The following is a 115,343-nucleotide window of genomic DNA, read 5'->3' on the forward strand; positions in this document are numbered from 1 at the left end:
GGGAAGAACTCGTACCACGACCCGAACAGCGCCCGCTCCCGCTCCACCAGCAACGGCAACGGCTCACTGCTCGTCACCAGCTCCCGCAACGGATACCGCGCCAGCACCGCGTCCACGTCCGGGGTCAGCGCGCCCGCCAGCCGGGCCGCCGGCGGACGGCGGGTGTCGCGCAGCGCGTCCACGGCCGTCAGCAGCACCTCGCGCGGCTCGGTGCCCGGCACGTCGGCCGCCGCCCGCTCGTGGAGGCGGGCCCCCTCCTCCAGCACGAGTTCCGTGTCGATGCCCGCCGGGATCTTGATCTCCGCGTGGTGCCGCCACGTGGTGACCGGGTCGCCCCACGCCTCCACGGTGTACGTCCAGAGCCCGGGCTCACCGGCGGTGACCCGCGCGCCCCACCGGTCGGTGCCCGGCGCCAGCTCCCGCATGGGGGTGAAGGGCCCGGGGCGGCCCGCCGGGTCCGTCAGGACCACGTTCGCCGCCACCGCGTCGTGCCCCTCGCGGAACACGGTGGCCGAGACCTCGAAGGTCTCCCCGGTGACGGCCTTGGCCGGCCGGAGCCCGCCCCGGACCAGCGGGCGCACGTCCAGGACCGGGATGCGGCCCACGGACGTCACCGGGCCGGAGGCGGAGGCATGACCGGCCGGGGTGTCCGGACCCGCGACGCCCGGCGCCCCGGGCCGGGCCTGCCCGGCGGCCGGCGGCGGACCGTGACCGTGGTCCGGGGCGTGGACCGGAGGGGATTCGGCGGCCCCCCGCCGCGCGCGGGCGCCGGGCGTCGGGGGCGATGACGAGTGGTGCTTGGCGGGCATGACCGCTCCTGTCCGCGTCAACGTGGGTGGGCGGATGACTGAGGGAAGGCGGGTCCTGCGTGGTGCTCCTGAGGGAGTACCCGCAGGAGCCTTCCCACCCTATTCGGGTGGGCAATCCGGCACTTTGTTAACTACTCGCGCGTATGTCGACACGGCGGAGTCGATTGTTTCGGTACCCCGTGCCCCGGCCCGCCGGCCCTCCGGCGCGTGCCCGTCGCCGCGGTGCTCCCCGGCCCTCGTGGAGACGGCCGGGCGCCGCCGCGGACGGGGGACCGGCCCTGTCGGCGGAGGGTGCGGCGTACCGGTCCGCCGTCCGGTCGCCGTCCCGCGCGCCACCCCTCCGACCAGGCACGTCGTCGCCCACGGAGGGGTGAGCCAGGGAGCGTCCGGGTCCGGCGCGGCGGCTCCGGACGGGGACGGACGGCGCCTCGGAGTCCGCCCCAGGCCGCCCCGTCCCGGCGGCGGGCGCGGTGCCGCCGGGAGCGGCTGCCGTGACGGAGGAGCCCGGTGGGGGACGCGGACCGGCCGCGGGGCGGTCCCCGGGAAACGGCCGGAATCTTGTCCTGGGGGCGGCGGTCCCGGGGCAGTCCCTGGGGTGGTCCGCGCCGCTGGCTGTCCGTGCCGCTGGTCGTCCGTCCTGCCGTCGTGCGTCCTGGCGGTCGCCCGCCTTGCCGGTCGTCCGCCGGGCGGTGCTGCCCGTCGTCCGCCTCTAGGTCCGTCGGTCGGCTGCCTTGTCCGGGACCTCCGGCAGCCCGTCCCGGCCCACCCCGCTCACCCTCGGGGCGCCCGGCCGCGGGCCTCCGGGGCGGCGGTGCCCGCCTCACCCGCCGTCCGGTCGACCGCCTCACCCGCCGTCCGGTCGACCGCCCCGCCGGCGTCCGGGCCTCCGGATCACCGGGCCTCCGGGCCTCCGGGCTTCCAGCTTCCCGGATCACCACCCCCAGGAGGCGCCGGCCGCCGCCCCCGAGGGCCCGCGCCCCCGTGATCACCGGGCCGCCCGCCCCTCGCGACACGCGGTCCCGCACCCGCCACGCCCGGGGCGATCGAGCGTGCGGGACCAAATAGCACAAGAGCGCCCACAGGTGGGGAACCAGCCACATCCGGTATGCGAGGAATCGTTTGCTCTGCCCCCCGGCGCCACCCGCTCGCCCGGCCTCCGGCACGACGGCCGCCCGCGCCGGTACTGTCGGCAGGGATGCCGAGACGCACACCGCGTCTGTCACGAACGCGCCGAGGTGGAATGTGAAGGCGATCCGTCGATTCACCGTCCGACCCGTTCTCCCCGAACCCCTCCGGCCCCTCAGCGACCTGGCCCGCAACCTGCGCTGGTCCTGGCACGAAGGGACCCGCGACCTCTTCCGGTCCGTCGACCCGGAACGCTGGGCCGCCGCCGGCCGCGACCCCGTCCGGCTGCTGGGCAGCGTGCCGCCCGCCCGGCTGACCGAACTCGCCGGCGACCCCCTCTTCCTCGACCGCCTCACCGCGGTCGCCGACGACCTCGACGCCTACCTCACCGGCGACCGCTGGTACCAGTCCCGGACCGAGGACCTGCCCGCCGCCATCGCCTACTTCTCCCCGGAGTTCGGCATCACCGCCGCCCTGCCGCAGTACTCCGGCGGCCTGGGCATCCTCGCCGGGGACCACCTCAAGGCCGCCAGCGACCTCGGGGTGCCGCTCATCGGCGTCGGCCTGCTCTACCGGCACGGCTACTTCCGCCAGTCCCTGTCCCGGGACGGCTGGCAGCAGGAGCACTACCCCGTGCTCGACCCCAACGAGCTGCCCCTGGTCCCGCTCAAGGAGGCCGACGGCACCACCGCGCACGTCACCCTCGCCCTGCCCGGCGGGCGCTCGCTGCACGCCCGGATCTGGCTCGCCCAGGTGGGCAGGGTCCCGCTGCTGCTGCTGGACTCCGACGTCGAGGAGAACGCCCCCGGCGAGCGCGGTGTCACCGACCGGCTCTACGGCGGTGGCAGCGAGCACCGGCTGCTCCAGGAGATGCTGCTCGGCATAGGAGGGGTCCGGGCGGTGCGGGCGTACTGCTGGCTCACCGGGCACGCCGCCCCCGAGGTCTTCCACACCAACGAGGGCCACGCCGGCTTCCTCGGCCTGGAGCGCATCGCCGAGCTGGGGGCCGAGGGGCTCGACTTCGCCGCCGCGCTGGAGGCGGTCCGGGCCGGCACCGTGTTCACCACCCACACGCCCGTCCCGGCCGGCATCGACCGCTTCGACCGCGAACTGGTCGCCCGGCACTTCGGCCCCGGCGCCGAACTGCCCGGCATCGACGTCGACCAGGTCCTGCGGCTCGGCATGGAGACGTACCCGGGCGGGGAGGCCAACCTCTTCAACATGGCCGTGATGGGCCTGCGCCTCGCCCAGCGCGCCAACGGCGTCTCCCTGCTGCACGGCCACGTCAGCCGGGAGATGTTCGCCGGCCTGTGGCCCGGCTTCGACCCGGCGGAGGTGCCCATCACCTCCGTCACCAACGGGGTGCACGCCCCCACCTGGGTGGCCCCCGAGGTGTTCCGGCTCGGCGCCCGGAAGATCGGCGAGGAACGGGCCGAGGAGGCCCTGACGGTCGGCGGCTCGGACCGCTGGGACTCCATCGCCGACATCGCCGACCAGGAGATCTGGGAGCTGCGCCGCTCCCTGCGCGAGCTGCTGGTCATGGAGGTCCGCGAGCGGCTGCGCGCCTCGTGGCGGCAGCGCGGGGCCGGCACGGCCGAGCTGGGCTGGATCGACCGGGTGCTCGACCCGGACGTGCTGACCATCGGGTTCGCCCGGCGGGTCCCGTCGTACAAGCGGCTGACGCTGATGCTGCGCGACAAGGACCGGCTGATGGAGCTGCTGCTGCACCCCGAGCGGCCGGTGCAGATCGTCGTCGCGGGCAAGGCGCACCCGGCGGACGAGGGCGGCAAGCGGCTCATCCAGGAACTCGTCCGGTTCGCCGACGACCCGCGGGTGCGGCACCGGATCGTCTTCCTGCCCGACTACGGCATGGCGATGGCCCAGAAGCTCTACCCCGGCTGCGACATCTGGCTGAACAACCCGCTGCGCCCGCTGGAGGCGTGCGGCACGAGCGGGATGAAGGCGGCGCTCAACGGCTGCCTCAACCTCTCGGTGCTGGACGGCTGGTGGGACGAGTGGTTCCGGCCCGACTTCGGCTGGGCCATCCCCACCGCCGACGGCAGCGCCACCGACCCCGACCGGCGGGACGCCATAGAGGCCGCCGCCCTCTACGACCTGCTGGAGCAGCGGGTGACCCCCCGCTTCTACGAGCGGGGCGAGAGCGGGCTGCCCGACCGGTGGCTGGAGATGGTCCGGCACACCCTCGGCTCGCTCGGTCCGAAGGTGCTGGCCGGGCGGATGGTCCGGGAGTACGTCGAGCGCCTCTACGCGCCCGCCGCCTCCGCGCAGCGCGCCATGGACCCGGGGACGGCCCGCGAGCTGGCCGCGTGGAAGGCCCGGGTGCGGTCCGCCTGGCCGCGGGTGAGCGTCGACCACGTCGAGACCTCCGACGCGGAGGCGACCGCCGAACTGGGCACCACGCTCGCCCTGCGGGTGCGGGTGAACCTCGGCGACCTCGGCCCGGACGACGTGGAGGTGCAGGCGGTCTCCGGACGGGTCGACGAGGCCGATCGCATCACCGACGCGAGCACCGTGCCGCTGAAGCCGTCCGGCGCGCCGGACCAGGAGGGCCGCTGGGTGTACGAGGGCCCGCTGTCCCTGGACCGCACCGGGCCCTTCGGCTACACGGTCCGCATCCTGCCCGGGCACCGGCTGCTGGCGTCCGGCGCGGAGATGGGCCTGCTCGCCGTGCCCTCCGAGGACCTGGTGGCGGCGGCGGGTCTGCTGATGCGGTGAGAGGACAGGGGGCGGCGGGGGCTCACTGGTCCTCGACGCCCTCGGTGGCCAGGCGGCGCAGGACGGTTCCGCAGCGGCGCGCGTAGGCGTGCTGGAGGCCGCGCGTCGCCGGGCCGCCGGCCCGGGCGTACCAGGTGGCCGGGCGGCTGAAGGCGGACACGGTCAGCCATACGGTCCCGTCGCCGGTGCGGTCCACCACGAACGACTCCTCGCCGCGCTCCGGGTGGCCGGTCAGGGTGCCGTAGGCCCAGCCCGCCCTGCGGCGCTCCTCCTCTGCCCAGACCACCCGGCACGGGGCCCTGACGACTCCGGCGAGGGTGACGGTGACGTCCACGCCGGGGGCGGCCCGGTCGGCGGCGGCGTCCACCCCGACCCCCATGGCCCGGTGCATCTCCCAGGTGAACAGCGCCCGGGTCGCCTGCTGGAACACCACCTCGCCCTCGCCCAGCCGGGTACGGACGTGCAGGGGGTGGAAACCCGGTGGGCAGAAGCCCTGTTCACGGGTCTTGCCGACGTGGTCGTAGGTGAAGTCCGCCGAAGACATGGGACCCAAGGGTAGGGCGGCGCCCGCGCCGTGGAGCACGGCGGGGCGCCGCCCGGTGGGCTCGTCCCGGTTTACGGGAAGGTGAGCTTCCAGCTGTTGATGTAGCCGGTGTCGTAGCGTGCGCGGTCCTGTACGCGCAGCTTCCAGGTGCCGTTGGCCGCCTCGGAGGAGGCGTTGACCGTGTAGGTCTCCTGGATGTTGTCGGCCGAGCCGCCGGTGCGGCTGCGCAGCGGGTACACGGAGCCGTCCGGGGCCACCAGGTCGACGACCAGGTCGCCGCTCCAGGTGTGCCGGATGTCCACCGTCACGCGGAGGTCGGACGGGGCGTTGCCGGAGCGTCCGGTGACGGTGACCGAGGAGGTCACCGCGGCGCCGTTGTCCGGGATCGACACGTCGGCGGTGTTCTCGAACGACGTGCCGCCGCCACCGCCGTCACCGGGGCGCGAGCCCACGTTGACGCCGGCCCAGGCGTCCTGCACCGCCTTGTACTCGGCGCTGTCCGTCCCGTACAGCTCGCCGGCCGCCGCCAGGGTGCCGGTGCGGGCGCCGGCGTAGTTGGTGGTGGAGGTGAACTTGGTGGTCAGCGCGCGGAACCAGATCTTCTCCGCCTTGGCGCGGCCGATGCCGGTGACCGGGAGGCCGTCGGAGGTGGGCGAGTCGTAGGTCACCCCGTTGATGGTCTTGGTGCCGCTGCCCTCGCTGAGCAGGTAGAAGAAGTGGTTCGCCGGGCCGGAGGAGTAGTGCACGTCGATGCTGCCGATGCCCGAGTACCAGGCGTCCTTGGACTTGCCGTCCCGGCTCGGCTTGTCCATGTAGCGCAGCGGGGTGCCGTCGCCGTTGATGTCGATCTCCTCGCCGATGAGGTAGTCACCGACGTCGGAGGAGTTGTTCGCGTAGAACTCGACGGTCGCGCCGAAGATGTCGCTGGTGGCCTCGTTGAGGCCGCCCGACTCGCCGCTGTAGATCAGGCCGGCCGTGTTCGAGGTGAGGCCGTGGGTCATCTCGTGGGCGGCCACGTCGATCGAGGTGAGCGGGTTGGCGTTGCCCGCGCCGTCGCCGTAGGTCATGCAGAAGCAGCTGTCCGACCAGAAGGCGTTGACGTAGTTGTTGCCGTAGTGGACCCGGGAGTAGGCGCCGACGCCGTCGCCCCGGATGCCGCTGCGGCCGTGCACGTTCTTGTAGTAGTCCCAGGTCAGGGCCGCCCCGTAGTGGGCGTCGGCGGCGGCCGACTCCAGGTTCGAGGGGTTGCCGTTGCCCCAGACGTCGTCGGAGCCGGAGAACAGCGTGCCGGTGCCGGACGTGCCGCGGTTGAGGTTGTACGTCCGGTGGTTGCCGCGCGCGCCGTCGGTGAGGTTGTACGACGATCCCGACTGCGTGGTCGTCAGGTCGACGGTGCCGCTGTAGACGGTGTGGCCGGTGCCGGTGTGGACGGCCTGCCACTCGTACAGCTTCTCGCCGGTGGTGGCGTCGGTGACGACGTGCAGCTCCTGCGGGGTGCCGTCGTGCTGGAGGCCGCCGACGACCGTCTCGTAGGCCACGACGGGCTTGCCGTCGGCCGCCCAGATCACCTTGCGCGGGGCCCGGTCGACGTCCGGGGCCTTGGCCTTCTCGGCCTTCGCGGCGGACAGGGCCTGCTGCTCGGCCTTCGCGGCCGGCACCGCGGTGGCGGTGGTCGCGGGCTTCACCGCGGTCCGGGTGGCCTTGACGACGGCGTCGGCCTCGCCGGCCGCGTCGCCCTGGACGATCAGGTCGCCGCCGAGGACGGGCAGCCCGTCGTAGGTGCGTTCGTAGCGGACGTGCACGGTGCCGTCGCGGTCCTTCAGGACGTCACGGACGACCAGCTTCTCCTTGGCGCCCAGGCCGAGGTCCTTCGCGGTCTCCGCCTTGGTGGCGTCGGCCTCGCGGATCAGCTCGGCGCGCTGGGCGGGGGTGAGCCGGACCGACTCCGAGCCGGGCTTCGCCGCGCTCTCGGCGGCGGGGACCTGCTCCGGCGCGGCGGTGGCCGTGCCGGCCTGGACGGCCGTCGCGACCAGGGCGGCGACCCCGGCGAGTGCGACGGCTGCGGTGCTGCGGGGGGTGCGTCTGTGGGAAGACCTGCTTCTCAACACTGACTCCTTCTGCGCGGCCGCGGGTCGCACGGCCAGGGGAGACCGGCCGGCGGGTGGGCCGGCCGGGCAGAACAGGGCGGTACGCGGAACCAGGTGCGATGCGGTGCTCGACCGCGGCCGTCCCCCGGCGTCGATGCGGTGCGGTGGGGTTGCCGGAGAGGGGCCGTGGGAAGAGTGGCAGGTGATCGCGGTTTCTGTCAGGACCGCGTCAAGAGTTTGGCGGAAATCGTTCGCTGGCCGGGAGGGGGAGTCCGCTATGCGGACGGGGTGCGGTTCCGTGCCGTGATGGCTGCGGGCGCCTTGCCTGCCGGGAGCCCCGGGGCGGCGTGGGCCGGCCGGCCCCCGCCGCCCGCCACCGTTGCGGCGGGCGCCGCGGCGGCCGATGCCGGCCCGTCGGAATCCGGGGGCCTGTCGGCACCCGAGGGGGCGCGGCGGGCGCCCGGCGGCCCGTCGTCACCCGGGGCCCGGTGGGCGCCCCGGGCTCCTCCGTGCCGCGCTAGGCCAGGCTGTCCCGCCAGGCCTTGTGCAGGTCCGCGAAGCGGCCGGTGCCCGCGATGAGGTCGGCCGGGGGGCCGTCCTCCACGATGCGGCCCCGTTCCATCACCAGGACCCGGTCGGCGATCTCCACCGTGGACAGCCGGTGGGCGATGACCACCGCCGTGCGGCCGGTCAGCACCGTCGCCATCGCCCGCTGCACCGCGCGCTCGCCGGGGACGTCCAGGGAACTGGTCGCCTCGTCGAGGATCAGCACGGCCGGGTCCGCGAGCAACGCCCGGGCGAACGCCACCAGTTGCCGCTGGCCCGCGGAGATACGGCCGCCGCGCTTGCGGACGTCGGTGTCGTAGCCGTCGGGCAGGGCGGCGATGAAGTCGTGCGCGCCGATCTGCTTGGCGGCCCGCTCGATCTCCTCACGGGTGGCCTCCGGCCGGCCGATGGCGATGTTGTCGGCGACCGTGCCGGAGAACAGGAACGCCTCCTGCGTCACCATCACCACCCCGCGCCGCAGGTCCGGCCCGGCGAGGTCGCGCAGGTCGACGCCGTCCAGCAGCACCCGGCCCTCGGTGGGGTCGTAGAAGCGGGCGAGCAGCTTGGCCAGCGTCGACTTGCCCGCGCCGGTCGAGCCGACGACCGCGACCGTCTGCCCCGCCGGGAGCGTCAGGTCGAAGCGGGGCAGCACCTCGCCGCCCGTGCGGTACGCGAACCGGACGCCGTCGAAGACGACGGTGCGGCCGGGGTGCCCGGAGCGCCGGACCGGCAGCTCGCGGGGCGTGGCCGGTTCCGGCACGGACGGGGTCTGCGCCAGCAGCCCGGCGATCTTCTCCAGCGAGGCCGCGGCCGACTGGTAGGCGTTCAGGAACATGCCCAGCCGGTCGATCGGGTCGTACAGCCGCCGCAGGTAGAGCACCGCCGCCGCCAGCACGCCCAGCGCGAGGGTGCCCTCCGCGACCCGGTACGCGCCCCACAGCACCACCAGCGCGACCGTGGTGTTGGCAGTCACCCGGGAGCCCACCACGTAACGGGCCATCTCCAGCAGCGCGTCGCCGTTGGTGCGCTCGTGCCGCCGGTTCAGCACCCGGAAGTCGGCGTCGTTGGCGGCCTCCCGGCGGAAGGCGCGCACCGGCCGGATGCCGTTCATCGTCTCCACGAACTTCACGATGACCGCGGCGATGGCCGTCGACCGCTTGCGGTACACCCGCGTCGCGCGCCGCCGGTAGGACCGCACCAGCCCGTACAGCGGCAGGAAGGACGCCACCGCGACCGCGCCGAGCCCCAGGTCCAGCCAGAGCAGCAGCACCGAGATGTAGACGCACGACAGCACGACCGTCACCAGCTCCTGGAGCCCCTCCTCCAGCAGTTCGCGCAGCGCCTCCACGTCGGTCGTGGAACGGGAGATGAGCCGGCCCGAGGTGTAGCGCTCGTGGAAGTCGACGCTCAGCGCCTGGGCGTGGCGGAAGATCCGGCCGCGCAGGTCGAGCAGGACCGCCTGGCTGACCCGGGCGGAGGCGGTGATGAAGCCGTACTGCAACGCGCCCGCCGAGGCCGCGCACAGCAGATAGCCCACGGCCACCGCGATCAGCGGCCCGTGGTCGTCGGCCCGGAACGCGGGCACCGCCCGGTCGATGCCGTACGCCACCAGCAGCGGGCCCGCCTGCACCGCCGCCTGCTGGAGCAGCAGCAGGAACGCGGTGAGCGCGACCCCGCCGCGCAGCGGGGACAGCAGGGACCGCAGCAGGGCGCCGGTCGCGCCCGGGGGCGCCGGCAGGACGTCCCGGTCGAAGGGGTCGCCGCTCTCCCCGGGCGACCGGTCGTCGTCGTCCCGGCCGGGGGCGGGCGCGGTCGTGGCCGCCGTCATCGCGGGTCCTCCTGTCCGCCGGCCGGCTCACCGGCCATCAGGTGGGCGTACTCGGCGTGGGTGCGCAGCAGTTCGTGGTGGGTGCCGACGGCGGTGATCCGGCCGCCGGAGAGCAGCGCGACGCGGTCGGCCAGCAGCACCGTGGACGGCCGGTGGGCGACGATCAGGGCGGTGGTGTCGGCGAGCACCCGGCGCAGGGCCGCCTCCACCGCGGCCTCGGTGTGCACGTCGAGCGCGGACAGCGGGTCGTCCAGCACCAGGAAGCCGGGCCGGCCCACCACCGCGCGGGCCAGCGCCAGCCGCTGCCGCTGGCCGCCGGACAGGCTCAGGCCCTGCTCGCCGACCTGGGTGTCCACGCCCTGCGGCAGCGCGTGCACGAAGTCCGCCTGCGCCACCCCGAGCGCCCGCTCCAGGTCGTCCGGCCCGGCGCCGGAGGCCCCGGCGCCCATCAGCACGTTCTCGCCGACGGTGGCCGAGAACAGGGTGGGTTCCTCGAACGCGACGGCGACCCGGGCGCGCAGTTCCTCGCGGGGCATCGCCGTGATGTCCACCCCGTCCAGGGTGATCCGCCCGGAGGTGACCTCGTGCAGCCGGGGGACCAGGGCGGTGAGCGTGGTCTTGCCGCTGCCGGTCGCGCCCACCAGGGCCAGCGACTCGCCGGGACGGATGTGCAGGTCGACCCGGTCCAGCACGGGCGGGGAGTCCGGCGGGGCGTCCGGATAGCGGAAGATGACGCCGTCGAAGCGCAGCCCGTCGGCGCGGCGGGGCGCGGCGGCGGGGGCGGCGGGCACTGTCCGGTCCTCCTCGGGGGCGTCCATCACCTCGAAGTAGCGGGTGGTGGCGGTCGCCGCCTCCTGGCTCATCGCCAGCAGGAACCCGATGGAGTCCACCGGCCAGCGCAGGGCGAGCGCCGTCGACAGGAACGCGACCAGCGTGCCCGCCGACAGGGTGCCGTCGGCCACCCGCATGCAGCCGAGCACCAGGGCGGCGCCGACGGCCAGTTCGGGCAGCGTGACGATGATGCCCAGGATGGTGGCCAGCAGCCGGGCCTTGTGCAGTTCCGTGCCGCGCAGCCGGCCGGCCAGTTCGTGGAAGGCGCGCGCCTGACTGCGGTGCCGCCCGAACCCCTTGACGATGCGGATGCCGAGCACGCTCTCCTCGACCACGGTCGTCAGGTCGCCGACCTGGTCCTGGGCCTTCCGCGACGCCGCCGAGTAGCGCTTCTCGAACACCACGCAGGTCACGATGACCGGCACCGCGGGCACCAGGACGACCAGGCCCAGCGTCCAGTCCTGCGCCAGCATGATGCCCAGGCCGACGAGGATGGTGACGCCGTTGACCAGCAGGAAGGTCAGCGGGAAGGCCAGGAACATGCGCAGCAGCATCAGGTCGGTGGTCGCCCGGGACAGCAACTGCCCCGACGGCCACCGGTCGTGGAAGGCCACCGGCAGCCGTTGCAGGTGCCGGTAGAGGTCCGCCCGCATCCCCGCCTCGACCCCGGACAGCGGCCGGGCCACCAGCCAGCGCCGCAGCCCGAACAGCAGCGCCTCCGCCAGCCCGAGCAGCAGCAGGTACAGCGCGCCGAGCCACACGCCCCCCGGGTCGCGGTCGGCGATCGGGCCGTCGACCATCCACTTCAGGACGAGCGGGATCACCAGGCCGATGCAGGAGGCCAGGACCGCGATGAACGCGGCGGTGAACAGCCGCGCCCGCACGGGCCGCACGTACGGCCACAGCCGCAGCAGCGTGCGCACGGTGGAGCGGGGCGGGGCGTCCGGCCCGGAACCGTCGTCCGAGCGGGGTTCGGCGGTGGGGAGTGAGGTGGACATCAGCAGTGAGCCTACGGAACGATACTGACACTGCCCACCGAGTTTCGGCCCGGCCGGGCTCCGTCCGGAGACCTACGACCCGCGGGCCGGCGCGCGCGTCCCCGGCCCCCGAGGCCCGCCCGCTCGGGCGGCGTTCACCCGGTCCCGCCACCGCCGTCGACGGGCCGCGGGCCGCCCGACGCCGGCAGGCCGTACCGCGCCCCGTCAGCCGGCCGGTCGGACAGGTCGTACCGCCCCCGTCAGCCGATCGGTCGGACAGGCCGCATCGCCCCCGTCAGCCGGCGGGTCGTACCGCCCCCATCGTCCGATCGGACGATGGCAGCCGAGCGGCACGGCCGATGTGCGCGGGCCCGGCCGCCGGAAGACTGACCGGCATGTCCGTCATCGAAGTCACCGATCTGCGCAAGACCTACGGCGGCCGGGCCGTGGTCGACGGGGTGTCGTTCACCGTCGAGGAGGGCGAGATCTTCGGGATCCTCGGCCCGAACGGCGCCGGCAAGACCACCACGGTCGAGTGCGTGGAGGGCCTGCGGGTGCCCGACGGGGGACGGGTACGGGTCACCGGACTCGACCCCGTCGCCGAGCACGACCGGGTCGCCCGCGTCCTCGGCGCCCAGCTCCAGCAGAGCGCGCTGCAGCCCAGGCTCACGGTCCGGGAGGCCCTGGAGCTCTACGCGTCCTTCCACCCGGCCCCCGCCGACTGGCGGCCCCTGACCGAACGCCTCGGGTTGACCGCGCAGTTGGACACCCGCTACGGCAAGCTGTCGGGAGGCCAGCAGCAGCGGCTGTCCATCGCGCTCGCCCTGGTCGGCGACCCCCGGGTGGTGGTGCTGGACGAGCTGACCACGGGGCTCGACCCGCGCGCCCGGCGCGACACCTGGCAGCTCATCGAGGACATCCGCGCCGGCGGGGTCACCGTCCTGCTGGTCACCCACTTCATGGAGGAGGCCCAGCGGCTCTGCGACCGGATCGCCGTGATCGACCGGGGCCGGGTGGCCGCCCTGGACACCCCGGCCGGGCTCATCCGCCGCTCGGCCGGCGCCACCGTCATCAGCTTCACCCCGTCGGAGCCGCTGGACGAGAACGACCTCGCCGCGCTGCCCGGCCTCGCCTCGGTCGCGTACCGCGAGGACCGGGTCACGCTGTCCGGCACCGACGCGACCGTCAACGCGGTCATCACGCTGCTGGCCCGCACCCGCGTCACCGCGCACCAGCTGCGGGTCACCGACGCCACGCTGGACGACGCCTTCCTGGACCTCACCGAGGGGACGGCCGCCCCCGGCACACCGGGCGCCCCCGGCACGCCCCGCCCGTCCGACACCGGCACGCCCCGCCCGTCCGACGCCGGCCCGACCGGCCCGACCGAGGAGCTCCCGGCATGACCGCCGCCCCGTTCACCACCGCGTTCAACTCCGCCGTCCTGCGCACCGAGGTGCGGCTGTTCCGCCGCGAGCCCGGCAACCTGTTCTGGATCATGTTCTTCCCCAGCCTGCTGCTGGGCATCCTCGGGGCCGTCCCCGCCTTCCGCGACCCCGACCCGAACCTCGGCGGGCTGCGGTCCATCGACCTCTACGTCCCCGTCGCCGTCCTGCTGGGCGTGCTCATCGCCGGCCTCCAGGGCATGCCGCAGACCCTCACCGGCTACCGCGAGCAGGGCATCCTGCGGCGCATGGCCACCACGCCGGTCCGGGCCACCGCCCTGCTGTCCGCGCAGATGCTGGTGTTCGGCGGCAGCGCGCTGGTGTCCGCCCTCCTCGCGCTCACGCTCGGCCGGGTCGTCTACGGCGTGTCCCTGCCCGAGCAGCCCGCCGGCTACCTGCTCGCCCTGCTCCTCGCCGCCTTCGCCTGCCTGGCGTTCGGCGCGCTGATCTGCTCGCTGTCCCGGACGACGAAGATCGCGGCCGCGCTCGGCTCGGCGGCGCTGTTCCCCGCGATGTTCTGCGCGGGCGTCTGGCTGCCGGTGCAGGCCATGCCCGACCTGCTCGCCCGCATCGTCGGCTGGACCCCGTTCGGCGCCGCCTCCGAAGCCCTGAACGACGCCGCCGCCGGGGCCTGGCCGGGCTGGGACCACCTGGGCGTCATGGCCGGCTGGACGGTGCTGCTGACCGTGCTCGCCGCCCGCTGGTTCCGCTGGGAGTGAGCGCGAGCCGGATGTCCGACACTGGTGCGATGACACGAACGGGGGACAGCGCACGGACGGGGGACAGCGCACGGGCGGGCGACAGCGCACGGGCGGCCACCCGGCTGGAGCAGCGGTGGGCGCTGTTCCACCGCTGGGGACCGTACGCGCTGCTCGCCACCGGCACGGTGCTGGCGGCGTCCACCGCCCGGGTCCTCGGCATGACCCGGGCGGAGATGTACGCCTGCGCCGCGCTCGTCGTCGCGGCGCTCGTGCTGCAGCTGTGGTGGGGACGGGCGTCGCGCGGCCGGGCGACGCCGTCGACCGCCAGCACGGTCTACTTCACCCTGCGGATGGCCCTCAGCTTCGCCCTGACCTGGCTGAACCCGCTGTTCGCCTTCCACGCCGCGATCAACTACTTCGACATCGGGCGGCTGCTGCCGCAGCGGCTCGTCGTCCCCGGGCTGCTGGCCGCCGCCGTCACCGTAGCGGGCTCCCAGAGCGGCGGCCTGCCACCGGACGACGCGACCGGCTGGATGGTCTTCGGCGGCGTCCTCGGCGTCAACGCCGCGCTGCTGCTCGTCTTCTCCCACATCGCCGGCCTGGAGGAGGCCCGCGCCCGCACCCAGGCCGAGACCATCGGCGAACTGGAGCGCACCAACACGGCGTTGCAGCAGGCGCTCGACGAGAACGCCGCCCTGCACGCCCAACTGCTGGTCCAGGCACGGGAGGCCGGGGTGGCCGACGAACGGCGCCGACTGGCCGCCGAGATCCACGACACCCTCGCCCAGGGCCTGACCGGCATCATCGCCCAGCTCCAGGTGGTCGCCGGCACCGACGACCCCCGGCTGGCCCGTGAGCACCTGGACCGGGCCGCCGCCCTGGCCCGGCACAGCCTCGGCGAGGCCCGCCGCTCCGTGCACAACCTGTCCCCGGCCGCCCTGGTCGACGACGCCCTGCCGCAGGCCCTGGAGAAGACGGTCGCCGAGTGGGAGGAACGCACCGGCATCCCCGCCCGGTACACCACCACCGGCACCGTCGAACCGCTCCACGACGAGGTGGCGGCCACCCTGCTGCGGATCGCCCAGGAGGCGCTGGCGAACACCGCGCGGCACGCGGGCGCCGGACGGGTCGGCGTCACCCTCTCCTACATGGGCGACGAGGTCACCCTCGACGTCCGCGACGACGGCCACGGCTTCGACCCGCGGGTCCGCCGCGCCCGCGACGGCAGCGGCGGCTTCGGCCTCGACGGCATGCGGGCCCGCGCCGAACGCATCGCCGGGTCCCTCGGCATCGAGTCCGAACCCGGCCTGGGGACGGCGGTGTCGGCTCGCGTACCGTTGGTCCGCCATGACTGACGCTCCCGCGGAACCCCCCGTCTCCCTGCTGATCGTCGACGACCACCCCGTCGTCCGGGACGGCCTGCGCGGCATGCTCGCCTCCGAAGCCGGCTTCCGCGTGCTCGGCGAGGCGGCCGACGGCGTCGAGGCGCTGGAACGGGCCGCCGCCCTCGACCCGGACGTGATCCTTATGGATCTGCGCATGCCCGGCGGCGGGGGAGTGGACGCCATCCGCGAGCTGACCCGCCGGGGCGCCCGCGCCCGGGTGCTCGTGCTCACCACCTACGACACCGAGTCCGACACCCTCCCCGCCATCGAGGCGGGCGCGACCGGCTACCTGCTCAAGGACGCGCCCCGCGAGGAGCTGTTCGCGGCGGTGCGGGCGGCGGCCGAGGGCCGGACGGTGCTGTCCCCGGCGGTGGCCTCCCGCCTGGTGTCCGCGGTCCGCGCGCCCCGCCCGGCCGGGGGCGAGACGCTGTCCGCGCGGGAACGGGAGGTGCTCGCCCTGGTCGCCCGGGGCACCTCCAACCGGGAGATCGCTCGGGAACTCTTCATCAGCGAGGCGACCGTGAAGACCCACCTCACGCACCTGTACGCCAAGCTGGGCGTGCGGGACCGCGCGGCGGCCGTGGCGGCGGGCTACGACCGGGGCATCCTCGGCTGACCCCGGCGACCGGCCCGGGGGCGGCCGGGTACCGCCCCGAACACCTCGGCCGGCCCGGGAGCGGCCGGGTTCCGCCCCGAACACCTCGGCCGGCCCGGGAGCGGCCGGGTTCCGCCCCGACCACCCCGCCGGCCCGGGAGCGGCCGGGTACCGCCCCGACCACCCCGCCGGCCCGCGCCGGTCGCCGCCCTCGCGGGTCCGCCCGTCAGCGCACCCGCAGCAGCAGCACCGTGCTGCCCGGCACCGTGAGGACCGAGCCCGCCCGGTGCACGGTGTCCGGCGCCGACGCCTGCTCCTCCCGCCCGGTGTCGACGACGACCTCGTACCGCTCGGCCCACGGCGGACCCGGCAGCACGAAGTCCACCGGCTCGTCCCCGGCGTGCAGCACCGCCAGGAAACTGTCGTCCACCACCGGCGCCCCCTCCTCGTCCCGGCCGGGGATGTCCCGCCCGGAGAGGTACATGCCGAGCGTCGCGGCCGGCGCGTACCAGTCGCCCTCGGTCATCTCCGCGCCGTGCGCCGTGAACCACGCCAGGTCGCGCAGCCCGTCCGCCGAGTGCGGCCGACCGGAGAAGAAGGCCCGGCGGCGCAGCACCGGGTGCCGGTGGCGCAGCCCGATCAGCCGCGAGGTCAGGTCGGACAGCGCCCGCCACGCCGGGTCGTCCAGCAGCGACCAGTCCACCCAGCCGGTCTCGTTGTCCTGGCAGTAGGCGTTGTTGTTGCCGTGCTGGGTGCGGCCCATCTCGTCCCCGGCCACCAGCATCGGCACGCCCGTGGACAGCAGCAGCGTGGTCAGCAGGTTGCGCAGCTGGCGCCGGCGCAGCGCCAGGACGTGCTCGTCGTCGGTGGGGCCCTCCGCCCCGCAGTTCCAGGACCGGTTGTCGTCCGTGCCGTCCCGGTTGCCCTCGCCGTTGGCCTCGTTGTGCTTGCGCTCGTACGACACCAGGTCGCGCAGCGTGAAACCGTCGTGCGCGGTGACGTAGTTGACCGAGGCGTACGGGCGGCGCCCGCCCCAGGCGTACAGGTCGCTGGAGCCGGACAGCCGGTAGCCCATCTCCCGCACGTCCGGCAGCGCGTGCCGCCAGAAGTCCCGCACGGTGTTGCGGTACCGGTCGTTCCACTCCGTCCACAGCGGCGGGAAGGCGCCCACCTGGTAACCGCCCGAGCCCACGTCCCACGGCTCGGCGATCAGCTTCACCCGGCGCAGCACCGGGTCCTGGGCGATGACCGCGAGGAACGGGGAGAGCATGTCGACGTCGTGCATGGAGCGGGCGAGGGCCGCCGCGAGGTCGAAGCGGAAGCCGTCGACGCCCATCTCGGTCACCCAGTACCGCAGCGAGTCCGTGATCAGGCGCAGCACGTGCGGCTGGACGACGTGCAGGGTGTTGCCGCAGCCGGTGTAGTCGGCGTACCGGCGGGCGTCCGGCTGGAGGCGGTAGTAACCACGGTTGTCGATGCCCTTCAGGGACAGCGTCGGGCCCAGCTCCCCGGCCTCCGCGGTGTGGTTGTAGACCACGTCCAGGATGACTTCCAGCCCGGCCGCGTGCAGGGCGCGCACCATCCGCTTGAACTCGCCGACCTGCTGCCCGGTGGTGCCGGAGGCCGCGTAGCCGGCGTGCGGGGCGAAGTAGCCGACGGAGTTGTAGCCCCAGTAGTTGCGCAGGCCGCGGCTCAGCAGGTGGTCCTCGTGCGCGAACTGGTGCACCGGCAGCAGCTCCACCGCCGTCACGCCCAGCTTCACCAGGTGCTCGATCGCCGCCGGGTGGGCGAGCCCCGCGTACGTGCCGCGCAGTTCCTCCGGAACGCCCGGGTGCCGCTGCGTGAAGCCCTTCACATGCAGCTCGTAGAGCACCGAGTCCGCCCACGGCGTCTTGGGGCGGCGGTCGTCGGACCAGTCGTCGTCGTCGTGCACCACGACGCCCTTGGGCACGTACGGGGCGGAGTCCCGGTCGTCGCGCACCGTGTCCGCGACATGCTGCTGCGGCCAGTCCCGGACGTGCCCGTACACCTCGGGCGGCAGCGCGAAGTCGCCGTCCACCGCGCGGGCGTACGGGTCGAGCAGCAGCTTCGCCGGGTTCCAGCGGGCCCCCGTCCACGGGTCCCAGCGGCCGTGCACCCGGTAGCCGTAGCGCTGCCCGGGCCGCACGCCCGGCACGAAGCCGTGCCAGATGCCGTGCGTCAGCTCGGTCAGCCGGGCCCGCCTCTCCCGGCCCCGTTCGTCGAACAGGCACAGTTCGACGCCCTCCGCCCCGCCCGCCCACAGGGCGAAGTTGGTCCCCGCCACCCCGTCCGGGCCCACCCGGAACCGGGCGCCCAACGGCGTCGGCCGGCCCGGCCGGACCGGCACCGGCGGCGCGGACGCCACCGGCCGCCTGCCGTGCACGACGACGGCCGGGCGCCCCTCCCCGGTGGCCCGCTCCGCGGCCACCGCCTCCTGCTCGGCTGCGCTGGACACCTGTCAGCCTCCCGCGGCTCGTGGAACGACGGTGGTCACGAGTGCGCGGCCCTCCGGTCGGCTCCGGCCGCGGCTGTCCGGCGCGTCGTTCTCCCCACAGTTCTGCCCAGAGCGTGCCGCGCACTCACGTTTCCCCGCCCGGCGGCATGGTCGTTTCCCGAACGCGCGCCCGGTCGTTGGACAGCGCGTGAGGCACGTACAAGGGCGCGCACGGCGCGCGAGGGCCGCACTGGCCGCCGTACTGACCTGGGCAGGACTGCTGACCGGCGCCGTCGGGTGCACCTCGGACGGCCCCCTGAGCGGGGCGTTCGGCCCGCCGGCCGCCGAGGACGTCATCCGGGTGACGCCCGACGACGGCAGCTCCGGCGTCCGCCCCGACCGCGAGCTCCGCGTCCGGGTGCCGGAGGGACGGCTGGAGTCGGTGGCGGTGGTGAAGTCCCAGGACGCCCGGAGCTCCCCGGTGCCGGGGCGCCTGTCCGACGACGGACGCACCTGGCGGCCCGACGGCGAACGCCTGGCGCTCGCCGCCGAGTACACCGTCGACGCGGTCGCCGTCGACGGCTCCGGCCGCCGCTCCGCCCGCCGCACCACCTTCACCACCCACGTCCCCGAGGAGCGCTTCATCGGCTACGTGGCCCCGGAGAACCGCTCCACCGTCGGCACCGGCATGATCGTCTCCCTGGAGTTCAACCGGAAGATCACCCGCCGCGCCGCCGTCGAACGTGCCGTCCGGGTCACCTCCGAGCCGCCCGTCGACATCCGGCCGCACTGGTTCGGCCGCTCCCGGCTCGACTTCCGCCCCGAGCACTACTGGAAGCCCGGCACCCGCGTCACCGTCGAGCTGGGCCTGCGCGACGTCGAGGGCGCCCCCGGCGTGTACGGCCTCCAGCAGCGGACGTTCACCTTCACCGTCGGCCGCAGCCAGGTCTCCCGGGTCGACGCCGCCCGGCACACCATGCAGGTGCGGCGGGACGGGGAACTGCTCGCCACGGTGCCGGTGACGGCCGGGGCGCCGAGGACCACCACCTACAACGGCACGATGGTCATCACCGAGATGCTGGAGGTGACCCGGATGGACAGCCGCACCGTCGGTTTCGGCGGCGAGTACGACATCCCCGACGTGCCGCACGCCATCCGGCTCACCGAGTCGGGCACCTTCCTGCACGGCAACTACTGGGCCGACGCGGACGTCTTCGGCTCCACCAACGTCAGCCACGGCTGCATCGGGCTGCGCGACGTCAAGGGCGGCGGGGCGGACACCCCGGCGGGCTGGTTCTTCGACCGCAGCCTCGTCGGGGACGTGGTCGAGGTGGTCAACAGCAGGGACAAGAAGGTGGCCCCCGACAACGGCCTCGGCGGCTGGAACATGGACTGGGAGAAGTGGCGTGCGGGCAGCGCGGTGACGTGACCCCTCCCGGCCGGTCCGGTCCTCGCCCCCTCGGCCGGTCCTGGCCGGTCCTGGCCGGTTCGGTCCGGCCAGGACGGTGACTCGGCGCCGCGTCGGCTCCCGTGGGGTCCGCGTGCGTCTCGCGGGGGCTCGCGTAGGTCCTGCGGGGGTCTCGCGTGGGCTCCCGTCGGTTCCGCGCCGATACCCCGTCGGTCCGGTCGGCGCCCGACCCGCACCCCTGCGCGCCCGTCGGGTCCCGCGTCGGCGCCCGTCGGTCCCGCGTCCGCCCCCGTCGGTCCCACAGACAGTTGAAGTTGGGACTGAACGGTGACATTCACGCCCCGCCCAACCCCGCTGGCCTGGGGTTACGATGCGCCGGAGGGCGCGAGGGGCGCGCGGGGGTGCGGGTCGGGCCAGGCCCGCCGAGGGGAGAAACAACGTGAACGTGGGGCCGATATCGGGTGCGTCGGTGGGCGCGCGGCGGCGGACCGGCAGGCAACTGGCCGCACTGGCACTCGGAGTGGTGCTGGCGGTCACGGCCTGCGGGGGCGGGGGCGCGGAACCGGGCGCGGGCGACGGCAAGGGCAAGGCCGCCGCCGCGGCCGTCGGCAAGCAGTCCGAGGCCGTGGTGAGCATCGCTCCCGAGGACGGCGCCGAGGACGTGAAGACCACCGGCGCGCTCAAGGTCTCGGCCACCAAGGGCAAGCTGACGGAGGTCGTCGTCCGGGACGCGGACGGCGGGAAGATCGACGGCGAGGTGTCCGCCGACGGCACCACCTGGACGCCGTCCACCCACCTGGCGGGCTCCACCAAGTACACCGTGCACGCCGTGGCCAAGGACGCCGAGGGCCGCACCGCCGCCGAGGACGCCGACTTCACCACGCTGACGCCGAAGAACACCTTCATCGGCAACTTCACGCCGGAGGACGGCTCCACGGTCGGCGTGGGGATGCCGTTCTCGCTGCGCTTCACCCGGGGCATCACCAACCCCGAGGACGTCGAGAAGGCCATCCGCATCACCACCGAGCCGGCCGTGGAGGTCGCGGGCCACTGGTTCGGCAACGACCGCCTCGACTTCCGCCCGGAGCACTACTGGAAGGCCGGCACCAAGGTCACCGTCGACCTCAACCTGGACGGCGTCGAGGGCCGCCCCGGGGTCTACGGCAAGCAGGCGAAGAAGGTCTCCTTCACCATCGGCCGCAGCCAGGTGTCCGTCGTCGACGCCAAGAAGCACACCATGAAGGTGAAGCGGGACGGCAAGGTCATCAAGACCATCCCGGTCACCACCGGCGCCCCCGGCACCGAGACCTGGAACGGCCAGATGGTCATCACCGAGCGGCTCAAGGTGACCCGCATGAACGGCGAGACGGTCGGCTTCGGCGGCGAGTACGACATCAAGGACGTCCCGCACGCCATGCGCCTGAGCACCTCCGGCACCTTCATCCACGGCAACTACTGGGGCGGCGACGCCTTCGGCAACTACAACGCCAGCCACGGCTGCATAGGGCTGCGGGACACCCGCGGCGGCTGGGACAAGAAGGCCCCGGGCGCCTGGTTCTTCGACAACTCGATGATCGGTGACGTGGTCGTCGTCAAGAACTCCAAGGACGCCACCATCGCCCCGGACAACGGCCTCAACGGCTGGAACATGTCCTGGGAGAAGTGGAAGGCGTAGCCTCCCCCCGGTCCGCGCGGCCCCGGTGCGAGCCACGGCACCGGGGCCACGCCGTGCCCGGGGGAGGGGCCGGTGGACGGGCGGAGCTCCGGTGCCGTCCGGCCCCCGGGCCGGTGTGACCGACCGCGTCCGCCCCGGTGACCGTTGGTGCCCGTGCTGTGCTGTCCCGGGAGGCGACCCCCGGACCCCCGGCCGGTGTGACCGACCGCACCCACCCCGGTCACCGTTAGTCCCCGTGCTGTGCTGCCCCGGGGGGCGACCCCCGGACCCCCGGCCGGTGTGACCGACCGCACCCACCCCGGTCACCGTTAGTCCCCGTTAACCTGCTGGCATGACCGTACATCTCGAAGTCGCGGACGGCGTCGGCACCCTGCGTCTGGACCGCCCGCCGATGAACGCCCTGGACGTGGCCACGCAGGACCGGCTGAAGGAACTCGCCGAGGAGGCCACGCGGCGCGACGACGTGCGCGCCGTGGTGATCTACGGCGGCGAGAAGGTGTTCGCGGCCGGCGCGGACATCAAGGAGATGCAGGCGATGGACCACACCGCGATGGTCCTGCGCGCCCGCGGCCTGCAGGACTCCTTCACGGCGGTGGCCCGCATCCCCAAGCCGGTGGTCGCGGCGGTCACCGGCTACGCGCTCGGCGGCGGCTGCGAGCTCGCCCTGTGCGCGGACTACCGCATCGCCGGGGACAACGCCAAGCTGGGCCAGCCCGAGATCCTGCTCGGGCTCATCCCGGGCGCCGGCGGCACCCAGCGGCTGTCCCGCCTCATCGGGCCGTCCCGGGCGAAGGACCTCATCTTCACCGGCCGTCAGGTCCGGGCCGACGAGGCGCTGACGCTGGGCCTGGTCGACCGGGTGGTGCCCGCCGCCGAGGTCTACGAGCAGGCCCACGCCTGGGCGGCCAAGCTGGCCAAGGGCCCGGCGCTGGCGCTGCGTGCGGCCAAGGAGTCCGTCGACACCGGGCTGGAGACGGACATCGACACCGGCCTCGCCGTCGAGCGGAACTGGTTCGCGGGCCTGTTCGCCACCGAGGACCGGGAGCGCGGCATGCGCAGCTTCGTGGAGGAGGGCCCGGGCAAGGCGAAGTTCGTGTGACACCCCGCCCCGGACCTTGCAATTGACGCGATGTCTGATCCGGCCCCCTCGGTACGGCGGTTCATGGGAGCCTTGAAGCACCCTTAAACCTGTCGTGACGAGGGGGCCCGTCGATTGTCGAACAGCGAGCCGTTCCCGCAGGCAGGAAGCGGTGGGAACGATCCCTTACTGCCCCTGGCATATGACGGCGGACGATCGCACACAGGGGGCGTGCGGGGGGCGTATTCGCCCGTACCGGCCCCTGACGTGCCGTTCGGCGGCCATGATGGGGGCATGGCGGGGCTGGAGGGTTTGGGACAGCCGCGGGGAGACGGACGTGCGACGGCGTCACGCTGGTCGCCGACGGTCGAGGACGAACAAGCCCTGCGCGCACTGGAGTTGTACGGCGATCCGACGGAGGCCGAGGTGTCGCTGCCCTCGCTCCCAGAATCCGCCGCCATCGCCCGTCGGCTCGCCCAGGTGGTCGTCCTGCGTCACTGGGGGCTGACCGTTCGCACCGCCGAGGACGCCGTGTTACTCGTGTCCGAGCTCGTCGGCAACGCCGTCCGGCACACCGGTGCCCGTGCCTTCGGACTGCGGATGTCCCGGCGTCGCGGCCGGTTCCGTGTCGAGGTGCGCGACCCCTCCCGCGGCCTGCCCTGCCTGATGCCGGTGCAGGAGATGGACACCAGCGGACGCGGCCTCTTCCTCGTCGACAAGCTGGCCGACCGCTGGGGCGTCGACCTGCTGCCCCGCGGCAAGACCACCTGGTTCGAGATGCGCGTCTCCGAGCGCTGAACGGCCGGCGCCGCCGCCACGGGTACGGCGGACGGGGGCCCGCGCGTTAACCTGACCTGCGTCGTCCGGGCTCCGGGCGGGTCCGGCGGAACGCCGACCAGTACAACGCGAACAACACGAAGAGGGGCGGATCGGTGGCGGACATCGAGGAAGCACGCAAGCAGTTCGAGCGGATCGACACGAACGGGGACGGGGTCATCACCGCTGCCGAGTTCAAGACCGCCCTCGCGCAGGGCGGCGACTGGAACGTCACCGAGGAGGTCGCCGAGGCGATCATCGCCTCCCGCGACCTGAACGGCGACAAGCTCCTGTCGTTCGACGAGTTCTGGGTCCACCTCCGCAAGTGAGGCCCCGCCGGGGCCCGGACCGCGCGCGTGCCGCCGTGGACCGGGCCCCGCGGCATGCCCGGAGCCGGGGCGCCCGCCGCGCCACCCGGGTGGCCGGATTCAACCGGTTGCCTGGAATAGCCCCGGTCTCCCGGAGGTTGGCAGGGTCCACCGGTGTCCATGGGGACGCGGGTGAGACATCCATCCGAAGGGCCAGGCGAGGCGGAACATGAAGATCGGCATCATCGGCGCGGGGAACATCGGCGGCAATCTCACCCGGCGGCTCACCGCCCTCGGCCACGACGTGTCCGTGGCCAACTCACGCGGCCCGCAGACCCTCACCGCCCTCGCCGAGGAGACCGGGGCGACACCGGTCACGGTGGGTGAGGCGGCCCGGGGCGCGGAGATCGTGGTGGTCACCATCCCGGTCAAGGCCGTGCCGCAGCTGCCGTCCGGGCTGTTCGACGAGGCGGCCGAGGGCCTGGCCGTCATCGACACCGGCAACTACTACCCGCAGCGCGACGGACGCATCGCGGGCATCGAGGACGACGGCCTGACCGAGAGCCGCTGGACCGAGCAGCACCTCGGCCACCCGGTGATCAAGGCGTTCAACGGGACCTACGCCCAGGACATCCTGGACCGTCACCGCCCCGCCGGCGCCTCCGACCGGCTGGCCCTGCCGGTGGCCGGGGACGACGAGGCGGCCAAGCGGAAGGTCCGCGACCTGATCGGGGAACTCGGCTTCGACACCGTCGACGCCGGCGGTCTCGACGAGTCCTGGCGCCAGCAGCCGGGCACCCCGGTCTACGGGCTGCGGGCGGGCGTCGAGGAGGTGACCGAGGCGCTGGCCAAGGCGTCCCCCGAGCGCGGTCCCGACTTCCGGGGATGACACCGGGCCGGGGCCTGATCCCCGCGCCGCGCGGAGGTCAGGCCCCCTCGGCCCACTCTCTGAGGGCCGCCTCGTCGGCGAAGTCCGCGACGTTCTGGTCCAGCGGATCGTCGGTGTACTGGTGGAAGCGCCAGGAGGCCTCGACGCGCGGCTCGCCCGCCGCCGCGACGTAGTCGGCGATCCAGAGGCCGTCGCCCGCCTCCGAGGTGGTGTCGACGTTGAGCCAGAAGTCCCGGTTGCAGTACAGGACGACCCGGTGCCCGGGCCGCAGCTCCTTCACCAGCCGCAGGAACCGGTCCTTCTCGGCGGCGCTCGCCCGGGTGCCGCCGCCCGTGGTCTCCCAGTCGACGGCCAGCAGGTCGCCCTCCTTCAGCGGCGCCTCGTTCACGAAGTGCTCCGCCTGGGCGGTGAGGTCGCCCGGCCAGAGGAAGTGGTAGAAGCCGGTGACCAGACCGGCGTCGCGCGCCCGCTTGGTCTGGCCGGCCAGCTTGGGGTTGGTGTACCGGCGGCCCTCCGTCGCCTTGACGAAGACGAAGGACAGGCCGTCGGTGTCGTAGGACGCGGTCTGGTGCGAACTCACGTCGATGCCACGCAGCATGAAGGCTCCCTGACGTGCTTGTGGGGGGATTCGCGAGGAGAAGGGGAGTCGCAGGACTCATGCCCCACCACGGCACCGCCGACCCCCGACGGACGGGAAGTGATCGACGTTGACCACCTCTGCCCGACGGGGGCGCCTCAGCATTCGATGATGTTCACCGCGAGCCCGCCGCGGGCCGTCTCCTTGTACTTGACCGACATGTCCGCGCCGGTCTCCTTCATCGTCTTGATGACCTTGTCCAGGGACACCTTGTGCGAGCCGTCGCCGCGCAGTGCCATCCGGGCCGCCGTGACCGCCTTGACCGCGGCCATGCCGTTGCGCTCGATGCACGGGATCTGGACCAGGCCGCCGACCGGGTCGCAGGTCAGGCCCAGGTTGTGCTCCATGCCGATCTCGGCCGCGTTCTCCACCTGCCACGGCGAGCCGCCCATCACCTCGGCGAGGGCGCCCGCGGCCATGGAGCAGGCGGAGCCCACCTCGCCCTGGCAGCCGACCTCGGCGCCGGAGATGGAGGCGTTCTCCTTGAAGAGCATGCCGATCGCCCCGGCCGCCAGCAGGAAGCGGACGACGCCCTCCTCGTCGGCGCCGGGCACGAAGTTGACGTAGTAGTGCAGCACCGCCGGGATGATGCCCGCGGCGCCGTTCGTCGGGGCGGTGACGACCCGGCCGCCGGCCGCGTTCTCCTCGTTGACGGCCATGGCGTAGAGGGTGATCCACTCCATGGAGAGCGCCTGCGGGTCTCCCTCCGAGCGCAGCTTGCGGGCGGTGTTCGCGGCCCGGCGGCGCACCTTCAGGCCGCCCGGCAGGATGCCCTCGCGGGACATGCCGCGCTCCACGCACGCCTGCATCACGCGCCAGATCTCCAGCAGGCCCGCGCGGATCTCCTCCTCGGTCCGCCAGGCCCGCTCGTTCTCCAGCATCAGCGCGGAGATCGACAGGCCGGTCTCCCGGGTCAGCCGCAGCAGCTCGTCGCCCGTGCGGAACGGGTACTTCAGGACGGTGTCGTCCAGTTTGATGCGGTCCGCGCCGACCGCCTCCTCGTCGACGACGAAGCCGCCGCCCACCGAGTAGTACGTCTTCTCCAGCAGCGTCGCGCCCGAGGCGTCGTACGCCCACAGGGTCATGCCGTTGGCGTGGTACGGGAGCGCCTTGCGGCGGTGCAGGACGAGGTCGTCGTCGAAGGAGAAGGCGATCTCGTGCTCGCCGAGGAGACGCAGCCGGCCGTCGGCCTTGATGTTCTCCACCCGCTCGTCGGCCGTCTCCACGTCGACCGTGCGCGGCGAGTCGCCCTCCAGGCCGAGCAGCACCGCCTTGGGTGTGCCGTGTCCGTGGCCGGTGGCGCCGAGCGAGCCGTACAGCTCGGCGCGGACCGAGGTCACCGAGTCCAGCAGGCCCTCCTTGCGCAGCCGCCGGACGAACAGGCCGGCCGCGCGCATCGGGCCGACCGTGTGCGAGCTGGACGGGCCGATGCCGATCGAGAACAGGTCGAAGACCGAGATGGCCACGGGAGGACTCCTAGGGGTTCGGCGGACGACGCTGTCCGCCGGCGGTACAGGGGGGTGCGTGTGGGGGTGCGGGTACGACGCGGGGCATCGCGCCCACCGGTTCCAGTGTGCGCGATGCCCCGGACGTTCGTACGAATCAAAGGGTACGAAACTACTTCAGACCGGGGTACAGCGGATGCTTCGCCGCGAGCGCGGTCACCCGGGCCCGCAGCGCCTCGGCGTCGTACTCGGGCTTCAGCGTCTCGGCGATCACGTCCGCGACCTCGGCGAAGTCCTCGGCGGTGAAGCCGCGGGTGGCGAGGGCGGGCGTGCCGATGCGCAGGCCGGAGGTGACCATCGGCGGGCGCGGGTCGTTCGGGATGGCGTTGCGGTTGACCGTGATGCCGACCTCGTGCAGCCGGTCCTCGGCCTGCTGCCCGTCCAGCTCCGAGGCGCGCAGGTCGACCAGGACCAGGTGCACGTCGGTGCCGCCGGACAGCACGTCCACGCCGACGGCCCGGATGTCGTCCTTCACCAGGCGCTCGGCCAGGATCCGGGCGCCCTCCAGGGTGCGCCGCTGACGGTCCTTGAACTCCTCGGACGCGGCGACCTTGAAGGCGACCGCCTTCGCGGCGACCACGTGCTCCAGGGGGCCGCCCTGCTGGCCGGGGAAGACCGCCGAGTTGATCTTCTTGGCCAGCTCGGCCGTGCTGAGGATCACGCCGCCGCGGGGGCCGCCGAGGGTCTTGTGGGTGGTGGTGGTCACGACGTGGGCGTGCGGCACCGGGTTCGGGTGCAGGCCCGCGGCGACCAGGCCGGCGAAGTGCGCCATGTCGACCATGAGGTAGGCGCCGACCTCGTCCGCGATCCGGCGGAACGCGGCGAAGTCCAGCTGCCGCGGGTAGGCCGACCAGCCCGCCACGATCAGCTTCGGCTTCTTCTCCTTGGCCAGGCGCTCGACCTCGGCCATGTCGACGACCCCGGTGTCGTCGACGTGGTAGGCGACCACGTCGTACAGCTTGCCGGAGAAGTTGATCTTCATGCCGTGGGTCAGGTGCCCGCCGTGCGCGAGGTTCAGGCCCATGATCGTGTCACCGGGCTTGAGCAGCGCGAACATCGCGGCGGCGTTGGCCTGCGCGCCCGAGTGCGGCTGCACGTTGGCGTGCTCGGCGCCGAAGAGCTCCTTGACCCGGTCGATGGCGATCTGCTCGATCACGTCGACGTGCTCGCAGCCGCCGTAGTACCGGCGGCCGGGGTAGCCCTCGGCGTACTTGTTGGTCAGGACGGTGCCCTGCGCCTCCATGACCGCGACCGGGGCGAAGTTCTCCGAGGCGATCATCTCGAGGGTGGACTGCTGCCGGTGCAGCTCGGCGTCGACCGCGGCGGCCACCGCCGGGTCGAGCTCGTGCAGGGGCGTGTTCAGAAGGGACATGGGGCGTGGACTCCTCAGCCCGCGATGTGGGCGTCGTACTCGGCGGCGGTCAGCAGGTCGGACGGCTCGTCGGTGATGCGCACCTTGAACAGCCAACCACCCTCGAAGGGGGCGGAGTTGACCAGCGACGGGTCGTTCACCACGTCCTCGTTGACCTCGGTGACCTCACCGGTGACCGGGCAGTAGAGGTCGCTGACCGACTTGGTCGACTCCAGCTCGCCGCAGGTCTCGCCCGCGGTCACCGTGTCACCGACCTCGGGGAGCTGGACGAAGACCACGTCGCCGAGCGCGTTCGCCGCGTGCTCCGTGATGCCGATCGTCGACACGCCGTCCTCGGCGGCCGACAGCCACTCGTGTTCCTTGCTGTAACGCAGCTGCTGGGGGTTGCTCATGGCCTGGATTCTCCTGTACGCGGGGGACTGCTGATGAGGGAGGGACGGCGCCGGACCGGCGTGGTCCGGTACCCCGGGGCACCGGTGCGCACGCGCCGCCGGCCGTCCCGGGTCGCTACGACGGTGTCACTTCTGCCGCTTGTAGAACGGCAGCGCCACGACCTCGTACGGCTCCTGGCGGCCCCGGATGTCGACGGCGACCCCGGGGGTGCCCGGCGCCGCGTGGGCCGGGTCGACGTAGGCCATCGCGATGGGCTTGCCCAGCGTGGGCGAGGGGGCCCCGGAGGTGACCTCGCCGATGACCTCGTCGCCCTTGACGACCGGGTACCCGGCGCGCGGGACCCGGCGGCCCTCGGCGACCAGGCCGACCAGCACGCGGGGCGGGTTCTGCTCGGCGCGCTCGGCGGCCTCGGCCAGGGCGGCCCGGCCCACGAAGTCGCCCTCCTTCTCGAACTTCACCACCCGGCCGAACCCGGCGTCGAACGGCGTGAGCGCGCTGCTCAGCTCGTTGCCGTACAGCGGCATGCCCGCCTCCAGGCGCAGCGTGTCCCGGCAGGACAGCCCGCAGGGGAGCAGGCCGGCGCCCTCGCCCGCCTTGGTCAGCGCCTGCCACAGCTCGACCGCGTGCTCCGGCTTCACGAACAGCTCGAAGCCGTCCTCGCCGGTGTAGCCGGTGCGGGCGATCAGGGCGGGCAGGCCGGCCACCGTGCCGGGCAGCCCGGAGTAGTACTTCAGGCCCTCCAGGTCGGCGTCGGTCAGGGAGGCGAGGATCGCGGCCGACTCCGGGCCCTGCACGGCGAGCAGCGCGAAGGCGTCACGGTCGTCGCGCACCTCGGCGTCGAACCCGGTGGACCGTTCCACCAGCGCGTCGAGCACCGTCTGCGCGTTGGAGGCGTTGGCGACGACCAGGTACTCCGTCTCGCCGAGCCGGTAGACGATCAGGTCGTCCAGGATGCCGCCGTCCTCGGCGCAGATCATCGTGTACCGGGCCCGGCCCTGCTTGACCGTGCCGATGTTGCCGACCAGGGCGTGGTCGAGGAGCGCGCGCGCCTGCGGCCCGCTGACCGTGATCTCGCCCATGTGGGAGAGGTCGAACAGGCCGGCCCGGGTGCGGACGGCGATGTGCTCGTCGCGCTCCGAGCCGTAGCGCAGGGGCATGTCCCAGCCGGCGAAGTCGGTCATCGTCGCACCGAGCGCGCGGTGCACGGCATCCAGCGCGGTACGGCGGAGTTCGGTACTGCTCATCGGTAGGTCTCCCAGTGGCAATGGGGTCCCCCGCGCCGGTGTGACTGCTCGAGCGGATCGAGAGCCCGGGGCCGCAGGACGGCGTGGGGAAGGCGAGGACGATCCTCCCCATCTGTCATCGGAACCTGAGAGGTTCGCCATGACCGCCCGCGAGGGGGCGGTGTACGGCTTGCACCTTGGGTGGAGCCACCGGAGCAGTGTCGCGACGGCCCGCTTTTCAGATGTGCCTCGCCCGCGCGGTAACGGGGCCTGAGAGATTCAAGGGAGGGACTTGCTCCTTCGGCGCCCCGGCGTGCCACATGTGCCGGGGACTCTCCCGCGCGGATTCAAACGGCCGGTATGCAGTTGGCGGCCTCATCATTGCACGCATTCCCGGGGCACGGCAGGGGGACCCTTCACAGGGGACGCGCAGGGTGCGCGACCCGTCACAACGGGCTGTCACCGGCCTGTTGCGGGAAATGGACGGAATCGAGTGACGCCCGGCATTACCTTCTCTTTACAGTCAGCGCGGCGCGGGACTCCGGTACCCGGCCCAGGGGAGGACACACGGTGAACAGGACCACGGCGTACGCCGGCCCGGCGGGCGCCGCACCGCCCGGACAACCGGCAGCCCCGGCAGCCCCGGCTCGGCCGGCCGCTCCGGCCGCCGCGGCCGAGGTGCCCGCACAGGCTGCCGTCCCCTCCGTCGCTGCTGCTGCCGCCGCTGCCGCCCACGGGTCCGCGGCCCCGGGTGCCCTGACCGGCGGTGCCCTGACCGGCGGTGCCCTCCCGCTGCCCGCCGTCCGCGACCTGCGCGGGCTCGCCGGGAGCGGTCCGCACGCGCTGCTGTTCGCCCCGCGGGACATCGTGGTGGTCACCGGGCTGCCCGGCAGCGGCAAGTCCACGCTGATGCGGCGCACGGTGCGCGGCACCCGCGTCGACTCGCAGGACACCCGGGACCGCTGGGACGCCCGGATGCCCGGCTTCCTGCCGTACGCCGTCTACCGGCCCCTGGTCCGCCTGGACCACTACGCCGGCCTGCGCCGCGCGCTGCGCGGCGGCGGGGGCGTCGTCGTCCACGACTGCGGCACCCAGGCGTGGGTGCGCCGCTGGCTGACCCGCGAGGCCCGCCGCCGGGGAGCGGCCCTGCGCCTGCTCCTCCTCGACGTCACCCCCCGGCAGGCGCTGGACGGCCAGCGCGCCCGCGGGCGCGGCGTCTCGCGGTACGCCTTCCTGCGCCACCGCGCCGCCGTGGGCCGGCTGCTGCGCGCGGTGGAACGGGGTGAACCGCCCGCCGGCTGCGGCTCGGTGGTGCTCCTCGACCGGGACGCCACGGACACGCTGCACCGGATCGGCTTCACGGGCTGAGGCGGCGGACGGGACGGCCGGACACGGGCGGACACGGGCGGCCGGCGGTGCGGGTGACGGGTGGTGCGGGCGGCCGGCGCGGCGGTGCGGGCCGGCCCGGTCTCCCGCCCGTCCGGCGAGCGTCCGGCGCCCCGCACGTATCCGGCCCGCCCCACGCGCATCCGGCCCGCCCGGCAGGCGTCCGGGCCCGCCCGGCACCCCACCGTCCGCGCCGACCTCCGCGCCGGTTCCCCGCCGCCCCCGGCACGGCCTCGGCACCGCACCCGCACCGCCTCCCGCGCCGCCACCCGCATCCCCTCCCGCACGGCCGAACGGCGGCCATGCGGCAGCGGTTAGCCTTTTCAGCCACAGCAGTGGTTCCAGGCAGGCGGTAGGCACATGGACTTCCCGGCGGGCTTCTCCGCGGACTTCCCGGCACAGGCACATCCCCATCCGCACGGTGGATGGCCCGGCAACGAGTTGGAGGAGGTGCTCTCCGCCTCCCTCGGCGTCCCCTCGGCCGGCGGCCGGATCGTCGAGGTCCTCGGCCGCAGTTTCGTCTGGGTGCCCCTGCCCAACGGCGGCGGGCCCGACAGCGGCTCCCTGGACCTGCCCACGATGGAGCTGGACGGGCAGGTGTACGTCCCGGTCTTCAGCTCCGAGGAGCAGTTCCGCCAGGTCGTCGGCTCGCACCTGTCGTTCACCGTCGCGCCCGCGGTGGAGTTCGCCCGCGGGCTGCCTCCGCAGGCGGGCATCGCCGTGAACCCCGGCGGTGTCGTCGGCATCCCCCTGCCGCCCGAGGCGGTGGCGGACCTGTGCCGGGCCGGGCGCACCGAGCTCGACGGGCCGGAATCCGGCGGCCGGGTGCGGCTGTTCGAGCCCGACTGGCAGGACGACCCCGTCGACTTCCTCGCGGCGGCCGGCGCCGAGTTCGAGGCCCTCGGCGTGGTGCGCACCGCCCGCCGGTGCCTGGCCGCGATCGAGACGGCGGACCCGGTGCTGTTCGTCGGCATCGAGCTGACCCGGTGGGACGAGGACCCGCACAGCCTGCCCACGGAAGCCCTCGGCCGCGCCCTGGGCCGGTCGCCCGTGCGGTGGCCGGTCAACGTCGTCCTGCTGGACATCGCCCAGGACCCCGTCGGCGACTGGATGCGCGAGCGCGTCCGGCCCTTCTACCAGCAGCAGTAGCCCGGCCGGGGGCGTGCTGGGGCGGGCGGGCACCCCGTTCGCCCCGGGAGCGGCGGCGGCGCGGGCGGCCGTACGGCCACCGAACCGGTACCGGTCCGGCCGGCCGGGTGCGGCTTAAGCTAGGTTCATTGGCTCGGGCGAGGCGTTGTACGGAGGGGCGATACAAAGTGAGCGCTGGCACCGCGGCGGCCGGGCAGGTCGAGCACATGCTGCGCCAGGTGACGCCCGGGCGTTACGACGCCTACGAGGCCTTGCTGCGCGCGCTCGCGACCCCCTCCTCCGGCCAGGTCTGGATGCTGCTGTGGCACGGCCAGGCCGGCTCGCCGGACGCCCAGTACGGGAGCATGGACGTCGACGGCCACGGCTACGCGCCCTGCGTCACCTCCGCGCAGGAGCTGTCCGCCAGCGGCTGGAACCGCTCCTACGAGGTGGTCGACGGGCTCGACGTCGCCCGTGCCCTGTACCCCGACCGCTACGGTCTCTGGATCAACCCGCACGCCCCCGGTGGTGGGGTCGGCATCCCCTGGCTGGACCTGCGCCGCATCGCCACCGGCCTCGACCGGCAGCCGGCCGGGCCGCTGCGGCTGTCCGAACCCGCCATCGAGATCCCGCAGTTCTACGCGCTGCTCGCCCAGAACGCGCACCGCACCCCGGCCGTCCGCGCGCTGCGCCGGGCCTGGGTGCAGCCCGCGCTGGGGGCGCCGTACCTCGCCATCGGGCTCGACGTGTACGACACCTCGCCGCCGTCGGTGGACGCGGTGCGCGGCATGATGCAGCAGTCGCTGGGCGCCGTTCCGGACGGTCTGCCGGTGTCCACGGTGGCGATGTCCGACGAGCACGACCCGGTCGCCCTGTGGCTGCGGGTCAACGCCCGGCCGTTCTACGACCGGGAGGCGCACGCCCCCGCCGCCCTGCCGGCTCCGCCTGCCCCGCCGGTCGGCTACGGCCACCCGCCCGCGCAGCGTCACTGACCGGGCCGGATCCTCGGCCCGCACCCATCGGCGGGCGGCTCCGCCGGCCCCGTGAGCCGGCCGGCGCGTCCAGCATGTGGACCGGCGTCCGTGGGCGGGACGCCCCGAGGCCCGGCCGCCTGAAACCCCGTCGGTTGGTCTGGACCACATGCGGGCGGGCCGGTCGAGCTACCGGCGGTCACCCATCCGTCACCTGCGGTTTCGTGCCGGGCGTCGTGCACGGCCCGTCGAGCGAAGGGTGCTTGGCGGCGGGTCCGGAGCGTCCGCGGCGGGCATTCCCGGCAACGGGCGCCTGATGCGTCCCTTATGTCAAGTGTTCAGATCTCAGGTAGGTATCACCGCTATCCGGACTGTTCCTGACTCCCTGCGAACGTGAGTAGTGTTCGGGCGGTCATCTTGCATCCACATAGCGGACCCGGAGTGGCCCCATATGCGCATATCCAAGTCCCGAGCCGCTCGGGTGATCACGGCCGCGGTCGCGGTCGGTCTGATCGCCACGGGCTGCTCCAGCGACCGGGACAGTGACAACGAAGGCAGTGGCGACAAGGACACCTTCGTCTTCGCCGGCGCCGGTGATCCGGGTTCCCTGGACCCTGCCCTGGCCAGTGACGGTGAAACCTTCCGCGTGACCCGGCAGGCCTTCGAGGCGCTGCTGGAGCACGAGTCCGGCGGCAGCGAGCTGGTCGGCGGTCTCGCCGAGAAGTGGTCCAGCAACGAAGAGGGCACCGTCTGGACCTTCGACCTCCGCAAGGGCGTGAAGTTCCACGACGGCGAGGAGTTCAACGCCGCCGCCGTCTGCGCCAACTACGACCACTGGTTCAACTGGACGGGCACGTACCAGTCGAGCGCGGTCTCGTACTACTGGCAGACCATCATGGGCGGGTTCGCGAAGAACGAGGACCCGGAGACGCCCGAGGCGAACTACAAGTCCTGCACCGCGAAGGACGAGCACACCGCCGTCATCGAGGTCAAGAAGCCCTCCGCCAACCTCCCCGGCGGCTTCTCCCTCAACGCCCTGGCGATCCACTCGCCGAAGGCGATCGAGGCGTACAAGAAGCAGGACGCCTCCGCCAAGGGCGACGCCATCACGTACCCCAAGTACAGCCAGGAGGCCGGCACGGTCGCCGGTACCGGCCCGTACAAGATCACGAAGTGGAACAAGGGGAACAAGGAAGTCTCCCTGGAGCGCTTCGACGACTACTGGGGCGAGAAGGCGAAGATCAAGAACCTGGTCTTCCGCACCATCTCCGACGAGCAGACGCGCCGTCAGGCCCTGGAGGCCGGTGACATCGACGGCTACGACCTGGTCGCCCCGGCCGACGTCAAGACCCTCGAGGACAAGGGCTTCGTCGTCCCGACCCGTGGCGTCTTCAACATCTTCTACGTCGGTATGAGCCAGTCGGCGAACCCGGCCCTGAAGAAGAAGGAGGTCCGGCAGGCGATCGCGCAGTCGATCGACAAGGAGAACCTGGTCAAGACCCAGCTGCCCGAGGGCGGCAAGGTGGCGGACCAGTTCATGCCGGACACCGTCGAGGGCTACTCCAAGGACGTCAAGCAGTACCCGTTCGACGTCGACGCGGCGAAGAACCTCCTGAAGAAGGCCGGTGAGGAGAAGCTCGAGATCGAGTTCTGCTACCCGACCGAGGTCACCCGCCCGTACATGCCTGCCCCGCAGGACCTGTTCGAGCTGATGAAGGCCGACCTGGAGAAGGCCGGCATCACCGTCAAGCCGAAGGCCATGAAGTGGGCCCCGGACTACCTGGACGCCACCGAGGCCGGCTCCTGCGCCCTGCACATGCTGGGCTGGACCGGTGACTTCAACGACGGCTACAACTTCATCGGCACCTGGTTCGCCGGGTTCGACAAGCAGTGGGGCTTCAAGGACAAGAAGGTCTTCGACGCCGTGAACGCGGGCTCGAAGCTGGGCAACCACGACGAGCGCGTGGCCGCGTACACCAAGGCCAACGAGGTCATCATGGACTACCTGCCCGGCGTCCCGATCTCGTCCTCCCCGCCGGCCATCGCCTTCGCCAAGAACGTGAACCCGCCGAACGTCTCCCCGCTGACGCAGGAAGTGTTCGCCGAGGCGTCCTTCAAGTAGGCGCACGCGGTGTGAAGCACCAACGGGGGGTGTCCGCCCGGCCGTCGCAACTCGGCGGCCGGGCGGTTCCGTTCAGTAAGACATCACGCTAGAAAGGGGCATGCGGGGTGCTGCGTCTCGTCGTACGAAGACTGCTCCAGCTCATACCCACGCTGCTCGGCCTGTCGGTACTGCTCTTCCTCTGGCTCGACCGGCTGCCCGGTGGACCCGCCTCAGCGATCCTGGGGGAGAAGGCCACCGAGGCCGAAGTGGCGCGCATCAACCGTGCGCTCGGGCTGGACCAGCCCGTCCACGTCCAGTACTGGCGCTTCCTCAAGCGCATCTTCGAGCTCGACCTGGGCACCTCCACCCAGACCGGCCAGCCGGTGTGGGAGGAGTTCACGCTGCGGTTCCCGGCGACCGTGGAACTCAGCCTCGCCGCGATCCTCATCGCCGTGCTCGTCGGGATCCCGCTCGGCTACCTCGCGGCCAAGCGCCGCGGCGGCTGGATCGACGTCGCCTCGGTGTCCACGTCGCTCGTCGGCATCTGCATCCCGGTGTTCTTCCTGGCGATCCTGCTCAGGTCCGTCTTCTCCGTGCAGCTGGGCCTGTTCCCGAGCTCCGGACGGCTCACCACCGGCATCAACGCGACCGAGGTCACCGGGTTCGCGGTCCTCGACGGCCTGCTCACCGGCGAGTTCGACGCGAGCTGGGACGCCATCTGGCACCTGATCCTGCCCGCGGTCGCCCTGGCCTCCATCCCCCTCGCGGTGATCGTCCGCATGACGCGGGCGAGTGTGCTGGAGGTGCTCGGTGAGGACTACGTGCGCACCGCCGAGTCCAAGGGCCTGGAGAAGCGCGTGGTGCGCGGGCGCCACGTGCTGCGCAACGCGCTGCTGCCCGTGATCACCGCGGTCGGTCTGCTGACCGGCAGCCTCCTGTCCGGTGCGGTGCTCACCGAGTCGGTCTTCGACTTCGGCGGCATCGGCTCGTTCATCCGCACGGCGATCGACGGCCGTGACTACCCCGTGCTCGTCGGGTTCATTCTCTTCATCGCGATGGTCTACGTCCTCATCAACCTCCTCGTCGACATCGCGTACAGCCTTATCGACCCGAGAGTGCGGGTGCACTGACGTGACGACCGTGACCAAGAAGGCCGACAAGATCGACCGGCTCGCGGAGCTGATGACGACCAACGAGGTCACCAGCGGCGCCAGCCTGTGGCGCGAGGCGATGCGGCGGCTGCGGGCCAGCAAGATGGCCGCCATCGGCGCGGTGATCATCTCCCTGTTCGTCGTCCTCGCGATCATCGGGCCGTGGGTCGCCCCCCACGCGCCCACCGCCCAGACCTGGCGCGGCGACGTCTTCCCCAACCGCGGTGAGTTCGTCGGCATGCGCGCCGAGAACTGGTTCGGCCTGGACCACCTGGGCCGGGACCTGTTCAGCCGCTGGCTCGTCGGAGCCCGTCAGACGCTGCTCGTCGGTGTCGTGTCGATGCTCATCGGCCTCGTGGTGGGTGCCGCCATCGGCATCTGCTCGGGCGCCGCCGCGACCCTCGGCGGACGCGCCGGGCAGCGGATCGACACGGTGATCATGCGGTTCACCGACATCATGCTGTCGCTGCCCTCGCTGCTGCTGGCCGTCTCCATCGCCGCCGTGATGGGACAGTCGCTGACCACCGTGATGATCGCCGTCGGTGTCGTGCAGATCCCGATCTTCGCGCGGCTGCTGCGCGGCTCGATGCTGGTGCAGGGCGGCTCGGACTACGTGCTCGCGGCCAAGGCCCTCGGCCTGCGCAAGAAGCGGATCGTCCTGACCCAGATCCTGCCGAACTCGCTGAGCCCGGTCATCGTCCAGGCGACGCTGTCCCTGGCCACCGCGATCATCGAGGCGGCGGCCCTGTCCTACCTCGGCCTCGGCAACCCGGACCCCGCCATCCCGGAATGGGGGGTCATGCTCGCCCAGGCCCAGCGCTTCTTCGACAACGAGCCGATGATGGCGGTCTACCCCGCGCTCGGGATCATCATCACCGCTCTCGGCTTCACCCTGCTCGGCGAGGCCATGCGCGAAGCGCTCGACCCGAAACTGCGAGGCTGAACTCCCATGGCTCTACTCTCAGTCGACGAACTCAGCGTCACCTTCACGGCCAAGGGCCGCAGGGACTCGATCGCGGTCGACGGCGTCTCCTTCGACGTCGACGAAGGCCAGGTCGTCGGTCTCGTCGGTGAGTCCGGCTGCGGCAAGTCCGTGACCTCGCTCGCCCTGATGGGACTCCTGCCCGCCAAGGGCGTCCGGGTGGGCGGCCGGGCCCTCTTCGACGGCCGGGACCTGCTGACCATGTCCGCGCAGGAACGCCGGGACATCCGCGGCAGCCAGCTCGCGATGATCTTCCAGGACCCGCTGTCCTCGCTGAACCCGGTCGTGCCCATCGGCGTCCAGATCACCGAGATCCTCCAGCGCCACCGCGGCCTGAAGGGGGAGGCCGCCCGCAAGGAGGCCGCCCACCTGCTGGACCGGGTCGGCATCCCCGACCCGACCCGGCGGCTCAAGGAGTTCCCGCACCAGCTCTCCGGCGGCATGCGCCAGCGCGCGCTGATCGCGATGGCCGTGGCGTGCGCGCCCCGGATGCTCATCGCGGACGAGCCGACCACCGCCCTCGACGTCACCATCCAGGCCCAGATCCTGGAACTGCTCAAGGAACTGGTCGACCAGGAGGGCACCGCCCTGCTGATGATCACCCACGACCTCGGCGTGGTGGCCGGCCTCTGCGACCAGGTCAACGTGCTCTACGCGGGCCGGGCCGTGGAGTCGGCCGGGCGGCGGGACCTGTTCACGTACCCGACCCACCCGTACGCGCACGGGCTGCTCGGCTCCATCCCGCGGCTCGACGCGCCGCGCGGGGAACCGCTCAACCCCATCCGCGGTTCCATCAACGACCGGATCGCCTGGACCGACGGCTGCGCCTTCGCGCCCCGCTGCGACCGGTACACCATGGAGTGCCTGACCGGCACGCCCGAACTGACCGAACCACGTGCCGCCGGACACCAGGTCCGCTGCGTCAACCCGGTCCTTCCCACGTCCCCGGCGGAGGTCTCGGCATGAGCCTGCTCGAACTCTCGGACGTGAAGGTTCACTTCCCCGTCAAGAAGGGCGTGCTGTTCGACCGCACGGTCGGCCACGTCTACGCCGTCGACGGCGTGTCCCTGAAGGTGGAGGCCGGGCAGACCTACGGCCTCGTCGGCGAGTCCGGCTGCGGCAAGACGACGCTCGGCCGCGGCGTCCTGCGGCTGGTCGACATCACCGACGGCGAGGTCGTCTTCGACGGCACCGACCTGGCGAAGCTGCCGGACGAGGAGATGCGCCGGTACCGGCGGCGGCTCCAGATGGTCTTCCAGGACCCGCTGGGCAGCCTGAACCCGCGCCAGAACATCGAGTCGATCCTCAGCGAGGGCATGGCCGCGCACGGGATCGGGGCGAACCAGCAGGAGCGGCGGGAGCGGATCAAGGAGGTCCTCGCCAAGGTCGGCCTCCCGGTCAACGCCCTCTCCCGCTACCCGCACGAGTTCTCCGGCGGCCAGCGCCAGCGCATCGGCATCGCGCGGGCCCTGGTCCTCGAACCCGACGTGATCATCTGCGACGAGCCGGTCTCGGCGCTCGACGTGTCGGTGCAGGCCCAGGTGATCAACCTGCTGGAGGAGCTCCAGAAGTCGCTGGGACTGACCTACGTGGTCATCGCCCACGACCTGGCGGTGGTGCGGCACATCTCGGACGTCATCGGGGTCATGTACCTCGGCTCCCTGGTGGAGGAGGCGCCCAGCGACGCCCTGTACGCCGCGCCCAAGCACCCGTACACCAAGGCTCTGATGTCGGCGGTGCCGCTGCCCGACCCCGAGGCCGAGGACCGGCGCGAGCGCATCCTGCTCCAGGGTGACCTGCCGTCGCCCGCGAACCCGCCGTCGGGGTGCCGGTTCCACACCCGCTGCCCGTGGGCCCAGCCGAGGTGCGCGACCGACCGCCCGGCGCTCGTGGACACGGGTGACGGGCACAAGGTGGCCTGCCACTTCGCCGCCGAGATCGAGTCGGGGGAGCTGCAGCCGACCCGGCCGACCGACATCGGCGCCGTCACGCAGACCGACGCGGCGGTCACGGAGCAGCCCGAGGAGGCCGTCGAGGCCCCCGCGGCCCTGCTGCCGGCCGACTCGACGACCAAGCCGGACCCCGGAGCGGTGAAGGAGAAGATGCCCGCCACCGCCGAGCCGGCGGCCGAGGCCGACGCCACCGCCGAGGCCGAGGTGGCCGCCGAGGCCAAGGCGGCGGAGGCGGCGCCGGAGACGGCCAGGGACTCCGAGGCGTCCGACGGGACCGCCGAAGCCGCGGGGCCGAAGGGCCCCGGGGCGTCCGTGGACAAGGCGGACTGACGGACCGTGTGACCCACGCGGGGGGAGCGCCGGGCGGCAGGCCCGGCGCTTCCCCTTTTTATCGGGGTGGCAAGGGGGCCGGGGTGGCCCTGGGGGCTCGCTCGGGGGACTCCGGGGCACGAGGGGGGACGCGGCCCTCGGGCCCTCCGGCCCCGGGCACGCGGTGCGGCGGGGACCGGCGGCTGAGCCAGAATGGCCGGGTGCTCCAGCAACTGTTCAGCCCGTCCCTCCTGCACGCGCTCGACCTGATCGGCATCTTCGCCTTCGCGATCTCGGGTGCGCTGCTGGCCGTCCGCAAGAACTTCGACGTCTTCGGCCTGGCCGTGCTCGCGGAGGTCACGGGACTGGGCGGCGGCCTCTTCCGGGACCTGGTGATCGGTGCCGTGCCGCCGGCCGCCTTCACCGACCTCGGCTACTTCGTCACCCCGCTGATCGCCACCGTGCTGGTGTTCTTCTTCCACCCCCACGTGGAGCGCCTCCAGCGGGGCGTCAACGTCTTCGACGCGGCGGGCCTCGGGCTGTTCTGCGTGGTCGGCACCGTCAAGGCGCACGACTACGGGCTGAACCTGGCCTCCTCGGCGGCCCTGGGCCTGGTCACCGCCGTGGGCGGCGGTGTGCTGCGCGACGTGCTCGCCAACGAGGTGCCGTCGCTGCTGCGCTGGGACCGCGACCTGTACGCCGTGCCGGCGATCGTCGGTGCCACCCTGACCGCGCTGTGCCTCCGCTTCGACACCCTCAACCCCGCCACCAGCGCCTCCGCCGCCGTCACCGCGTTCCTCATCCGGCTGCTGGCCCTGCGCTACCACTGGCGGGCGCCCCGGGCGTGGCAGCGTCGCTCCTCGGTGCGGGAGGAGTAGCCCCGGCCGGGACGGGCTGAGCGCCGAGTTCCTCCGTGAGCCAGCGGAAGGAGGGAACCACCTGGGGCCGCCAGAGCGCCATCGTGTGTCCGCCCGCACTGCGCGGCAGCCGGACCACCTGCACGCTCGTCGGTGCGGTCGCCGCACGGGCGAGGGCGGTGGCGTCCTCGTAGCCGTCCTCGCGCTGGCCGGAGAGGTAGAGCGAGACCTTGGGCGGGGCGACCGCCTCGCGCAGCAGCCGCAGCGGGTTGTGGGCGTCGCGCAGCACCGGGTCGCGGCCGGTGAGGGCGGTGCGCTCGGCGGCCGGGTCGTTGAAGCCGGACAGGCTCACGGCGGCCCGGTACCGGTCGGGGTGGGCGAGGGCCAGCTTGGTCGCGCAGTGACCGCCCGCCGAGTATCCGGCGACCGCCCAGCCGTCGGGCGCCGCCTGGGCCCGGAAGGTGTCCCGGACCATGCGCGGCACGTCGACGCTCAGCCAGCTCTCGGCGTTGACCCGGCCCGGCAGGTTGGCGCAGCCGGTGTCCGCGCCCGGCAGCAGGGAGGTGCGCGGGGCGACCAGGATGAACGGCGCGATCCGGCCGCTGCGCATCAACGGCAGCAGCTGCTCGTGCACGTCCAGGGTGCCGAACCACGCCTTGGCCGACCCCGGGTAGCCGGGGAGCAGCTGGACGACCGGGAACAGGTGGTCGCGCCAGGCCGGTTCGTCGTACTGCGGCGGCAGCCAGACATACACCTCGGCCCGCACCCCCGACACCCGTCCGTCGAGCCGGGTGACTTTCACCCCGCCCGCCGCCCGCATGCCCGGTCCGCCGGCCGGGGTGAAGGTCTGGGCCACCTTCGGCAGACGCTCGACCGCGACCCCGCCGGTGCCGTCGCTCCCGAGGTCGGCGGCCTCCCGCACGTGGTCGCCGGTGCCGAGCAGGTCGGACCAGCTGTCGTAGAGCTGGTTGCTGTTATTGACCAGGGTGAAGACCAGGGCCACCGCGGTGATCTGGGCGAAGAGCAGCATCAGGACCCGGGTCGCGGCCCGCACGGCACGCGGCCCGCCGACCCGGGTCCACAGGGCGAGCGGCAGCGCGAGGGCGAGGGCGGTCAGCACGGCCAGGGTGCAGAGGAACGGGATCCCGGTGAGGCTCATGCCCGGATAGAGGGGAGGACGGGCCCGCGGGTTCACACCGGACCGGTCGGATCCCGGACATCGTCTCCGATGTCACCCGGAAGCGGCCGGGAGCGCCTGGGAGCGCCCGGGAGGGCCCGGGAGCGCCCGGGACGGCCGAGAAGGGATGAAAAGCTACCGCTTAGTAGGTGACTCTTGTACTGTACAGCCCATGCCAGATGCAGCCTCCGCCCCGGCCGCCCTCCGGGCCACGATCGGTGACAGCGAGTTCGACCGCGACACCGCGGTCGCCCGTCGCGCGCCCGGCGTCTACGACATCGACCTCTCCGCCGGCTGGACGATCATCAGCGCCGTCAACGGCGGCTACCTGCTGGCCGTCCTGGGCCGCGCCCTCGCCGACACCCTGCCGCACTCCGACCCGTTCACCATCTCCGCGCACTACCTCACCGCCTCCCAGCCGGGCCCGGCGGTCGTCCGCACGGAGACGGTGCGCACCGGACGCAGCCTGTCGACCGGGCAGGCGTCCCTGTTCCAGCCGGACGAGCAGGGCCGGGAGGTCGAACGCATCCGCGTCCTCGCCTCCTACGGCGACCTGGACGCCCTGCCGGACGACGTCCGCACGACCGCCGAGCCGCCCGCCATCCCGCCGATGGACCAGTGCTTCGGTCCGGAGGACGGCCCCGCCCCGGTCGAGGGCAGCTCCGCCATCACCGACCGGCTGATGCTCAAGCTGGACCCCGCCACCCTGGGATGGGCCCTCGGCGCGCCCTCCGGCCGGGGGGAGATGCGCTCCTGGTTCGGCCTGGCCGACGGCCGGGACCAGGACCCGCTCTCGCTGCTCCTCGCGGTGGACGCGCTGCCGCCCACCGCCTTCGAGCTCGGGCTCTCCGGCTGGGTGCCCACGGTCGAGCTGACCGCCCACGTCCGCGCCCGTCCCGCCCCGGGCCCGCTGCGGATCTCCGTCACCACCCGCAATCTCGCCGGCGGCTTCCTGGAGGAGGACGCCGAGGTCTGGGACTCCGCCGACCGGCTGGTGGCCCAGTCCCGCCAGCTCGCCCGCGTCCGGCTGGGCTGACCGGGCCCGCCCGCGGGCGGACGCCTTCCACCGAGGGCCGGGACGGATCCGATCCGTCCCGGCCCGTCGCCGTCGGTGCACCTGCCGGGGCACCGCCCGGTGGGCCGGCCGTTCTGTCGGCGTCCGCCTCCCGTGTCACGCCATTCCGCCCGTGCCGAGTCGCGAGCCCGCCTCACCGCCGGGCCCGCGCGCTCGGCCGCAGGCCCTCACGCGCCCACCGGTGCGTCCAGCCAGTGACGTCGGCCGATGTCGATCAGCCGTAGGCGCCGGGAGGCCAGGCGGGCCACTCGCTCCCGCTCCTCCGGGGGCGCGTCCAGCGTCTCCAGGAACAGGGACGCCGTGCTCAGCATCAGGTCCACGTAGATCTGGGCGAGCATCAGCAGGTCGTCCTCGCCCCACCCCCGCGACACCGGATCCGCGGCCAGCGCCTCCGCCACCTCCCCGGCGAACAGCGCGAGTTGGTCCCGGATGGCCTCCCGCACCGGACGGACCCCGCCGTGCCGCTCCCGGGCGATGAAGCGGACGTGTGCGGGGTACCCGTCCACGTGACCGGCGATCAACTCGACGGCCCGGGTGATGCGTTGCTCGGTGTCGCCGGGGGTGGACACCGTGGTCCGGATCATCGGGTGCAGTCCGCCCAGCGCCTCCTCGACCAGCACCACGCCCAGGTCGGCGATGGAGTGGAAGTGCCGGTAGAAGGCGGTCGGGGCGACGCCCACGGCGCGGGTGACCTCACGCAGTCCCAGGCTGCTCAGGCTCTGGTTCTCCAGCAGTTCCAGCGCCGCGTCGAGGAGGGCCCGCCGGGTCCTCTGCTTCTGGGCCTGCCGGGTGCCGGGGGTGTGACTCATGCCATGCAGTCAACAACTGTTCTCCGGGATTGCAAAGTGAGGGTCCCGCTAGACTGGGTAGTCAGTGAACGAGTGTAACTACGACCGTTCACCCACATTCCTGGGGGAATCCGATCATGCTGTTCCTCGTCGCCGCACTCATGCTGCTCGGCGTGGTCCTGGGCACCGTCGCCCACGCGCCGCCGCTCTTCACCGTCGTCGCGGGACTCGTCGTGGCCGTCTGGCTGGGCGTCTTCGCCCTGCGCGAGCGCCACGGCCGCCGCGGCTCGGCGCACTGACCCCGCACGGACCGTGCACCCACCGCGCGCGGCGCGCGTCCGGGTCGCCCGGCGCACTCCGGCGCACTCCGCATGGCCGGGCGCCCCGGATGCACCTGGTGGCGCCCCTGCCGGAACGACGCCCCAACGGCGCCCCGGCGCCCCGGCGGCCCGTGCCGCGCCGATCCGTCGACCCCGTGCAGCGCCGATCCGGCGACCCGTGCCGTGCCGACCTCCGACCTCCGACCGTCCGACGTCTCGTCGACCGAGGGAACCGATCACCATGCAGCTCACCGCTCCGGCCACCGACCGCACCGGAATCCGCGACGCCGACGGCATGGCCGTCGCGTCCTTCGTCCTGGGCCTGCTCGGCCTGCTCGTCCTCAACGTCATCCTGGGGCCGCTCGCCATCGTGCTCGCGAGCCTGGCCCTGTGGCGGGGCACCGCCCGGCGCGGACGGGCCTTCCTGGGCCTCGGGCTCGGCGTCGCCGACCTGCTCGTCCTGCTGGCCTTCATGCAGGCGGACGGCACCGTCTCGTGGAGCCTGTGACCGACGGCTGACGGGGGAGGGAGAGCGCCGCCGGACAACGGGCAGCAGCGGGCAGGGGACGACGGGCAGTGGCCGACGGGGACCGGGGGGAGACGGCGCCGGAGGAGGAGCACCGGGCCAGGGGAACCGGATCCGGACGGCGAGCCCGTCAGCTCGTGACCCACGACGGCTGCAGCGCCCCCGGGCCGGGACGCTCCCCAGGCGTCGGAGCCCCGCCCGACCGCACCCCGGGGCGGCCGACCGGCGCCCCGTAGAATCGGCCCCACCATGGCATACCTCGACCACGCCGCAACCACCCCGATGCTCCCCGAGGCAGTCGAGGCACTCACCGCGCACCTCGGCGTCACCGGCAACGCCTCCTCCCTCCACGCGGCCGGCCGACGGGCCCGGCGCACGGTAGAGGAGGCCCGGGAGGCCCTCGCCGAGGCCCTCGGCGCCCGGCCGAGCGAGGTGGTCCTCACCTCCGGCGGCACCGAGGCCGACAACCTCGCCGTGAAGGGCCTGTACTGGGCCCGCCGGGACGCGGACCCGGCCCGCACCCGGGTGCTGGCCAGCCCGGTCGAGCACCACGCCGTTCTGGACGCCGTCCACTGGCTCGGCGAGCACGAGGGCGCCACCGTCGAGTACCTCCCCGTCGACCGGCACGGCCGGGTGCACCCCGAGGACCTGCGCGAGGCACTGGCCCGCAACCCCGACGACGTGGCCCTCGCCACCGTCATGTGGGCCAACAACGAGATCGGCACCCTCCAGCCGGTCGGTGAACTCGCCGAGGTCGCCGCCGAGTTCGGCGTACCGCTGCACTCGGACGCGGTCCAGGCGTTCGGCCAGGTGCCGGTCGACTTCGGCCGCTCCGGGCTCGCCGCGATGACCGTCTCCGGCCACAAGATCGGCGGCCCCTACGGCATCGGCGCCCTCGTCCTCGGCCGCGACCAGACCCCGGTGCCCGTGCTGCACGGCGGCGGGCAGGAGCGGCACGTCCGCTCCGGGACCCTCGACGTCCCGGCCGTCGCCTCCTTCGCCGTGGCCGGGCGGCTGGCCGCCCGGGAGCAGGAGCGGTTCGCCCGCGAGGTCGGCGCCCTGCGCGACGACCTGGTCGCCGCGGTCCTCGCGGCCGTCCCGGACGCGATCCTGGGCGGCGACCCCGAGCCCGGGGGACGGCTTCCGGCCAACGCCCACTTCACCTTCCCCGGCTGCGAGGGCGACTCCTTGCTGCTGCTGCTCGACGCCCAGGGCATCGAGTGCTCCACCGGTTCCGCCTGCACGGCCGGCGTCGCCCAGCCCAGCCACGTCCTGCTGGCCACCGGCACCGACCCCGACCTGGCCCGCGGCACCCTGCGCTTCTCCCTCGGCCACACCTCCACCGAGGCCGACGTGCGGGCCCTCGCCGAGGCCATCGGCCCGGCGGTGGACCGAGCCCGCGCGGCCGGCCTGTCCTGACCGCCCGGACGCGGTGCCGGGTCGACCCCCCGGACGCGGTGCCCGGCCCCCGGGGACGGCTGTCTACGACGAGGCGGACGCCTCCGGTGTGCTCAGGGACGTGCGGGCGCGGCGCACCAGCTTCATGTACCGGTCCCAGTCCCAGTGCGGGCCCGGATCGGTGTGGTCGGTGCCCGGCACCTCGACGTGCCCGATGATGTGCTCGCGGTCGACGGGTATGTCGTACCGCGCGCAGATCCGGGCCGTCAGCCGCGCCGACGCCTCGTACATCTCGTCGGTGAGGTCCTGCGGCCGGTCCACGAACGCCTCGTGCTCGATGCCGACACTGCGCTCGTTGTAGTCGCGGTTGCCCGCGTGGTACGCCACGTCCAGTTCGCGGATCATCTGCGCCACGCGGCCGTCCTGGCCGACGATGTAGTGCGTGGCCGCCCGGTGTCCCGGGTCCTGGAACGCCTTCACCGCGCTGTCGAAGCTGCCCTGCGTGACATGGACGACCACCATGTCGATGCCGTAGTCGTCGGGGCGGTCCGCGCGACGCCAGTTCGCCTCCGAGGCGGCGATCCAGCGGGCGTCCGCGAAGTCCACCTCGCCCGGCTTCCGGGGCTTCTCCACCCCCGGGGCACGCCACCACAGCCGGGCCAGCTCGTCCCGTGCCAGCACCGCGGTGCCCGCCGCGGCGGCCACTCCGCCCACGATCAGGGCCCGCCGCCCGATGCGCCGGTCCCCGTCCTCGGATGCTCTTCTCGCCCCCATGCGATCTCCAACGGATACCCGGCGGCCGTGGTTCCCGCGCCCCCGTACCCTGGAGGGGCTATGACTGACACCCCGCAGCGCACCCGCCCCCTCCGCGTCCTGGCCGCCATGTCCGGCGGAGTCGACTCCGCCGTCGCCGCCGCACGCGCCGCCGAAGCGGGTCACGACGTGACCGGCGTCCACCTCGCGCTCTCCGCCAACCCGCAATCGTTCCGCACCGGGGCGCGGGGCTGCTGCACCATCGAGGACTCCCGCGACGCCCGCCGTGCCGCCGACGTCATCGGCATCCCCTTCTACGTGTGGGACCTCGCCGACCGGTTCCGCGAGGACGTCGTCGAGGACTTCGTCGCCGAGTACGAGGCCGGCCGCACCCCCAACCCGTGCCTGCGCTGCAACGAGAAGATCAAGTTCGCCGCGCTGCTGGACAAGGCCCTCGCCCTCGGCTTCGACGCCGTGTGCACCGGCCACTACGCCCAGGTGATCGTCCGCGAGGACGGCACCCGCGAGCTGCACCGCGCCTCCGACATGGCCAAGGACCAGTCGTACGTGCTCGGCGTGCTCGACGACCGCCAGCTCGCCCACGCGATGTTCCCCCTCGGTGACACCGTCACCACCAAGGAGGAGATCCGCGCCGAGGCCGAGCGCCGCGGGCTCGCCGTCGCCAAGAAGCCCGACTCGCACGACATCTGCTTCATCGCCGACGGCGACACCCGGGGCTTCCTCGCCGACCGCCTCGGCCGCTCCGAGGGCGACATCGTCGACGAGTCCGGCGCCAAGGTGGGCACCCACGAGGGCGCCTACGGCTTCACCATCGGCCAGCGCAAGGGCCTGCGGATCGGCACCCCGGCCCCCGACGGCAAGCCCCGCTACGTCCTCGACATCTCCCCGGTGGACAACACCGTCACCGTCGGCCCCGCCGCGGCCCTCGACGTCGAGGCGCTCACCGCGATCCGCCCGCGCTGGTGCGGCGCGGCCCCCGTCGGCCCCGGCACCTACACCGCCCAGCTGCGCGCCCACGGCGGCGAGACCGGGGTGACGGCGGAACTCGTCGACGGCGAGCTGGAGGTCCGCTTCACCGAGCCGGTCCGCGGCGTCGCCCCCGGCCAGGCGATCGTGCTGTACGACGGCACGCGGGTGGTCGGCTCGGCGACGATCGCCTCCACGGTGCGCGCCACGGCGGGCGCCACGGCCTGATCACCGCGCGCCCGCAGCAGCTGGCACCCTCCGACCACCCCGGCATAGGCTGACCGTCGCGGAAGGTCCGCACAGTGTGAGCCGGCGGCGGGCCTCCCCGCCCCTTCGGGAGGTGGACGGTGCTTCTGCGTTTTCGAGTGGCGAACCACCGCTCGATCCGGGACGAGGCCGAGCTGACACTTGTCGCCGCGGACAGCCCGGACAGTCCCGACAGCGTCGCGCGGGACAGCGGTATCGCTCAGGGCGACGGCGGGCACGTGCCGGTGCTGCCCGTGGTCGGGATCTTCGGCGCGAACGCCTCCGGCAAGAGCAACATGCTCAGCGCGTTCCACGCCATGCGGGAGGCGGTGCGCACCTCCTTCGCGGACTGGGCGAAGTATCCAGGGGTGCCGAACCGGCAGCCCTTCAAGCTGGACGCCGCCAGCGCCGAGGAGACCACCCTCTTCGAGGTCGACCTGGTCCTCGGCGCCCGCACCCCCGTCCGCTACACCTACGGCTTCGAACTCTCCGACGACCGGGTGGAGGCCGAATGGCTGCACGCCTACCCGGGCGGCATCCGGGAGGTGTGGTTCGACCGGGAGGCGGACCGCCCGACGGAGGACGGCGACGAGTACCTCTTCGAGAGCCCGGCCTTCACCGGACGCCGTGACGACCTGGTGGCCCTCACTCGGCCGAACTCCCTCTTCCTCTCCACCGCGGCCACCCTCAACGACCCTCAGCTGTCCGCCCTGCACCGCTGGTTCCTGGACAACCTGTGGCTGATGACCCCGGGTGAGGACATCAGCCACCGCGCCGACTGGACCAAGCGCCGCCTCACCGAGTTCTACGACAGTGCCGGCTTCCGGGAACGGCTCGTCCCGCTCCTGGCCGCCGCCGACCTGGGCGTCACCGGTTTCGATCTCGATCCGGACACCGGTGCGGTCTCCCTCCGGCACCGGACGGAGGGGGCGGAAGCGGTGCCGCTCGACTTCCTCACCGAGGAAAGCTTCGGCACACACGCGTGGTTCGCCTTCCTCGGCCCGATGCTCACCGTCCTCGACAACGGGACGACGCTGCTGGTCGACGAACTCGACTCCAGTCTCCACCCCACGCTGGCCGCCGAGGTCGTCCGCCTCTTCCAGGACCGCGAGGCCAACACCAAGGGCGCCCAGCTCATCTTCACCACGCATGACGCCACGCTGCTCGGCAACGCCGTGCTGGACCGGCCACTCGGCCGCGACCAGGTATGGCTCACCGCGAAGACGAAGTCCGGCGGGACCGAACTGTATCCACTGGTCGCCGCACATCCGGAGGCCGGCGAGGACCTGGAGCGCGGCTATCTGCGGGGCCGCTACGGAGGGGTGCCCCGGGTGACTCCGGGCGAGATCGCCCGTGAGGTGTCCCGGCTGGAGGAGAAGGCGGCAGCGACGGCGTGAGCGAGCGGGGCGGGCACGGAGCATGAGCAGCAGGCGCAGGTCGAAGAAGGACGCGGCGAGCACGGTGGGGCCGCCGCAGGCGCCTCCGTCGCAGTACTCACGTCGGGAGCGGGTGCTGTACGTGGGATGTGAGGGCGAGGTGACCGAGTACGACTACTTGCGCTACCTCAACAAGGAGTACGGGAGCGGGGACAACGAGACCGGACGGCCGGCCTTCACCATCAAGCCGGTCCGCAAGGCCGACGGCCTGACCCCGTCCCGTGCCGTCGAGGCGGTCGTCGACGCGGCCCAGGGAGAGGACGAGACCTGGGTGCTCTTCGACCGGGACAGCCACCACGACATCCCCGAGGCCTTCGCCGCCGCGGCGGACTCGGACACCGAGGTCTGCTTCTCCCACCCCTCCTTCGAACTGTGGCTGCTGCTGCACTTCCAGCCGTTCGGCGGCGCCCAGGGCGCGGCGAGGAACACGCACGTCCTGGAGAAGCTGCGCAAGGCCGACCCCGCCTACAAGCGGTTCGACAAGCCCGACAAGGGCCTCGACGCCGCCCGTACCAAGGCGCTGACGGGCAAGGAGAAGGCGGCGGTGCAGCACGCGCGGGCCCTGGTCGGCCAGTGCGAGCACGACGGGTGCAAGCCCGCCAACGCCACGTTCGAGGCCCCGAAGTACGGCCGTTCGGCCAAGGAACGGGCCGCCCGCTCGGGACACGCCAAGAACTGTGAGGTCCTGAACCGGGACCCGTCCACCGACGTGTGGCGACTCCTGGTCAGCCTGGGCATCGTCACGGTCTGAGCGACGGCCGGGCCCCCGGCTGTGCGGCGGCGGTCGCCCGCGTTCCGCGCGGGTTACCTCCCGCACCGGCGGGCCGTCTAACCTTCCGTAGCACCTCCACTCCCGTATGAAGGATCGCGTGTGGCCAGAATCACCCTGCCCGAGCTCGAACGCCATCTCTTCTCGGCCGCCGACATCCTGCGCGGCCGGATGGACGCCTCCGAGTACCGCGACTTCATCTTCGGGATGCTCTTCCTCAAGCGGGCCTCGGACGAGTTCGAGCCGGAGTGGAAGCGGGTGTACGAGGAGCGCCTCGCGCAGACCGGCGGCGACGAAGCGAGGGCCTTGGCGAAGGCGAACAACCCGGCCGCCTACCCCCGTGTCTTCTATGTGCCGCCGCGGGCCCGCTGGTGGCGTGGGCCACACCACGACCCGGAAAAGCCGGAGAGCCCGGCGCCGGGCATCTTGGCTCTGACCAAGCAGGTCGGTCAGGGGCTCGACGAGGCCCTGGTGGCGCTCCAGGAGGGCAACGACCTGCTCGCGGGCATCGCCTCGCACATCAGTTTCAACGAGGTGGTCGGCACCAAGCCGCGCTTCACCGACCCTGAACTCCGGTCACTGATCCGCCACTTCAGCCTCTACCGGCTGCGCAACGAGGACTTCGAGTTCCCCGACATGCTGGGGGCAGCCTACGAGTACCTGCTCGGCCGGTTCGCGGACTCGGCCGGCCAGCGTGGCGGCGAGTTCTACACGCCGCGTTCGGTGGTGCGGATGATGGTGCGCCTGGTCGATCCGCAGCCCGGGGAGTCGGTGTACGACCCGTGCGCGGGCTCCGGCGGCATGCTGATCGCGGCCCGCGAGCACGTCGAGGAACACGGCGGCGACCCCGAGGAACTGTCGGTCAACGGGCAGGACAAGAACGGCCCGTCCTGGTCCATGGCCAGCATGAACATGGTCCTGCACGGCATCCACACCTTCGATCTCCAGCACGGTGACACCCTCGCCGAGCCGCTCCACCTCGACGAGAACGGGCGGCTGCGCAAGTTCTCGGCGATCCTGTCGAACCCCCCGTTTTCGCTCCCGTACGACGAGGACGCCGTTGCCGAGGCCGACGAGAAGCACGGCAAGCGGATGCACTGGGGCTGGACGCCCGGGAGCGGCAAGAAGGCCGACCTGATGTTCGTCCAGCACATGGTGTCGGTCCTGGAGGAGGACGGCGGGCGGGCGGCTGTCGTCATGCCGTACGGGGTGCTCTTCCGGGGCGGCAAGGAGCGCGAGATCCGTGTCGGGATGCTCCGCGCGGACTGCGTGGAGGCCGTCATCGGCCTCGGCCCGAACCTGTTCTACGGCGCGGGCGTCCCGGCCTGCATCCTGATCCTGCGGCCCCCGCACGGGAAGACCGACCCGAAGCGCGCGAAGAAGGTCCTCTTCATCAACGCCGACCGGGACTTCACCCCGGGCCGCAACCAGAACGAACTCGGCCCCGAACACATCGAGAAGATCGTCACGGTCTTCCGCGAGTGGCGTCTCATCGACGGCTACTCGCGCGAGGTCCGCCGCGACGAACTCCTCGCCCCCGACGCGAAGGGCGTCCCCGAGGCGAACTTCAACATCCGCCGCTGGGTGGACAACTCGCCGCCCGCGGAGCCGCAGGACGTGCGGGCGCATCTGTACGGGGGCGTGCCGGTCGCCGAGGTCGCGGCCAAGGAGAAGCTGTTCAAGGCGTACGGGGTCGACGCGGGGGCGCTGTTCGCGCGCCGCGAGGGCTCGGACGAGTACTACGACTTCCTGCCGGAGGGCGCGGAGGCGACGGCCGCCCGCATTCCGCGACTGACGCACGCGCGGGAGTCGGAGCTGCGCGACACGTTCGACGAGTGGTGGGCGAAGAGCTCCGGTCTCTTCGCACAGCTCACGGCGGACCGGAAACTGATGGACCTGCGCAGCGGGCTTCTCGACGGGTTCACGGCCGCGGTCGGCGGAGCCGGGGTCCTCGACGAGTTCACGACGGCCGGCATCATCGCCGCGTGGTGGATGGAGAACCGCTACGACATGAAGGCCCTCGCGGCGGGCGGCTTCGAACGCGTCCTGGAGGGCTGGGTCGACTCCGTGGAGGCGATCGTGGACCCGGCGGTGCCGGGCGGCGCGGAGGACACCAAGCGCTCGTCGGTCTCACCGGCCGAGCGCCGCAGGGCCCTCGACCAGCCGGTGGTACGGGAGCTGATCCCGGAGTTCCTGGAGCTGGTCAAGGCGGCCGACAAGGACGTCGCGGAGGCGGAGGCCGCGGCGAAGACGGCGGCCGAGGAGAGAGCGGCGGTGGCGGATGCGGGTACGGACGCGGACGGCGAGCCCGACGCCGACGCCGAAACCGACTCTGGTGAACCGGCGGAGCCGGTCGATCCCGAGAAGCTCGCCGCCTTGGACAAGGCGTTGACGGCGGCCAAGAGGGCTCTGACGGCGGCACGCAAGAAGCGCAAGGCCCTGGACGACAGCTTCCTGCCGGAGCTGAAGCAGGCGGCCAAGTGGAAACTGTCCGAGGCGGACGGCCCTGAGGGCGTCGTCCTCGCCGTCCTGCGCCGTGACCTGTCCGACCGCCTGAACGCTGCGCTGGCGACGGGCCGCCGAGAGATCGTCGCGTCCTTCCGACGCTGGGCCGAGAAGTACGAGGTGTCGTTGACGGACCTGGAGGAGGAGAGCGGGGACGCGGCGAAGGGGCTCGCGGAGTGGCTGGGGGTGCTGGGGTATGGGCGGTGAGGTTCGACTGGGCAGCGTGCTGGAGTCGCCGCCGAAGAACGGCTACTCGCCGAAGGACGTTCCGGAGTGGACAGGTCTGAAGGCGATCGGGCTCGGATGTCTGACACCAAGGGGGTTCGCGCCGAGCCAGCTGAAGAATGTGCCGGACAGCGCAATGGCGAGACGGTTCACGCTGGTCGACGGCGACTTGCTGATGAGCCGGGCTAATACGCGCGAACTGGTTGGTCTCGTAGGCCGCTTCACGTCAATTGGGGTGGATTGCATCTACCCGGACCTCATGATGAGGCTGCGCCCGAGGGCCGAGCACTGCCTTCCGGAGTACCTGGAGATCGTGCTCCGGTCTGCACCTGTCCGACGGGCGGTTCAGGCGGGAGCGCGTGGCACGAGCGAAAGCATGGTCAAGATCAGTGCGTCTCTGGTCGAGGACCTGCGGATCTCCTTGCCGTCGCTGCCCGAACAACGCGGCATCGTCGCCGCGCACGAGGCGTTCGAGCGGCGGATCAGGGCGTTGGAGCGGGAGCTGGCCAAGCTAGCCACGCTTCGGAGAGGGATCGTCGACGAACGGGCCGCGGGACCTGATGCGCGACTTGGTGACCTACTCACCGAGAGCCCGAGGAACGGCTACTCGGCACGCGAGGTCCAGGAGTGGACCGGGATGCTCGTTCTGGGGCTCGGCTGCCTGACCAATGATGGTTTCGTTCCTCGTCAGTTGAAGCGCATTCCGAAATCGTCGCTGGCTGAGCGCTTCCGTCTGGCTGACGGCGACTTGCTGATGAGTCGGGCCAACACCCGTGAACTTGTGGGTCTCGCTGCACGTTTCAGGGATGTCGGTCAGCCGTGCAGCTATCCGGACCTCATGATGCGGTTGAGGCCCGACGAGGGCCGATGCCTCACTGCTTACCTGGAGCTGGTGCTTGGTTCTTCACGCGTTCGACGTGATGTGCAGGCAGGAGCGCGAGGAACCAGTGAGAGTATGGTCAAGATCAGTGCTGGCACAGTGGAATCGCTGAGGATCCCCCTGCCGACGATTGCAGAGCAGCAGAAGGCAGTCGACGCGGTCGCGTCGGTTGACCGGCGGTCCGCCACGGTACGAGTACTTCTCGGCAAGCTGCGTGTCACGCAACGGGCCGTAGTAGAGGACCTGCTCAGCGGTCGGACTCGAGTGAACCGGACCTGAGGCTCTCTATCAGCGCACCGAAGGACGCCCGGCCCGTGACGAACACGGTTGCCGGGCGTTTGCTGTCCCGCACTGCGATGCCGTCCCGTGACGCAGCGACCTCGACGCACGCGTTTCCGGCCGCCTCGGAGTAGGAGGACTTGGTCCATCTCAGTTTGGGCAGCACAGCACCTTCTAGAGTTCTCCGACGATTTCGAGGATCCGGTCCCTCGACTCCTCCGGATTCAACGCCACCTGTTCGACCAAGTCCAGCCGCCGCCGGAAGTTGGCCAGTTGGGTGGGGCTGTCGAAGAACACCGCGCCGGTGGGGGAGTCCACCTCGACGGTGTCGAGGTGGGAGTCGGAGGCCGATACGTACATCATGGTGTCCCCGGCCATCGGAAACCCTTCCGTGGCCAGCGGGATGACGAGCAGCGTTACGTTGGGGCGTTCGCTCTCAGCCAGAAGCCAGTTGAGCTGGGTTCTGGCTGTCTGGCGTCCGCCGATGCGGAGCCGGAGCGCGGCTTCGTGGATCAGTCCTGTGTAGGGGACCGCCCTTTCCTCGACCACTCGGTGGCGTGACAGGCGGTGCGCTACGCGTAGTTCCACTTCCAGGCGTGGCAGTGCGGGGACGTACAAGTCGAACAGCGCACGCGCGTGCTCCTCGGTCTGGAATATGCCGGGGATGTGCGCCATCTGAAGTGTGCGCAGGCTTGAGGCATAGTGCTCCAGTTCGGACACGTCGAGAAAGTCCGGCGGGATCTTGCCGCGGTACTCGTCCCACCAGCCATGGGTCCGCCCGCCGGTCATAGCGGCGAGGGCGTCGACGAGGTTGGCGTTGTCGCATTCATAGATGCTGGCAAGGCGGCGGAGCCGATGCTCGCTGATGCCGAATCGTCCGGCCTCCACGTTGGAGATGGTGGTCCGGTCTGTGCCAAGCAGTTCGGCCGCTCGCGGCGCGGACATGCCGGCGGCTTCGCGCAGCCGGCGCAGTTCCGCACCGAACCGGCGCTGCCGAACGGACGGCGTCGGTCGTGGTGCCATCTGGCCTCCCTGAGTTCGTGGTCAGTGTGCTGACGGAGGTTTGGCTCGTCTACCGATTCCGGTAATTCAACCCGTTGGAGTGGTAATGGTCTCACGCGTTGTATTTTCAGCGCCACTCTTGGTGAACTGTCATCAGCTGAGCCGCCGCCCGACGGAAGCGCACCGGCCCCCTGCCCTCCGGAAGGCAGGGGCCCGGCACTGCCACCGCCGTCCGGCAGTTCGCAAGCAGGCGCCCCAAGAACCCGTTCCGCACCACGGAGGTACACCCTCGTGAGCAGCAACGAACAGACCACCGAACCGAACAACGAATCGGCCCACCCCGTCGGTTACGCCGTCAGTGACGATGTCGGCTACGGTGACCACCCCGCCCCGATCCCGTTCACCGCCCCTTGGGTGTACGAGATCCACTTCCCCTGCGACCCGCGCGGCCCCCGGATCGTCCGGGGCACCCTCCGTGCCGTGCTCCACGCGCACGGCATCAGTGAGCTCGCCGACCGAGCAGAACTGCTGACCTGCGAACTCGCCACCAACTCAGTGCGGCACACCAAGGGCCCGGTCATCGTCCGGATGCAGTGGCTGTTCCCCGCGCTGCGGGTGAGCGTGTGGGACGCGAGTCCGGACCTGCCTCCGTTCGCGCCGGGCGCGGTGATGCCCGATCCCACCGCCCCGTCCGGACGCGGGCTGCCGATCATCGAGGGTCTCGCCGACCGGTGGGGCGGCTGCGGGTCCGTCGACGGGCCGGGCGGCGGGCCGGGTGGCAAGACCATCTGGTTCGAGCTCGCCCTCGGCGGTGATTTCCGGCCGCCGTCCTCGGTGCTCGCGGCCTGATCCGCACGCCCGGTGCCGTACCTCCCGCAGCCGACACCGCCGGTGTTCATCACCCGTAAGGGGAACACCGCCGGCGTCCCGGTTCGGGACGCACAGCGCCCGTGGTACACCGATCAAGCCGTTCCGCGAGAGAAGGCGACGATGCTATGAGCACCCACCCGCAGCCCGACGACAGGTACGCGGACATCGATCACGAGCGGGCCCTGAAGCACGCCATCAGGTACATGGCCGGCAGCCGCGTCCAGATCATCGAAGGGATCATCCAACCTGTGCCGCCCACCTGGGACCATGAACGCGCCACACGGGTCATTCGTCGTCAGATCGAGGACCGTGTCGACGAACTCGGCTGCGTCGAGGGTTCCGGGGACATCGACCTCCCCGGCTCGCCCAACTGGTACGTCCCGGACATCGCCGTCGTCCCCGAGGAACTCGCGCAGGACGACAACATCGTCGTCACCCCGGACCTGACGCTTCTGGCGGTCGAGGTCACCTCGAAGTCCAACGGCGACACGGACCGCGTCATCAAGCGCAAGCGCTACGCCGAGTACGGCGCACCGCTGTACCTGCTGGTCGACCGACAGAACCGCGAAGTCACCCTCTTCTCCGAGCCGGGCGGACTCGGCTACACCAAAGCCGACGGACCTCACCCCTTCGGCACCCCGGTGACCCTGCCCGAGCCCTTCGGGATCGTCCTGGACACCACGCGCCTCTGAGCAGGGAGCAGGTGATTTCCGGCCCCCTCACCCGTGTTCGCGGCCTGATCCGCGCGCATTTCCCGCCACGCTCTCCGGCCGCCGATAGAGTTTCGATCTCCTGTCCTGTGCCGGAGGGCGGGGGCGAGGACGGTGGCCGGGGAGGGCAGGCGCGTGGCGGAGCAGCCGGAGTACGTCAGGACCGAGCGGCCGCTGATCGAGCAGTTGACGGCGATGGGCTGGACCCATCTCCGGGGCGGGCCGAGCGCCGGGCCTGCCATCGAGCCGGGTGCTTCGGACCGGACGAGCTTCGAGACCGTCGTGTACGCGGACCGGTTCAAGGCCGCCGTGGCCAGGATCAACCCGAGGCCGTCGGACGGGAAGCCCTGGCTGAGCGACGCGCAGCTCGACCATCTCCTCGCCTTGGTCCAGGGCACCGCGCCGGGGCAGGGCCCGAAGGAACGCGGTGTCGCCGGGAACCTGGAGGTGACCGACCTCCTGCGCAAGGGCCGCAACGCCCGCACCCTGCCGGGCTGGACGAAGGGCGACCCCGAACACGTACGGCTCGTCGACTGGGACGGCGAGTTCGGGGAGCGGCCGGACACTCCCGGCGGCGGCAACGACCTGCTCGTGGTCTCCCAGTTCCGGGTCGAGCGGAAGGACGCCGCTCCCGTCACGCCCGACCTCGTGCTGTTCGTCAACGGGCTGCCCTGGGTGGTGATCGAATGCAAGGCGCCCCTGGTGTCCGGCCCCGAGGGAGACGTGCGGGCCGCCCTGGACGACGCCGTCGACCAGGTGCTGCGGTACGCGGGCGTCAGCTCCCTGACCGCCGTACCCGAATTCGTCCGCTTCGCTCAGGTCCTGGTCGCCACCGACCGCGACCACGCCGAGACCGGCACGGTCACCGCCGAACCCCGGCACTTCGCCCCCTGGCGCACGGTCGCGCCCGTGAGCGAGGATTGCGTACGCGAGGAGGTGGGCAAGCCCGCTTCGGCAGCCCTCACCGACCAGGAGATTCTCGTCGCCGGGATGCTGCGCCCTGCCCATCTCCTCGACCTGGTACGGGACTTCACCACCCGGCTCGGCAGCGGGCACCGTACGGTCAAACTGGTCGGCCGCCACCAGCAGTTCAAGGCGGTGAAGGCGCTCACGCGGAAGCTGGAGGAGCGGGACCGGAAGGCGGCGGCAGGCGTGGCCGTCAGCCACCGAGGCGGTGTCGTCTGGCACACCCAGGGCTCCGGCAAGAGCCTGACCATGGCGTTCCTGGTCCGGCACCTGCGCAGCCGTCCCGCGCTGAAGTCGCACAAGGTGGTCGTGGTCACCGACCGCATCGACCTGGAGAAACAGATTCGGGCGAGCCTCGCCGCCACCGAGGAGAAGGTGCACCGCGCGCCGAGCGTCAAGCGGGCCAGGAAGTACCTGGAGGTGGACGTCGGGGATGTCGTTCTCGTCATCCTGCAGAAGGCGCAGCGCGACGACACCGCGTACGACGGCCGGGAGGAGTCACTGCCCGACACCGTCCCCGACGACGATGACGAGGACGGCGCCGAGGGCGAGGGGTACGTACAGAACCGGGTCGCCAATCCCCACCACCACGTCGTCGTCCTGATCGACGAGGCCCACCGGGGCCAGGACAAGTGGCAGCACGCCCGCTGGCGGGCCATGCTGCCGCGCGCCGTCTTCGTCGGCTTCACCGGCACCCCGGTGATCAGCAGCAACCGCAAGCGCAGCGAGCAGATCTTCGGCCCGTACGCCGACACCTACACCCTGCGCGACGCCGAACTCGACCGGTCCGTCGTGCCCGTCCGCTACGAGGCGTACGCCGTGCCGCTCGACGTCGTCGAACAGGCCGCCCTCGATGCCCGGTTCGACGAGAAGGTGCCGTCCGATCCCGAGCTGCGGGCCAAGGTGCTGCGGAAGTTCGGCCGCCGCAAGGAGATCCTGGAAGCCCCGTCGGTGATCGAGGCCAAGGCCGAGCACATGCTCGACCACTGGGCCCGCACCGCCCTGCCCGACCGCTTCGGGGCGCAGATCGCCACCGTCTCCCGGCTGGCCGCCGTCCGGTACCGCACGGCGCTGCTCGCAGCCCGCGACCGGCTGGTCGCCCGCCTGGACGCGCTCGACCCGGCCCTGATCGCCGACCCCATGGCGGCGAGCGAAGCAGACGACGAGGAGCGGGCGCTCCTCATGCTCCTGCCGGACCGTGAGGTACTGAGAACGCTCGACGCGGCCGTCGTCATCTCCCCGGCGGGCCAGGGCCGCAGCGACCCGGAGGCATGGCGGCCGTGGACCACCAAGAGCCACCAGGACGCGCACATCGAGCGCTTCAAGAAGGGGCTGCCGCCGCGCGACATCACGGCCGACCCGGCATGGCAGGTGAGGACACACGGGTCACTGCCGTCCGGCGCCGGCACCCCGGCGAGCGGCGGCCAGGTGTGGAACGTCGATCTCGACCTGCCCGCGGACGGCGGACCGCCCGCGCCGCCGGACACGGAGGGCGGCGCGCCACCGGAAACCATGGCCTTCCTGGTGGTCCAGTCGATGCTGCTCACCGGCTTCGACGCACCCGTCGAGCAGGTCCTCTACCTGGACTGCAAGCTGTCCGGCGCGGGGCTGCTGCAGGCCGTGGCACGCACCAACCGGCCCTACCCGGCCAAGAAGTGGGGCCAGGTCGTCGACTACGTCGGCATCGGCCCCGAACTGGCCCGCTCGCTCGCCTCCTACGACCAGGAGCACCTGCGGCACGTCCTCGGCTACCGGAACGTGTCCGTGGACCACCTCCAGCCGGACTACGAGGGACCGCAGCCGGACGGCCGCGACCCGGACCGGGACGGACTGCTGCTGCGGTCCGACGCCGCCGCCAAGGCCCTCCTGGAAGACCTCGGGGCGAAGGTCACCCGCTTCCTGGCCGGGCAGGGCGTCTCCGACCCCGGCGACGAGTCCCAGTGGGAGGACTTCCTCGGCGAACGCCTCGACGACCCGCTGCTGCGGGGCGAGTTCGACGAACGCGTCCGGGACTTCCTGACCGCGCTCAACGCGGTCCTGCCGGACCCGGAGGCTCTGAAGTACCGGGAGCTGGCCGGCCAGTTGGGCACCCTGCAGTACATGGCCCGACGCCGCTACCTCGACGGCCGCGAACAGTTCAGCCCGCGCCGCTACGGGGCCAAGGTGCGCCGGCTCATCTCGCAGCACATCGAGACCACCGGGATCCGGCAGCGGATCCCGCCCGTCGAACTCACCGACCCGGAGTTCATGGAACGGGTCGACGCCAACGCCGACCCCCGGGCGCGGTGCTCGTACATGACGGGCTCGCTGAAGCTGCGCATCGCCGCGAAGATCGGCGGTGACCGGGCGGGCTACCAGCGGTTCAGTTCCCGGCTCGAAGAGATCATCGCGCGGATGCGGGACGACTTCGAGCAGGCCGCGGCCGACCTGGCGCGTCTGGTCGGGGACGTGGCCGCGGCGGAGCGGGAGCCGGAGAACGACGACGGCCTCGACTCCCGGACCGAACGACTGGTCCTCGGACTGCTCCAGCAGCACGCCGAAGACGCCGTGCGGGAACCGTGGCCGCCGGACACCGACCTCATCCGGGCGGCCCGCGGCCTCACCAGGGAGATGTCGGTGCTCGTCCGGCGGCCGCAGATACACACGCAGACCGCCGCCCGCAACCGCATGCGCAGCGAACTGTCTCTGCACCTGGAGACCTGGCTCGCCATGGACTGGGACGACATCGGCGATCTCGCGAGCCATCTGACGGAGCTGGCCGTGGAGCGGCACGAGTACTTCCTCGGATACCGGCCGCGCGACGAGGCGGACGGCGGGGACAGCTGACCCGGTGACCGCCGACGGCGGCCGGGCAGGATGATGTCGTCGCCGGATGGTAGGAAGAGCGGGTGAGCACCGCCGTCGAACAGGCCATCGCCGACCTCCCCGTGCCCGGGGCGTGGCGGTGGGATGTCGTCGTGCGGCCCCGGCGCCGCACCCTCGGCATCGAGATCGCCGAGGACGGCCGGGTGCTCTTCGCGATCCCCGCGGACGCGGATCCCCAGGAGATCGCCGACGCGGTGCGTGGCCGCATGCCGCGTCTGGCCGCCGAGGTCCGCCGCCGCCAGGGCCTGCGGGCGGCCGAACCGGTCAAGGACCTGATCGGCGGAGAGGGCTTCGCCTACCTGGGCCGCCGGTACCGGCTCAGGCTCACTCCCGACGACGCCGGTCGGCACGTACGACTGCGTCAGGGATGGCTGGAACTTCCCCGGTCGCGTTCGGCCGCCGCCGATGCGGGACCCATTGTGGACTGGTACAGCAGCCGCGGCCAGCGCTGGCTCGCCGCCCGGCTGCCGCCGCTGGCCTCACTGGCCGGGGTGCCTGAGCCGGCCGACATCGAGGTGCGGGACCTCGGCCGTCGCTGGGGTGTCTGCTCGCCTGAGGGCGCGATCACCGTGCACTGGGCGGTGATACAGCTGCCGGTCGCCCTGGTGGATCTCGTCCTGGTCCATGAGCTCTGCCACCTCAAGCACCCCGGCCACGGAACGGCCTTCCGACGGGCCGTCCGGCTTGCACTGCCCGACGCCGACGTGCGCGAACGGCAGTTCGCGCGGGAGGAACCCCGTCTCTGGCGCGGAGCCGTCTCCTCGCCGAGGCATGAGTCGGCCGATGCAGGGCGGACGGGAAGAGGCCGCCTCTCCTGCTTCGTGGACCACCGCGTGGAGGAAGTCGGCTGACTGCTCGGGATACGGGCGGCCGGCGGTGCGCGTCCGAGGATCCGCGGTTCCGCCACCCGGGTGATCACCCGGCGCACCTCGTCGCGCGCCCGTGTCCCCGGAGGTGCCCGCGACGATCTCCCGGGTGTGAAGCTTCGTACTCCCGGCCTCTCGCGCCGCACCCGCGCCCTGGCCGTCACCGGCCTCGGTGCCCTGGTCCTGCTGTCCTCTCCCGCCGTTCTGCCCGCCGCCCACGCCGGCCCGGACGCCTCCGGTCCGGTCTCGCCGACGGTGCCGCGCCCGGTGACCGTCGGCGAGGCGGTCACGGCCGCCCACCTGGACGCGATCCGCCACGACCCGCGCCGGGCGCGGGAGTTCTTCCGCCGCCTGCCCAAGGGCGGTGACCTGCACAACCACCTCTCGGGCGCGGTCTCCACCGAGTACCTGGTGGAACTGGCCGCCGAGGACGGGCTGTGCGTCGACACCGCGACGATGACCGCCGTCCCGCCCCCGTGCGGTGCCGGAACGCGTCCCGCCGCGGACGCGCGCACCGACCGCGCCTTCCACGACGCCCTCGTGCGCGCCTGGTCCATGCAGGACTTCCCGGCCGACGGCAACGGCCACGACCACTTCTTCGCCACCTTCGGCAGGTTCGGCGAGGTGACCTGGCGGCACCGCGGGAAACTGCTCGCCGAGGTGGCGGACGACATCGCCGAGCAGAACCAGTTCTACCTGGAGACGATGGTGACCCCGGCCTCCGACGGGGCGAAGAAGCTCGCGGCGGAGGTCGGCTGGGACGCGGACCTCGCCCGGCTGCACGCGAAGCTGACCGCCGGGGGCAAGCTGGACCGGCTGGTCACCGAGGCGAAGAAGGAGTCCGACGAGGCCGACGTCGAGTTCCGCACCGCCGCCCGCTGTGACACCGGCACCCCCCGGCCGGCCTGCCGCATCCCGGTCCGCTGGATCTCCCAGGTCTCGCGCGGCAGCGCCCCGGAGCGGGTCTTCACGCAGATGGCCCTCGGCATGCGCCTGGCCGAGCGCGACGCGCGGTTCGTCGCCGTCAACCTGGTCCAGCCGGAGGACGCGGAGGTCGCCCTGCGCGACTACAGCCTGCAGATGCGCATGCTGAAGTACCTCCGCGGTGTCTACCCCGGCGCCCATGTCACCCTGCACGCCGGTGAGTTGTGGCCCGGGCTGGTCAAGCCCGCCGACCTCGCCTTCCACATCCGGGAAGCCGTGGAGGTGGCCGGCGCCGACCGCATCGGCCACGGCGTGGACCTCGTCCACGAGGACGACTGGCAGCGCACCGCGCGCACCATGGCCGCCCGCGAGACCGCCGTCGAGGTCCCCTTCACCAGCAACGCCCAGATCCTCGGGGTGCGCGGCGACGACCATCCCTTCGAGACGTACCGCGCCCACGGGGTGCCCGTCGTCCTGGCCACCGACGACCCCGGCGTCAGCCGCATCGACATCAGCCACGAGTACCGCTACGCCGCCGACACCTACGGCCTGTCCTACCCGGAGCTGAAGGACCTGGCCCGGGCCTCCCTGGAGTACGCCTTCCTCCCGGGCGCGAGCCTGTGGCGGGGCAACCCCACCCGGGACGGCTACCGCCCGGCCGACGCCTGCCGCGGGGTCCGGCTCGGCAGCCTCCGCCCCGGCGCGGACTGCCGGCGCCTGCTGGACGCCAGCCCGAAGGCCGCCGCGCAGTGGGAGCAGGAGCGGGCCTTCGGCCGCTTCGAGACGGGGATCCGCGCCGCCCGCTGAGCCGCTGCCGGGCCGGGGCGGGCCGTTGCCCGCCGTCCGCCGCCGAGGCGAGCCGGGCCGTTGCCTGCTGTCTTCCGCCGCCGCCTCCCGCGGCGGCGGAGCCGGCCGGCGGGTCCGCGGGGCGGGGTGGGCGCCGCGGCCTCACCGCCCCGCCGGGACGGCTCACCGCCCGAAGAACTCCGCCAGCACCGGGGCCAGGACGTCCGGCTCGACCATGTGCGTCTGCCCCTGGAGCGCGCGGTACGTGCCGTGGGGCACGGTGTCCGCGATCGCCCGCGCGGCCTCCCGCATCCAGGCCGGACTGGCGTCGCCCGCGATGGCCAGCACCGGCACCGGGACCGACGCCAGCAGCTCCCGGGGCACGCCCCCGTCGCCCATCACCGCGTCGTCGTACGCGAGGCTCGGCGCCATCGACTCCATGCCGGCCCACAGGGCGGACTGCCGGGCACCCTCGATGACCGCCTCGCCCAGGCCGGTCAGCCGCAGGAACAGCTCCACCGCGTCCCCGCGCCGCCCCTCGTCCAGGGCGGCCGTCAGCCGCTCGGTGTACCGGGCCCGTTCCGCCAGGTGCTCCTCCGACAGGGCGTACGGCGTCTCGTACACGGCGACATGACGCACCGGCAGCCCGCTCGCCGCCGCCCGCAGCGCCAGCGCGCCGCCCGACGACACCCCGTACAGCGACGCCGCACCGCCCAGCTCCTCGATCAGCGCCGCCAGGTCCTCGACCTCGCGCTCCACCGCGTACGGCGGGGTGTCACCGCTCGCGCCCCGGCCCCGGCGGTCGTACACGACCACCCGGAACCGCTCCGACAGGGGAGCCGCCAGCGGCGCCACGGTGCCGCCGGTCGACATCGCGCCGCTGACGAGGACGATCGTGGAACCCCGTCCCGCGCTCTCGTAGGCCAGGGACGTGCCGTCGCGCGAAGTGATGTTCTTGTCCATGTCTCAGCAGACTGCCGCACCGCGCGGTGTTCGTCGGTGAGGCGGGCGGCGCGTCCACCGATCGCCTCGGTTCGGCACGCCCGTAATTTCCGTGCTCCTCGTACTCCTCGCTCCTCCTGCTCCTGGTACCCCTCGCGCCCCTCGTGCTCCCCGCCGTCCTCGCCCGTCAGGCACGGCGGCAGGCCGCCCCCGTTCCCCCGCCGCCGGTCAGTCCCGGTCCACCTCGGCCTCGTAGAAGCACAGGTGGTCCCTGATCCGGTCGACGCCGGGCTTCGGGTCCGGGTACGACCACACCAGGTCCGCCCGGTCCGGCACCGACCAGTACGACGCCGTGCCCTTGAACGGGCAGTAGGTGTGCGTCGCGGAGGGCGTCAGCAGGTCCAGCCGCACGTCCTCGGGCGGGATGTAGTAGCGCACGGGGCAACCCGTCTCGCGGAGCACCAGCGCCCGGTCGGTGCGGGCCAGCTCCCGCCCGCCGTGCACCACGCGCACCGGCCGGTCGCTCTCCTCGATGCTGATGCGGTGTCCTCGGGTCACGATCGCTCCTCCTGGCGGATGCGGCGCCGCCGGCCCGACAGCCGGCCCGTTCCGGGTACAGCGCGCGCCGGCCGCCCGTTCTTCCCCGCCCGGGGCGCGGGCCGGCCCGCCGTCGCCGAGCCGTACCGTGGGGCCGTGAACATCTGCGTCTTCCTCTCCGCCGCCGACCTCGACGAGCGCTACACGCGCCCCGCGCGGGAGTTCGCGCGGCTTCTCGGCAAGGGCGGGCACACCCTGGTGTGGGGCGGCTCCGACGTCGGCCTGATGAAGGTGGTCGCCGACGGGGTCCAGGAGGCGGGCGGCCGGCTGGTCGGCGTCTCCGTGGACTTCCTGGCGGCCAAGGCCCGCGAGGACGCCGACGAGATGGTCGTCGCCCCGGACCTCGCCGAGCGCAAGCGGCTGCTGCTGGAGAAGGCCGACGCCGTCGTGATCATGGTGGGCGGCACCGGAACCCTCGACGAGGCGACCGAGATCCTGGAGCTGAAGAAGCACGGCCGCACCGAGAAGCCGGTGGTGCTGCTGAACACCGCCGGCTTCTACGACGGGCTCAAGGAACAGTTCCGCCGCATGGACGCCGAGGGCTTCCTGCCCCGCCCGCTCACCGACCTGGTGTTCTTCGCCGAGGAACCCGTCGGGGCGCTGGCCCACCTGGAGGAGAGCCGGGGCATTCGCTGAGCCCGCGGTGATGCGAGCATGGCCGTCATGGCTACCCATGTGATCACCGGAGCGGGCTCCGGCATCGGCGCGGCCGTCGCCCGCCGCCTGCACGCGCGCGGCGACGACCTCGTGCTGCACGCCCGCAGTGCCGGGCGGGCCAAGGAGCTCGCCGCCGCGTTCCCCGGCGCCCGGACCCTCGTCGGCGAACTCGCGGACCCCGACCGGCTCAGCTGGGCCTTCTCCCACCAGTCGCTCCCCGAGCAGGTCGACTCGCTGCTGCACATCGCGGGCGTCGTCGAACTCGGCCGGGTCGGCGAGCTGACCCCGAAGACCTGGCGGCACCAGCTCGACGTCAACCTGATCGCTCCCGCCGAGCTGACCCGGCACTTCCTGCCCCAGCTCCGCGCGAGCCGCGGCCACGTGATCTTCGTCAACTCGGGCGCGGGCCTCAACGCGCACGCCGAGTGGTCCGCCTACGCGGCCTCCAAGCACGGCCTGAAGGCCCTCGCCGACTCCCTGCGGCAGGAGGAGCACGCGGCCGGCGTCCGCGTCACCTCCGTGTACCCGGGCCGCACCGCGAGCCCCATGCAGGCCAAGGTGCACCAGCAGGAGGGCAAGGACTACGACCCCGGCCGCTGGATCGACCCCGAGTCGGTCGCCACCACCGTTGTGATGGCCCTCGACCTGCCGCGCGACGCGGAGGTCAACGACCTGACGGTGCGCCCGGGCCGCCCGTAGGGAACCGGTGGCCGGGGGCGCGACCCCGGCCACCGGCCTGCGTACGCTTCTCCCGTGAGCGAAGAAAGCCAGATCAGGTTCGGTCCCGCGACCGGCGTCGGCTCCCTGCCGGGCACCGACGCGCGCGAGGCCGCCAAGACGGTCACCGGGAGCTTCGAGGACTTCCCGCACCTGCCGGAACTGCCCGCCCGCGGCCCCGGCGCCGATATGATCGGCCGGACCGCCGGAATGCTCGTCGAGCTGTACGCGCGCGTGGAGCCCAGCGGCTGGCGGATCGGCGACCGGCCCGGCCGCGACACCCGGCGGGCGCGCTCCTGGCTCGGCGAGGACCTGGACGCGCTGGAGGAGTTCACCCAGGGGCACAGCGGGCCCCTGAAGGTGCAGGCCGTCGGCCCCTGGACGCTCGCCGCCGCCCTGGAGCTCAAGAACGGCGAGGCCGCCCTCTCCGACCCCGGCGCCTGCCGCGACCTGGCCGCCTCCCTCGCCGAGGGGCTGCGCCTGCATCTCGCCGAGGTGCGGCGGCGGGTGCCCGGCGCCCGGCTCGTCCTCCAGCTCGACGAACCGTCCCTGACCGCCGTCCTGACCGGCAGGGTGCCGACCGCCAGCGGGTACCGCACCCACCGCGCCGTGGACCGGCAGACCGTCGAGGCGACCCTCCGGGACGTCGTGGGCGCGCACGACGGCGGGCCCGTCGTGGTGCACTCCTGCGCCCCGGACGTGCCGTTCGCCCTGCTGCGCCGGGCGGGCGTGGCGGGCCTGTCCTTCGACTTCTCCCTTCTCACCGAGCGTGACGACGAGGCGATCGGGGAGGCGGTCGAGGACGGCGTCCGGCTGCTCGCCGGTGTCGTGCCCGGCACGGACGGCCCGTTGTCGGACCCGGGCGGTAGCGTCGGAGGAGTCAGAACGCTGTGGCGCAGGCTGGGGCTGCGGCCGGAGCTCCTCGCGGAGGCGGTCACCCTCACCCCGGCGTGCGGACTCGCGGGAGCCTCCCCGCAGTACGCGCGGTCCGCCTACGCCCACTGCGTCCGGGCCGCGAGATCCCTCGCGGACAACCCAGAGTAACGGGAGGACCCACGGTGGCCGGCGACCAGCAGGCGGAGACGACGAGCGTGCCCGCCGAGGCGCGCGAGAAGCACGTACAGCTCGCGGAGCAGATCGAGGAGCACCGCTTCCGGTACTACGTGAACGACGCGCCCGTGATCAGCGACGCCGAGTTCGACCGGCTGCTGCGCGAGCTGGAGGCCCTGGAGGAGGAGTATCCCGAGCTGCGCACGCCCGACTCGCCGACCCAGAAGGTCGCGGGGGCGTACGAGACGGAGTTCACCTCCGTCCAGCACCGCTCCCGCATGCTCTCCCTGGACAACACCTTCAACGACGAGGATCTCGCCGCCTGGACCGAGCGCATCCACCGGGAGCTGGGCGAGCAGACGTTCCACTTCCTGTGCGAGCTCAAGGTCGACGGCCTGGCCGTCAACCTCACCTACGAGCGGGGCCGCCTCACCCGCGCGGCGACCCGCGGCGACGGCCGCACCGGTGAGGACATCACGCCCAACGTCCGCACCATCGCCGAGATCCCCGACCGGCTCACCGGCGACGAGGTGCCCGAGCTGGTGGAGATCCGGGGCGAGGTCTTCTTCCCCATGGAGGAGTTCCAGGAGCTCAACGCCCGCCTGGTGGCGGCCGGCGACAAGCCCTTCGCCAACCCGCGCAACGCGGCGGCCGGTTCGCTGCGCCAGAAGGACCCGCGGGTGACCGCCACCCGGCCGCTGCACATGGTCGTGCACGGCATCGGCGCGCTGGAGGGCTTCCCCGGCCGCATGACCCGGCTGTCCCAGGCGTACGACCTGCTGAAGTCCTGGGGCCTGCCCACCTCTCCGCACAACAAGGTGGTCGACGGCATCGAGGGCGTCCGGGAGTTCATCGCGTACTACGGCGAGAACCGCCACTCCGTGGCGCACGAGATCGACGGCGTGGTCGTCAAGCTGGACGAGATCCCGCTCCAGGGCCGCCTCGGCACCACCTCGCGCGCCCCGCGCTGGGCCATCGCGTACAAGTACGCGCCCGAGGAGGTCAACACCAAGCTGATCAACATCCGCGTGGGCGTGGGCCGCACGGGCCGGGTCACGCCCTACGCCCAGGTCGAGCCGGTCACCGTCGCCGGGTCCGAGGTCGAGTTCGCCACCCTGCACAACCAGGACGTCGTCAAGGCCAAGGGCGTCCTCATCGGCGACACGGTGGTGCTGCGCAAGGCCGGTGACGTCATCCCCGAGATCCTCGGCCCGGTCGCCGACCTGCGGGACGGCAGCGAGCGCGCGTTCGTCATGCCCTCCGAGTGCCCCGAGTGCGGCACGCCGCTGAAGGCGATGAAGGAGGGCGACGTCGACCTGCGCTGCCCCAACGCCCGCACCTGCCCCGCCCAGTTGCGCGAGCGCCTGTTCTACCTCGCCGGCCGCAAGGCCCTGGACATCGAGCACTTCGGCTACGTGGCCGCCGCCGCCCTCACCAAGCCGCTGGAGCCCGCCGACCCGCCGCTGCGCGACGAGGGAGACCTGTTCGACCTGACCGTCGAGCAGTTGCTGCCCATCAGGGCGTACGTGCTCGACCAGGACAGCGGGCTGCCCAAGCGGGACCCGAAGACCGGCGAGGAGAAGATCGCCACCGTCTTCGCCAACCAGGAGGGCGCCGCGAAGAAGAACGCGGTGGCGATGCTGGAGAACATCGCGGCCGCCAAGGACCGCCCGCTCGCCCGCATCCTGACCGCCCTGTCGATCCGGCACGTCGGACCGGTCGCGGCGGAGGCGCTGGCCCGCGAGTTCCGCTCCATCGACCGCATCGAGCAGGCGTCCGAGGAGGAACTGGCCGCCACACCGGGTGTCGGCGGGATCATCGCCGCCTCGCTCAAGCAGTGGTTCGCCGAGGACTGGCACCGCGAGATCATCCGCAAGTGGAAGGCGGCCGGGGTCCGCATGGCGGACGAGACCTCCGGCGAGGACGAGGGCCCGCGCCCGCTGCAGGGCCTCACCGTCGTGGTCACCGGCACGCTGGAGCGGTTCACCCGCGACGGCGCCAAGGAGGCGCTGCAGGACCAGGGCGCGAAGGTGACCGGATCGGTCTCCAAGAAGACGTCCTTCGTGGTCGTCGGTGACAACCCCGGATCGAAGTACGACAAGGCGATGCAGCTGAAGGTCCCGGTCCTGAACGAGGAGGGTTTCGAGGTCCTCCTCGCCGACGGGCCGGAAGCCGCCGCCGAGGCCGCGCTTTCGGCCGACGGGTAACGGTTGAAGCCCCCCGGATCGGCGCATACCAGATGCATACGGGTGGCCGGGGCGCATTCGGGCAACCGTCGGCGACCGGTGCCCGAGGAAGCCTTCCGCGGCCTACTGTTGGGAGGTGCACCTGCCGTGCCCAGCTGCGGTCGGGGCATCCCCGTGTTCGAGAAGGGTCCGGGGAAGGGCTTTCCATCGCGGAGCCGCTGAGAGTTGTCGGGCATCGGGCCGCGTGGCGTGGGCACCGCCGGCTGTGAGAGGGACGGGAATGGAACCGACCGAGAGCGCCGCCCCGGGCTCACGGCTGCGCCTGGGCCGGCTGACCGCCGTCCGCCGGCGCGGACGCGCGGACGGGCGGCCCGCGGACCGGCCGGGTACGCGGGAACGCACCGCGGCGGACCCGGCGGACGGACTCGGCCCCGCCCGGCCGCAGGTCACCGTCCGGGGCCCTGTCCTGTCCGACACCGACGGCGAACGCCACCTGCCCTGGCCCGCGTTGCCCACGGCGATCGTCGCCGCGGCCGCCTTCGTCCTGGGCGCCGGCTTCCTGTACGCCTTCACCGGCGGCCACGCCCTGTTCCCGTCCGGCACCGTCGGCTGGTCACTGGCCGTGCTCACCGGCATCATCGTCGGCCACCTGGTCATGCTGGGCCGCTCCCGCTGGTGGGGCGGCACCGGCTCGGGCGCCGCGCTCACCCTCGCCGTGCTGCTGCTCTACGGCTGGGTGCCCGCCGGCATGGTCAGCCTCACGGTCGTCGTGCTGGTCGGCACCGCCCGCCGGGGCCGCTGGCGCCAGGGCGTCCTGCACGGCGCGGTCGACCTCCTCGGCATCGGCGCCGGAGCCCTGGTGCTGGCCGCGTTCGGCTCCGTGCCCTCCGTCGAGAGCCCCTCGGCCCCGGACAGCTGGTCGTTCGCCACCGCCTTCGAGGTGGTGCTGGTCGCCGTCGCCTACCTCGCCGTCACCCGCACCCTGTTCTGGTACCTGCACACCCCGCGCGCCGGGCTGCCCACCGTGGCCCGCACCGCCCTGGTCAGACAGGCGCTGGTCGCCGTCGCCCTGCTCGGGATAGCCCCGCTGGTCTGCGTCGTCGCGGACGCCAAGCCGCTGCTGCTGCCGCTGTTCGCCATCCCGCTCATCGCGCTCGACTCCACCCTGTGGATAGCCCGGGCCCGCGCGGAGGAACAGCTGCGCGACCCGCTGACCGGCCTGCCGAACCGCCAGTGGCTGCTGGAGCGGATCTGGACCGCCCTCGACGACGCGGAACGCATCGAGGCCCGCTCCGCCCTCATGCTGATCGACCTCGACCGGTTCCGGTCCGTCAACGACACCCTCGGTCATCTCGCCGGTGACCGGCTGCTGCTGCAGATCGCCGACCGGCTGAGACTGGCCCTGCCGCGCGGCGCCGAGGCCGCGCGGCTCGGCGGCGACGAGTTCGCCGTGTTACTGCCCGTCGCCGACTCCACCACGTCCGCCACCCGCGTGGCGCGCGGCCTCGTCGCCGCCCTCAGCTCGCCGCTCGACCTCGACGGACTCACCCTCGTCCTGGAGGCCAGCGCGGGCGTCGCCGTCTTCCCGGACCACGCGCTCGACGCGGAGGGCCTGCTGCGGCGGGCGGACGTGGCGATGTACCAGGCCAAGCGGGACCGCACCGGCGTCGAGGTGTACGAGTCCAAGCGCGACTCCAACACCCCCGACCGCCTGGGCCTGCTGGGCGACCTGCGCCGCGCCCTCGACGCCCACGAGGTCCAGCTGCACTACCAGCCCAAAGTCCGCTTCGACGGCCAGGTCTCCGGCCTGGAGGCCCTGGTGCGGTGGGTGCACCCGGAGCGCGGCCGGGTCCCCCCGGACGAGTTCATCGCGATCGCCGAGTCCTCCGGACTCATGCCCCACCTCACCGAGTACGTCCTGGAGACCGCCCTCGAACAGGTCGCCGCCTGGCGCGCCCAGGGCCTGTTCGTGCCCGTCGCGGTCAACGTCTCCCCGCGCGACGTCCACACCCCCGGCTTCGCCGGCTCGGTCGCCGCGCGCCTGGCCCGGCACGGGGTCCCCGCCGGGGCGCTCCAGCTGGAGATCACCGAACACGTCCTGCTGGAGGACCCGCAGCGCGCCGCCGACACCCTCAACGCCCTGACCGGGCACGGCGTGAAGATGTCCCTCGACGACTTCGGCACCGGCTACTCCTCGCTGGTCCACCTGCGGCGGCTGCCGGTCAGCGAACTGAAGATCGACCGTTCCTTCGTGGCCCGGCTCGCCGTCGACAGTGAGGACGCCGAGATCGTGCGCTGCACCATCGACCTCGCCCACTCGCTCGGCCTGCTCGTCGTCGCCGAGGGCGTCGAGGACGACGAGACCTGGGAACGCCTGCGCGACCTGCGCTGCGACGCCGTCCAGGGCTGGCTCGTGGCGGCCGCGATGCCGCCCGACGAGACCACCGCCTGGCTCCTGGCCCGCGGCTCCCGCGGCTGGCAGCGCCCCGCGGCGGCCCTGCCCGCCGCCGCCGGCGACGACTCCGGCCGGGTCGGCTGACCGGGGGCCGCCCGCCCGCGCCCGGACCGTTTCACGGCCACCGCCCCGGGCCCCATAGGATTGGCCCCAAACACACACACTCACCCCAGAGGATCGCTGCATGCCTGGCATCACGCGCGAGGAGGTCGCCCACCTCGCCCGGCTGGCGCGTCTGGAGCTGAAGCCCGAAGAGCTCGACCACTTCGCAGGCCAGCTCGACGACATCATCGGCGCGGTCGCCCGCGTCGGCGAGGTCGCCGACCAAGACGTCCCGCCGACCTCGCACCCGCTCCCGCTGACCAACGTCATGCGGCCGGACGAGATCCGTCCCTCGCTCACCCCCGAGCAGGCGCTGTCCGGCGCCCCGGCCCAGGAGCAGCAGCGTTTCAAGGTGCCGCAGATCCTGGGGGAGGAGTAATCGCCATGAGCGACCACATCATCCGGCTCACCGCGGCCGAGACCGCCGCGAAGATCGCCGCCGGCGAACTCACCGCCGTCGAGGTCACCGAGGCCCACCTGGCCCGCATCGAGGCCGTCGACGAGAAGGTGCACGCCTTCCTGCACGTCGACCGCGAGGGCGCCCTCGCCCAGGCGCGCGCCGTCGACGACAAGCGCGCCCGGGGGGAGAAGCTCGGCCCGCTGGCCGGCGTCCCCCTCGCCCTGAAGGACATCTTCACCACCGAGGGCATCCCGACCACCGTCGGCTCCAAGATGCTCGAGGGCTGGATCCCGCCGTACGACGCGACGCTCACCCGGCGCCTCAAGGACGCCGACGTCGTCATCCTCGGCAAGACCAACATGGACGAGTTCGCCATGGGGTCCTCCACCGAGAACAGCGCCTACGGCCCGACCGGCAACCCCTGGGACCTCACCCGGATCCCCGGCGGCTCCGGCGGCGGCTCCTCCGCCGCGCTGGCCGCGCACATGGCGCCGCTCGCCATCGGCACCGACACCGGCGGCTCCATCCGCCAGCCGGCCGCCGTCACCGGCACCGTCGGCGTCAAGCCGACGTACGGCGCGGTGTCCCGCTACGGCATGGTGGCCTTCTCCTCCTCCCTCGACCAGGGCGGCCCCTGCGCCCGCACGGTCCTGGACGCGGCCCTGCTGCACGAGGTGATCGCCGGCCACGACCCGATGGACTCCACCTCCATCGACGAGCCGGTCCCGCCGGTCGTGGAGGCCGCCCGCAACGGCAGCGTCCGGGGCATGCGCGTGGGCGTCGTCAAGCAGTTCCGCGGCGAGGGCTACCAGGCCGGTGTCGTCCAGCGGTTCGACGAGGCCGTGGAACTCCTCAAGGACCTCGGCGCCGAGATCGTCGAGCTGGACTGCCCGTCCTTCGACCTGGCGCTGTCGGCGTACTACCTGATCGCGCCCTCGGAGTGCTCCTCCAACCTGGCCCGCTTCGACGGCCTGCGCTACGGCCTGCGGACCGGCGACGACGGCACGCACTCCGCCGAGGAGGTCACCTCGCTGACCCGCGAGGCGGGCTTCGGCGACGAGGTCAAGCGCCGCATCATGCTCGGCACCTACGCGCTCAGCTCCGGCTACTACGACGCGTACTACGGCAGCGCCCAGAAGGTCCGCACGCTGATCAAGCGGGACTTCGACGCGGCGTTCGAGCAGGTCGACGTGATCGTCTCCCCGACGACCCCGACCACCGCCTTCCCGATCGGCGAGCGCGCCGACGACCCGATGGCGATGTACCTCGCCGACCTGTGCACCATCCCGACCAACCTGGCGGGCAACGCGGCCATGTCGCTGCCCTGCGGCCTCGCACCCGAGGACAACCTGCCGGTCGGACTGCAGATCATCGCCCCGGTCATGAAGGACGACCGCCTCTACACGGTGGGTGCCGCCGTCGAGGCCGCCTTCGTGGAAAAGTGGGGCCACCCGCTGCTCGAGGAGGCTCCGTCGCTGTGAGTGCACTGACCAAGGCCAAGGGCTTCAAGAAGTCCCGGTCCGGTACGTACCTGTCCATGGCCGCCACCGCGTTCGGCGCGGTCGGCGTCGCCAAGCGCGTCAAGAAGGCCCGGCTGGAGAAGGACACCCTGGTCCTGATCGACGCCACCGTGTCCGCCGCCGCCATTGTCACCGGCCTCGCCATCCTCTACCGCGAGCTGAAGCGGCTGGGCGACGACGACGTCCTGCTGGGCTGAGAGGGAAGTTTCACCGTGACCACCACGACCGACCTGGTGTCGTACGAGGACGCGCTGGCGTCGTACGACCCCGTCATGGGCCTTGAGGTCCATGTCGAACTCGGCACCCGCACCAAGATGTTCTGCGGCTGCGCGACTGCGCTGGGCGCCGAGCCGAACACCCAGACCTGCCCGGTCTGCCTCGGCATGCCCGGCGCGCTCCCGGTCGTCAACGCGACCGGCGTCGAGTCGGCGATCCGGATCGGCCTCGCGCTGCACTGCGAGATCGCCGAATGGTGCCGCTTCGCCCGGAAGAACTACTTCTATCCGGACATGCCGAAGAACTTCCAGACCTCCCAGTACGACGAGCCGATCGCCTTCGACGGCTACCTCGACGTGCAGCTGGAGGACGGGGAGACCTTCCGCGTCGAGATCGAGCGCGCCCACATGGAGGAGGACACCGGCAAGTCGACGCACGTCGGCGGTGCCACCGGCCGCATCCACGGCGCGTCCCACTCCCTGCTCGACTACAACCGGGCCGGCATCCCGCTCATCGAGATCGTCACCAAGCCCATCACCGGCGCCGGTGAGCGCGCCCCCGAGGTCGCGCGGGCCTACGTCCGTGAGCTGCGCGAACTCATCCGGGCGCTCGGCGTGTCCGACGCCCGCATGGAGATGGGCCAGATGCGCTGCGACGTCAACCTGTCGCTGATGCCGAAGGGCGCCGAGACGTTCGGCACCCGCAGCGAGACCAAGAACGTCAACTCGCTGCGTTCCGTCGAGCGGGCCGCCCGCTTCGAGATCCAGCGCCACGCGGCCGTGCTGAACGCGGGCGGCACCATCGTCCAGGAGACCCGCCACTTCCACGAGGACACGGGGTCCACGACCTCCGGCCGCGTGAAGGAGGAGGCCGAGGACTACCGGTACTTCCCGGAGCCCGACCTGGTCCCCGTCGCCCCGTCCCGCGAGTGGGTCGAGAAGCTGCGCGCCGAGCTGCCCGAGCTGCCGCTGGTGCGCCGCAACCGGCTCCGCGAGGAGTGGGGGATCTCCGGCACCGACATGCAGGCGATCCTCAACGCCGGTGCGCTGGACCCGATCGTCGCCACCATCGACGCCGGGGCCGACGCGGCCTCCGCCCGCAAGTGGTGGATGGGCGAACTGGCCCGCGCGGCCAACGAGTCGCAGAAGGCGCTGGACGAACTGGCGATCACCCCGGCGCAGGTGGCCCGCGTCACCGAGCTGGTGGCCAAGGGCGACCTGAACGACAAGCTGGCCCGCCAGGTCATCGAGGGCGTCCTCGCCGGCGAGGGCACGCCGGACGAGGTCGTCGAGAAGCGCGGCCTGAAGGTCGTCTCCGACGAGGGCGCGCTCACCACGGCCGTCGAGGAGGCCATCGCCGGCAACCAGGCCATCGCGGACAAGATCCGCGGCGGCAAGGTAGCGGCGGTCGGCGCCCTGGTCGGCGCCGTCATGAAGGCCACGCGCGGCCAGGCCGACGCGGCCCGGGTCAAGGAACTGATCCTGGAGCAGCTGGGCGTCTCCGAGGGCTGACCCGTCCGCGGGCGGTCCGTAGGCCGTCCGCCGACGGTCAGCAGGTGGCCGTCACGGCGGTCACAGCAGGAGTGACGACGAGGGGTGCACCGGTCGGTCGGGCCGGTGCACCCCTCGCTGCGTGGTGAGCGCGGTGACACGGCGAGCCGCGGCGCCCGGCCGCCGCGGCTCGCGCGCTGCGGTCGGCCACCCCGCCGGACCCCGGGGCCGGTGCCCCGACGTCGGCCGCTACGCTCCCTGGCCATGAGTGGACGCGCCGATTCCGACACGCACTCGGACACCCGTCCGGAGCCGGCCGAGACCCACCCGGCCCTCGCGATACCGGACGACGACTCCTCCCTCACCCCGGAAACCGACGGGGACGCCCGCCCGTCCCCCAGGGCGGGTGAGGAACCCGGGGCGGACGACGATCCTGACCCGGACGACGATCCCGACCGGGATGACGATCAAGTCCCGGACGACGACCCCGACCGGGATGACGATCAAGTCCCGGACGACGACCCGGACCCGGGGGAAGACTCCGACCCCGACGGCAGCCGCGCACGCCGGGCCCGTTTCGTCGCGGCCGGCATCGGGGCCGTGCTGTCCCTCGCGGGGCTGGCCGCCGCGCTGCTCCGCCTCACCGGCCCCGCACCCGCGCCGGTCCCGGCCGCGTACGCCGGCGGGGCCGTGATCTGCGTGCTCGCCACCGTGCTGGGCTCCCGCGGGCGCACCCGGCGGGCACTGTGGCTGCTGATCGCCGGGCTGATGGTGATGGCACTGGGCGACCAGTTCGACTGACTCCGGGTCCCCCGGTGGATCCCGCCGGACCGGCCCGTGCCGTGCCGTGCCGCCGGACGCGTTCCCGTCCGCCGGCGCCGCCACGGCGGTGCCGCCGAGGGCACGCGCCGCCCACGCGCCCCCGCCGTCCACGCGCCCCCTCGTCGCACGGCCACGCGTACCGCGCGCACCGTCCCGGCAGGGCGGGCGAGGCGCGGGCCGTTCCGGCGGGGCGGGGCGCTGTTCAAGCCACCCCCGGCGGGGTGGGCGCCGTGCGGGCCGCCCCGGCAGCGGGCGTCGTGCGACGCGTCCCGCATCGCTGTGAAGAAGCCCACGAATATGACAAACGATCATTCGCAGGTGCAAGAGTGGCAGGGCATTGCTCATGCGTTCTTTGCGGGCAGTTCCGTCCATGAACGGCTGTTCCCGGTCAAAGATCCACACACAGTCCTTCCGGGAGCACATTCGTGGCAGCCCTCGCACGCTGGTGTGTCCAACGACGTCTGGTCGTCGTCCTGCTCTGGCTCCTCGCCCTCGGCGGGGTCGCCGCGGGTGCCGCCGTCGCGGGCTCCACCTACTCCAACGACTACGACGTCCCGGGCACCGAGTCGGGCCGGGCCGTCGAGCTGCTGCACGAGGGCTTCCCCCACCTCGGGGGTGACAGCGACACCGTCGTCTGGCACACCCCCTCCGGCAGCGTCCGGGACGCCGCGGTCGAACAGGCCATGACCCGCACCCTCGAACGCGTCGCCGAGCTGCCCGGCGTCGCCGACGTCCGGGGGCCCTACGACGACACCGGCGGCGCCGGCCGGATCAGCGAGGACGGCCGCACCGCCTACGCCACCGTGGCCTTCGCCGACCAGGCCAAGGACATCGACGCCGGGGAGGCCGCGGCCGTCGTCGAGACGGCGAAGCAGGCCGAGACGGACGGGCTGCGGGTGGAGCTGAGCGGCAGTGCGGCCGGTCTGACCCAGGCCCCCGAGGGCCATCTCGCGGAAGCGGTCGGGGTGCTCGTGGCCGCCGTCGTACTGTTCCTCGCCTTCGGCTCCCTCGCCGCCTCCCTGCTGCCCATCGCCACCGCGCTCGTCGGGGTCGGCACCGCCTACGCGGGCATCTCCCTGCTCGGCCACGTGATGACCGTCGCGGACTTCGCCCCCATGCTCGGGCTGTTGATCGGGCTCGGCGTCGGCATCGACTACGCGCTGTTCATCGTGACCAGACACCGCCGCGGACTCAAGCGGGGCCTGACCGTGACCGAGGCCGCCGTCGAGGCCGTCGCCACCACCGGCCGCGCCGTGGTGTTCGCGGGCGCCACCGTGTGCATAGCCCTGCTGGGCATGCTGATCCTCCGGCTCAACTTCCTCAACGGCGTCGCCGTCGCGGCCTCCCTCACCGTGGTGCTGACCGTCGCCGCCTCCGTCACCCTGCTGCCCGCCCTGCTGTCGCTCATCGGCATGCGGGCGCTCAGCCGCCGCGAACGCCGCAGGCTCGCCGAGCACGGCCCCCAGCCCGAGCTGCCGACCGGGTGGGCCGCCCGCTGGTCGGCGTTCGTGGAGCGCCACCCCAAGCTCCTCGGCGTCGTCGCCCTGGCCGTCATGGCGGTCCTCGCGCTGCCCACCCTCTCGCTGCACCTGGGCACCTCCGACCAGGGCAACCACCCCAGTACGTCCACCACCCGCCAGGCCTACGACCTCCTCGCCGACAGCTTCGGCCCCGGCGTGAACGGCCCCCTCACCGTCGTCACCGAGGTCGACGGGGCCGAGGACCGGCTGGCCCTCGGCGACCTCGACGCCACCCTGCGCGACACCGAGGGCGTCGCCTCCGTCTCGCCGGTCACCTACGGCCCGTCCGGGGACACCGCGTTCCTCACCGTCGTGCCCGACTCCTCACCGCAGGACCAGGCCACCAGCGACCTCGTCGACCGGCTGCGCGACGACGTGCTGCCGCGCGCCGAGCAGGGCACCTCCCTCGACCTGCTGGTCGGCGGCACGACGGCCGGGTACGACGACTTCGCCGACGTCATCGTCGGCAAGCTGCCCGTCTTCGTCGGGGTCGTCGTCGGCCTGGGCTGCCTGCTGCTCCTGCTCGCCTTCCGCTCCATCGGCATCCCGGTCAAGGCCGCCGTGATGAACGTGGCCGCCGTCGCCGGCGCGTTCGGTGTCGTCGTGGCGATCTTCCAGTGGGGCTGGGGCAGCGAACTGCTCGGCCTCGGGCGGGCGGGGCCCATCGAGCCCTTCCTCCCCGTGATCATGGTGTCCGTCCTCTTCGGCCTCTCCATGGACTACCAGGTCTTCCTGCTCAGCCGGATGTACGAGGAGTGGCTGGAGACCGGTGACAACCGGCGCGCCGTGCGGGTCGGCCTCGCCGAGACCAGCAGGGTGATCAACTCCGCCGCCGTGATCATGATCGCGGTGTTCCTCGCCTTCGTCCTCAGCGGGGACCGGGTGATCGCCATGTTCGGCATCGCGCTCGCCGCCGCCGTCGCCCTGGACGCCTTCGTCCTGCGCACCCTTCTCGTCCCGGCCCTGATGCACCTGCTCGGAGGCGCCAACTGGTGGCTGCCGCGCCGGCTCGACCGGATCCTGCCGCGCATCAGCATCGAGCCCCCCGAGGCCCGCGTCGCCCACGCCCGGCTCGCCGACGCCACGGACGCCGAGGCGGCCCGGGTCCTCACCCCGGACGCCCCCCGGGCCGACGCCGGCGACGTGACCGGGTGACCCCGCCCGGGGTGGAGGGGCGCGGGAAGGGCCGGCCGTAGGCACCTTACGGACCCCTCTGAGGCACCCCCGTCCCCGTCTAAGGCCCCCGGTGCCGCCGAAGATGCGGCAGTCTCCCGATGTGCCGGACCCCCTGGCGGACGAAGGTGGAGGCATCGCGGACAGCGATGCCGACCACCTCACCGTCCCAGGGGGACCGCCATGCTCGAGTACGAGATCCACAAGCTCCGCCAGCAGGAACTCATCGACTCCGCCGAGGAGCAGCGCCGTGTCCGGGAGGCCGTCCGTGGGCACCGCGCCGCCCGCCATGAGGGCGCACGAGGCGCAGGCCACGAGAGCCATATCCGCCGCCTCCGCCGCCACTGGTCCGCCCGAGCGGCATGAACCCGGAGCCGGGGCCCGACGACCGCACGGGGGTCGGCGACCGCACGGGGGTCGGCGACCGTGCGGGGGTCGGCGACCGTGCGGGGACCGGCGACCGTGCGGGGACCGGCGACCGTACGGGAACCGACGACCGTACGGGGGTCGGCCGCCGTCCACCGCGCCCGGCCCCCGCGGCCACCCCGGCCCCCGGGCCGGACCCGCGCCCCGAGCCCGGCCACCCCGGTGGACCCCGCGTCCGCTTCCGGCTCGCCGAGGCCCTGCTCGCCTCCGGCGCGGACGACGGCGGACGGGAGCGGGCCACGGAGCTGCTGCGGCTCGCCGGCACCGTGGCCGAGCACCTCGGCGCCCGCCCCCTGGCGCGGTCCGTCACCCTGCTGGCGCAACGCGCCCGCCTGCTGCTGCACCCCGTCCCCCGGCAACGCGGTGCGGTGTCCGCCGACCCCGCCGATCCCGCCGACGCCCTCGGTCTCACCGGCCGGGAGCGGGACGTGCTGCGGCTGGTGGCCGCCGGGCACACCAACCGCCGCATCGCCGAGACGCTGTTCATCTCGCCCAAGACGGCCAGCGTGCACGTCTCCAACATCCTCGCCAAACTGGGCGTCTCCGGCCGGGGCGAGGCCGCCGCGGTCGCCCACCGCCTGGGGCTGTTCCCGGCGGAGGCCGAGGCGGGATGATGGCGTCACGCCACGCGGCCCTGGAAAGGGGAGCGATGTTCAACGCCCTCGAGGAACTGTTCGCACCCGGTCGCAAGCACACCCGCGACGAACAGAAACGACTGGAGCTCAGCAGGGTGGATGTCGGCGACGCCGATCCCGGGCGCGGTCCGATAGACCTCGCCTCGGGCAAGGTCGTGGTGCGCACGCCCGCAGCGGACGGCCCGCACGGCCCGCACGGCCCGCACGGCCCGGACGGCCCGGACGGTTCGGACGGTTCGGACGGTTCGGACGACCGGGCACCCGCCGACGGCCGTGACGCCGGCCGCGGCACCGAGGGGATCCCGGACGGGGACGCCGACGCCCGCCGAAACGCCGGGGAGGCGGGGGACACCCGGGGCGACACCGAGGCCACCGCCCCGAGCACCCCGGGCACCCCGGGCACCCCAGAACCGGGCACCCCAGGACCGGGCACCCCCGACCCGGACACCTCCGCAAGCTCCTGACGGTGGGCCCGGCCCGGCCGGCCCACCGCCCGCGAGCCCCGCCACCAGGCGCCCTACCTCACCTCCAGCTCCAGGATCCGGTCGTCACCGTCCTTCGGCTGGATCCGCCCGTCGGTGTTGCTGGTGACCAGCCACAGCCGGTTCCCGCCCGCCGGCGCGACCGTGCGGAGCCGCCCGTACTCCTCCTCCAGGAAGGCCTGCGGCTCGGCGGACGTCCCGGTGCCGTCCAGCGGGATGCGCCACAGCCGCTGACCGCGCAGGCCCGCCATCCAGATCGATCCCTCCGCGTGCGCGATGCCGCTCGGCGAGGCCTCGGCGGTGCCCCACTGGTGGACCGGATCGTGGAAGTCCCCGCCGGACTCGCCCTCCGCCTCCGGCCACCCGTAGTTGTCGCCCGGCTTGATGGCGTTGAGCTCGTCCCAGGTGTTCTGGCCGAACTCCGAGGCGAACAGGCGCTGCTCGCGGTCCCACGCCAGCCCCTGCACGTTGCGGTGGCCGTAGGAGTACACCGGGGAGTCCGGGAAGGGGTTGCCCGGCGCCGGTTCGCCCTCCGGGGTCACTCGCAGGATCTTGCCGCCCAGGGACTCCTTGTCCTGGGACAGACCCGTCTCGCCCCGCTCGCCCGTGCCCACGTACAGCATCCGGTCCGGGCCGAAGGCGATCCGGCCGCCGTTGTGCACCACGCCCTTGGGGATGCCGCGCAGCACGGTGTCGGGGGCGCCCAGCTGCTGACCGGCCGGCTTCTTCTCGTCGTAGCGCAGGCGGACCACGCGGTTGTCCGAGGCCGAGGTGAAGTAGGCGTAGATCATGCGGTCCGCGGCGAACTCGGGGGAGAGCGCGATGCCGAGCAGGCCGCCCTCGCCGGACGGGGCCACCCCCGGTACCTCGCCCAGCTCGGTCTTCTTCCCCGAGTCCGCGTCGACCCGCGTGATCGTCGCCTCGTCCCGGGACGAGACCAGCAGGTCGCCGTCGTCGAGCGGAGCGAGCCCCCACGGGGTGCTCAGGCCCGTGGTGACGGTGCGCAGCACCTTCACCGAGCCCTTCGCGGGCGGGGTCGGGGCGTCGCTGCCCTGCGCGGGGGGCGACTGTCCCGCCGTACGGCTCGGGGAGGCGCTGGTGCCGCCGTCCCCGTCCGGGGTCCCTCCGTCGGATGAGCAGCCTGCCGTCAGCAGGAGCGCGGCGGCGGCCAGTACGGCCGTCACGGCTCGTCGTTGCACGATCTCGTCCCTTCGACGCGGGCAGTTCCTCCTTGTCTACACCGCTCGCGCCCCCCTGGTCCCCGGTCCCACCGACACGAACCCCCGGACCGCCCCCGTTCCCGGCCGTCCGGCGGTACGGACCGGCCGCGGCACCCCGCGGGTCAGTCCCAGGACCCCTGGGCCGCGGGCAGGCGCGCTATCTCCGCCAGGTCCCGCCCGGTCAGCCGCAGCCCGGCCGCCGCCGCGTTCTCGGCCACCCAGCGCTCCCGCTTGGTGCCCGGCACCGGGATCACCTGCCGCCCCCGCGACAGGACCCAGGCCAGCGCCACCTGCGCCGGGGTGACGTTCTCCCCGTGCCGCCGGGCGACCCGGCGCAGACCGGCCACGATCGGCTGGTTCGCGGCCATCATCTCGGCGGTGAACCGCGGGTGCCGGGCCCGCAGGTCGTCCGCCTCGAACCCGCCCCCCGGCGTCAGCGTGCCGGTGAGGAAGCCGTTGCCCAGCGGCATCGCGGCCAGGAAGCCCACCCCGCGCGTCTCGCACCACGGCAGCAGCGCGTGCAGCGCCTCCGGCGACCACACCGACAGCTCCGCCTGCACCGCGCTCACCGGGAAGACCTGCTGCACCCGCTCCAACTGGCGGATCGTGCCGTCGTGCAGCCGGGAGCCCGGCCGCCGCCCGGAGCGCGCGCCCACCGCGCACAGCCCCAACGCCCGTACCTTCCCGGCCCGGACGAGCTCGGCCATCGCGCCCCAGGTCTCCTCCACCGGGACCTCCGGGTCCGCGCGGTGCAGCTGGTACAGGTCGATGACATCGGTCTGCAACCGCCGCAGCGACGCGTCGCAGGCCCGTTTCACGTAACCGGGGCGGCCGTTGGCGACGATGTGCTGGTCGCCCACCAGCAGGCCCACCTTCGTCGACACGAACGCGTCGGCCCGCCGCTCCTTCAGCACCCGGCCCAGCAACAGCTCGTTGGTGAACGGGCCGTACATGTCCGCGGTGTCGAGCAGGGTGGCACCGAGATCGAGCGCCCGGTGCACCGCCCTGAGCGACTCCTGACCGTGCTGCCGCGATGTGCTGTAGCCCCAGCTCATCGGCATGCACCCGAGTCCGACGGCCCCCGCCGAGAGCGCCCCCGCGCCGATCGTCCTGCGCTCCACCTGGTCGTGACCCTCCCTCTGCGAGCCACCAACCTAACCTCTGCCGTTCCACCGGCCTGACATAGCCTCCGGAGCATGACTGCTGACGTGTGGCTCCCCATCCCCCCGCACGAGATCGACGGCCTTCCCGAGGGGCCGGACTACCACTTCTGGGACGGCGCCGAGTCGTTCCCCGCCGACCCGGCCGACTGCGCCTTCTACGTCGTGCCCTACCTCAAGCCCCCCGGTGTCGGGGTGCGACCGCTGCCGCTGATGCGATCCGTCCGGGTGGTGCAGACGCTGTCCGCCGGGATCGACCACGTCGAACCGGGGCTGAAACACCTCGGGCCGGGTGTTCGCCTGTGCAACGCCCGCGGGGTGCACGAGGCCAGCACCGCCGAACTCGCGCTCGCCCTGATCCTCGCCTCGCTGCGCGGACTGCCCGACTACGTGCGCGCCCAGGACAAGGGGGAGTGGCTGAACGGTTTCCGTCCCGCGCTCGCCGACCGGACCGTCCTCGTCGTGGGGTACGGGTCGATCGGTTCCGCCATCGAGGACCGGCTCGTTCCGTTCGAGGTCGCGCGGGTGGCGCGCGTCGCGCGCTCCGCACGCACCACGGAGCGCGGTCCGGTGCACCCGCTCACCGAACTGCCCACCCTGCTCCCGGAGGCGGACGTCGTCGTCCTGTCCACCCCGCTGACCGCCGACACCCGTCACCTCGTCGACGCCCGCTTCCTGGCCCGGATGAAGGACGGCGCCCTGCTGGTGAACATGGCCCGCGGCCCGGTCGTGGACACCGAGGCCCTGCTCAACGAGGTGTGGACGGGCCGGATCTCCGCCGCCCTCGACGTCACCGACCCCGAACCGCTGCCCGCCGACCACCCCTTGTGGCGGGCACCGGGCGTACTGATCAGCCCGCACGCCGGCGGACCGACGTCCGCGTTCCGGCCGCGGGCGGAGCGGTTGCTCGTGGACCAGTTGCACCGTTTCCTGAACCGGGAGGAGTTGCGGAACGTGATCCTGGAGACAGGGGCGGAAAGCGGGTAGTCCGCTTCGGGCACCCTCCGCTTCGTTCCGGAAGCACCGGGTACTCATACCTGGAGTGATCGTCACGCAGAGTAGAGAGACTATGTCCCTGAGTGACGAGACTGGTGTATCGTCCCGACAGGGGCTGCGCCACTGACCATCGGCGCCGGGGACGGACTTGCGGACTGTGAGGGGGGCGACGGGCGATGCACGGCCTATGGACGAGCGATCCGACGCGGCGGAGCCGCCGACGGCGGCCCTGGCGCGCGACCGCGCGCGACCGCTGTCAGCACAGCGGTCCCCCTCTCCCACCGGGGTGCCCCCCGAAGCAGCGGGGGCACCGTCCGCGGGCCCCCCGCGCGATCGGGAGCGGGTGGCGCACGCCCCCGGCGCTCCGGGACCCGCGGGGTCCGGGAGCGGGGCGCACCGGGAGGGAGCGGTGAGCGCGCCGACCGCCACCTCGACGCCGGAGGCGGCGGAGCGGCAGCGACCGGCCCCCGTAGTGCCGCCGCCGCGCTCCCCGGTGACCGGGCAGCGGCCCGGCCCGGTGCCCCAGCTCGTCCTCGCCCTCGTCTGCGCGGCCTACGCCGTCGGTGCCGCGCTCGGCTGGGGATCGGACGAACTGGCACTGATCATGGGTGACTTCGGGCTCAGCGCCGCGGCCGGAGCGGCGGCCGTCTCCTGCTTCGTGTACGCGCGGGGGCGGCACACCCGCTTCCGGCCCGCCTGGCTGCTGTTCGGGCTCTCGTCGACCATGGCCGCGCTGGGCAATCTGGTGTGGGGGTGGTACGAGGTGATCCTCGACCGGCCCGTGCCCAGCCCCAGTTACGCCGACCTGTTCTTCCTCTGCTTCGCCCCGCCCGCCATCGTGGGGCTGCTGGTGCTGGCCAAGCGGCCGGTGACCAAGGCCGGATGGATCTGCCTCGCCCTGGACGCCTTCCTCATCGGGGGCTCCCTGCTCACCCTCGCGTGGAGCCTGGCCCTCGCCCAGACCGCCCAGGCCGAGGGCGAGAGCGTGGCGCACACCGCGCTGTCCCTCGCGTACCCGCTGCTGGACATCGCCCTCGTCAGCATGGTGCTCGCGCTGCACTTCCGGCGCTCGGCGGTCAACCGCTCCGCCGTCAACACCGCGATCGGCGCGCTCGCCCTCACCGTGATGTGCGACGCCCTGTTCACCTCGCCGCTGCTGCATCACGACTACCGCTCGGGACACCTGCTCGACGCGGGCTGGTTCGCCGGGTCGCTGCTCCTCGCGTACGCCCCCTGGACGGCGCGCCGCGGGGGCCGGTCCGAGGACGCCGGACGGACCCGCGTGATCCGCGGCCACCTGCCCGCACAACGCGGCGGGCCGGCCCCACAGCCCGCGCCCGCGCCCGCGAGCGACGCCGGCCGGTTCCCGGCGGCCCGGCCCATCGCCGGCTCCCTCGCCGCCCTCACGCCCTACCTCGCCGCGGCCGTGTGCACCCTGGGCATCCTCTACAACGTCCTCAGCGGGCGCAGCGTCGACCGGGTGGTCCTCTTCACCGGCGGCACGGTGGTGCTCGCCCTCGTCGTGCGCCAGGGCATCATGCTGCTCGACAACATCACCCTCACCCAGGAACTCGCGCAGAAGGAGAACCACTTCCGCTCCCTGGTGCAGGGCTCCAGCGACGTCATCATGATCGCCGCGCCCAGCGGCATCCTCCGCTACGTCTCCCCGGCCGCCGCGGGCGTCTACGGCCGCTCCGCGGAGGACCTCGTCGGCACCGAACTGGCCCACCTCATCCACCCCGAGGACCTGGGCTGCGTGGTCCACGAGATCCGCCGGTTCCTCGCCGCCGATCCCGCCGAGGAACCCACCACCCGCATCGAGTGCCGGTTCCGCTCCGGCGCCGGGGACGGCTGGCTCAACGTGGAGTCGACCGTCAACCGTCATCACGGCGGCCTCATCTTCAACAGCCGCGACGTGACCGAGCGGGTACGCCTGCAGGCCCAGCTCCAGCACAACGCCGAGCACGACCCGCTCACCGACCTGCCCAACCGGGCGCTGTTCACCCGGCGCGTCCAGCAGGCGCTGTCCGGCCGCCGGGCCGCGGACCGGGACGCCGCCCTGCGGGGCACCGCCGTCCTCTTCATCGACCTCGACGGTTTCAAGGGCGTCAACGACACCATCGGCCACCAGGCCGGCGACGAACTGCTGGTGCAGGCCGCCCGGAGGCTCCACGACGCCGTCCGCAAGGGCGACACCGCCGCCCGGCTGGGCGGTGACGAGTTCGCCGCCCTGATCGTCGGGGACGGCGCCCGTGACCACCAGGCCCGCGAACGCCACCTGCTGGAGCTCGCCGACCGCCTCAGAAGCACCCTCTCGCAGCCCTACCTCATCGACGGCAACGATGTCCGGGTCAACGCCTCCATCGGCGTCGCCTTCGCCGAACCCGGCCTCGGGGCCGGTGAGCTGCTGCGCAACGCCGATCTGGCCATGTACCGGGCCAAGGCGGGCGGCAAGGGCCGCGTCGAGCTGTACCGCCCCCAGATGCAGCAGGACGTCGTCCGCCGCGCGGAACTGGCCGGCCGGCTGCGCGCCGCCCTCCACGACGGCGAGTTCTCGCTGCTGCACCAGCCGGTGGTGAGCCTGGAGGACGGCCGGATCACGGCGGTCTGCGCCCAGGCGCGCTGGCGCTCCTCGCAGGGCGTCCTCTTCACGCCCGCGGAGTTCCTGCGGGTCGCCGAGGACGGCGGGAAGACCGCCGAGCTGAGCCGTTGGGTGCTCCAGGAGGCCATCGAGCGGGCCTCCGAGCGGCGGGCGAACGGCCTCCGGGTGCCCGTCGCCGTCCGGCTGGGCGCGCACCGCCTGGTGGACCGCTCGGCTCCGCTCGGCCGGATCGAGACCCTGCTCACCCGGTACGGGCTGCCGCCGGGCTCACTGATCGTCGAGGTGGCCGACACCGACCCGCGGGTGTGCCTGGACGAGCTGGAGCGGCGGCTGACCGCCCTGAAGCGGTCCGGGGTCCGTATCGCCCTGGACGGCCTCGGCAGCGGTCACGCCGCGATCGCCGCCCTCAGACGGCTCCCGGTCGACATACTCCGGCTGGACCGCACCCTGGTCGAGGGCGTCGTGGAGTCGGCGCGGCTGAACAAGATCACCGGCGGGCTGCTGCGCATCGCCCGGGACCTCGGCATCGAGTCCGTGGCCGAGGGGGTGGATCTGCCCGAGCAGGTCACCGCCCTGCGCGCGATGGGCTGCACCCACGGACAGGGCATGGCCTTCGCCGGACCGCTGGACGAGTACCGGCTGCGCCGGGCGCTGACCGCCGGCCGCTGCCCGGTGCCCGGTGAGCCGGCCGAACCCGTCTTCGCGGGCGGCCCGGGCGGCGTGTTTCCGGCCGGCATGGCCACCGTCCTCCATGGTGGGGCGGCCCTCCGCTCACATGATGAGACCCCGGTCCCACCCACTTGACAGTTTGTGTGTGCCGGGGGGAGGGTCAGTTCCATGCGCACCCGAATTCTCGTACTTGGACAGCGCGTCGGCTGACGCTGGGCCCTGACGGCCCAGCTACCCGCACCGGCGCGCTCCCCTCGCTTGCCTTTTGGCACGAGGGGTTTTTTGTTGCACCAGAGTCGCCGCACAACCCGCGTACACCGCGCAAACCTCGCACAAACCCTCAGCATCGAGAAGAGAATGCCGATGACCGAGCAGGCCACCGGGGCCCACCCGCAGCCGCGGCCCCGATCCGGACAGCCGTCCGCCCCCGAGCAGGTGACGGGCGCGCAGTCCCTCATCCGCTCTCTCGAGGAGGTCGGCGCCGACACGGTATTCGGCATTCCCGGCGGTGCGATCCTTCCGGCCTACGACCCGCTGATGGACTCCACCCGGGTGCGCCACGTCCTGGTCCGGCACGAGCAGGGCGCCGGCCACGCGGCCACCGGCTACGCGCAGGCCACCGGCAAGGTCGGCGTCTGCATGGCGACGTCGGGCCCCGGTGCCACCAACCTGGTCACCCCGATCGCCGACGCGCACATGGACTCGGTGCCCCTGGTCGCGATCACCGGCCAGGTCGCGTCCAAGTCCATCGGCACGGACGCCTTCCAGGAGGCGGACATCGTCGGCATCACCATGCCGATCACCAAGCACAACTTCCTGGTCACCAAGGCCGAGGACATCCCGCGGGTCATCGCGCAGGCGTTCCACATCGCCGCCACCGGCCGTCCCGGCCCGGTGCTGGTCGACATCGCCAAGGACGCCCTGCAGGCCCGCACCACCTTCTCCTGGCCGCCCACCATGGACCTGCCCGGCTACCGGCCCGTCACCAAGCCGCACGCCAAGCAGATCCGGGAGGCCGCCAAGCTGATCACCTCCGCGAAGCGGCCGGTGCTCTACGTCGGCGGCGGGGTCATCAAGGCCCGCGCCACCGCCGAGCTGAAGGTCCTCGCGGAACTCACCGGAGCTCCCGTCACCACCACCCTGATGGGACTCGGCGCGTTCCCCGACAGCCACCCGCTGCACGTGGGAATGCCGGGCATGCACGGTGCGGTCACCGCCGTCACCGCGCTGCAGAAGGCCGACCTGATCGTCGCCCTCGGCGCCCGCTTCGACGACCGCGTCACCGGCAGGCTGGACAGCTTCGCCCCGTACGCGAAGATCGTCCACGCCGACATCGACCCGGCCGAGATCGGCAAGAACCGCGCCGCCGACGTGCCGATCGTCGGTGACGCCCGCGAGGTCATCGCCGACCTCGTCCAGGCCGTCCAGAAGGAGCACGCCGACGGTCACGTCGGCGACTGCACCGCCTGGTGGAACGACCTGAACCGCTGGCGTGACACCTACCCCCTCGGCTACGACCTGCCGGAGGACGGTTCGCTCTCCCCGCAGCAGGTCATCGAGCGCATCGGGCAGCTCGCGCCGGAGGGCACGGTGTTCGCGGCCGGCGTCGGCCAGCACCAGATGTGGGCCGCGCACTTCATCGAGTACGAGAAGCCCGCCACCTGGCTGAACTCCGGCGGCGCCGGGACCATGGGGTACGCGGTGCCGGCCGCCATGGGCGCCAAGGCCGGCGTCCCGGACCGCACGGTCTGGGCGATCGACGGCGACGGCTGCTTCCAGATGACCAACCAGGAGCTGACCACCTGCGCCCTGAACAACATCCCGATCAAGGTCGCCGTCATCAACAACGGCGCCCTCGGGATGGTGCGCCAGTGGCAGACGCTGTTCTACAACCAGCGGTACTCCAACACGGTGCTGCACTCCGGTCCCGACGACGTCAACCCCGAGGCCCGCGGTACCCGGGTCCCCGACTTCGTGAAGCTGTCGGAGGCCATGGGCTGCTACGCCATCCGCTGCGAGGACCCGGCCGACCTGGACAAGGTCATCGAGGAGGCCAACTCGATCAACGACCGCCCGGTCGTCGTGGACTTCGTCGTCCACGAGGACGCGATGGTGTGGCCGATGGTCGCCGCCGGCACCTCCAACGACGAGATCATGGCCGCCCGGGACGTCCGCCCCGACTTCGGCGACAACGAGGACGACTGAGAGCCGTCGGGACTCACAAGCAGAGGAAGCAGAACATGTCCAAGCACACGCTCTCCGTCCTGGTGGAGAACACCCCCGGCATCCTGGCCCGGATCGCCGCCCTGTTCTCCCGCCGCGGCTTCAACATCGACTCGCTCGCGGTCGGGGTCACCGAGCACCCCGACATCTCCCGCATCACCATCGTGGTGAGCGTCGAGGAGTTCCCGCTGGAGCAGGTGACCAAGCAGCTCAACAAGCTGGTCAACGTGCTGAAGATCGTCGAGCTGGAGCCCGGCCAGGCCGTCCAGCGCGAACTCGTCCTGGTGAAGGTGCGCGCCGACAACGAGACGCGCTCCCAGATCGTCGAGATCGTCCAGCTGTTCCGCGCCAAGACCGTCGACGTCTCCCCGGACGCCGTCACCATCGAGGCCACCGGCAGCAGCGACAAGCTGTCCGCGATGCTGAAGGTGCTGGAGCCCTTCGGCATCAAGGAGCTCGTGCAGTCCGGCACGATCGCGATCGGGCGCGGTGCCCGTTCGATCACGGACCGGTCGCTGCGCGCTCTCGACCGGTCGGCCTGAGAACGGGAACGGGCGGCCGACGCGACACGGCCGCCCGTATTCCGAGACTCCGAACCGCCCCTTCCGCCCGCCGTCATACGGTGGGAGCAACACCTGCACTCAAGGAGAGAACCCAAAGTGGCCGAGCTGTTCTACGACGCCGACGCCGACCTGTCCATCATCCAGGGCCGCAAGGTCGCGGTCATCGGTTACGGCAGCCAGGGCCACGCCCACGCCCTGTCGCTGCGCGACTCCGGCGTCGACGTGCGCGTCGGTCTGCACGAGGGCTCCAAGTCCAAGGCCAAGGCCGAGGAGCAGGGCCTGCGCGTGGTGAGCCCCTCCGAGGCCGCCGCCGAGGCCGACGTCATCATGATCCTCGTCCCGGACCCGATCCAGGCCAAGGTGTACGAGGAGACCATCGCCCCGAACCTGAAGGACGGCGACGCGCTGTTCTTCGGCCACGGCTTCAACATCCGCTTCGGCTTCATCAAGCCCCCGGCGGGCGTCGACGTCTGCATGGTCGCCCCCAAGGGCCCCGGCCACCTGGTGCGCCGCCAGTACGAGGAGGGCCGCGGCGTCCCGTGCATCGCGGCCGTCGAGCAGGACGCCTCCGGCAGCGCCTTCGAGCTGGCCCTGTCCTACGCCAAGGGCATCGGCGGCACCCGCGCGGGCGTCATCAAGACAACCTTCACCGAGGAGACCGAGACCGACCTCTTCGGTGAGCAGGCCGTCCTGTGCGGTGGCACCGCCGCGCTGGTCAAGGCGGGCTTCGAGACCCTGACCGAGGCCGGCTACCAGCCGGAGATCGCCTACTTCGAGTGCCTGCACGAGCTGAAGCTGATCGTGGACCTCATGTACGAGGGCGGCCTGGAGAAGATGCGCTGGTCGATCTCCGAGACCGCCGAGTGGGGCGACTACGTCACCGGCCCGCGGATCATCACCGACGCCACCAAGGCCGAGATGAAGAAGGTCCTGGCCGAGATCCAGGACGGCACCTTCGCGCAGCAGTGGATGGACGAGTACCACGGCGGTCTGAAGAAGTACAACGAGTACAAGGACCAGGACTCCGAGCACCTGCTGGAGACCACCGGCAAGGAGCTGCGCAAGCTCATGAGCTGGGTCGACGAGGAGGCGTGAGCCTCCCGTCCGGGGGCCGGGGCGGGATGCCGCGGTCCCCGGACGGACCCGGGACGACACCGGTGGTACGGCGTCGTCCCTCCCGTCCCGCCACGGACGGGTGATCTTCCGAAGCGCCGTAAGACGACGCCCTCGGCGCCACTACACTGCTGCACTACATACGCGTCAGGCCCACAGCGTCGTGCGTCTTCCACGCGGCTAGCACTTCTTCACCGCCTGCGGCCGTCGGGACGGCCGTCCGCACTGGGACTTGTGAGGACTCACGTGAGCTCGAAACCCGTCGTACTCATCGCTGAAGAGCTGTCGCCCGCCACCGTCGACGCACTCGGTCCGGACTTCGAGATCCGGCACTGCAACGGCGCCGACCGCGCCGAGCTGCTGCCCGCCATCGCCGAGGTCGACGCGATCCTGATCCGCTCGGCCACCAAGGTCGACGCCGAGGCCATCGCCGCCGCGAACCGCCTCAAGGTCGTCGCCCGCGCCGGGGTCGGTCTGGACAACGTCGACGTCGCGGCCGCCACCAAGGCGGGCGTGATGGTGGTCAACGCCCCCACGTCGAACATCGTGACCGCCGCGGAACTCGCCTGCGGTCTGATCGTCGCCACGGCGCGCAACATCCCGCAGGCCAACGCCGCCCTGAAGAACGGCGAGTGGAAGCGGAGCAAGTACACGGGCGTCGAGCTCGCCGAGAAGACCCTCGGTGTCGTCGGCCTCGGCCGGATCGGCGCGCTCGTGGCGCAGCGGATGTCCGCCTTCGGCATGAAGGTCGTCGCCTACGACCCCTACGTGCAGCCCGCGCGGGCCGCCCAGATGGGCGTCAAGGTGCTGTCGCTGGACGAGCTGCTGGAGGTCTCCGACTTCATCACCGTCCACCTGCCGAAGACCCCCGAGACCCTCGGGCTGATCGGCGACGAGGCGCTGCGCAAGGTCAAGCCGAGCGTGCGCGTCATCAACGCCGCGCGCGGCGGCATCGTCGACGAGGAGGCGCTGTACTCGGCGCTCAAGGAGGGCCGGGTCGCCGGCGCGGGCCTGGACGTGTACGCGAAGGAGCCGTGCACCGACTCCCCGCTGTTCGAGTTCGACCAGGTCGTGTGCACCCCGCACCTCGGTGCCTCCACCGACGAGGCCCAGGAGAAGGCGGGCATCGCCGTCGCCCGTTCGGTGCGCCTCGCCCTCGCCGGTGAGCTGGTCCCGGACGCGGTGAACGTCCAGGGCGGTGTCATCGCCGAGGACGTCAAGCCGGGCCTGCCGCTCGCCGAGCGCCTCGGCCGCATCTTCACCGCGCTCGCCGGTGAGGTCGCCGTCCGCCTCGACGTCGAGGTCTACGGCGAGATCACCCAGCACGACGTGAAGGTGCTCGAACTGTCCGCCCTCAAGGGCGTCTTCGAGGACGTCGTCGACGAGACGGTGTCCTACGTCAACGCGCCGCTGTTCGCCCAGGAGCGCGGGGTCGAGGTCCGCCTGACCACCAGCTCCGAGTCGGCCGACCACCGCAACGTGGTGACCGTGCGCGGCACCCTCGCCGACGGCGAGGAGGTGTCGGTCTCGGGCACGCTGGCCGGTCCCAAGCACGTGCAGAAGATCGTCGCGGTCGGCGAGTACGACGTCGACCTGGCGCTCGCCGACCACATGCTGGTGCTGCGCTACGAGGACCGCCCGGGTGTCGTCGGCACCCTCGGCCGCATCCTCGGCGAGGCGGGCCTGAACATCGCCGGCATGCAGGTCGCCCGTGCCACGGTCGGGGGCGAGGCGCTGGCCGTGCTGACGGTCGACGACACGGTCCCGGCCGCGGTGCTGGCCGAGGCCGCGGCCGAGATCGGGGCGACGTCGGCCCGTTCGGTCAATCTGGTCTGACCCCACCGCGGTGCGGGCCGTGCGTCCGCACCGTCCCGACCACCGAGCGCCGGGCGGGCTGAGCCGATCAGGCCGCCCGGCGCTCGACGTGTCCGGACATCCGGGCGCACGCACGGGCCTTCCAGGCGCACCGCCGCACCGACGCGCGCCCCGTCCGGTCGCGCGCCCTGTCCGGTGGCGCCTGCCCCGTCCGGTGGCGTCCGCTCAGCCCGGTGGCGCCGGCCCTGTCCGGTGGCGGCCGGGCACCGGGTGAGAGCCTCGCCACGTCACGCCGTTCGCACGTTCGTCCAACTTGTATGGTCAGTATGTTGGTAATTTCGTGTGCGCTGTGATGGTCGTGAAACGGGGGGGAAGCGGGGGAGTGGCCGGCGCTGCGGCCGTGGTCCCCGGTTCTCGTATCTTCGTGCGGTTGCTGAACCGCCCGCGCGATGTGCGGAGGGAGGGACGGGCATGGCCCGGGTCGGTCGGGGGGACGGACGGAAGGACGGGGAGCGGGGTGACGGCGAGTCGCTGCCGCCCCCGCCCGACGCAACGGTGCAGCTACGGGTCGACCAACTCCGTGCGCCCGCCGACGAGACCATGCAGCTGCGGGTGCCCGAGGGAGGCATACCCGCGAGCGGCATACCCGAGCGGGACCCGGCCGAGCCCCGCCGCTCGCGCCGGGCGCCCCGCAAGTCCGCCTCCTCCCGCACGGGGGCCCTGCGCTCCGCACTCCGCCCCGTCGCCGCCCGGCTCGAGCCGGTCCTCGCACCGCTGGTCGCCGTGCTCGGCCCCCACCTCCGCCGGATGCGCCCGCACTACCCCCGGCCGGGGCGCACGGGGTGGCGCCGCTGGATCCCGTCCCGGCGGCAGAGCGTCGCGGGTCTCCTCGCCACCTTCGGGCTGAGCACCCTGTTCGTGATGGTCTCCTACGCGGCCACCGACATCCCGGACGACCTCAACACCCACGCCACCCAGCAGGACAACGTCTACTTCTGGTCCGACGGCACCCCGCTGGCCAGGACCGGATGGGTGCAACGGCAGGCGATGCCGCTGGAGGAGATCCCCGAGGACGTCCGCTGGGCCGTGCTCGCCGCGGAGAACGACAGCTTCTACAGCGATCCGGGCATCTCGGTCAAGGGCATCTCGCGCGCCTTCCTGCGCACGTTCGGCCAGGGCGACACCGAGGGCGGGTCGACCATCACCCAGCAGTACGTGAAGAACGTCTACCTCAACCAGGACCGCACCCTCGGACGCAAGTTCAAGGAGGCGATGATCGCGCTCAAGCTCGACAACGAGATGAGCAAGGACGAGATCCTGGAGGGCTACCTCAACACCAGCTGGTACGGCCGCGGCACCTACGGCATCCAGCGCGCCGCACAGGCCTACTACGGCAAGGAGGTCCAGGACCTCAACGCCAGCGAGGCCGCCCTCCTCGCCTCCCTGCTCAAGGGCGCCGGCCTGTACGACCCGACGCTGAGCTCCGCCAACCGCGACCGGGCGGTGGAGCGCTGGACGTGGATCCTCGACCGGATGGTGACGCTCGGCAAGCTGTCACCCGAGGAGCGCGCCGAGTTCAGCAAGTTCCCCGAGCCGCTCAAGCGCAACCCGCTGTACGCCACCGGTGAGCAGAGCGACTACCTCGTCGAACTCGCGTCCCAGTACGTGAAGAAGACCGCCGGCATCTCCGAGCGGGACTTCGACCTCGGCGGCTACCAGATCTACACGACGTTCGACAAGAAGCGTGAGGCCCAGCTCACCGACGCGGTGGTCGCGGCACGGAAGAAGGGCCGCAAGGACCACCCCAAGCCCGCCGCCGACGCCCACTACGGAGCCGCCACGGTGGCCGCCGACGGCAGGATCCTCGCCGTCCACGGCGGCCCGGACCACCGCAAACAGGGCTACAACGAGTCCAACGCGACCACCGTGCCCGCGGGGTCGGCGTTCCACCCGTTCGTGTACGCGGCCGGCCTCGAACACGGGGTGCGCACCAGCCGTGACGGGGGACCCACGCCGGTGAGCGGGGAGACGCTCTACAACGGCGACGACCGTGTCCCCGTCACCACGCCCGAGGGCCCGTACTGGGACCGCAGCGGCCGCAAGGTGGCCGCGCGCAACGACGGCGGCAAGTCCTACGGGAAGATCTCGCTGCACCGCGCCCTGGCCCTGTCGGTCAACACCCCGTTCATGCAACTGGGCATGGACACCGGGCTGGAGAAGGTGCGGTCCACCGCCATCAAGGCGGGACTGCTGCCCTCCAGCATGGGTGCCCAGGTGCCCGCACTGGCGAACGGCAGCGCCACGCCCAGCGCCATCCGCATGGCCAGCGGTTACGCCACGTTCGTCGCCGACGGGGTGCACACCGAGCCGTACTCGGTGCGCAAGGTCACCCGCGGGGGCCACCGGATCGGCATCTCCCGGCCCGCCGTCCGCCGTGCGGTGAGCGCCGACACGGCACGCCAGGTCCAGGCGGCCCTCGCCGAGGGCCATCGCGTCGCCCACCCGGGCGGTCCCGCGGAGGCCGCCGGGAAGGTGGGAACGACCGAGGACGACACCGCCGCCTGGTACGTGGGCAGCCTGGGCGAGGAGACGACCGCCGTCGTCGTGTACCGCATCGACCTGGCCGAGAGCCTCGAACCGCTCCCGCTCAAGGGGCTCGGGGGCAAGCCCTCCGGCAGCGTCCCGTACGGCATCTGGTCGAAGGCCCTCGGGATCGGTGACTGAGTCACCGGTGCGGCAGCACCGCACCCAGGCCCCCTGTCCGCCAGCCACCCGCCCCTCCGTCTCACAGAGGTCGTGCCACAGATGAAGCAGCCGTCGGGTCGTCGCCGCAAGACCAGAGCACCCCGTCGTCCCGCCCGCCGCCACCTCGTCGGGCTGACGGCGGTCCTCGTCGTCGCCTCCCTCGTGGTCGCCTATCTGACGCTCTCCGGCAACGACAGCACCGCCCCCACCGGCTCCGCCAAGGACAAGGCGCCGCAGCGGTCCGGCCGGCAGGCGGCCGAGGAACCGGAGTGGGACGGCAAGGTGAAGGTGATCGGCGACGGGTCCACCTCCTACACGGGCCCGCAGAAGAACCGGTACGAGCCGAAACGCCTCAAACCCGGACAGAAACCGCCCCAGTTCGTGGTCTTCTCCTGGGACGGCGCGCTCCAGGGCGACGACGGCCTCTTCGCGCACTTCCGGGAGACGGCCAAGCAGCACGACGCGCGCATGACCTTCTTTCTCACGGGCATCTACCTCGTGCCCAAGACCAAGCGGCACCTGTACGAGCCGCCGCAGCACCCCGCCGGCAGCGCGGCGATCAGCTTCCCCACCGACGAGCACATCCGCACCACCCTGCACGAGCTCTCCGCCGCCTGGAAGGAGGGCCACGAGATAGGCACCCACTTCAACGGCCACTTCTGCGGGGACAAGGGCGGCGGCGACTGGAGCGTCGACGAGTGGCGCAGCGAGATCGACCAGTTCTACGGCTTCGTGAAGAAGTGGAAGACCAACACCGGCTTCACCGACCTCGACCCCCTGCCCTTCGACGTCGAGAAGGAGGTCACGGGCGGCCGTGCCCCGTGCCTGGAGGGCCAGGCCAACCTGCTGAAGGCGGCCAAGGACTACGGGTGGCGCTACGACGCCAGCTCCGCCGGTGACTTCCAGATCTGGCCGGTGAAGAAGGACGGCATCTGGGACTTCCCGCTGCAGATGCTCCCGTACGAGGGCGGCAAGTACCAGGGCCTGTCCATGGACTTCAACTTCCTCTACAACCAGTCCGACGGGGAGACCGACGGCGACCCGGCGATGTACCCGCGCTGGCAGCAGGAGACCGTCCAGACGTACATGGCGGGCTTCAACCGCGTCTACTACGGAAGCCGCGCACCCCTGTTCATCGGCAACCACTTCGAGGAGTGGAACGGCGGCATCTACATGAAGGCCGTCGAGGAGGTGATCAAGCGGGTCTGCACCAAGAAGGACGTCGAGTGCGTGTCGTTCAAGGAGCTCGCGGACTGGATGGACGTGCAGGATCCGGCCGTCCTGCAGCGGCTGCGGAACCTCGATCCGGCGCAGTCCCCGGACTGGTCCACGGTCGTCAAGTGACGGCCGGTGCCCGGCGCCCGCGTCCGGAGGTGACGGTCGGGTAAATCCCGTACGGACAAGGGCGCCACCCCCTTCACAGCAGTCACACATGACATGCGAGACTCCGCTTCACACCGGCATCTTCCGCCGGGAAGAGGGGAGTTTCAGTGAAGTCAAGAAAGCTGCGCCGCACGCGGCGTCGCGCGACCGTCATCACAGCGGCCGCCGTGTCGGCCGTCGCGGGAGCGGCGATGCTTCCCGTCTGGAGCGCCGGCGCCTCCACCGAGGCCGCCCGGCCCGAGGTGGACGCCCGGACCAAGGCCACGTTCCAGCGGTTGGCTGACGCGGTCTTCACCGACCGCACCAATGCCCTGGTCGACCGGCCGGGCAAGAGGAAGAAGCAGATATCCGACGGCTTCTCCGGTCGGGTCGCGCTGTCCTCCGGGACGGCCCGGGCCGAGGGCAAGGCGCTGGACCGGCTCACCGACCGCCGCGCACGGCTCGCGCGGCACGGCGAGAAGTACAGCAAGGCCGACACCAAGGTCACCCTCGACCGCACCCGGGTGAACGGCCGCAAGGCCGTCGTCGCCGTCACCGAGACGACGACGCTGACGTACAAGAAGGTCCGGGGGGACGAGCCGAGGACCACCGGCTTCCAGTCCCAGCACGAACTGACCTTCCAGGCCGACCGGCGGGGCCAGTGGCGCCTGACCGGTATCCGTGAGGCCGCGGACGACCAGCTCGCCGTCAACCAGCCGGACGCGCCGACGGTCGAGACCACGCCGAGCCCCACGCCGTCCACCAAGGCGGCCGCCAACACCACGCCGTCGTCCCCGCGCGCCGAGATCACCCGGCCCGCGCCGGCCGCCCCGAAGAACCTGACGGGCGGTGAGTACGACTACAAGGCCATGGCCGCCTACGCGGAGAAGCACTGGCGGGACTACAACCCGGACTACCCCAGCTTCGACGGACGGGGAGCCGGCGGCGACTGCACCAACTTCGTCAGCCAGGCCCTGAAGGCGGGCGGCTGGAAGCACGTGCCGGGCTACGTGTACGACTACACCCGCTGGTTCGGCAACAACGAGATCCAGTCGCACTCGTTCGTGGGGGTCAACGAGTGGTCGTGGTTCGCCCTGAACTCCGAGCGCGCCACCAGCCTCGCCAACGTGTACCAGATGGACGTCGGTGACGTGCTCCAGGTCGACTTCGACCGCGACGGGTCCAAGGACCACACGATGATCGTGACGCACCGCAGCGCCCAGGGCGTGCCGTACCTGACGTACCACTCGACCAACACGCTGCGCCGGTCGGTCGCGAGCATCATCGCCTCGTACCCGAACGCCGCGTACTACGCCTACCGCACCTGAGCGCGGCCGGCGGACACGGACGGAAGGAGGGTCACAGGCGGGCGGACTTGAGGGCCATGTGCAGCAGCAGACGGTCCTCGCCGTCGTCCAGGTCCAGTCCGGTGAGCCGTTCGACGCGGGACAGCCGGTAGTACAGGGTCTGGCGGTGGATGCCCAGTTCGGCGGCGGTCCGCCCGGCCTGGCCCGCGAGGTCGAGGTAGGTCTCGGCGGTGCGGGCCAGCTCCCGGTGGGCGGGGGCCAGCAGCCGCCCGGCCACCGGGTCGTGGGCCGCCCCCGCGGGCAGCGCGGTCAGGAGGCGGTACGGGCCGATCGCGTCCCACCGGGCGACCGGCCCGAGCCGGGGCTCGGCCAGCGCCGCCCGGGCCGCCGCCGAGGCCTCCCGCCAGGCGGTGCCCAGCTCCGCGAGGCCCGTGCGGGGACCGGCGATCCCGGCGGCCACCGTCCCCGGGCCGCCGGGACCGGCCTCGCGGGCCCGCTCCAGGAGCCGGCCCGCCGCGGTGGTCGCCGGGGTCAGCGCGTCCGTGGCGCGCAGCCGCAGCAGCAGGGCGAGCGCCGGGCCGGAGCTGCCCCGGGGCAGCGTGCACAGCGCCGTCGCCCCCGGCACCGCGCGGACCGACGGCGCGTCCTCCGGGTCCGCCGACGGCCAGGGCGCCACGCAGACCAGGGTGTACGGGCCGTCCGCCCGGGGCCCCAGGGCGGTCCGCAGTTCGGCGACGGCCATGTCGTGCTGCCAGTCGCGTTCCGCGGTGAGCACCGCCCGCAGTTCACGGGTGAGGTCCGCGCCGTGCTGCGCCTCGTCGGCGAGCAGCGCGCCGATGCGCGCGGTCACCCGCATGGCCGCCTCCAGCCGGCGGTCGGAGGGGCCCGGGTCGTCCTCCAGCAGCCAGACGTACCCGAGGACGGCACCCCGATGGCGTACCGGCAGGCAGATGCGTCCGCGGTGCACCCCCGCCTCCGGGGTGCGCGGGATGCGGACCGGGCCGGTGGCGCGGGTGATGCCGAAGCCCTCGAACCAGGCGCGGACGGCGGCCGTGGAGCGGCGGGTGAGGATCGACCGGGTGCGCACCGGGTCCAGCGCGGACGGATCCAGGTCCCCCTCGCTGTCGTACACGCCGAAGGCGATCAGCTCGAAGTCCCGGCTCTCCAGGGTCGCCGGCGCGCCGAGCAGCTCGGAGATCTCGTCCACGAGCTCCTGGTAGTCACCCCTGTGTTCCGACGTCACCCGGGCATTGTCGCGCACCCCGGCCCGTCCTTCATACAGATGTCTGAGAACCACGGCACGGATGCGTGACAGCTGTCGATGGCCGACGATCGGTGGACTCCATAGGTTTCACGGTGGTTCCCCGTGCCGTATCCGGACGAACGGATCGCGGCCGTCCGGTGCAAGTGCTTGGGAGGTGCCCCGTGCTGGGTCCCGTGATTCTCGCCGCGTCGCGCAGCGACCGGATGCGTCGGCTGATCTCGGCTGCGCCGGTGACCCGGCAGGTCGTCGACCGGTTCATCCCCGGGGAGACCGTCGACGCGGTGCTGCCCATCGTCGAGGAGCTCACCGGCCGGGGCCTGCAGCTGACGATGGACGTCGTCGGCGAGGACATCACCCACCCCGCGCAGGCCGAGGCGGCCCGCGACGCCTACCTCGAACTCATCGAGCGGCTGGCCCCGCTGGGGCTCGGCGACCGCGTCGAGATGTCCGTCAAGCTGTCCATGTTCGGCCAGTCCCTCCCGTCGCCCACCCCCGCCCGCGACGCGGCGCCCTCCGGATCCGCGTCCGCCTTCCCCGGCGGCCACGACCTGGCGCTCGCCAACGTCCGCCCGGTCGTCGAGGCCGCCGCCGCCATCGGCACCACCGTCACCCTGGACGCCGAGGACCACACCACCCTCGACTCGATGTTCGCCATCCACGAGGAGCTGCGCCGGGACGTCCCGCAGACCGGTTGCGTCATCCAGGCGTACCTGTACCGCACCGAGGAGGACGCACGCCGGCTCGCCGCGAACGGCAGTCGCGTACGGTTGGTGAAGGGCGCCTACAAGGAGCCCGCCGAGGTCGCCCTCCAGCAGAAGCACGAGATCGACAAGGCGTACGTGCGCATCCTGCGCACCCTGATGAACGGCGACGGGTATCCGATGATCGGGTCCCACGACCCGCGTCTGATCTCCATCGCCCAGGAGCTGGCCCGCGTCGCCGGGCGCAAGCCGGACGAGTACGAGTTCCAGATGCTGTACGGCATCCGCAGCGACGAGCACCTGCGGCTGGCCGCGGAGGGACACCGCATGCGCGTCTACACCGCCTACGGCACCGACTGGTACGGCTACTTCATGAGGCGGCTCGCGGAGAAGCCCGCCAACCTGCGGTTCTTCGCGCGCAGCATGATCACCAAGGGCTGACACACACCGCTCAAGTCAAGGAGTTACGGACACCATGGACGCTGTGACCCAGGTCCCCACCCCCGTCAACGAGCCGGTGCACGGCTACGCCCCCGGTTCGCCCGAGCGGGCCCGGCTGGAGGCGAAGCTGCGGGAGCTGGCGGACAACCCGGTCGACCTGCCCTGCACCATCGGCGGCGAGAAGCGCATGGGCGGCGGCGACCGGTTCGACGTCGTGCAGCCCCACAACCACAAGGCGCGCCTGGGCACCGCCGCCAACGCCACCCGGCAGGACGCCCAGGACGCCATCGACGCGGCCCTCGCCGCCGCGCCCGCCTGGCGCGCGATGTCCTTCGACGACCGCGCGGCGATCATCCTGCGCGCCGCCGAACTGCTCGCCGGCCCCTGGCGCGAGACCATCGCCGCCTCCACCATGCTGGGCCAGTCCAAGACCGCCCAGCAGGCCGAGATCGACAGCCCCTGCGAGCTGGTGGACTTCTGGCGCTTCAACGTCCACTACGCGCGCGGCATCCTCGCCGAGCAGCCCCCGGCCAACTCCCCGGGCGTGTGGAACCGGCTGGACCACCGCCCGCTGGAGGGCTTCGTCTACGCCATCACCCCGTTCAACTTCTCCGCCATCGCCGCCAACCTGCCGACCGCGCCCGCGCTGATGGGCAACGTCGTGGTGTGGAAGCCGTCCCCGACGCAGACCCACGCCGCCGTGCTGCTGATGCGGCTGCTGGAGGAGGCCGGGCTGCCCAAGGGCGTCATCAACCTGCTCACCGGTGACGGGCTGGAGGTCTCCGAGGTCGCCCTGGCCCACCGGGACCTGGCCGGCATCCACTTCACCGGTTCGACCAGGACCTTCCAGCACCTGTGGAAGACGGTCGGCAACAACATCGAGAAGTACCGCACCTACCCGCGCCTGGTCGGCGAGACCGGCGGCAAGGACTTCCTGGTCGCCCACCCGAGCGCCGACCCGGCGGTCCTGAAGACGGCGCTCACCCGCGGCGCCTTCGAGTACCAGGGCCAGAAGTGCTCCGCGACCTCCCGCGCCTACATCCCGGCGTCGATCTGGAACTCCGGCTTCAAGGAGGAGTTCGCGGCCGAGGTCGACGGCATCCGGATGGGCGACGTCACCGACCTGTCCAACTTCATCGGCGCCGTCATCGACGAGCGGTCCTTCGCGAAGAACAAGGCCGCCATCGACCGCGCCGAGGAGGACCCCTCCTGCACGATCGTCGCCGGCGGCTCCTACGACGACTCGGTCGGCTACTTCGTCCGCCCGACCGTCATCGAGTGCACCGACCCGGAGAACGAGGTGTTCCGCACCGAGTACTTCGGCCCGATCCTCGCCGTGCACGTCTACGAGGACGACCGGTACGAGGAGATGCTGACCCAGATGGAGTCGGTCTCCGACTACGCCCTGACCGGCTCGGTCATCGCGGGCGACCGCGCGGCGGCGGCCTACACGATGGAGAAGCTGCGCTACGCGGCCGGCAACTTCTACATCAACGACAAGTCGACCGGTGCCGTCGTCGGCCAGCAGCCCTTCGGCGGCGGCCGTGCCTCCGGCACCAACGACAAGGCCGGCGCCCCGCAGAACCTGATGCGCTGGACCCTGACCCGCGCCATCAAGGAGACGCTGGTCCCGCCGACCGACTACGCGTACCCGCACATGGGCTGACGCCCCCTCCGATCGCGAACGGGCCAGGTCACCCCCCGACCTGGCCCGTTCGTGTGCCCGCCCGCGGTGCGGCTCCGGTACGGGCCCCGGAGGCGGGTCGCTCCGGGGCGGGCGTGGACGACGGCTCCGGTAAGGCGCCCCGGTGCGGTTCGCCGGCGGTGGCCTCCGTCTCCGCCGACCCCAAGCACCGGCAAAAGGGCAGGTCAGAGAGGTGTGACGCACTCCACCGTCTCAGATAGTAGGAAGCCCAAGTAATTGTGCAGACAGACGCGCGGCGCGCCCTTACTTTTGTAGGAGCCGAACGTCTCGCTCGATCCAGCGAATGGCGGTCGTGAGCCGGACCCCCGTGCAGGTCACCCCCTGCGGTCCCGGGCTCCCCGCCCCTTCCGGCGTCCCGTGACCCTCCGCGCGCTCTCGCCGCGCGTCCCGAAGGAGCCGATGACCCATGCCCGAGACGACCACCCGCCGCCGCGTCCGCCACGCCTCCCGCACCGCCGAGTCCGACCGCAAGAACGCGGCCGCCGCCCTGCAGCGCGCCCTCGACCGCCGGGACAACGGCGGCTCGACCGGCCACTGAGCCGGGTCCGTCCTCCATGCGGGTGTCCGCATCCCGGACGGCTCATGTCAGTGCATGGGACGAGGAGTAGGGTGCCCGCATGTCTCGCAGCATCAATCTCGCAGTGATCCCCGGTGACGGCATCGGCCAGGAGGTCGTGACCGAAGGGCTCAAGGTCCTCTCGGCCGTCCTTCCGCAGGATGTGAAGCTGGAGACCCGGGAGTTCGACTTCGGCGCCCGGCGCTACCACGCCACCGGTGAGACCCTCACCGACGCCGACCTGGCCGAACTCCGCAAGCACGACGCCATCCTGCTGGGCGCCATCGGCGACCCCGGCGTCCCCTCCGGGGTCCTGGAGCGGGGCTTCCTGCTCAAGCTGCGGTTCGCCTTCGACCACCACGTCAACCTGCGGCCGAGCAAGCTCCTGCCCGGCGTGGCCACCCCGCTCGCCGGTCAGCCGGAGATCGACTTCGTCGTCGTCCGGGAGGGCACCGAGGGCCCCTACACGGGCAACGGCGGCTCCATCCGCACCGGCACGCCCCACGAGGTCGCCACCGAGGTCTCCGTGAACACCGCCTTCGGTGTCGAGCGTGTGGTCCGCGACGCCTTCGCCCGCGCCCAGGCCCGCCCCCGCAGGAAGCTGACGCTGGTCCACAAGAACAACGTGCTGACCTTCGCGGGCCACCTGTGGACCAACATCTTCACCAAGGTGGCCGAGGAGTACCCCGAGGTCACCACCGAGTACATCCACGTGGACGCCGCGACGATCTACCTCGTCACCGACCCGGCCCGCTTCGACGTCATCGTCACCGACAACCTCTTCGGCGACATCATCACCGACCTCGCCGCGGCCGTCTCCGGCGGCATCGGCGTCGCCGCGAGCGGCAACATCAACCCTTCGGGTGAGTTCCCCTCCATGTTCGAGCCCGTGCACGGCTCGGCCCCCGACATCGCCGGCCAGGGCAAGGCCGACCCCACCGCCACCGTCCTGTCCGTCGCCCTCCTGCTGCGTCACCTCGGCCACGAGACCGAGGCCGCCCGCATCGAGGACGCCGTCTCCGCCGACCTCGCGGAACGCGGTGACCTGCCCGCACGCAGCACCTCCGAGATCGGCGACGCGCTCGCCGTACGGGTAGCAGGCTGACCGGGCGCGCTCTCGACCCCACACGAAGCCGCCGGGTCTCTACCGCGCCCGGCGGCTTCCGCATGTCCCCGCCGGGTGCCACCATCGACCAACGGGCCGCATTCACCCCGTTTCTTCCGCAGCCGCCCACGGGCGATAATCGAACGCGGAGCCGCGGAATGAGGGAATGCTCGGACGTCCTAGTAACGGCCACCGGCCGTACGGGAGTGTGCGCGGCTCGTCACTACAACCGGTGAAGGACAGACGACTCATGACGACGCCCACGATCGAGCTCAAGCCCTCCGCCCATCCGCTCTCGGACGCAGAGCGCGAGGCGATCCTGGCCAACCCCGGATTCGGCCGCCACTTCACCGATCACATGGTGACGATCAAGTGGACCGAAGGGCGCGGCTGGCACGACGGCCAGCTCGTCCCGTACGCGCCGATCCCCCTCGACCCCGCCACCACCGTCCTGCATTACGCGCAGGAGATCTTCGAGGGCCTGAAGGCCTACCGGCACCCCGACGGCTCCGTCGCCACCTTCCGGCCGGAGAAGAACGCCGAGCGCTTCCAGCGCTCCGCCCGCCGCCTGGCCATGCCGGAACTGCCGGTCGAGACGTTCCTCGACGCCTGCGACGCGCTGGTCCGCCAGGACAAGGCGTGGGTCCCGGCGCACGGCGGCGAGGAGTCGCTCTACCTGCGCCCGTTCATGATCGCCACGGAGGTCGGGCTCGGGGTCAAGCCGGCCAACGAGTACCTGTTCCTGGTCATCGCCTCCCCGGCCGGCGCCTACTTCCCGGGCGGCGTGAAGCCGGTCTCCATCTGGGTCTCCGAGGACCGCGTCCGTGCCGTCCCCGGCGGCATGGGCGACGCCAAGACCGGCGGCAACTACGCCGCCTCCCTGCTCGCCCAGGCCGAGGCCGCCGCCGAGGGCTGCGACCAGGTCTGCTACCTCGACGCCGTGGAGCACACCTGGGTCGAGGAACTGGGCGGCATGAACCTCTACTTCGTGTACGGCGACCGGATCGTCACGCCCACCCTCACCGGCTCCATCCTGGAGGGCGTCACCCGCGACTCCCTGCTGTCCGTCGCCCGCGACCTGGGGTACGAGGCCGTGGAGGAGCGGGTCTCCGTCGACCAGTGGCAGCGCGACTCCGAGAACGGCACCCTCACCGAGGTCTTCGCCTGCGGCACCGCCGCCGTCATCACCCCCGTCGGCACCGTCAAGCGGGCCGGCGCCCAGTGGCAGCAGAGCGGCGGCGAGCCCGGCGAGGTCACGCAGCGGCTGCGTCAGGCGCTGCTCGACATCCAGCGCGGCACCGCCGAGGACAAGCACGGCTGGATGCACCGGCTGGGCTGACGGACCGGGCCGGGCGGCGGGCGTGGCCGACCGGTTCCAGAACCCTTCGCGACCGGGCCGGCGGGCGGGTCGGTCGGTTCCTGCTCCGTCGGACGGGGCCGCCCGGGACGTCGTGTCCCGGGCGGCCCCGCGGCGCCCGGAGCCCCCCGTGCCGTCCGGAGCCCCCGTGCCGTCCGGAGCCCCCGTGCCGAGAGGCCACCGCCCGCATCCTGAGACGGGCGCCGGACGCGGGGACGGAATGTGCCAGACTGCCCCCGTGCTCTCGTTCGCCACGATTATTGGCAGCAGGCGCGCCGGTCCGCAGTGACCGCCACGTACGACACGGTACGGGCGGACACCGTCGTCCTCGACCCGCGCGCAGACCTCTCGCACCCGCGAGGGGTTTTTCTGTTTCCTGGCCCATCCGCAGCCGGGAGACGGGCGTGAGGGACCATGGAGAGACGGTGGAACCGGTCATTCCGGTAGACCGAGATCAATATCAGGAGCCTTCAGACCATGACCGCAACCAGCGAGCCCGACGACTCGTTCCACGTCTTCGACACCACCCTGCGCGACGGCGCCCAGCGCGAGGGCATCAACCTCACGGTCGCCGACAAGCTGGCCATCGCACGGCACCTGGACGAGTTCGGCGTGGGCTTCATCGAGGGCGGCTGGCCCGGCGCCAACCCGCGCGACACCGAGTTCTTCGCCCGGGCGCGGCAGGAGATCGACTTCACCCACGCCCAGCTGGTCGCCTTCGGCTCCACCCGGCGCGCCGGTACCACCGCGGACCAGGACCCCCAGGTCAGGGCGCTGCTGGAGTCCGGCGCACCCGTGATCACCCTGGTCGCCAAGTCCCATGACCGCCACGTCGAGCTCGCCCTGCGCACCACGCTCGACGAGAACATCGAGATGGTCCGGGACACCGTCGCCCACCTGAAGGCCCAGGGCCGCCGCGTCTTCGTCGACTGCGAGCACTTCTTCGACGGCTACCGCGCCAACCCCGGCTACGCCAAGGCCGTGGTCCGCGCCGCCTCCGACGCCGGCGCCGACGTGGTCGTCCTGTGCGACACCAACGGCGGCATGCTCCCCGCGCAGATCCAGGCCGTGGTCGCCACCGTGCTCGCCGACACCGGGGCCCGGCTCGGCATCCACGCCCAGGACGACACCGGCTGCGCGGTCGCCAACACCCTCGCCGCGGTCGACGCGGGCGCCACCCACGTGCAGTGCACGGCCAACGGCTACGGCGAGCGGGTCGGCAACGCCAACCTCTTCCCGGTCGTGGCGGCACTGGAGCTGAAGTACGGCAAGAAGGTCCTGCCCGAGGGGCGGCTGCGCGAGATGACCCGGATCTCGCACGCCATCGCCGAGGTCGTCAACCTCACGCCCTCCACCCACCAGCCCTACGTCGGCGTCTCGGCCTTCGCGCACAAGGCCGGCCTGCACGCCTCCGCGATCAAGGTCGACCCGGACCTGTACCAGCACATCGACCCCGAGCGGGTCGGCAACACCATGCGGATGCTGGTCTCCGACATGGCCGGCCGCGCCTCCATCGAGCTCAAGGGCAAGGAACTCGGCATCGACCTCGGCGACGACCGCGACCTGGTCGCCCGGGTCGTGGAGCGGGTCAAGGAACGCGAGCTGCAGGGCTACACCTACGAGGCGGCCGACGCCAGCTTCGAACTCCTGCTGCGGGCGGAGGCCGAGGGCCGCCCGGTGAAGTACTTCGCCGTCGAGTCCTGGCGCGCGATCGTCGAGAACCGCCCCGACGGCAGCCACGCCAACGAGGCCACCGTCAAACTCTGGGCCAAGAGCGAGCGCATCGTCGCCACGGCCGAGGGCAACGGACCGGTCAACGCCCTGGACCGCGCGCTGCGCGTCGCGCTGGAGAGGATCTACCCCGAGCTCGCCAGGCTGGAGCTGGTCGACTACAAGGTCCGCATCCTGGAGGGCAAGCACGGCACCCAGTCCACGACCCGGGTGCTCATCTCCACGTCCGACGGGACCGCGGAGTGGTCCACGGTCGGCGTCGCGGACAACGTCATCGCCGCGTCCTGGCAGGCACTGGAGGACGCCTACGCGTACGGCCTGCTGCGCGCGGGCGTCGAACCGGTCGCGTAGGCGGGACCGGGACCGGTACCGAACGGCCGGGCCGGGCGGGTCCGGGGCGGGGACCAGCGGTGCGCGTCCGGCCGCCCGGCCCACGGCGTCCGGCCGCCCGGCGCGGCGGGCATGGGGTGCCGGGTGCCGGGTCGCGGAGCGTGGCCCGCGAGGATCCTCCCGCACGTTGCTGTCGAGCAGATGTCCGTTTTCTGTTCGATTCAGGTAGCTTCGAAAGTATGAAGGTCGCGCTGCCGCGTACTCTGATACGCCTGCTGATCGTCCCGGTGGCCGCCGCACTGGCGGTGCTGCTGGGCACGGCGCCCGGCGCGCAGGCAGCCACCGACCTCTCCGAGGTCGGCCGAGCCCTGCGCGAGAGCCCCGTGTACGTAGCACCCGGAGCCACGGACATCCTGTCCGCGTCGGATGCCGAGGCCCTGGCCGACAAGATCGAGGACGCGGACAAACCCGTCTTCGTCGCGGTTCTCCCGGCCGACCAGCCGACCGAGAACCTCTTCCGCAACCTGCGCACCGAGACCGGCGTGACCGGCCTCTACGGCGTCCGCCTGGGCGACCGGTTCGACGCGCGCGCGGACAGCGCCGTGGTCAGCCCCCGGGGCGTCCGCAACCTGGTCGCCGCAGCGCAGGGCGCCGGTGACGCCAAGGCCCAGCTGAACGACTTCGTCAACGACGCGCTGCGCACCATCGACGGCTCGGCGCCCGGCAGCTGGAACGAGGGCGGCGGCGAGGTGCCGGTCGGCGGCCTGATCACGGTCGGCGCCGTACTGGCGGCGGGCGGCGCGGGCGTGTACGCCCTGTCCCGCCGCAACCGGCGCCGCCACGAGGAGGAGCAGCGGGCCGCGCTGGAGAAGCTGCGGGTGGTGGTCGACGAGGACATCACCGCCTTCGGCGAGGAACTCGACCGCCTCGACTTCCACCCCGCGGAAGCCGGCGCCGACGACGCGATGCGCACCGACTACGAGCACGCGCTGGACGCCTACGAGCAGTCGAAGCGGTTGATGGCGGCGGCCCGCAAACCCGAGGACGTCAAGGCGGTCACCCAGGCCGTGGAGGACGGCCGGTTCTCCCTCGCCGTGCTCGCCGCCCGCCGTGAGGGCCGGGAGCTGCCGACGCGGCGCCCGCCGTGCTTCTTCGACCCGCGCCACGGCCCCTCGGTCGCCGACGCCCGGTGGACGCCGCCGGGCGGGACGGCGCGGGACGTGCCGGTGTGCGCGGCCGACAAGGCCCGTCTCGACGACGGGCTCGACCCGGCGGTGCGCGAGGTCGACACCACCCACGGGCGCCGCCCCTACTGGGAGGCCGGCCCCGCCTACGGCCCCTGGGCCGGCGGCTACTTCGGCGGCGGGCTGCTGCCCGGCCTCCTCGTCGGCACCATGCTCGGCGGCATGATGGCCGGCCCCGCCTACGCGGCCGACTACGGCGCGGGCTACGGCGACTTCGGCGGCTTCGAGGGCGGCGACGTGTCCGGTGCCGACTTCGACCCCGGCGACTTCGGCGGGGGCTTCGGCGGCGGCGACTTCGGGGGCGGCGGTTTCGGCGGCGGGGACTTCGGCGGAGGTTTCTGACCCGCCCGCTGCCGGGACCACATGGCTCCGGGGTGGTCCTCTCCGGGGTAGGTGCCCCGGCCGACGGAGGTGCGGCGCCACGGAGCGGCGCGCAGGACGACGGCCCCGCTCGCGTGCGGAACGGTGCGCCCCCGGGCGTGCGGCGAGGGCGGGCTGTCGTCGAACGGTTCGTTCGCCCCACGCCGGGTGGCGAAAAGGGGGTCGCCCTGGACGCAGACCCCTGGCGGCTCGCGCTCCGGCAGTGGCCGTTGAGGGCAGACCCAGTAGCCCCCCGCGGCCGGCGAGCCCCCGTCCCGCCCGACAGCCTCCGACCCGGCAGACGTTGCAGGTCCAGCGCGCTCCCTGGCCGAGCCCCGGGGGAGGGGTCGTGCACGGTATCCCGCCCGTGCCGTCCGGCCCCGTCGCCGAACGGGCCGGGCATCCTTCCGCACAGCCGCACAGCCGCACAGCCGCACAGCCGCACAGCCGCACAGCCGCACAGCCGCACACCCACACAGCCGAGCGCCCGCCCTCCGGCACCGGGTGCCGTCGGACGGGCGCGCTCAGGGGGGTGGCGCGGCGGGGCCGCGCCGCCGGAGGTCAGGCGTTGCGGATCGCCGAGACGTCGAAGTTCAGCTTGATCTTGTCGGAGACGAGGAAGCCACCGGTCTCCAGGGCGGCGTTCCAGGTGAGGCCCCAGTCCGAGCGGGAGATCTCGGCCTTGCCCTCGAAGCCGACGCGCTGGTTGCCGAACGGGTCGGTGGCGGCACCGTTGTACTCGACGTCGATGGTCAGCGGCCGGGTGGTGCCCAGGATCGTGAGGTCGCCCGTGACGCGGTACTCGCCGTCGCCGGCCGCCTCGATCGCGGTGGAGCGGAACGTCATCTTCGGGAACTCGTCCGTCTTGAAGAAGTCGGCGCTCTTGAGGTGGCCGTCACGGTCGGCGCTGCCGGTGTCGATGCTGTCCATCACCACGTCGATCGAGGCCGTGGACTTCGACGGGTCGGAGCCGTCCAGGTGCAGCGTGCCGGTGAACTCCTTGAAGCTGCCCTTGACGTTGGTGACCATGGCGTGCCGGGCGACGAAGCCGATGGTGGTGTGCGAGGGGTCGATCGTGTAGTCACCGGTGAGAGCGGTCAGGTCCGGGCCCACGGCGGTCGCGGTGGCGGTGGCGGTCGCGGCGTCGTCGCTCTTGCGGTTGAAGATACCCACGGTCTTTCTCCTTCTGGGGACGGGATGAATGGGGGATCCCGTTCAATGTTCAACTAACTCAACAAGACCTACCGTAGACCCATTCCCTTCAAAGTTCAACATCTTCTGGTGAGTGCCGAAAAGAATCAGCCGGACCTGTCCGGCCTCCGCCGGAACGCCCCGTCGGAACGCCCCGCCGACGGCGCGGGGGGCGAGGCCCGTGACGGGGGCGGCGACCGCGCGTACCGGGTCCCGGCCGGGTGCCGGGCCCTCTTCCACCGCCGAGGTCGGCACGACCGACCCCTTCGACGCGCTCCGCCGCCGACGGCTGGGCCTCGTCCTCGGCACCGGGTACCCCCACCGGCGTGCACCAAGGCCCACCGCGACCGGCGGCGGATCCTCGTCGGCGAAGGCCGCGACCGGCCGCGGATCCTCACCACCGACGAAGCCGCCCGGCAGGCGGTCGCCCTGTCCGGCTCCGGCGTCACCGCCGCCGGCTTCCGGCGGCCGGGCACCGCGGCCCCCTCTCCGTCTCGTCCCCCGTGGGCGTGCCGGTCCGTCGGACGGGCCGGACGGAGGGGACCGCTACCCTCTGCGTGAGCGAACCGACCCGAACGGGCGAACCGCCGGAGATCGTCTGGCATCACCCGGTCCGGGGACCCGCGAGGGCCGACGACACCGTGGAAATCCTCGCCGCAGGGGGCCGCCTGCGGCTGCGCGTCACTCCGGGGGAGGTATGCGCCCCCTACCGGTGTGAGCCGACTCTCGTCCGCACGGCTTTGTGTCACCCCTACAAGCGGTACGCCCTCTGAGCAGTCGAAAAGCCTGCACACCGCCATGGTTCTGTTCAGTGGTACCAGGAAATCGCCGTCGAGACTGTGAGGAGTCGACGGCTCGCAATCACCCGTCGACTTCGTAAGGTCACTACATGACCGTTTTGGACGAGGCGCCGGGTGAGCCGACCGACCTGCCGGAGGAGCCCGCCGACGCGCGTGGCCGGGTGGCCGAACTGCACGAGATCCGTGCGCAGGCTCTGGCCGGCCCGAGCGAGAAGGCGACCGCGGCGCAGCACGCCAAGGGCAAGCTGACCGCACGGGAGCGCATCGAACTCCTGCTGGACCCCGGGTCCTTCCGCGAGGTCGAGCAGCTGCGCCGGCACCGGGCGACCGGCTTCGGTCTGGAGGCCAAGAAGCCCTACAGCGACGGTGTCATCACCGGCTGGGGCACGGTCGAAGGCCGCACGGTCTTCGTCTACGCCCACGACTTCCGGATCTTCGGCGGCGCCCTCGGCGAGGCCCACGCCACCAAGATCCACAAGATCATGGACATGGCCATCGCGGCCGGTGCCCCGCTGGTCTCCCTCAACGACGGCGCCGGGGCCCGGATCCAGGAGGGCGTCTCCGCCCTCGCCGGCTACGGCGGCATCTTCCAGCGCAACACCAAGGCGTCGGGCGTCATCCCGCAGATCAGCGTGATGCTCGGCCCGTGCGCGGGCGGCGCGGCCTACAGCCCCGCCCTGACGGACTTCGTGTTCATGGTCCGCGACACCTCGCAGATGTTCATCACCGGCCCGGACGTCGTCAAGGCGGTCACCGGCGAGGAGATCACCCAGAACGGCCTGGGCGGCGCCGACGTGCACGCCGAGACCTCCGGGGTCTGCCACTTCGCGTACGACGACGAGGAGACCTGCATCGCGGAGGTGCGCTACCTCCTCTCGCTCCTCCCGCAGAACAACCGCGAGAACCCGCCGCGCGCCGAGAGCTCCGACGCCGCGGACCGCCGCGGGGACGTCCTGCTCGACCTCGTCCCGGCCGACGGCAACCGGCCCTACGACATGGCCCGGGTCATCGAGGAGATCGTCGACGACGGCGAGTACCTGGAGGTCCACGAGCGCTGGGCGCGCAACATCATCTGCGCGCTGGCCCGGATGGACGGCCAGGTCGTCGGCATCGTCGCCAACCAGCCGCAGACGCTGGCCGGCGTGCTGGACATCGAGGCGTCCGAGAAGGCCGCCCGCTTCGTGCAGATGTGCGACGCGTTCAACATCCCGATCCTCACCTTCCTGGACGTCCCCGGCTTCCTCCCGGGCGTCGACCAGGAGCACGGCGGCATCATCCGCCACGGCGCCAAGCTGCTCTACGCCTACTGCAACGCCACCGTGCCGCGGATCTCGCTGATCCTGCGCAAGGCGTACGGCGGCGCCTACATCGTCATGGACTCCCAGTCCATCGGCGCCGACCTCACCTACGCCTGGCCGACCAACGAGATCGCCGTGATGGGCGCCGAGGGCGCGGCCAACGTCATCTTCCGCCGTCAGATCGCCGACGCCGAGGACCCCGACGCCATGCGCGCCCGGATGGTCAAGGAGTACAAGGCGGAGCTGATGCACCCCTACTACGCGGCCGAGCGCGGCCTGGTCGACGACGTCATCGACCCCGCCGAGACCCGCGAGGTCCTCATCAGGTCCCTGGCGATGCTGCAGTCCAAGCACGCCGACCTGCCGTCCCGCAAGCACGGCAACCCGCCCCAGTAACCGGACGGACCCGCCGCGGCCACCCCGCGGACCCCTCTCCCAGGGAGACTGAGCCCCATGAGCACACCTGACATCCGCGTCGAGAAGGGCCACGCCGAGCCCGAGGAGGTCGCCGCCATCACGGCGATCCTGCTGGCCCGTGCGGCGGCCCGCCCCGCCGAGACCGTCCCGGCCCACCGGGGCCGCGCGAGGGCGGGCTGGCGCCGCCTGGAGCGCGAGGGCGGCTTCCGTGCCCCGCACAGCTGGCGCTGACCGAGGCACGGATCCCGTTCCGCACCGGACGCGCGTCCGACGCCACCGGCCCCGAGAGGCCCCTCCCGCAGCGTGGGAGGGGCCTCTCGGCGTCGTGGTGCACGGAGGAGAGGAGCCGTCGCGGCCGGGTGGCGGCCGGGGCGCGGAGGGCCGGCGGCCGGGGAGAGTTCGTCCGGGTGCGTGCAGGGCCGGGGGACCGCATACAACTGCCCCCGGCAGCCCGATGGCCGCGGGGGCGTTGCTCCGGCCGGCACCGACGGGGCGCCGGGTTCCGCCGGGAGGGCGGTTACCGCAGACGCGCCATCAGCGCGTGCTCGACGAGCGTGATGAGCGTGGACTTGGCGTCCGAGCGGTGGCGGGCGTCGGTGGTGATGATCGGGGTGTCGGGCCCGATCTGCAGCGCCTCGCGCACCTCGTCCGGCTGGTAGGGCTGCTGTCCGTCGAAGCCGTTGAGGGCGATGACGAACGGCAGGCCGCTGTTCTCGAAGTAGTCGACGGCGGGGAAGCAGTCGGCGAGCCGCCTCGTGTCGACGAGGACGACCGCGCCGATGGCGCCGCGCACCAGGTCGTCCCACATGAACCAGAACCGGTCCTGGCCGGGCGTGCCGAACAGGTACAGGATCAGGTCCTGGTCGAGCGTGATGCGCCCGAAGTCCATGGCCACCGTGGTGGTGGTCTTGTCCCCGGTGTGGGTGAGGTCGTCGATGCCTGCGGACGCAGACGTCATGACGGCCTCTGTGCGCAGCGGGTTGATCTCCGAGACGGCGCCGACGAACGTGGTCTTGCCCACGCCGAAGCCGCCCGCCACCACGATCTTCGCGGAGGTGGTGGAGCGGGAAGGACCGCCGCTAGAGCTTGCGAAGTCCACTGAGCACCCTTTCGAGCAGTGTCACGTCTGGCTGGCCGCCGGCGTTCTCGTCGCCGCCGGGCTGATGGATGGCGACCAGTCCCGCCTCCGCCAAGTCGGCGACGAGGATCCTGGCCACGCCGAGAGGGATGGTCAGCAGGGCCGAGATCTCGGCCACCGACTTGATCTCCCGGCAGAGGTTGCAGATCCGCTGATGCTCGGGCAGCTGGCCCTGCATCTGGTGCGGCTGCGCGGTGGTGTGCACCAGTGCCTCGATGGCGAGCTGGTACCGCGGCCTGGTGCGGCCGCCCGTCATGGCGTACGGACGCACCAGGGGACTGTTCGACGCCCCGGAGGGCGCCGGCTCGGGGGCGCGGCGCTGCGGCTGCACGGGCTGGATGCGTGGCGAGTGCGGCTGGTCGTACGGCGAAGGACCGGGGCCCTGCGGCGCGTACGGCTGCCGGTGATCGGGGGCGGAAGGGTAGCCGTACCCGCTCTGGGCACCGTCGTTCGGGCCCTCTGCGGGGCCGTACGACCAGTTGCCCGACGACGAACCGCCTGGGGGTGTTGCCACTTTCTCCTCCTCCGACTGTGCCTGGCATCCATCATGCTGGAGCCGCGTCCCGAAACCTTACGGCCCCGGGACGACAAAGCGCACCGTCCGTCTGTTAGTTGAGAAGGCTCCCTTGGAGCTCCGCACGAAGATCCGGGGTGAGAACGGTACCGGCCCGGTCCACCAGGAGGGCCATCTCGTACCCGATGAGGCCGATGTCCGCCTCCGGGTGCGCGAGGACGGCGAGCGACGAACCGTCGGAGATGGACATGATGAACAGGAACCCCCGCTCCATCTCCACGACCGTCTGGTTCACGCTGCCACCCTCGAAGATCCGGGAGGCGCCTGCCGTCAGAGACGTCAGACCGGAGGCGACGGCCGCGAGCTGGTCGGCGCGGTCGCGGGGGAAGCCTTCGGACATCGCCAGAAGGAGTCCGTCGGCGGAGACCACCACCGTGTGGGACACCCCCGGGGTGTTGTCCACGAAGTTGGTGATCAACCAGTTCAGGTTCTGTGCCGCCTGGCTCATCGGGCTCACACTAACGCTCCTGGTTGTAGGTGCTGTCAGGACCGAAGCCCTGGCCGTTCGTTTCACTGCCTGCGTTGCGGCCCCGTTGGACACCGCGCCGCAGGTTGCTCAGCCTGCCCCGGACGTCCTCCGGGGCGCGGGAGACCTGGGGGCCTCCCTGTGGAGTGGTTTCGGCGGAGCCCTGGACCAGATTGGCCTTGGGCACGCGCCGCGGCAGACCCGAGGAGGTCACTCCGCCCGCCTTGGGCTTCCTCAGCTGCGAGGCCTGCTGCCAGCGTTCGTCGTTCGCCGAACGCCAGCCGCTGCCGTCGCCGTTGGTCTCCGGAGTGGAGGCCGGCGTCTCCTGGCCCGCGTGCCGCGCGCCGCCCGTGGCGCCGCTCGCGGTCGATCCGCGGCGGGGCAGCCCGGCGTCGGTCAGCTCGTGGGCGTCGGAGGGGGCCGGTCCCGGACGGTCGAAGCCTACGCTGTCCCGCTCACCTGCGTCAGCGGCCTGCGTGGATTCCGACTCCTGGGCATCCGCAGGGTACTGGGCAGGGTAGCCGTTGCGGTAGCCGTCGGCCTGGGGCCAGTCGTCCTCGTGGCGCCGGTCGGCGAAACCGGGGAACGAGTCGGAGGAGGCACCCGCCGGTCCGCCCGCGGCTCCGTCGGCCGGGGTCTGCTCCGGGTAGCCGGTGTCCGCGTAGCCGCCGTCGGACGCGTAGGCGTCGTTCTGCTGCGGGGCGTTGCCGTTCGGCGCGTAGTAGCCGTTGTCGTAGGACTGCTGCTGCCCGTTGCCGTACGCCTGCTGGTCGGAGGTGCCGTACCCCTGCTGGTCGCCGCCGCCGTCGTAGGACTGCTGGTCGTACCCGGTCTGCTGCTGTGTGCCGTACCCGGCCGCCTGCTGCTGGTCCCGGTAGCCCTCGTCGAAGGCCTGGGCGGCCTGCGCGCCCTGGTCGTAGCCCTGGCCCTGGTCGAAGCCCT

90 protein-coding genes, 2 pseudogenes and 2 riboswitches (1 of these 94 running past the window's edge) are annotated in these 115,343 nt (G+C 72.5%); of the genes and pseudogenes, 66 read left to right on the forward strand and 26 right to left on the reverse strand.

The features are described from left to right. Window positions 1-809 (reverse strand): maltotransferase domain-containing protein (locus AC02VZ_RS15920; RefSeq protein ID WP_476475666.1); only part of this gene is annotated, 809 nt, incomplete at its 3' end. Window positions 810-2,051: 1,242 nt separating this feature from the next. Here AC02VZ_RS15920 and AC02VZ_RS15925 point away from each other — a divergent pair. After that, window positions 2,052-4,670: a glycosyltransferase family 1 protein gene (locus tag AC02VZ_RS15925; RefSeq protein WP_476475667.1), complete on the forward strand. Its 2,619-nt coding sequence runs from the start codon at window positions 2,052-2,054 to the stop codon at window positions 4,668-4,670. A 22-nt stretch (window positions 4,671-4,692) separates the two neighbouring features. On the opposite strand, the gene AC02VZ_RS15930 is transcribed toward AC02VZ_RS15925, so the two are convergent. The 4 genes from AC02VZ_RS15930 to AC02VZ_RS15945 form a co-directional block, all read right to left on the reverse strand. After that, a complete protein-coding gene (locus tag AC02VZ_RS15930) occupies window positions 4,693-5,214 on the reverse strand; it encodes a DUF1990 family protein (RefSeq protein ID WP_432058916.1) in 522 nt (173 codons plus the stop codon). Window positions 5,215-5,285: 71 nt separating this feature from the next. Continuing rightward, entirely contained in the window at window positions 5,286-7,319 is a 2,034-nt protein-coding gene (locus AC02VZ_RS15935; RefSeq protein ID WP_476475668.1) for a M4 family metallopeptidase, read from the reverse strand. Window positions 7,320-7,818: 499 nt separating this feature from the next. After that, entirely contained in the window at window positions 7,819-9,675 is a 1,857-nt protein-coding gene (locus tag AC02VZ_RS15940; protein ID WP_432058758.1) for an ABC transporter ATP-binding protein, read from the reverse strand. Next, window positions 9,672-11,504, reverse strand: coding sequence for an ABC transporter ATP-binding protein (locus AC02VZ_RS15945; protein ID WP_476475669.1), 1,833 nt, complete (start codon window positions 11,502-11,504; stop codon window positions 9,672-9,674). The genes AC02VZ_RS15940 and AC02VZ_RS15945 overlap by 4 nt, the downstream gene beginning before the upstream one ends. A gap of 374 nt (window positions 11,505-11,878) precedes the next feature. Here AC02VZ_RS15945 and AC02VZ_RS15950 point away from each other — a divergent pair, with 374 nt between their 5' ends. From AC02VZ_RS15950 to AC02VZ_RS15965, 4 genes are read left to right on the forward strand one after another with little or no spacing between them, the layout of a single operon-like run. Beyond that, window positions 11,879-12,886, forward strand: a complete 1,008-nt coding sequence (locus tag AC02VZ_RS15950; RefSeq protein WP_476475670.1) for an ABC transporter ATP-binding protein — start codon at window positions 11,879-11,881, stop codon at window positions 12,884-12,886. Beyond that, on the forward strand, window positions 12,883-13,644 hold the full coding sequence (locus tag AC02VZ_RS15955; protein ID WP_432058755.1) for an ABC transporter permease: 762 nt from the start codon (window positions 12,883-12,885) through the stop codon (window positions 13,642-13,644). Before AC02VZ_RS15950 ends, AC02VZ_RS15955 begins: the two co-directional genes overlap by 4 nt. 29 nt (window positions 13,645-13,673) lie before the next feature. Next, on the forward strand, window positions 13,674-14,981 hold the full coding sequence (locus tag AC02VZ_RS15960; RefSeq protein ID WP_476475671.1) for a sensor histidine kinase: 1,308 nt from the start codon (window positions 13,674-13,676) through the stop codon (window positions 14,979-14,981). Next, window positions 14,974-15,627 carry a response regulator gene (locus tag AC02VZ_RS15965; protein WP_476475672.1) on the forward strand — a complete coding sequence of 218 codons (654 nt, stop codon included), beginning with the start codon at window positions 14,974-14,976 and terminating at the stop codon, window positions 15,625-15,627. The genes AC02VZ_RS15960 and AC02VZ_RS15965 overlap by 8 nt, the downstream gene beginning before the upstream one ends. A gap of 205 nt (window positions 15,628-15,832) precedes the next feature. On the opposite strand, the gene glgX is transcribed toward AC02VZ_RS15965, so the two are convergent. Continuing rightward, entirely contained in the window at window positions 15,833-18,082 is a 2,250-nt protein-coding gene (glgX, locus tag AC02VZ_RS15970) for a glycogen debranching protein GlgX (protein ID WP_476475673.1), read from the reverse strand. 187 nt (window positions 18,083-18,269) lie between these two features. Between glgX and AC02VZ_RS15975 the strand changes: the two genes are divergently transcribed. From AC02VZ_RS15975 to AC02VZ_RS16000, 6 genes are all read left to right on the forward strand, one after another. Next, complete coding sequence (locus AC02VZ_RS15975; RefSeq protein ID WP_432058751.1) at window positions 18,270-19,490, forward strand: L,D-transpeptidase; 1,221 nt, start codon at window positions 18,270-18,272, stop codon at window positions 19,488-19,490. Between the two features lie 418 nt (window positions 19,491-19,908). Next, the gene (locus tag AC02VZ_RS15980; protein WP_432058750.1) at window positions 19,909-21,144 is read left to right on the forward strand and encodes a L,D-transpeptidase; all 1,236 of its coding nucleotides are present in this window, start codon (window positions 19,909-19,911) and stop codon (window positions 21,142-21,144) included. 331 nt (window positions 21,145-21,475) lie between these two features. Beyond that, a complete protein-coding gene (locus tag AC02VZ_RS15985; RefSeq protein WP_362091997.1) occupies window positions 21,476-22,243 on the forward strand; it encodes an enoyl-CoA hydratase/isomerase family protein in 768 nt (255 codons plus the stop codon). Between the two features lie 273 nt (window positions 22,244-22,516). Next, complete coding sequence (locus AC02VZ_RS15990) at window positions 22,517-23,020, forward strand: ATP-binding protein (protein ID WP_432058749.1); 504 nt, start codon at window positions 22,517-22,519, stop codon at window positions 23,018-23,020. 134 nt (window positions 23,021-23,154) lie between these two features. Further along, window positions 23,155-23,367, forward strand: coding sequence for an EF-hand domain-containing protein (locus AC02VZ_RS15995; protein ID WP_476475674.1), 213 nt, complete (start codon window positions 23,155-23,157; stop codon window positions 23,365-23,367). Window positions 23,368-23,545: 178 nt separating this feature from the next. Continuing rightward, window positions 23,546-24,235, forward strand: coding sequence for an NADPH-dependent F420 reductase (locus tag AC02VZ_RS16000; protein WP_476475756.1), 690 nt, complete (start codon window positions 23,546-23,548; stop codon window positions 24,233-24,235). A 37-nt stretch (window positions 24,236-24,272) separates the two neighbouring features. On the opposite strand, the gene AC02VZ_RS16005 is transcribed toward AC02VZ_RS16000, so the two are convergent. The 5 genes from AC02VZ_RS16005 to gcvT all read right to left on the reverse strand — a co-directional run bounded on the left by AC02VZ_RS16005 (window position 24,273) and on the right by gcvT (window position 29,386). Next, the gene (locus AC02VZ_RS16005) at window positions 24,273-24,833 is read right to left on the reverse strand and encodes a glycoside hydrolase family 25 protein (RefSeq protein WP_476475675.1); all 561 of its coding nucleotides are present in this window, start codon (window positions 24,831-24,833) and stop codon (window positions 24,273-24,275) included. A gap of 137 nt (window positions 24,834-24,970) precedes the next feature. Then, window positions 24,971-26,338, reverse strand: coding sequence for an L-serine ammonia-lyase (locus tag AC02VZ_RS16010; RefSeq protein ID WP_476475676.1), 1,368 nt, complete (start codon window positions 26,336-26,338; stop codon window positions 24,971-24,973). A 151-nt stretch (window positions 26,339-26,489) separates the two neighbouring features. Continuing rightward, complete coding sequence (gene glyA / locus AC02VZ_RS16015; RefSeq protein WP_476475677.1) at window positions 26,490-27,749, reverse strand: serine hydroxymethyltransferase; 1,260 nt, start codon at window positions 27,747-27,749, stop codon at window positions 26,490-26,492. 14 nt (window positions 27,750-27,763) lie between these two features. Beyond that, entirely contained in the window at window positions 27,764-28,141 is a 378-nt protein-coding gene (gene gcvH, locus AC02VZ_RS16020; protein WP_362092012.1) for a glycine cleavage system protein GcvH, read from the reverse strand. Between the two features lie 126 nt (window positions 28,142-28,267). Continuing rightward, window positions 28,268-29,386: a glycine cleavage system aminomethyltransferase GcvT gene (gene gcvT, locus AC02VZ_RS16025; RefSeq protein ID WP_432057593.1), complete on the reverse strand. Its 1,119-nt coding sequence runs from the start codon at window positions 29,384-29,386 to the stop codon at window positions 28,268-28,270. 102 nt (window positions 29,387-29,488) lie between these two features. Beyond that, window positions 29,489-29,613, reverse strand: a riboswitch (glycine riboswitch). Continuing rightward, window positions 29,614-29,715: riboswitch (glycine riboswitch) on the reverse strand. A 220-nt stretch (window positions 29,716-29,935) separates the two neighbouring features. Between gcvT and AC02VZ_RS16030 the strand changes: the two genes are divergently transcribed. The 9 genes from AC02VZ_RS16030 (at window position 29,936) to AC02VZ_RS16070 (ending at window position 40,226) form a co-directional block, all read left to right on the forward strand. Next, window positions 29,936-30,733, forward strand: coding sequence for an AAA family ATPase (locus AC02VZ_RS16030; RefSeq protein ID WP_476475678.1), 798 nt, complete (start codon window positions 29,936-29,938; stop codon window positions 30,731-30,733). 378 nt (window positions 30,734-31,111) lie between these two features. Further along, on the forward strand, window positions 31,112-31,900 hold the full coding sequence (locus AC02VZ_RS16035; protein WP_476475679.1) for an enhanced serine sensitivity protein SseB: 789 nt from the start codon (window positions 31,112-31,114) through the stop codon (window positions 31,898-31,900). 167 nt (window positions 31,901-32,067) lie between these two features. Next, window positions 32,068-32,871, forward strand: a complete 804-nt coding sequence (locus tag AC02VZ_RS16040; RefSeq protein ID WP_432057590.1) for an enhanced serine sensitivity protein SseB C-terminal domain-containing protein — start codon at window positions 32,068-32,070, stop codon at window positions 32,869-32,871. Window positions 32,872-33,301: 430 nt separating this feature from the next. Further along, window positions 33,302-34,972 carry an ABC transporter substrate-binding protein gene (locus AC02VZ_RS16045; protein WP_476475680.1) on the forward strand — a complete coding sequence of 557 codons (1,671 nt, stop codon included), beginning with the start codon at window positions 33,302-33,304 and terminating at the stop codon, window positions 34,970-34,972. 107 nt (window positions 34,973-35,079) lie between these two features. Then, complete coding sequence (locus AC02VZ_RS16050; protein WP_432057588.1) at window positions 35,080-36,084, forward strand: ABC transporter permease; 1,005 nt, start codon at window positions 35,080-35,082, stop codon at window positions 36,082-36,084. 1 nt (window position 36,085) lies between these two features. Next, window positions 36,086-37,048: an ABC transporter permease gene (locus AC02VZ_RS16055; RefSeq protein WP_432057587.1), complete on the forward strand. Its 963-nt coding sequence runs from the start codon at window positions 36,086-36,088 to the stop codon at window positions 37,046-37,048. A gap of 6 nt (window positions 37,049-37,054) precedes the next feature. Then, entirely contained in the window at window positions 37,055-38,053 is a 999-nt protein-coding gene (locus AC02VZ_RS16060; RefSeq protein WP_432057586.1) for an ABC transporter ATP-binding protein, read from the forward strand. Then, entirely contained in the window at window positions 38,050-39,369 is a 1,320-nt protein-coding gene (locus AC02VZ_RS16065; RefSeq protein WP_476475681.1) for an ABC transporter ATP-binding protein, read from the forward strand. Before AC02VZ_RS16060 ends, AC02VZ_RS16065 begins: the two co-directional genes overlap by 4 nt. A gap of 200 nt (window positions 39,370-39,569) precedes the next feature. Next, window positions 39,570-40,226 (forward strand): trimeric intracellular cation channel family protein, encoded by a 657-nt coding sequence (locus AC02VZ_RS16070; protein ID WP_432057584.1) that lies wholly within the window; start codon window positions 39,570-39,572, stop codon window positions 40,224-40,226. On the opposite strand, the gene AC02VZ_RS16075 is transcribed toward AC02VZ_RS16070, so the two are convergent. Continuing rightward, window positions 40,147-41,364, reverse strand: coding sequence for an alpha/beta hydrolase (locus tag AC02VZ_RS16075; protein WP_476475682.1), 1,218 nt, complete (start codon window positions 41,362-41,364; stop codon window positions 40,147-40,149). The genes AC02VZ_RS16070 and AC02VZ_RS16075 overlap by 80 nt on opposite strands. A gap of 190 nt (window positions 41,365-41,554) precedes the next feature. Between AC02VZ_RS16075 and AC02VZ_RS16080 the strand changes: the two genes are divergently transcribed. Next, entirely contained in the window at window positions 41,555-42,418 is an 864-nt protein-coding gene (locus AC02VZ_RS16080) for a thioesterase family protein (protein WP_476475683.1), read from the forward strand. A gap of 206 nt (window positions 42,419-42,624) precedes the next feature. On the opposite strand, the gene AC02VZ_RS16085 is transcribed toward AC02VZ_RS16080, so the two are convergent. After that, window positions 42,625-43,266 (reverse strand): TetR family transcriptional regulator, encoded by a 642-nt coding sequence (locus AC02VZ_RS16085; RefSeq protein WP_476475684.1) that lies wholly within the window; start codon window positions 43,264-43,266, stop codon window positions 42,625-42,627. 116 nt (window positions 43,267-43,382) lie between these two features. Here AC02VZ_RS16085 and AC02VZ_RS16090 point away from each other — a divergent pair, with 116 nt between their 5' ends. The 3 genes from AC02VZ_RS16090 to AC02VZ_RS16100 all read left to right on the forward strand — a co-directional run bounded on the left by AC02VZ_RS16090 (window position 43,383) and on the right by AC02VZ_RS16100 (window position 45,510). Then, entirely contained in the window at window positions 43,383-43,544 is a 162-nt protein-coding gene (locus AC02VZ_RS16090) for a hypothetical protein (RefSeq protein WP_432057580.1), read from the forward strand. A 262-nt stretch (window positions 43,545-43,806) separates the two neighbouring features. After that, window positions 43,807-44,073: a DUF4190 domain-containing protein gene (locus AC02VZ_RS16095; RefSeq protein ID WP_432057579.1), complete on the forward strand. Its 267-nt coding sequence runs from the start codon at window positions 43,807-43,809 to the stop codon at window positions 44,071-44,073. A gap of 267 nt (window positions 44,074-44,340) precedes the next feature. After that, entirely contained in the window at window positions 44,341-45,510 is a 1,170-nt protein-coding gene (locus AC02VZ_RS16100) for a cysteine desulfurase family protein (protein WP_432057578.1), read from the forward strand. A gap of 63 nt (window positions 45,511-45,573) precedes the next feature. Here the strand turns inward: AC02VZ_RS16100 and AC02VZ_RS16105 are convergent, their stop codons facing one another. Further along, window positions 45,574-46,263 (reverse strand): N-acetylmuramoyl-L-alanine amidase, encoded by a 690-nt coding sequence (locus AC02VZ_RS16105; protein ID WP_476475685.1) that lies wholly within the window; start codon window positions 46,261-46,263, stop codon window positions 45,574-45,576. Window positions 46,264-46,323: 60 nt separating this feature from the next. On the opposite strand from AC02VZ_RS16105, the gene mnmA reads away from it, so the two are divergent. The 5 genes from mnmA (at window position 46,324) to AC02VZ_RS16130 (ending at window position 53,569) form a co-directional block, all read left to right on the forward strand. Beyond that, window positions 46,324-47,457, forward strand: a complete 1,134-nt coding sequence (mnmA, locus tag AC02VZ_RS16110; RefSeq protein ID WP_476475686.1) for a tRNA 2-thiouridine(34) synthase MnmA — start codon at window positions 46,324-46,326, stop codon at window positions 47,455-47,457. Between the two features lie 119 nt (window positions 47,458-47,576). Further along, window positions 47,577-48,872 (forward strand): AAA family ATPase, encoded by a 1,296-nt coding sequence (locus AC02VZ_RS16115; RefSeq protein WP_476475687.1) that lies wholly within the window; start codon window positions 47,577-47,579, stop codon window positions 48,870-48,872. Between the two features lie 22 nt (window positions 48,873-48,894). Then, entirely contained in the window at window positions 48,895-49,662 is a 768-nt protein-coding gene (locus AC02VZ_RS16120; protein ID WP_476475688.1) for an RloB family protein, read from the forward strand. A 120-nt stretch (window positions 49,663-49,782) separates the two neighbouring features. Beyond that, window positions 49,783-52,392, forward strand: a complete 2,610-nt coding sequence (locus AC02VZ_RS16125; RefSeq protein ID WP_432057573.1) for a type I restriction-modification system subunit M — start codon at window positions 49,783-49,785, stop codon at window positions 52,390-52,392. Window positions 52,393-52,408: 16 nt separating this feature from the next. Beyond that, window positions 52,409-53,569: a restriction endonuclease subunit S gene (locus tag AC02VZ_RS16130; protein ID WP_432057572.1), complete on the forward strand. Its 1,161-nt coding sequence runs from the start codon at window positions 52,409-52,411 to the stop codon at window positions 53,567-53,569. Here the strand turns inward: AC02VZ_RS16130 and AC02VZ_RS16135 are convergent. Both AC02VZ_RS16135 and AC02VZ_RS16140 read right to left on the reverse strand, forming a co-directional pair. After that, complete coding sequence (locus AC02VZ_RS16135; RefSeq protein WP_432057571.1) at window positions 53,538-53,735, reverse strand: DUF397 domain-containing protein; 198 nt, start codon at window positions 53,733-53,735, stop codon at window positions 53,538-53,540. The two genes, AC02VZ_RS16130 and AC02VZ_RS16135, sit on opposite strands and share 32 nt — an antisense overlap. 8 nt (window positions 53,736-53,743) lie before the next feature. After that, window positions 53,744-54,592: a helix-turn-helix domain-containing protein gene (locus AC02VZ_RS16140; protein ID WP_382114109.1), complete on the reverse strand. Its 849-nt coding sequence runs from the start codon at window positions 54,590-54,592 to the stop codon at window positions 53,744-53,746. Between the two features lie 270 nt (window positions 54,593-54,862). Here AC02VZ_RS16140 and AC02VZ_RS16145 point away from each other — a divergent pair, with 270 nt between their 5' ends. From AC02VZ_RS16145 to AC02VZ_RS16165, 5 genes are all read left to right on the forward strand, one after another. Then, the gene (locus tag AC02VZ_RS16145; RefSeq protein ID WP_432057570.1) at window positions 54,863-55,420 is read left to right on the forward strand and encodes an ATP-binding protein; all 558 of its coding nucleotides are present in this window, start codon (window positions 54,863-54,865) and stop codon (window positions 55,418-55,420) included. A 146-nt stretch (window positions 55,421-55,566) separates the two neighbouring features. Beyond that, on the forward strand, window positions 55,567-56,133 hold the full coding sequence (locus AC02VZ_RS16150) for a Uma2 family endonuclease (RefSeq protein WP_432057569.1): 567 nt from the start codon (window positions 55,567-55,569) through the stop codon (window positions 56,131-56,133). A gap of 153 nt (window positions 56,134-56,286) precedes the next feature. Further along, complete coding sequence (locus AC02VZ_RS16155) at window positions 56,287-59,943, forward strand: type I restriction endonuclease subunit R (protein WP_476475689.1); 3,657 nt, start codon at window positions 56,287-56,289, stop codon at window positions 59,941-59,943. Window positions 59,944-60,005: 62 nt separating this feature from the next. Beyond that, window positions 60,006-60,833 carry a M48 family metallopeptidase gene (locus AC02VZ_RS16160; protein ID WP_432057567.1) on the forward strand — a complete coding sequence of 276 codons (828 nt, stop codon included), beginning with the start codon at window positions 60,006-60,008 and terminating at the stop codon, window positions 60,831-60,833. A gap of 126 nt (window positions 60,834-60,959) precedes the next feature. Further along, window positions 60,960-62,579: an adenosine deaminase family protein gene (locus AC02VZ_RS16165; RefSeq protein WP_476475690.1), complete on the forward strand. Its 1,620-nt coding sequence runs from the start codon at window positions 60,960-60,962 to the stop codon at window positions 62,577-62,579. Window positions 62,580-62,741: 162 nt separating this feature from the next. Here the strand turns inward: AC02VZ_RS16165 and AC02VZ_RS16170 are convergent, their stop codons facing one another. After that, entirely contained in the window at window positions 62,742-63,521 is a 780-nt protein-coding gene (locus AC02VZ_RS16170; RefSeq protein WP_432057565.1) for an alpha/beta fold hydrolase, read from the reverse strand. Between the two features lie 207 nt (window positions 63,522-63,728). Further along, entirely contained in the window at window positions 63,729-64,058 is a 330-nt protein-coding gene (locus tag AC02VZ_RS16175) for a DUF427 domain-containing protein (protein ID WP_476475691.1), read from the reverse strand. Between the two features lie 135 nt (window positions 64,059-64,193). Here AC02VZ_RS16175 and AC02VZ_RS16180 point away from each other — a divergent pair, with 135 nt between their 5' ends. The 14 genes and pseudogenes from AC02VZ_RS16180 (at window position 64,194) to AC02VZ_RS16245 (ending at window position 79,930) form a co-directional block, all read left to right on the forward strand. Continuing rightward, the gene (locus AC02VZ_RS16180; RefSeq protein WP_476475692.1) at window positions 64,194-64,733 is read left to right on the forward strand and encodes an LOG family protein; all 540 of its coding nucleotides are present in this window, start codon (window positions 64,194-64,196) and stop codon (window positions 64,731-64,733) included. Between the two features lie 18 nt (window positions 64,734-64,751). After that, window positions 64,752-65,453 carry an SDR family oxidoreductase gene (locus tag AC02VZ_RS16185; RefSeq protein ID WP_476475693.1) on the forward strand — a complete coding sequence of 234 codons (702 nt, stop codon included), beginning with the start codon at window positions 64,752-64,754 and terminating at the stop codon, window positions 65,451-65,453. A 54-nt stretch (window positions 65,454-65,507) separates the two neighbouring features. Further along, window positions 65,508-66,515, forward strand: a complete 1,008-nt coding sequence (locus AC02VZ_RS16190; protein WP_476475694.1) for a methionine synthase — start codon at window positions 65,508-65,510, stop codon at window positions 66,513-66,515. Between the two features lie 14 nt (window positions 66,516-66,529). Beyond that, a complete protein-coding gene (gene ligA / locus AC02VZ_RS16195; RefSeq protein ID WP_476475695.1) occupies window positions 66,530-68,728 on the forward strand; it encodes an NAD-dependent DNA ligase LigA in 2,199 nt (732 codons plus the stop codon). 259 nt (window positions 68,729-68,987) lie between these two features. Further along, window positions 68,988-71,246: a putative bifunctional diguanylate cyclase/phosphodiesterase gene (locus AC02VZ_RS16200; RefSeq protein WP_476475696.1), complete on the forward strand. Its 2,259-nt coding sequence runs from the start codon at window positions 68,988-68,990 to the stop codon at window positions 71,244-71,246. 100 nt (window positions 71,247-71,346) lie between these two features. Next, window positions 71,347-71,643, forward strand: a complete 297-nt coding sequence (gatC, locus tag AC02VZ_RS16205) for an Asp-tRNA(Asn)/Glu-tRNA(Gln) amidotransferase subunit GatC (protein ID WP_362092091.1) — start codon at window positions 71,347-71,349, stop codon at window positions 71,641-71,643. 5 nt (window positions 71,644-71,648) lie between these two features. Further along, window positions 71,649-73,145, forward strand: coding sequence for an Asp-tRNA(Asn)/Glu-tRNA(Gln) amidotransferase subunit GatA (gatA, locus tag AC02VZ_RS16210; protein WP_476475697.1), 1,497 nt, complete (start codon window positions 71,649-71,651; stop codon window positions 73,143-73,145). Then, complete coding sequence (locus AC02VZ_RS16215) at window positions 73,142-73,381, forward strand: hypothetical protein (RefSeq protein WP_164334242.1); 240 nt, start codon at window positions 73,142-73,144, stop codon at window positions 73,379-73,381. The genes gatA and AC02VZ_RS16215 overlap by 4 nt, the downstream gene beginning before the upstream one ends. Window positions 73,382-73,396: 15 nt before the next feature. Next, window positions 73,397-74,911 (forward strand): Asp-tRNA(Asn)/Glu-tRNA(Gln) amidotransferase subunit GatB, encoded by a 1,515-nt coding sequence (gatB, locus tag AC02VZ_RS16220; protein ID WP_476475698.1) that lies wholly within the window; start codon window positions 73,397-73,399, stop codon window positions 74,909-74,911. Window positions 74,912-75,448: 537 nt separating this feature from the next. Beyond that, window positions 75,449-75,691, forward strand: a pseudogene (locus AC02VZ_RS16225) (hypothetical protein); the annotation flags it as partial. Between the two features lie 446 nt (window positions 75,692-76,137). Beyond that, window positions 76,138-78,387, forward strand: coding sequence for an MMPL family transporter (locus AC02VZ_RS16230; protein ID WP_476475699.1), 2,250 nt, complete (start codon window positions 76,138-76,140; stop codon window positions 78,385-78,387). Between the two features lie 201 nt (window positions 78,388-78,588). Next, on the forward strand, window positions 78,589-78,771 hold the full coding sequence (locus AC02VZ_RS16235) for a hypothetical protein (RefSeq protein WP_432057554.1): 183 nt from the start codon (window positions 78,589-78,591) through the stop codon (window positions 78,769-78,771). Between the two features lie 230 nt (window positions 78,772-79,001). Further along, window positions 79,002-79,445 (forward strand): annotated as a pseudogene (locus AC02VZ_RS16240) (helix-turn-helix transcriptional regulator); the annotation flags it as partial. Between the two features lie 35 nt (window positions 79,446-79,480). After that, window positions 79,481-79,930: a DUF6191 domain-containing protein gene (locus tag AC02VZ_RS16245; protein ID WP_476475700.1), complete on the forward strand. Its 450-nt coding sequence runs from the start codon at window positions 79,481-79,483 to the stop codon at window positions 79,928-79,930. 53 nt (window positions 79,931-79,983) lie between these two features. On the opposite strand, the gene AC02VZ_RS16250 is transcribed toward AC02VZ_RS16245, so the two are convergent. Together AC02VZ_RS16250 and AC02VZ_RS16255 are read right to left on the reverse strand one after the other, a co-directional pair. Further along, complete coding sequence (locus AC02VZ_RS16250) at window positions 79,984-81,147, reverse strand: PQQ-dependent sugar dehydrogenase (RefSeq protein ID WP_476475701.1); 1,164 nt, start codon at window positions 81,145-81,147, stop codon at window positions 79,984-79,986. Window positions 81,148-81,290: 143 nt separating this feature from the next. After that, window positions 81,291-82,289, reverse strand: coding sequence for an aldo/keto reductase (locus AC02VZ_RS16255; protein ID WP_476475702.1), 999 nt, complete (start codon window positions 82,287-82,289; stop codon window positions 81,291-81,293). A 75-nt stretch (window positions 82,290-82,364) separates the two neighbouring features. Between AC02VZ_RS16255 and AC02VZ_RS16260 the strand changes: the two genes are divergently transcribed. From AC02VZ_RS16260 to AC02VZ_RS16300, 9 genes are all read left to right on the forward strand, one after another. Beyond that, the gene (locus AC02VZ_RS16260) at window positions 82,365-83,315 is read left to right on the forward strand and encodes a 2-hydroxyacid dehydrogenase (protein ID WP_476475703.1); all 951 of its coding nucleotides are present in this window, start codon (window positions 82,365-82,367) and stop codon (window positions 83,313-83,315) included. Window positions 83,316-83,733: 418 nt separating this feature from the next. Continuing rightward, window positions 83,734-86,730 carry a putative bifunctional diguanylate cyclase/phosphodiesterase gene (locus tag AC02VZ_RS16265; RefSeq protein ID WP_476475704.1) on the forward strand — a complete coding sequence of 999 codons (2,997 nt, stop codon included), beginning with the start codon at window positions 83,734-83,736 and terminating at the stop codon, window positions 86,728-86,730. 222 nt (window positions 86,731-86,952) lie between these two features. Then, window positions 86,953-88,800 carry an acetolactate synthase large subunit gene (locus AC02VZ_RS16270; protein WP_432057548.1) on the forward strand — a complete coding sequence of 616 codons (1,848 nt, stop codon included), beginning with the start codon at window positions 86,953-86,955 and terminating at the stop codon, window positions 88,798-88,800. 35 nt (window positions 88,801-88,835) lie between these two features. Then, window positions 88,836-89,360, forward strand: a complete 525-nt coding sequence (gene ilvN, locus AC02VZ_RS16275) for an acetolactate synthase small subunit (protein ID WP_476475705.1) — start codon at window positions 88,836-88,838, stop codon at window positions 89,358-89,360. Between the two features lie 117 nt (window positions 89,361-89,477). Further along, window positions 89,478-90,476: a ketol-acid reductoisomerase gene (gene ilvC / locus AC02VZ_RS16280; RefSeq protein ID WP_432057547.1), complete on the forward strand. Its 999-nt coding sequence runs from the start codon at window positions 89,478-89,480 to the stop codon at window positions 90,474-90,476. A 264-nt stretch (window positions 90,477-90,740) separates the two neighbouring features. Beyond that, a complete protein-coding gene (gene serA, locus AC02VZ_RS16285; RefSeq protein ID WP_476475706.1) occupies window positions 90,741-92,330 on the forward strand; it encodes a phosphoglycerate dehydrogenase in 1,590 nt (529 codons plus the stop codon). A gap of 450 nt (window positions 92,331-92,780) precedes the next feature. Continuing rightward, the gene (locus AC02VZ_RS16290) at window positions 92,781-95,033 is read left to right on the forward strand and encodes a transglycosylase domain-containing protein (protein WP_476475707.1); all 2,253 of its coding nucleotides are present in this window, start codon (window positions 92,781-92,783) and stop codon (window positions 95,031-95,033) included. 81 nt (window positions 95,034-95,114) lie between these two features. Beyond that, complete coding sequence (locus AC02VZ_RS16295; RefSeq protein WP_476475708.1) at window positions 95,115-96,398, forward strand: polysaccharide deacetylase family protein; 1,284 nt, start codon at window positions 95,115-95,117, stop codon at window positions 96,396-96,398. 146 nt (window positions 96,399-96,544) lie between these two features. Then, window positions 96,545-97,744 (forward strand): amidase domain-containing protein, encoded by a 1,200-nt coding sequence (locus AC02VZ_RS16300; protein WP_476475709.1) that lies wholly within the window; start codon window positions 96,545-96,547, stop codon window positions 97,742-97,744. 31 nt (window positions 97,745-97,775) lie between these two features. Here the strand turns inward: AC02VZ_RS16300 and AC02VZ_RS16305 are convergent, their stop codons facing one another. Beyond that, complete coding sequence (locus AC02VZ_RS16305) at window positions 97,776-98,984, reverse strand: PucR family transcriptional regulator (protein WP_476475710.1); 1,209 nt, start codon at window positions 98,982-98,984, stop codon at window positions 97,776-97,778. A 164-nt stretch (window positions 98,985-99,148) separates the two neighbouring features. Between AC02VZ_RS16305 and AC02VZ_RS16310 the strand changes: the two genes are divergently transcribed. The 7 genes from AC02VZ_RS16310 to AC02VZ_RS16340 all read left to right on the forward strand — a co-directional run bounded on the left by AC02VZ_RS16310 (window position 99,149) and on the right by AC02VZ_RS16340 (window position 108,499). Further along, a complete protein-coding gene (locus tag AC02VZ_RS16310) occupies window positions 99,149-100,129 on the forward strand; it encodes a proline dehydrogenase family protein (RefSeq protein WP_432055593.1) in 981 nt (326 codons plus the stop codon). 34 nt (window positions 100,130-100,163) lie between these two features. Continuing rightward, window positions 100,164-101,795, forward strand: coding sequence for an L-glutamate gamma-semialdehyde dehydrogenase (pruA, locus tag AC02VZ_RS16315; protein ID WP_432055592.1), 1,632 nt, complete (start codon window positions 100,164-100,166; stop codon window positions 101,793-101,795). Window positions 101,796-102,240: 445 nt separating this feature from the next. Then, window positions 102,241-102,372 carry a hypothetical protein gene (locus tag AC02VZ_RS16320; RefSeq protein WP_362092147.1) on the forward strand — a complete coding sequence of 44 codons (132 nt, stop codon included), beginning with the start codon at window positions 102,241-102,243 and terminating at the stop codon, window positions 102,370-102,372. A gap of 79 nt (window positions 102,373-102,451) precedes the next feature. Further along, window positions 102,452-103,495 carry a 3-isopropylmalate dehydrogenase gene (locus tag AC02VZ_RS16325; RefSeq protein WP_476475711.1) on the forward strand — a complete coding sequence of 348 codons (1,044 nt, stop codon included), beginning with the start codon at window positions 102,452-102,454 and terminating at the stop codon, window positions 103,493-103,495. Between the two features lie 250 nt (window positions 103,496-103,745). Beyond that, entirely contained in the window at window positions 103,746-104,834 is a 1,089-nt protein-coding gene (locus AC02VZ_RS16330; protein ID WP_476475712.1) for a branched-chain amino acid aminotransferase, read from the forward strand. A gap of 495 nt (window positions 104,835-105,329) precedes the next feature. Then, window positions 105,330-106,934: a citramalate synthase gene (gene cimA / locus AC02VZ_RS16335; RefSeq protein ID WP_432055589.1), complete on the forward strand. Its 1,605-nt coding sequence runs from the start codon at window positions 105,330-105,332 to the stop codon at window positions 106,932-106,934. A 218-nt stretch (window positions 106,935-107,152) separates the two neighbouring features. Further along, window positions 107,153-108,499: a hypothetical protein gene (locus AC02VZ_RS16340; protein ID WP_476475713.1), complete on the forward strand. Its 1,347-nt coding sequence runs from the start codon at window positions 107,153-107,155 to the stop codon at window positions 108,497-108,499. A 579-nt stretch (window positions 108,500-109,078) separates the two neighbouring features. On the opposite strand, the gene AC02VZ_RS16345 is transcribed toward AC02VZ_RS16340, so the two are convergent. Next, window positions 109,079-109,690 carry a YceI family protein gene (locus AC02VZ_RS16345; protein WP_432055587.1) on the reverse strand — a complete coding sequence of 204 codons (612 nt, stop codon included), beginning with the start codon at window positions 109,688-109,690 and terminating at the stop codon, window positions 109,079-109,081. A gap of 907 nt (window positions 109,691-110,597) precedes the next feature. Here AC02VZ_RS16345 and AC02VZ_RS16350 point away from each other — a divergent pair. Then, complete coding sequence (locus AC02VZ_RS16350; protein ID WP_432055586.1) at window positions 110,598-112,202, forward strand: acyl-CoA carboxylase subunit beta; 1,605 nt, start codon at window positions 110,598-110,600, stop codon at window positions 112,200-112,202. Between the two features lie 57 nt (window positions 112,203-112,259). Then, complete coding sequence (locus tag AC02VZ_RS16355) at window positions 112,260-112,454, forward strand: acyl-CoA carboxylase subunit epsilon (protein ID WP_362092167.1); 195 nt, start codon at window positions 112,260-112,262, stop codon at window positions 112,452-112,454. Between the two features lie 286 nt (window positions 112,455-112,740). Here the strand turns inward: AC02VZ_RS16355 and AC02VZ_RS16360 are convergent, their stop codons facing one another. The 4 genes from AC02VZ_RS16360 to AC02VZ_RS16375 all read right to left on the reverse strand — a co-directional run. Then, on the reverse strand, window positions 112,741-113,322 hold the full coding sequence (locus AC02VZ_RS16360; protein ID WP_164334568.1) for a GTP-binding protein: 582 nt from the start codon (window positions 113,320-113,322) through the stop codon (window positions 112,741-112,743). Beyond that, window positions 113,303-113,875 (reverse strand): DUF742 domain-containing protein, encoded by a 573-nt coding sequence (locus tag AC02VZ_RS16365; RefSeq protein ID WP_432055585.1) that lies wholly within the window; start codon window positions 113,873-113,875, stop codon window positions 113,303-113,305. Before AC02VZ_RS16365 ends, AC02VZ_RS16360 begins: the two co-directional genes overlap by 20 nt. A 94-nt stretch (window positions 113,876-113,969) precedes the next feature. Continuing rightward, window positions 113,970-114,383 carry a roadblock/LC7 domain-containing protein gene (locus tag AC02VZ_RS16370; protein WP_004983065.1) on the reverse strand — a complete coding sequence of 138 codons (414 nt, stop codon included), beginning with the start codon at window positions 114,381-114,383 and terminating at the stop codon, window positions 113,970-113,972. Between the two features lie 10 nt (window positions 114,384-114,393). Further along, window positions 114,394-115,343, reverse strand: partial view of a sensor histidine kinase gene (locus tag AC02VZ_RS16375; protein ID WP_476475714.1) — the final stretch only. The gene runs 2,380 nt beyond the window's last position; the window shows 950 of its 3,330 coding nt (coding positions 2,381-3,330); its start codon lies beyond the right edge, outside the window; it ends in the stop codon at window positions 114,394-114,396.

This window comes from Streptomyces sp. 3-6, assembly GCF_056323165.1.

Excerpts from the sequence above, each read along its gene's own strand:
- AC02VZ_RS15930 (WP_432058916.1), bottom strand. The coding sequence starts at position 5,214 with ATGTCTTCGGCGGACTTCACCTACGACCACGTCGGCAAGACCCGTGAA.
- AC02VZ_RS15940 (WP_432058758.1), bottom strand. The coding sequence starts at position 9,675 with ATGACGGCGGCCACGACCGCGCCCGCCCCCGGCCGGGACGACGACGAC.
- AC02VZ_RS15945 (WP_476475669.1), bottom strand. The coding sequence starts at position 11,504 with ATGTCCACCTCACTCCCCACCGCCGAACCCCGCTCGGACGACGGTTCC.
- AC02VZ_RS15950 (WP_476475670.1), top strand. The coding sequence starts at position 11,879 with ATGTCCGTCATCGAAGTCACCGATCTGCGCAAGACCTACGGCGGCCGG.
- AC02VZ_RS15955 (WP_432058755.1), top strand. The coding sequence starts at position 12,883 with ATGACCGCCGCCCCGTTCACCACCGCGTTCAACTCCGCCGTCCTGCGC.
- AC02VZ_RS15960 (WP_476475671.1), top strand. The coding sequence starts at position 13,674 with ATGACACGAACGGGGGACAGCGCACGGACGGGGGACAGCGCACGGGCG.
- AC02VZ_RS15965 (WP_476475672.1), top strand. The coding sequence starts at position 14,974 with ATGACTGACGCTCCCGCGGAACCCCCCGTCTCCCTGCTGATCGTCGAC.
- AC02VZ_RS15985 (WP_362091997.1), top strand. The coding sequence starts at position 21,476 with ATGACCGTACATCTCGAAGTCGCGGACGGCGTCGGCACCCTGCGTCTG.
- AC02VZ_RS15990 (WP_432058749.1), top strand. The coding sequence starts at position 22,517 with ATGGCGGGGCTGGAGGGTTTGGGACAGCCGCGGGGAGACGGACGTGCG.
- AC02VZ_RS16005 (WP_476475675.1), bottom strand. The coding sequence starts at position 24,833 with ATGCTGCGTGGCATCGACGTGAGTTCGCACCAGACCGCGTCCTACGAC.
- glyA (WP_476475677.1), bottom strand. The coding sequence starts at position 27,749 with ATGTCCCTTCTGAACACGCCCCTGCACGAGCTCGACCCGGCGGTGGCC.
- gcvH (WP_362092012.1), bottom strand. The coding sequence starts at position 28,141 with ATGAGCAACCCCCAGCAGCTGCGTTACAGCAAGGAACACGAGTGGCTG.
- gcvT (WP_432057593.1), bottom strand. The coding sequence starts at position 29,386 with ATGAGCAGTACCGAACTCCGCCGTACCGCGCTGGATGCCGTGCACCGC.
- AC02VZ_RS16035 (WP_476475679.1), top strand. The coding sequence starts at position 31,112 with ATGGACTTCCCGGCGGGCTTCTCCGCGGACTTCCCGGCACAGGCACAT.
- AC02VZ_RS16045 (WP_476475680.1), top strand. The coding sequence starts at position 33,302 with ATGCGCATATCCAAGTCCCGAGCCGCTCGGGTGATCACGGCCGCGGTC.
- AC02VZ_RS16060 (WP_432057586.1), top strand. The coding sequence starts at position 37,055 with ATGGCTCTACTCTCAGTCGACGAACTCAGCGTCACCTTCACGGCCAAG.
- AC02VZ_RS16065 (WP_476475681.1), top strand. The coding sequence starts at position 38,050 with ATGAGCCTGCTCGAACTCTCGGACGTGAAGGTTCACTTCCCCGTCAAG.
- AC02VZ_RS16075 (WP_476475682.1), bottom strand. The coding sequence starts at position 41,364 with ATGAGCCTCACCGGGATCCCGTTCCTCTGCACCCTGGCCGTGCTGACC.
- AC02VZ_RS16080 (WP_476475683.1), top strand. The coding sequence starts at position 41,555 with ATGCCAGATGCAGCCTCCGCCCCGGCCGCCCTCCGGGCCACGATCGGT.
- AC02VZ_RS16085 (WP_476475684.1), bottom strand. The coding sequence starts at position 43,266 with ATGAGTCACACCCCCGGCACCCGGCAGGCCCAGAAGCAGAGGACCCGG.
- AC02VZ_RS16090 (WP_432057580.1), top strand. The coding sequence starts at position 43,383 with ATGCTGTTCCTCGTCGCCGCACTCATGCTGCTCGGCGTGGTCCTGGGC.
- AC02VZ_RS16095 (WP_432057579.1), top strand. The coding sequence starts at position 43,807 with ATGCAGCTCACCGCTCCGGCCACCGACCGCACCGGAATCCGCGACGCC.
- AC02VZ_RS16100 (WP_432057578.1), top strand. The coding sequence starts at position 44,341 with ATGGCATACCTCGACCACGCCGCAACCACCCCGATGCTCCCCGAGGCA.
- AC02VZ_RS16105 (WP_476475685.1), bottom strand. The coding sequence starts at position 46,263 with ATGGGGGCGAGAAGAGCATCCGAGGACGGGGACCGGCGCATCGGGCGG.
- mnmA (WP_476475686.1), top strand. The coding sequence starts at position 46,324 with ATGACTGACACCCCGCAGCGCACCCGCCCCCTCCGCGTCCTGGCCGCC.
- AC02VZ_RS16120 (WP_476475688.1), top strand. The coding sequence starts at position 48,895 with ATGAGCAGCAGGCGCAGGTCGAAGAAGGACGCGGCGAGCACGGTGGGG.
- AC02VZ_RS16140 (WP_382114109.1), bottom strand. The coding sequence starts at position 54,592 with ATGGCACCACGACCGACGCCGTCCGTTCGGCAGCGCCGGTTCGGTGCG.
- AC02VZ_RS16150 (WP_432057569.1), top strand. The coding sequence starts at position 55,567 with ATGAGCACCCACCCGCAGCCCGACGACAGGTACGCGGACATCGATCAC.
- AC02VZ_RS16170 (WP_432057565.1), bottom strand. The coding sequence starts at position 63,521 with ATGGACAAGAACATCACTTCGCGCGACGGCACGTCCCTGGCCTACGAG.
- AC02VZ_RS16185 (WP_476475693.1), top strand. The coding sequence starts at position 64,752 with ATGGCCGTCATGGCTACCCATGTGATCACCGGAGCGGGCTCCGGCATC.
- AC02VZ_RS16200 (WP_476475696.1), top strand. The coding sequence starts at position 68,988 with ATGGAACCGACCGAGAGCGCCGCCCCGGGCTCACGGCTGCGCCTGGGC.
- gatC (WP_362092091.1), top strand. The coding sequence starts at position 71,347 with ATGCCTGGCATCACGCGCGAGGAGGTCGCCCACCTCGCCCGGCTGGCG.
- gatA (WP_476475697.1), top strand. The coding sequence starts at position 71,649 with ATGAGCGACCACATCATCCGGCTCACCGCGGCCGAGACCGCCGCGAAG.
- AC02VZ_RS16235 (WP_432057554.1), top strand. The coding sequence starts at position 78,589 with ATGCTCGAGTACGAGATCCACAAGCTCCGCCAGCAGGAACTCATCGAC.
- AC02VZ_RS16245 (WP_476475700.1), top strand. The coding sequence starts at position 79,481 with ATGTTCAACGCCCTCGAGGAACTGTTCGCACCCGGTCGCAAGCACACC.
- AC02VZ_RS16260 (WP_476475703.1), top strand. The coding sequence starts at position 82,365 with ATGACTGCTGACGTGTGGCTCCCCATCCCCCCGCACGAGATCGACGGC.
- AC02VZ_RS16270 (WP_432057548.1), top strand. The coding sequence starts at position 86,953 with ATGCCGATGACCGAGCAGGCCACCGGGGCCCACCCGCAGCCGCGGCCC.
- ilvN (WP_476475705.1), top strand. The coding sequence starts at position 88,836 with ATGTCCAAGCACACGCTCTCCGTCCTGGTGGAGAACACCCCCGGCATC.
- AC02VZ_RS16290 (WP_476475707.1), top strand. The coding sequence starts at position 92,781 with ATGGCCCGGGTCGGTCGGGGGGACGGACGGAAGGACGGGGAGCGGGGT.
- AC02VZ_RS16295 (WP_476475708.1), top strand. The coding sequence starts at position 95,115 with ATGAAGCAGCCGTCGGGTCGTCGCCGCAAGACCAGAGCACCCCGTCGT.
- pruA (WP_432055592.1), top strand. The coding sequence starts at position 100,164 with ATGGACGCTGTGACCCAGGTCCCCACCCCCGTCAACGAGCCGGTGCAC.
- AC02VZ_RS16320 (WP_362092147.1), top strand. The coding sequence starts at position 102,241 with ATGCCCGAGACGACCACCCGCCGCCGCGTCCGCCACGCCTCCCGCACC.
- AC02VZ_RS16325 (WP_476475711.1), top strand. The coding sequence starts at position 102,452 with ATGTCTCGCAGCATCAATCTCGCAGTGATCCCCGGTGACGGCATCGGC.
- AC02VZ_RS16330 (WP_476475712.1), top strand. The coding sequence starts at position 103,746 with ATGACGACGCCCACGATCGAGCTCAAGCCCTCCGCCCATCCGCTCTCG.
- cimA (WP_432055589.1), top strand. The coding sequence starts at position 105,330 with ATGACCGCAACCAGCGAGCCCGACGACTCGTTCCACGTCTTCGACACC.
- AC02VZ_RS16340 (WP_476475713.1), top strand. The coding sequence starts at position 107,153 with ATGAAGGTCGCGCTGCCGCGTACTCTGATACGCCTGCTGATCGTCCCG.
- AC02VZ_RS16350 (WP_432055586.1), top strand. The coding sequence starts at position 110,598 with ATGACCGTTTTGGACGAGGCGCCGGGTGAGCCGACCGACCTGCCGGAG.
- AC02VZ_RS16355 (WP_362092167.1), top strand. The coding sequence starts at position 112,260 with ATGAGCACACCTGACATCCGCGTCGAGAAGGGCCACGCCGAGCCCGAG.
- AC02VZ_RS16370 (WP_004983065.1), bottom strand. The coding sequence starts at position 114,383 with ATGAGCCAGGCGGCACAGAACCTGAACTGGTTGATCACCAACTTCGTG.